Source organism: Sphingobium sp. CFD-2 (genome assembly GCF_024611135.1).
Taxonomy (GTDB): domain Bacteria; phylum Pseudomonadota; class Alphaproteobacteria; order Sphingomonadales; family Sphingomonadaceae; genus Sphingobium; species Sphingobium fuliginis.
The window spans coordinates 3,207,397-3,320,149 of the sequence record NZ_CP084405.1 but is presented as its reverse complement, the minus strand read 5'-3'; the positions used below and the strand labels follow the sequence as shown (position 1 = coordinate 3,320,149).

Annotated in this window: 104 protein-coding genes and 4 tRNA genes (2 of these 108 running past the window's edge); 55 read left to right on the top strand and 53 right to left on the bottom strand. The window is 66.2% G+C overall.

Going from position 1 to position 112,753, the window contains the following annotated elements:
- Window positions 1-682, bottom strand: the 5' portion of a protein-coding gene (gene hemC, locus LDB29_RS16395) for a hydroxymethylbilane synthase (RefSeq protein ID WP_025548248.1). The gene continues 257 nt to the left of window position 1, outside the view; the window shows 682 of its 939 coding nt (coding positions 1-682); it begins with the start codon at window positions 680-682; its stop codon lies off the left edge, out of view.
- Window positions 683-727: 45 nt separating this feature from the next.
- On the opposite strand from hemC, the gene tsaD reads away from it, so the two are divergent.
- The 3 genes from tsaD to LDB29_RS16380 all read left to right on the top strand — a co-directional run bounded on the left by tsaD (window position 728) and on the right by LDB29_RS16380 (window position 4,329).
- Window positions 728-1,762 carry a tRNA (adenosine(37)-N6)-threonylcarbamoyltransferase complex transferase subunit TsaD gene (gene tsaD / locus LDB29_RS16390; RefSeq protein WP_025548249.1) on the top strand — a complete coding sequence of 345 codons (1,035 nt, stop codon included), beginning with the start codon at window positions 728-730 and terminating at the stop codon, window positions 1,760-1,762.
- A complete protein-coding gene (locus LDB29_RS16385; RefSeq protein WP_044661191.1) occupies window positions 1,759-2,745 on the top strand; it encodes an NAD(P)H-dependent glycerol-3-phosphate dehydrogenase in 987 nt (328 codons plus the stop codon). The genes tsaD and LDB29_RS16385 overlap by 4 nt, the downstream gene beginning before the upstream one ends.
- Before the next feature lie 63 nt (window positions 2,746-2,808).
- Window positions 2,809-4,329 (top strand): lipopolysaccharide biosynthesis protein, encoded by a 1,521-nt coding sequence (locus LDB29_RS16380; RefSeq protein ID WP_371873103.1) that lies wholly within the window; start codon window positions 2,809-2,811, stop codon window positions 4,327-4,329.
- Window positions 4,330-4,368: 39 nt separating this feature from the next.
- On the opposite strand, the gene LDB29_RS16375 is transcribed toward LDB29_RS16380, so the two are convergent.
- Window positions 4,369-5,370, bottom strand: coding sequence for an adenosine kinase (locus LDB29_RS16375; RefSeq protein WP_025548251.1), 1,002 nt, complete (start codon window positions 5,368-5,370; stop codon window positions 4,369-4,371).
- 110 nt (window positions 5,371-5,480) lie between these two features.
- Between LDB29_RS16375 and LDB29_RS16370 the strand changes: the two genes are divergently transcribed.
- Both LDB29_RS16370 and LDB29_RS16365 read left to right on the top strand, forming a co-directional pair.
- Window positions 5,481-6,161 carry an EI24 domain-containing protein gene (locus LDB29_RS16370; protein ID WP_025548252.1) on the top strand — a complete coding sequence of 227 codons (681 nt, stop codon included), beginning with the start codon at window positions 5,481-5,483 and terminating at the stop codon, window positions 6,159-6,161.
- On the top strand, window positions 6,158-6,532 hold the full coding sequence (locus LDB29_RS16365) for a hypothetical protein (RefSeq protein WP_025548253.1): 375 nt from the start codon (window positions 6,158-6,160) through the stop codon (window positions 6,530-6,532). Before LDB29_RS16370 ends, LDB29_RS16365 begins: the two co-directional genes overlap by 4 nt.
- A gap of 73 nt (window positions 6,533-6,605) precedes the next feature.
- Here the strand turns inward: LDB29_RS16365 and queG are convergent, their stop codons facing one another.
- Window positions 6,606-7,628, bottom strand: a complete 1,023-nt coding sequence (gene queG, locus LDB29_RS16360) for a tRNA epoxyqueuosine(34) reductase QueG (RefSeq protein ID WP_037481962.1) — start codon at window positions 7,626-7,628, stop codon at window positions 6,606-6,608.
- 43 nt (window positions 7,629-7,671) lie between these two features.
- On the opposite strand from queG, the gene LDB29_RS16355 reads away from it, so the two are divergent.
- The 3 genes from LDB29_RS16355 to msrB are packed head-to-tail and all read left to right on the top strand — an operon-like array spanning window position 7,672 to window position 10,308.
- Complete coding sequence (locus tag LDB29_RS16355; protein WP_025548255.1) at window positions 7,672-8,628, top strand: ABC transporter ATP-binding protein; 957 nt, start codon at window positions 7,672-7,674, stop codon at window positions 8,626-8,628.
- A complete protein-coding gene (locus LDB29_RS16350; RefSeq protein WP_025548256.1) occupies window positions 8,625-9,815 on the top strand; it encodes an ABC transporter permease in 1,191 nt (396 codons plus the stop codon). The genes LDB29_RS16355 and LDB29_RS16350 overlap by 4 nt, the downstream gene beginning before the upstream one ends.
- 19 nt (window positions 9,816-9,834) lie before the next feature.
- On the top strand, window positions 9,835-10,308 hold the full coding sequence (gene msrB, locus LDB29_RS16345) for a peptide-methionine (R)-S-oxide reductase MsrB (RefSeq protein ID WP_037481970.1): 474 nt from the start codon (window positions 9,835-9,837) through the stop codon (window positions 10,306-10,308).
- Here msrB and LDB29_RS16340 read toward each other — a convergent pair.
- The 10 genes from LDB29_RS16340 to ssb all read right to left on the bottom strand — a co-directional run bounded on the left by LDB29_RS16340 (window position 10,266) and on the right by ssb (window position 21,598).
- Window positions 10,266-12,116, bottom strand: a complete 1,851-nt coding sequence (locus tag LDB29_RS16340) for a hypothetical protein (protein WP_025548259.1) — start codon at window positions 12,114-12,116, stop codon at window positions 10,266-10,268. The genes msrB and LDB29_RS16340 overlap by 43 nt on opposite strands.
- Window positions 12,094-12,513, bottom strand: a complete 420-nt coding sequence (locus LDB29_RS16335; protein WP_025548261.1) for a GtrA family protein — start codon at window positions 12,511-12,513, stop codon at window positions 12,094-12,096. Before LDB29_RS16335 ends, LDB29_RS16340 begins: the two co-directional genes overlap by 23 nt.
- Window positions 12,514-12,518: 5 nt before the next feature.
- Complete coding sequence (locus tag LDB29_RS16330; RefSeq protein WP_025548262.1) at window positions 12,519-14,045, bottom strand: NAD(P)/FAD-dependent oxidoreductase; 1,527 nt, start codon at window positions 14,043-14,045, stop codon at window positions 12,519-12,521.
- A 143-nt stretch (window positions 14,046-14,188) separates the two neighbouring features.
- Window positions 14,189-14,530 carry a UrcA family protein gene (locus LDB29_RS16325; RefSeq protein ID WP_044661200.1) on the bottom strand — a complete coding sequence of 114 codons (342 nt, stop codon included), beginning with the start codon at window positions 14,528-14,530 and terminating at the stop codon, window positions 14,189-14,191.
- Between the two features lie 182 nt (window positions 14,531-14,712).
- Window positions 14,713-16,302 carry a bifunctional phosphoribosylaminoimidazolecarboxamide formyltransferase/IMP cyclohydrolase gene (gene purH, locus LDB29_RS16320; RefSeq protein WP_048576386.1) on the bottom strand — a complete coding sequence of 530 codons (1,590 nt, stop codon included), beginning with the start codon at window positions 16,300-16,302 and terminating at the stop codon, window positions 14,713-14,715.
- 151 nt (window positions 16,303-16,453) lie between these two features.
- Entirely contained in the window at window positions 16,454-18,220 is a 1,767-nt protein-coding gene (locus LDB29_RS16315; protein ID WP_025548266.1) for a heparinase II/III family protein, read from the bottom strand.
- Entirely contained in the window at window positions 18,217-18,879 is a 663-nt protein-coding gene (gene rpe, locus LDB29_RS16310) for a ribulose-phosphate 3-epimerase (RefSeq protein WP_025548268.1), read from the bottom strand. Before rpe ends, LDB29_RS16315 begins: the two co-directional genes overlap by 4 nt.
- Window positions 18,880-18,983: 104 nt before the next feature.
- A complete protein-coding gene (locus LDB29_RS16305; RefSeq protein ID WP_025548271.1) occupies window positions 18,984-19,469 on the bottom strand; it encodes a hypothetical protein in 486 nt (161 codons plus the stop codon).
- 44 nt (window positions 19,470-19,513) lie between these two features.
- A complete protein-coding gene (locus LDB29_RS16300; protein WP_025548272.1) occupies window positions 19,514-20,803 on the bottom strand; it encodes an RsmB/NOP family class I SAM-dependent RNA methyltransferase in 1,290 nt (429 codons plus the stop codon).
- A 222-nt stretch (window positions 20,804-21,025) separates the two neighbouring features.
- A complete protein-coding gene (ssb, locus tag LDB29_RS16295) occupies window positions 21,026-21,598 on the bottom strand; it encodes a single-stranded DNA-binding protein (RefSeq protein WP_025548273.1) in 573 nt (190 codons plus the stop codon).
- Between the two features lie 422 nt (window positions 21,599-22,020).
- On the opposite strand from ssb, the gene LDB29_RS16290 reads away from it, so the two are divergent.
- From LDB29_RS16290 to ribH, 6 genes are all read left to right on the top strand, one after another.
- Entirely contained in the window at window positions 22,021-22,713 is a 693-nt protein-coding gene (locus LDB29_RS16290; protein WP_025548275.1) for an energy transducer TonB, read from the top strand.
- Window positions 22,714-22,739: 26 nt separating this feature from the next.
- Window positions 22,740-23,267: a hypothetical protein gene (locus tag LDB29_RS16285; protein ID WP_025548277.1), complete on the top strand. Its 528-nt coding sequence runs from the start codon at window positions 22,740-22,742 to the stop codon at window positions 23,265-23,267.
- A 20-nt stretch (window positions 23,268-23,287) separates the two neighbouring features.
- Window positions 23,288-24,277 carry a bifunctional diaminohydroxyphosphoribosylaminopyrimidine deaminase/5-amino-6-(5-phosphoribosylamino)uracil reductase RibD gene (gene ribD / locus LDB29_RS16280; protein ID WP_257557046.1) on the top strand — a complete coding sequence of 330 codons (990 nt, stop codon included), beginning with the start codon at window positions 23,288-23,290 and terminating at the stop codon, window positions 24,275-24,277.
- A 62-nt stretch (window positions 24,278-24,339) separates the two neighbouring features.
- A complete protein-coding gene (locus LDB29_RS16275) occupies window positions 24,340-24,954 on the top strand; it encodes a riboflavin synthase (protein ID WP_025548278.1) in 615 nt (204 codons plus the stop codon).
- Window positions 24,955-25,024: 70 nt separating this feature from the next.
- Window positions 25,025-26,308: a 3,4-dihydroxy-2-butanone-4-phosphate synthase gene (ribB, locus tag LDB29_RS16270; RefSeq protein ID WP_257554804.1), complete on the top strand. Its 1,284-nt coding sequence runs from the start codon at window positions 25,025-25,027 to the stop codon at window positions 26,306-26,308.
- 12 nt (window positions 26,309-26,320) lie between these two features.
- Window positions 26,321-26,743 carry a 6,7-dimethyl-8-ribityllumazine synthase gene (ribH, locus tag LDB29_RS16265; RefSeq protein WP_025548280.1) on the top strand — a complete coding sequence of 141 codons (423 nt, stop codon included), beginning with the start codon at window positions 26,321-26,323 and terminating at the stop codon, window positions 26,741-26,743.
- A 169-nt stretch (window positions 26,744-26,912) separates the two neighbouring features.
- On the opposite strand, the gene LDB29_RS16260 is transcribed toward ribH, so the two are convergent.
- Window positions 26,913-27,995, bottom strand: a complete 1,083-nt coding sequence (locus tag LDB29_RS16260) for an alkene reductase (RefSeq protein ID WP_025548282.1) — start codon at window positions 27,993-27,995, stop codon at window positions 26,913-26,915.
- Between the two features lie 187 nt (window positions 27,996-28,182).
- On the opposite strand from LDB29_RS16260, the gene LDB29_RS16255 reads away from it, so the two are divergent.
- The 3 genes from LDB29_RS16255 (at window position 28,183) to LDB29_RS16245 (ending at window position 31,053) form a co-directional block, all read left to right on the top strand.
- A complete protein-coding gene (locus tag LDB29_RS16255; protein WP_025548284.1) occupies window positions 28,183-28,848 on the top strand; it encodes a COQ9 family protein in 666 nt (221 codons plus the stop codon).
- Between the two features lie 88 nt (window positions 28,849-28,936).
- Complete coding sequence (locus LDB29_RS16250; RefSeq protein ID WP_025548285.1) at window positions 28,937-29,194, top strand: FeoA family protein; 258 nt, start codon at window positions 28,937-28,939, stop codon at window positions 29,192-29,194.
- A complete protein-coding gene (locus LDB29_RS16245; protein ID WP_193666677.1) occupies window positions 29,191-31,053 on the top strand; it encodes a ferrous iron transporter B in 1,863 nt (620 codons plus the stop codon). Before LDB29_RS16250 ends, LDB29_RS16245 begins: the two co-directional genes overlap by 4 nt.
- A gap of 305 nt (window positions 31,054-31,358) precedes the next feature.
- On the opposite strand, the gene LDB29_RS16240 is transcribed toward LDB29_RS16245, so the two are convergent.
- The 8 genes from LDB29_RS16240 to mnmA all read right to left on the bottom strand — a co-directional run bounded on the left by LDB29_RS16240 (window position 31,359) and on the right by mnmA (window position 41,401).
- Complete coding sequence (locus LDB29_RS16240; protein WP_025548287.1) at window positions 31,359-32,039, bottom strand: DUF2490 domain-containing protein; 681 nt, start codon at window positions 32,037-32,039, stop codon at window positions 31,359-31,361.
- A 157-nt stretch (window positions 32,040-32,196) separates the two neighbouring features.
- A complete protein-coding gene (locus tag LDB29_RS16235; RefSeq protein WP_193666814.1) occupies window positions 32,197-34,119 on the bottom strand; it encodes a S9 family peptidase in 1,923 nt (640 codons plus the stop codon).
- Between the two features lie 106 nt (window positions 34,120-34,225).
- Window positions 34,226-36,349, bottom strand: a complete 2,124-nt coding sequence (locus tag LDB29_RS16230; RefSeq protein WP_025548289.1) for a sodium-translocating pyrophosphatase — start codon at window positions 36,347-36,349, stop codon at window positions 34,226-34,228.
- A gap of 229 nt (window positions 36,350-36,578) precedes the next feature.
- A complete protein-coding gene (gene thiL / locus LDB29_RS16225) occupies window positions 36,579-37,493 on the bottom strand; it encodes a thiamine-phosphate kinase (RefSeq protein ID WP_025548291.1) in 915 nt (304 codons plus the stop codon).
- A gap of 123 nt (window positions 37,494-37,616) precedes the next feature.
- Window positions 37,617-38,063, bottom strand: coding sequence for a transcription antitermination factor NusB (gene nusB / locus LDB29_RS16220; RefSeq protein ID WP_025548292.1), 447 nt, complete (start codon window positions 38,061-38,063; stop codon window positions 37,617-37,619).
- Window positions 38,064-38,129: 66 nt separating this feature from the next.
- Window positions 38,130-39,419 carry a histidinol dehydrogenase gene (hisD, locus tag LDB29_RS16215; RefSeq protein ID WP_193666676.1) on the bottom strand — a complete coding sequence of 430 codons (1,290 nt, stop codon included), beginning with the start codon at window positions 39,417-39,419 and terminating at the stop codon, window positions 38,130-38,132.
- 117 nt (window positions 39,420-39,536) lie between these two features.
- Entirely contained in the window at window positions 39,537-40,199 is a 663-nt protein-coding gene (hisG, locus tag LDB29_RS16210) for an ATP phosphoribosyltransferase (RefSeq protein ID WP_025549747.1), read from the bottom strand.
- 95 nt (window positions 40,200-40,294) lie between these two features.
- Complete coding sequence (gene mnmA / locus LDB29_RS16205; protein WP_025549748.1) at window positions 40,295-41,401, bottom strand: tRNA 2-thiouridine(34) synthase MnmA; 1,107 nt, start codon at window positions 41,399-41,401, stop codon at window positions 40,295-40,297.
- A gap of 124 nt (window positions 41,402-41,525) precedes the next feature.
- On the opposite strand from mnmA, the gene LDB29_RS16200 reads away from it, so the two are divergent.
- The 3 genes from LDB29_RS16200 to LDB29_RS16190 all read left to right on the top strand — a co-directional run bounded on the left by LDB29_RS16200 (window position 41,526) and on the right by LDB29_RS16190 (window position 42,643).
- Window positions 41,526-41,822: a hypothetical protein gene (locus LDB29_RS16200; protein WP_025549749.1), complete on the top strand. Its 297-nt coding sequence runs from the start codon at window positions 41,526-41,528 to the stop codon at window positions 41,820-41,822.
- 108 nt (window positions 41,823-41,930) lie between these two features.
- Window positions 41,931-42,230 carry a DUF1153 domain-containing protein gene (locus tag LDB29_RS16195; protein WP_007687284.1) on the top strand — a complete coding sequence of 100 codons (300 nt, stop codon included), beginning with the start codon at window positions 41,931-41,933 and terminating at the stop codon, window positions 42,228-42,230.
- A gap of 158 nt (window positions 42,231-42,388) precedes the next feature.
- On the top strand, window positions 42,389-42,643 hold the full coding sequence (locus LDB29_RS16190; protein WP_025549750.1) for a GlsB/YeaQ/YmgE family stress response membrane protein: 255 nt from the start codon (window positions 42,389-42,391) through the stop codon (window positions 42,641-42,643).
- Window positions 42,644-42,702: 59 nt separating this feature from the next.
- On the opposite strand, the gene LDB29_RS16185 is transcribed toward LDB29_RS16190, so the two are convergent.
- A complete protein-coding gene (locus tag LDB29_RS16185; protein ID WP_025549751.1) occupies window positions 42,703-42,951 on the bottom strand; it encodes a GlsB/YeaQ/YmgE family stress response membrane protein in 249 nt (82 codons plus the stop codon).
- 186 nt (window positions 42,952-43,137) lie between these two features.
- On the opposite strand from LDB29_RS16185, the gene LDB29_RS16180 reads away from it, so the two are divergent.
- The 12 genes from LDB29_RS16180 to LDB29_RS16125 all read left to right on the top strand — a co-directional run bounded on the left by LDB29_RS16180 (window position 43,138) and on the right by LDB29_RS16125 (window position 55,726).
- Window positions 43,138-44,310: an efflux RND transporter periplasmic adaptor subunit gene (locus LDB29_RS16180; RefSeq protein WP_025549752.1), complete on the top strand. Its 1,173-nt coding sequence runs from the start codon at window positions 43,138-43,140 to the stop codon at window positions 44,308-44,310.
- Between the two features lie 52 nt (window positions 44,311-44,362).
- Window positions 44,363-47,521, top strand: a complete 3,159-nt coding sequence (locus LDB29_RS16175; RefSeq protein ID WP_257554803.1) for an efflux RND transporter permease subunit — start codon at window positions 44,363-44,365, stop codon at window positions 47,519-47,521.
- Window positions 47,522-47,696: 175 nt separating this feature from the next.
- Window positions 47,697-48,821 (top strand): 8-amino-7-oxononanoate synthase, encoded by a 1,125-nt coding sequence (locus LDB29_RS16170; RefSeq protein ID WP_025549754.1) that lies wholly within the window; start codon window positions 47,697-47,699, stop codon window positions 48,819-48,821.
- A complete protein-coding gene (bioD, locus tag LDB29_RS16165) occupies window positions 48,818-49,435 on the top strand; it encodes a dethiobiotin synthase (protein WP_025549755.1) in 618 nt (205 codons plus the stop codon). The genes LDB29_RS16170 and bioD overlap by 4 nt, the downstream gene beginning before the upstream one ends.
- 110 nt (window positions 49,436-49,545) lie before the next feature.
- Window positions 49,546-51,573 carry a M13 family metallopeptidase gene (locus LDB29_RS16160; protein WP_193666675.1) on the top strand — a complete coding sequence of 676 codons (2,028 nt, stop codon included), beginning with the start codon at window positions 49,546-49,548 and terminating at the stop codon, window positions 51,571-51,573.
- A gap of 253 nt (window positions 51,574-51,826) precedes the next feature.
- Window positions 51,827-52,210: a hypothetical protein gene (locus tag LDB29_RS16155; RefSeq protein ID WP_373278244.1), complete on the top strand. Its 384-nt coding sequence runs from the start codon at window positions 51,827-51,829 to the stop codon at window positions 52,208-52,210.
- 56 nt (window positions 52,211-52,266) lie between these two features.
- Complete coding sequence (locus LDB29_RS16150) at window positions 52,267-53,556, top strand: adenosylmethionine--8-amino-7-oxononanoate transaminase (protein ID WP_025549757.1); 1,290 nt, start codon at window positions 52,267-52,269, stop codon at window positions 53,554-53,556.
- Window positions 53,557-53,615: 59 nt separating this feature from the next.
- Window positions 53,616-53,834: a translation initiation factor IF-1 gene (infA, locus tag LDB29_RS16145; RefSeq protein WP_003049127.1), complete on the top strand. Its 219-nt coding sequence runs from the start codon at window positions 53,616-53,618 to the stop codon at window positions 53,832-53,834.
- Between the two features lie 12 nt (window positions 53,835-53,846).
- Entirely contained in the window at window positions 53,847-54,419 is a 573-nt protein-coding gene (locus LDB29_RS16140) for a nucleoside triphosphate pyrophosphatase (protein WP_025549758.1), read from the top strand.
- A gap of 6 nt (window positions 54,420-54,425) precedes the next feature.
- Window positions 54,426-55,415, top strand: a complete 990-nt coding sequence (locus LDB29_RS16135) for a hypothetical protein (RefSeq protein WP_025549759.1) — start codon at window positions 54,426-54,428, stop codon at window positions 55,413-55,415.
- Window positions 55,405-55,599, top strand: coding sequence for a DNA gyrase inhibitor YacG (locus LDB29_RS16130; protein ID WP_076605773.1), 195 nt, complete (start codon window positions 55,405-55,407; stop codon window positions 55,597-55,599). The genes LDB29_RS16135 and LDB29_RS16130 overlap by 11 nt, the downstream gene beginning before the upstream one ends.
- 51 nt (window positions 55,600-55,650) lie before the next feature.
- Window positions 55,651-55,726: transfer RNA gene (locus LDB29_RS16125), tRNA-Phe, on the top strand.
- 180 nt (window positions 55,727-55,906) lie between these two features.
- Here LDB29_RS16125 and LDB29_RS16120 read toward each other — a convergent pair.
- Window positions 55,907-55,981: transfer RNA gene (locus tag LDB29_RS16120), tRNA-Thr, on the bottom strand.
- 115 nt (window positions 55,982-56,096) lie between these two features.
- Between LDB29_RS16120 and LDB29_RS16115 the strand changes: the two genes are divergently transcribed.
- Window positions 56,097-56,231 (top strand): hypothetical protein, encoded by a 135-nt coding sequence (locus tag LDB29_RS16115; RefSeq protein WP_255309048.1) that lies wholly within the window; start codon window positions 56,097-56,099, stop codon window positions 56,229-56,231.
- Between the two features lie 10 nt (window positions 56,232-56,241).
- On the opposite strand, the gene LDB29_RS16110 is transcribed toward LDB29_RS16115, so the two are convergent.
- Window positions 56,242-58,023, bottom strand: coding sequence for an aminopeptidase P family protein (locus tag LDB29_RS16110; RefSeq protein WP_025549768.1), 1,782 nt, complete (start codon window positions 58,021-58,023; stop codon window positions 56,242-56,244).
- Between the two features lie 93 nt (window positions 58,024-58,116).
- On the opposite strand from LDB29_RS16110, the gene LDB29_RS16105 reads away from it, so the two are divergent.
- Both LDB29_RS16105 and LDB29_RS16100 read left to right on the top strand, forming a co-directional pair.
- Complete coding sequence (locus LDB29_RS16105) at window positions 58,117-60,192, top strand: S9 family peptidase (RefSeq protein ID WP_025549769.1); 2,076 nt, start codon at window positions 58,117-58,119, stop codon at window positions 60,190-60,192.
- A 106-nt stretch (window positions 60,193-60,298) separates the two neighbouring features.
- The gene (locus LDB29_RS16100) at window positions 60,299-60,697 is read left to right on the top strand and encodes a thioesterase family protein (RefSeq protein WP_025549770.1); all 399 of its coding nucleotides are present in this window, start codon (window positions 60,299-60,301) and stop codon (window positions 60,695-60,697) included.
- 85 nt (window positions 60,698-60,782) lie between these two features.
- On the opposite strand, the gene LDB29_RS16095 is transcribed toward LDB29_RS16100, so the two are convergent.
- The 6 genes from LDB29_RS16095 to LDB29_RS16070 form a co-directional block, all read right to left on the bottom strand.
- Entirely contained in the window at window positions 60,783-61,766 is a 984-nt protein-coding gene (locus LDB29_RS16095) for a TerC family protein (RefSeq protein WP_025549771.1), read from the bottom strand.
- Between the two features lie 393 nt (window positions 61,767-62,159).
- The gene (locus LDB29_RS16090) at window positions 62,160-64,031 is read right to left on the bottom strand and encodes an ABC transporter ATP-binding protein/permease (protein ID WP_257554801.1); all 1,872 of its coding nucleotides are present in this window, start codon (window positions 64,029-64,031) and stop codon (window positions 62,160-62,162) included.
- Between the two features lie 150 nt (window positions 64,032-64,181).
- Window positions 64,182-65,021 carry a 2,3,4,5-tetrahydropyridine-2,6-dicarboxylate N-succinyltransferase gene (gene dapD / locus LDB29_RS16085; RefSeq protein WP_193666674.1) on the bottom strand — a complete coding sequence of 280 codons (840 nt, stop codon included), beginning with the start codon at window positions 65,019-65,021 and terminating at the stop codon, window positions 64,182-64,184.
- The gene (locus LDB29_RS16080) at window positions 65,018-65,689 is read right to left on the bottom strand and encodes a pyrimidine 5'-nucleotidase (RefSeq protein ID WP_025551838.1); all 672 of its coding nucleotides are present in this window, start codon (window positions 65,687-65,689) and stop codon (window positions 65,018-65,020) included. Before LDB29_RS16080 ends, dapD begins: the two co-directional genes overlap by 4 nt.
- A gap of 103 nt (window positions 65,690-65,792) precedes the next feature.
- On the bottom strand, window positions 65,793-66,671 hold the full coding sequence (locus tag LDB29_RS16075; RefSeq protein WP_025551839.1) for an LOG family protein: 879 nt from the start codon (window positions 66,669-66,671) through the stop codon (window positions 65,793-65,795).
- A 186-nt stretch (window positions 66,672-66,857) separates the two neighbouring features.
- Window positions 66,858-67,553, bottom strand: coding sequence for an extensin family protein (locus tag LDB29_RS16070; RefSeq protein WP_025551840.1), 696 nt, complete (start codon window positions 67,551-67,553; stop codon window positions 66,858-66,860).
- Between the two features lie 161 nt (window positions 67,554-67,714).
- Here LDB29_RS16070 and LDB29_RS16065 point away from each other — a divergent pair, with 161 nt between their 5' ends.
- The 3 genes from LDB29_RS16065 (at window position 67,715) to LDB29_RS16055 (ending at window position 71,823) form a co-directional block, all read left to right on the top strand.
- Window positions 67,715-68,887 (top strand): phosphoserine transaminase, encoded by a 1,173-nt coding sequence (locus LDB29_RS16065; protein ID WP_025551842.1) that lies wholly within the window; start codon window positions 67,715-67,717, stop codon window positions 68,885-68,887.
- A gap of 129 nt (window positions 68,888-69,016) precedes the next feature.
- Entirely contained in the window at window positions 69,017-70,597 is a 1,581-nt protein-coding gene (gene serA, locus LDB29_RS16060) for a phosphoglycerate dehydrogenase (protein ID WP_025551844.1), read from the top strand.
- Window positions 70,598-70,692: 95 nt separating this feature from the next.
- Window positions 70,693-71,823: an ATP phosphoribosyltransferase regulatory subunit gene (locus tag LDB29_RS16055; protein WP_025551846.1), complete on the top strand. Its 1,131-nt coding sequence runs from the start codon at window positions 70,693-70,695 to the stop codon at window positions 71,821-71,823.
- Here LDB29_RS16055 and LDB29_RS16050 read toward each other — a convergent pair.
- Entirely contained in the window at window positions 71,817-72,620 is an 804-nt protein-coding gene (locus LDB29_RS16050; RefSeq protein ID WP_244968684.1) for an alpha/beta hydrolase, read from the bottom strand. The two genes, LDB29_RS16055 and LDB29_RS16050, sit on opposite strands and share 7 nt — an antisense overlap.
- Window positions 72,621-72,947: 327 nt before the next feature.
- Between LDB29_RS16050 and LDB29_RS16045 the strand changes: the two genes are divergently transcribed.
- Entirely contained in the window at window positions 72,948-74,237 is a 1,290-nt protein-coding gene (locus LDB29_RS16045; RefSeq protein ID WP_044661237.1) for an adenylosuccinate synthase, read from the top strand.
- A gap of 236 nt (window positions 74,238-74,473) precedes the next feature.
- A complete protein-coding gene (locus LDB29_RS16040) occupies window positions 74,474-74,656 on the top strand; it encodes a hypothetical protein (protein ID WP_007685461.1) in 183 nt (60 codons plus the stop codon).
- A gap of 88 nt (window positions 74,657-74,744) precedes the next feature.
- On the opposite strand, the gene LDB29_RS16035 is transcribed toward LDB29_RS16040, so the two are convergent.
- Window positions 74,745-76,076, bottom strand: coding sequence for a dicarboxylate/amino acid:cation symporter (locus tag LDB29_RS16035; protein ID WP_025552151.1), 1,332 nt, complete (start codon window positions 76,074-76,076; stop codon window positions 74,745-74,747).
- Window positions 76,077-76,250: 174 nt separating this feature from the next.
- Window positions 76,251-76,826, bottom strand: a complete 576-nt coding sequence (pdxH, locus tag LDB29_RS16030) for a pyridoxamine 5'-phosphate oxidase (RefSeq protein ID WP_025552150.1) — start codon at window positions 76,824-76,826, stop codon at window positions 76,251-76,253.
- Window positions 76,827-76,949: 123 nt separating this feature from the next.
- Here pdxH and LDB29_RS16025 point away from each other — a divergent pair, with 123 nt between their 5' ends.
- From LDB29_RS16025 to LDB29_RS16000, 6 genes are all read left to right on the top strand, one after another.
- Window positions 76,950-77,888: a DnaJ C-terminal domain-containing protein gene (locus LDB29_RS16025; RefSeq protein WP_025552149.1), complete on the top strand. Its 939-nt coding sequence runs from the start codon at window positions 76,950-76,952 to the stop codon at window positions 77,886-77,888.
- 14 nt (window positions 77,889-77,902) lie between these two features.
- A complete protein-coding gene (locus LDB29_RS16020; RefSeq protein WP_025552147.1) occupies window positions 77,903-78,874 on the top strand; it encodes a YihY/virulence factor BrkB family protein in 972 nt (323 codons plus the stop codon).
- Entirely contained in the window at window positions 78,871-79,677 is an 807-nt protein-coding gene (fabI, locus tag LDB29_RS16015; protein ID WP_025552145.1) for an enoyl-ACP reductase FabI, read from the top strand. The genes LDB29_RS16020 and fabI overlap by 4 nt, the downstream gene beginning before the upstream one ends.
- A gap of 89 nt (window positions 79,678-79,766) precedes the next feature.
- On the top strand, window positions 79,767-80,855 hold the full coding sequence (aroC, locus tag LDB29_RS16010; protein WP_025551876.1) for a chorismate synthase: 1,089 nt from the start codon (window positions 79,767-79,769) through the stop codon (window positions 80,853-80,855).
- Between the two features lie 327 nt (window positions 80,856-81,182).
- Window positions 81,183-82,961: an SLC13 family permease gene (locus LDB29_RS16005; protein WP_099187020.1), complete on the top strand. Its 1,779-nt coding sequence runs from the start codon at window positions 81,183-81,185 to the stop codon at window positions 82,959-82,961.
- Window positions 82,962-83,071: 110 nt separating this feature from the next.
- Entirely contained in the window at window positions 83,072-83,860 is a 789-nt protein-coding gene (locus LDB29_RS16000; RefSeq protein WP_257554800.1) for a PhzF family phenazine biosynthesis protein, read from the top strand.
- A 75-nt stretch (window positions 83,861-83,935) separates the two neighbouring features.
- Here the strand turns inward: LDB29_RS16000 and LDB29_RS15995 are convergent, their stop codons facing one another.
- Window positions 83,936-85,057 carry a serine hydrolase gene (locus LDB29_RS15995; RefSeq protein ID WP_025551871.1) on the bottom strand — a complete coding sequence of 374 codons (1,122 nt, stop codon included), beginning with the start codon at window positions 85,055-85,057 and terminating at the stop codon, window positions 83,936-83,938.
- Between the two features lie 38 nt (window positions 85,058-85,095).
- Between LDB29_RS15995 and LDB29_RS15990 the strand changes: the two genes are divergently transcribed.
- From LDB29_RS15990 to LDB29_RS15975, 4 genes are all read left to right on the top strand, one after another.
- Window positions 85,096-85,410 carry a hypothetical protein gene (locus LDB29_RS15990; RefSeq protein ID WP_025551869.1) on the top strand — a complete coding sequence of 105 codons (315 nt, stop codon included), beginning with the start codon at window positions 85,096-85,098 and terminating at the stop codon, window positions 85,408-85,410.
- Window positions 85,411-85,485: 75 nt separating this feature from the next.
- Window positions 85,486-87,258: a DNA helicase RecQ gene (gene recQ, locus LDB29_RS15985; RefSeq protein WP_025551867.1), complete on the top strand. Its 1,773-nt coding sequence runs from the start codon at window positions 85,486-85,488 to the stop codon at window positions 87,256-87,258.
- Between the two features lie 107 nt (window positions 87,259-87,365).
- The gene (locus tag LDB29_RS15980; protein ID WP_025551865.1) at window positions 87,366-87,794 is read left to right on the top strand and encodes a TIGR01244 family sulfur transferase; all 429 of its coding nucleotides are present in this window, start codon (window positions 87,366-87,368) and stop codon (window positions 87,792-87,794) included.
- The gene (locus LDB29_RS15975) at window positions 87,794-88,978 is read left to right on the top strand and encodes an NAD(P)/FAD-dependent oxidoreductase (protein WP_025551864.1); all 1,185 of its coding nucleotides are present in this window, start codon (window positions 87,794-87,796) and stop codon (window positions 88,976-88,978) included. Before LDB29_RS15980 ends, LDB29_RS15975 begins: the two co-directional genes overlap by 1 nt.
- A 358-nt stretch (window positions 88,979-89,336) precedes the next feature.
- Here LDB29_RS15975 and LDB29_RS15970 read toward each other — a convergent pair whose 3' ends face one another.
- The 3 genes from LDB29_RS15970 to LDB29_RS15960 all read right to left on the bottom strand — a co-directional run bounded on the left by LDB29_RS15970 (window position 89,337) and on the right by LDB29_RS15960 (window position 91,016).
- Entirely contained in the window at window positions 89,337-89,591 is a 255-nt protein-coding gene (locus LDB29_RS15970; protein WP_044661247.1) for a hypothetical protein, read from the bottom strand.
- Window positions 89,592-89,763: 172 nt separating this feature from the next.
- On the bottom strand, window positions 89,764-90,747 hold the full coding sequence (gene dmeF / locus LDB29_RS15965) for a CDF family Co(II)/Ni(II) efflux transporter DmeF (protein ID WP_025552135.1): 984 nt from the start codon (window positions 90,745-90,747) through the stop codon (window positions 89,764-89,766).
- The gene (locus LDB29_RS15960) at window positions 90,744-91,016 is read right to left on the bottom strand and encodes a metal/formaldehyde-sensitive transcriptional repressor (RefSeq protein ID WP_025552137.1); all 273 of its coding nucleotides are present in this window, start codon (window positions 91,014-91,016) and stop codon (window positions 90,744-90,746) included. Before LDB29_RS15960 ends, dmeF begins: the two co-directional genes overlap by 4 nt.
- A 75-nt stretch (window positions 91,017-91,091) precedes the next feature.
- Here LDB29_RS15960 and crtY point away from each other — a divergent pair, with 75 nt between their 5' ends.
- The 4 genes from crtY to LDB29_RS15940 all read left to right on the top strand — a co-directional run bounded on the left by crtY (window position 91,092) and on the right by LDB29_RS15940 (window position 95,651).
- The gene (gene crtY, locus LDB29_RS15955) at window positions 91,092-92,252 is read left to right on the top strand and encodes a lycopene beta-cyclase CrtY (protein WP_025552138.1); all 1,161 of its coding nucleotides are present in this window, start codon (window positions 91,092-91,094) and stop codon (window positions 92,250-92,252) included.
- Window positions 92,253-92,265: 13 nt separating this feature from the next.
- On the top strand, window positions 92,266-93,747 hold the full coding sequence (locus LDB29_RS15950) for a phytoene desaturase (protein WP_025552140.1): 1,482 nt from the start codon (window positions 92,266-92,268) through the stop codon (window positions 93,745-93,747).
- A 14-nt stretch (window positions 93,748-93,761) separates the two neighbouring features.
- Entirely contained in the window at window positions 93,762-94,343 is a 582-nt protein-coding gene (locus tag LDB29_RS15945) for a TIGR00730 family Rossman fold protein (RefSeq protein ID WP_025552142.1), read from the top strand.
- A gap of 354 nt (window positions 94,344-94,697) precedes the next feature.
- The gene (locus tag LDB29_RS15940; protein ID WP_025549957.1) at window positions 94,698-95,651 is read left to right on the top strand and encodes a phytoene/squalene synthase family protein; all 954 of its coding nucleotides are present in this window, start codon (window positions 94,698-94,700) and stop codon (window positions 95,649-95,651) included.
- 101 nt (window positions 95,652-95,752) lie between these two features.
- On the opposite strand, the gene LDB29_RS15935 is transcribed toward LDB29_RS15940, so the two are convergent.
- From LDB29_RS15935 to LDB29_RS15880, 12 genes are all read right to left on the bottom strand, one after another.
- Window positions 95,753-97,096 carry an ammonium transporter gene (locus LDB29_RS15935; protein WP_025549956.1) on the bottom strand — a complete coding sequence of 448 codons (1,344 nt, stop codon included), beginning with the start codon at window positions 97,094-97,096 and terminating at the stop codon, window positions 95,753-95,755.
- An 11-nt stretch (window positions 97,097-97,107) separates the two neighbouring features.
- A complete protein-coding gene (locus tag LDB29_RS15930) occupies window positions 97,108-97,446 on the bottom strand; it encodes a P-II family nitrogen regulator (protein WP_013847864.1) in 339 nt (112 codons plus the stop codon).
- A 278-nt stretch (window positions 97,447-97,724) separates the two neighbouring features.
- Window positions 97,725-98,300 carry a DUF924 family protein gene (locus tag LDB29_RS15925; RefSeq protein WP_025549955.1) on the bottom strand — a complete coding sequence of 192 codons (576 nt, stop codon included), beginning with the start codon at window positions 98,298-98,300 and terminating at the stop codon, window positions 97,725-97,727.
- 55 nt (window positions 98,301-98,355) lie between these two features.
- The gene (gene tldD / locus LDB29_RS15920) at window positions 98,356-99,798 is read right to left on the bottom strand and encodes a metalloprotease TldD (protein ID WP_025549954.1); all 1,443 of its coding nucleotides are present in this window, start codon (window positions 99,796-99,798) and stop codon (window positions 98,356-98,358) included.
- A gap of 100 nt (window positions 99,799-99,898) precedes the next feature.
- The gene (locus LDB29_RS15915; protein ID WP_025549953.1) at window positions 99,899-100,126 is read right to left on the bottom strand and encodes a zinc-finger domain-containing protein; all 228 of its coding nucleotides are present in this window, start codon (window positions 100,124-100,126) and stop codon (window positions 99,899-99,901) included.
- A 55-nt stretch (window positions 100,127-100,181) separates the two neighbouring features.
- Entirely contained in the window at window positions 100,182-100,355 is a 174-nt protein-coding gene (locus LDB29_RS15910; protein WP_165363344.1) for a hypothetical protein, read from the bottom strand.
- An 88-nt stretch (window positions 100,356-100,443) separates the two neighbouring features.
- Window positions 100,444-100,519: transfer RNA gene (locus LDB29_RS15905), tRNA-Val, on the bottom strand.
- Window positions 100,520-100,604: 85 nt separating this feature from the next.
- Complete coding sequence (locus LDB29_RS15900; protein ID WP_025549952.1) at window positions 100,605-101,609, bottom strand: winged helix DNA-binding protein; 1,005 nt, start codon at window positions 101,607-101,609, stop codon at window positions 100,605-100,607.
- Between the two features lie 257 nt (window positions 101,610-101,866).
- Window positions 101,867-102,718, bottom strand: coding sequence for a D-amino-acid transaminase (locus tag LDB29_RS15895; RefSeq protein ID WP_025549951.1), 852 nt, complete (start codon window positions 102,716-102,718; stop codon window positions 101,867-101,869).
- Window positions 102,719-102,822: 104 nt separating this feature from the next.
- Window positions 102,823-104,337 carry an RNA polymerase factor sigma-54 gene (rpoN, locus tag LDB29_RS15890; protein ID WP_099186394.1) on the bottom strand — a complete coding sequence of 505 codons (1,515 nt, stop codon included), beginning with the start codon at window positions 104,335-104,337 and terminating at the stop codon, window positions 102,823-102,825.
- Window positions 104,338-104,385: 48 nt separating this feature from the next.
- On the bottom strand, window positions 104,386-105,171 hold the full coding sequence (lptB, locus tag LDB29_RS15885) for an LPS export ABC transporter ATP-binding protein (RefSeq protein ID WP_025549950.1): 786 nt from the start codon (window positions 105,169-105,171) through the stop codon (window positions 104,386-104,388).
- Between the two features lie 305 nt (window positions 105,172-105,476).
- Window positions 105,477-105,563, bottom strand: a tRNA-Leu gene (locus tag LDB29_RS15880).
- A 149-nt stretch (window positions 105,564-105,712) separates the two neighbouring features.
- Here LDB29_RS15880 and LDB29_RS15875 point away from each other — a divergent pair.
- Window positions 105,713-106,189, top strand: a complete 477-nt coding sequence (locus LDB29_RS15875) for a hypothetical protein (protein WP_025549949.1) — start codon at window positions 105,713-105,715, stop codon at window positions 106,187-106,189.
- Window positions 106,190-106,198: 9 nt separating this feature from the next.
- Here the strand turns inward: LDB29_RS15875 and gltB are convergent, their stop codons facing one another.
- The 3 genes from gltB to LDB29_RS15860 form a co-directional block, all read right to left on the bottom strand.
- The gene (gltB, locus tag LDB29_RS15870) at window positions 106,199-110,737 is read right to left on the bottom strand and encodes a glutamate synthase large subunit (protein WP_025549948.1); all 4,539 of its coding nucleotides are present in this window, start codon (window positions 110,735-110,737) and stop codon (window positions 106,199-106,201) included.
- Window positions 110,738-110,823: 86 nt separating this feature from the next.
- Window positions 110,824-111,534: a DUF2059 domain-containing protein gene (locus tag LDB29_RS15865; protein WP_025549947.1), complete on the bottom strand. Its 711-nt coding sequence runs from the start codon at window positions 111,532-111,534 to the stop codon at window positions 110,824-110,826.
- Window positions 111,534-112,753, bottom strand: the 3' portion of a protein-coding gene (locus LDB29_RS15860) for an NAD(P)-dependent oxidoreductase (RefSeq protein WP_025549946.1). It continues 232 nt past the right edge of the window; only the last 1,220 of its 1,452 coding nucleotides appear in the window; the start codon falls outside the window, past its right edge; its stop codon occupies window positions 111,534-111,536. The genes LDB29_RS15865 and LDB29_RS15860 overlap by 1 nt, the downstream gene beginning before the upstream one ends.

Sequence of the window (112,753 nt, the reverse complement as noted above, 5' to 3'; positions counted from 1 at the left end):
CGGCGTCGCTGATCGACGCCAGCAGATCGAGCACCGCTTCATTGTCGCTCAGCGTCTCGATGCCCACGGCGCCCTGGGACGGCGCGGGCAGCATGACCTCGACGGGGATGGTGACGCCCACATCGCCCTGGCCCAGCCGGTCGAGCCCGGCCGCCGCCAGCAGGGTCGCATGCGCCTCCCCCCTTTCCAGCTTGGCGAGCCGCGTCGCGACATTGCCGCGGAACAGGATGACCTCCGCGTCGGGCCGAAGCCGCCTGACCTGCGCCGCCCGGCGCGGCGAGCTGGTGCCCACCACCGGCCTTTCGGGGAGCGCCGCGAAACTGTCCGCGCCCACAAGGCGGTCGCGCACATCGGCGCGGGGCAGCATGGCGGCGATGCGGATTTCGGCGGGCCGGATCGTCTCCACATCCTTCATCGAATGGACGGTGAAATCGATCTCCCCACTGGCCAGCGCGCGGTCCAGCTCCTTGGTCCAAAGCGCCTTGCCGCCGATTTCCGCGAGCGCCCGGTCCTGAATGCGGTCGCCGCTGGTCTGCACCACGACGATCTCGACCGCCCCCTCGTCCCAGCCGTGGCGCGCCCGCAGCGCCGCCACCGTCATATGGGCCTGCGCCAGCGCGAGCGGGGAGCCACGCGTGCCAAGGCGAAGGGGCGTGTGGGGCGGACGGGAAGGCTTTTGCATGATCCCGCTTGCTCTAATGATCGCGGGCATTAGATGGAAGCGGCAATGACGATCATCCTCGGCCTGGAATCAAGCTGCGACGAAACCGCGGCGGCGCTGGTGACGGCGGAGGGCAAGATCCTGGCCCACCGCCTCGCCACGCAGGAGGAGGCGCATCGCCCCTATGGCGGCGTCGTCCCGGAAATCGCCGCCCGCGCCCATGTCGAGGCGCTTTCGCCCTTGATAGAGGCGGCTCTGAAGGACGCCGACCTTACGCTTGGCGATGTGGACGTGATCGCCGCCACCGCCGGCCCCGGCCTGATCGGCGGCGTGATGGTCGGCCTCGTCACCGGCAAGGCGCTCGCCCATGCCGCGAACAAGCCCCTGATCGCGGTCAACCATTTGGAAGGCCATGCCCTTTCGCCGCGCCTGGCCGATCCGACGCTGCAATTCCCCTATCTGCTGCTGCTGGTGTCGGGCGGCCATTGCCAGTTGCTGCATGTGCGGGGGCCGGGCGACTATGCCCGCCTGGCCACCACCATCGATGACGCAAGCGGCGAGGCCTTCGACAAGACCGCCAAGCTGCTCGGACTGGGCTATCCCGGCGGGCCAGCGGTGGAGAAGGCCGCCGCCGATGGCAATTCGAGGGCCGTTCCCCTGCCACGCCCGCTGGTCGGCACCGCCGAGCCGCATTTCTCCTTCGCCGGCCTCAAGAGCGCGGTCATGCGCGCGGCCCAGTCCGGCCGATATTCGACCGAGGACATCGCCGCCAGCTTCCAGCAGGCCGTCATCGACTGCCTGATCGACCGCACCGAGCGGCAGTTGGCGGGCCTTCAGGACATCACCGCCCTCGTCGTCGCGGGGGGCGTCGCCGCCAACCAGTCGATCCGCGCCGCGTTGGAAGCGCTCGCCGCAAAGCACGATCTGCCCTTTGTCGCGCCGCCGCTCTGGCTCTGCACGGACAATGCGGCGATGATCGCATGGGCCGGGGCGGAACGCTATGCGGCGGGCCTGATCGACGACCTCACGGTCCCGGCGCGCCCGCGCTGGCCGCTGGACCCCGGCGCGGAAAAGGCGCGCGGCGCAGGAGTGAAAGCATGAAGGCTCCCTCCCTGAAGGCAGGCGTCATCGGAGCAGGCGCCTGGGGCACCGCGCTGGCCCAGACGCTGGCGGCGGATGGGCGGCATGTCCGCCTCTGGGCGCTGGAACCCGAAGTCGTGGCGGCGGTCAACGGCGACCGCCAGAACCCGCTCTACCTGCCCCATATCCCGCTCAGCGCCTCGATCGAGGCGACCGGCGACATGGCCGCCATGGCCGACCGCGATCTGCTGCTGATCGTCAGCCCTGCCCAGCATCTGCGCACCGTCGTGGCGCAGGCGCCGGCGGGCACGCCGCTCGTCCTCTGTTCCAAGGGGATCGAGGCGGGCACCAGCCTGCTGATGTCCGAGGTGGCGATGGAAGCGCAGCCGACCTCGCCCATCGCCGTCCTTTCGGGGCCGACCTTCGCGCATGAGGTCGCCAGGGGCCTGCCCACCGCGATCACCCTCGCCTGCGCCGACGCCGCTCTTGCCGCGAAGATTGCGGGCCGCATTGCGCGGCCTGCCTTCCGCCCCTATCTGTCCGACGATGTCGTCGGCGCGGAGATTGGCGGGGCGGTGAAGAACGTCCTCGCGATCGCCTGCGGCGTCGCGGAGGGCGCGGGCCTGGGCCTCAATGCCCGCGCCTCGCTGATCAGCCGGGGCTTTGCCGAAATGACCCGCTTCGGTCTGGCCAGGGGCGCCCGCGCCGAAACGCTGGCTGGCCTTTCCGGACTGGGCGATCTCGTCCTTACCTGTTCCTCGACCAACAGCCGCAACTTCTCGCTCGGCAAGGGGCTGGGGGAGGGGCGGGCTGCCAGCGACCTGCTGGCCAACCGCCGGACCGTCGCGGAAGGGGCCTTTACCGCGCCCGTGCTGCGGGAAGCCGCCCGCGCCGCCCATGTCGAAATGCCCGTGGTCGAGGCGGTCTGCGCCCTGCTGGAAGATGCCGCGCCGCTCGCCCAAGTGATGGATGCGCTGCTCGCCCGTCCGCTGCGCGCCGAATAAATTCATCGCCCTATCATCATTTGTTGCTACAGTCCGGCTCCACAAAATGACGCGACAGCATTGATGTCACAGGGGGATCATAATTCTTTGGCGGCTGAAGGGGCCTCTCCCGCGCAGCAGGACGATATTGCGGCGCTTGCCAAGGGTGGACGGACCAATGTGTTCGGTTTCCTGCTCCGCCTCGCGGCGCGCCTGCCGTTCCTGTTCATCGCCGGCCGCTGGTATGGCGCCGACGCGCTGGGCCGCTTCGCCTATGCGGTGCTGGTGGTGGAGTTCGTCGCCCAGCTCGCGACGCTCGGCCTGAAACGCGGCCTCGCGGGCGCGCTCGCCCAGACCGAGCGGCCGCACAGCCATGTCGTGACCGACGCCATGGTGGTGACGCTGATCGCCTCCCTGATCGGCAGCGCGCTCCTGGTCGCCTTCCCCCAGGCCATGTTCCCGAACAGCGGCATCAACGGCCTCGACCGCCTGCTCGCCCTGATCGTGATCGCGGTCGCCGGGTCCGACGTGGCGCTGGCCGCCTGCGCCTATCGCTTCGACATCGGCGCCACGGTGCGGGCCCGGTCCATCATCGAACCCTGGGCGATCAGCATCGGCGCCTTCGGCTTCGCTTATTATTCGACCCGCGACGGGCTGATCCTCTCCTATGTGGTCTCGATGATCGCCGCGCTGGTCGCCTCGATCATTCCGATGACCCGCCATTACGGCATTCCCTATGGCTGGCGCCCGGATTTTGGACGGCTGTGGCGGCTGGCGCGCCGCAATCTGCCGCTGGCGGCGGCGGACGGCGTGGAATGGGGGTCGCGCCGGCTGGACATGGCGATCCTCGGCCTGTTCGTCAGCCCCGCCGTGGTCGGCATCTATTATGTGGCGCAGCAGGTCGCCTCCCTGCCCCAGAAACTGAAGACCAGCTTCGACCCGATCCTGGGCCCGGTCATCACCCGCAATCTTTCGGAGGGCAATCTCACCGCCATAGCGCGGCAGGTGAGCCAGGTCGGCTTCTGGATCATCGCGGCGCAGGCGGGCATCGCGCTTGCGCTCGGCATTCCGGGCGAAGCGGTGATGGGGCTGGTCGGCCCCCATTTCGTCGGCGGAACGGGTGCGCTCGCCTTCCTGCTGCTGGCCGAAGTCGTGGCGGCGACCGCCGTGGTCAGCGAATCGGCGCTGGTCTATATCGCGCGGCACCGCAATCTGATGATCTCGCTGCTGATGATCGGGCTTCAGGCGGCGCTCAGCTTCGCTCTGATCTTCGTGGCGCGGCGCCTGGGCCTGCACGACATGGCCATCGCCGCCGCGCCGGCGCTGGCGCTCAGCATAGCGCTGGGCGTCAGTGCGCTGGTCAAGGCGCGCCTGCTGTCGAACCTGCTGGGCGCCAGGGTCAACGCCTGGCGCTGGCCGTTGCTCAGCGCTTCCGGCGTCGCCTGCATCGTTGGCGCGGCTTTCGTCGCATTGCCACCTCATTTCGAGTGGGTGGAGCTTGTCTTCGGCGTCTTCACCATCCTCGGCGTCTACGGCTTCGTCATCTGGCGCTGGGGGTTCGGCCCCGACGACCGCGCGCTGTTCCGAAAGCAGAAGCCGGCCTGACGCAAAGGAAAAGGCCGGACTTTCGCCCGGCCTCCCATCTTACCCCAGCGTCTTCGCCCGGATCGCCTTCAGGTCGTCCTCCGGCCGCGCGCCCCAGTGGGAGATCACTTCGGCCGCCGCCGCCGCCCCCAGCTTCAGGCACTTCTCGACCTCCAGCCCTTCCAGATGGCCCGCCAGGAAACCCGCCGCGAACAGGTCGCCCGCACCGGTCGTGTCGATCACTTCGGCCACCGGCGCCGCATGCGCTTCGTACCGCACGCCGTCGACCATGGCGATCGCGCCCTTTTCGCTGCGGGTCGAGACCAGCATCGGCACTTTCGCGGCGATGGCGGCCACGGCGGCGTCGAAATCATGCACCCCGGCCAGCGACTGGATTTCGCCTTCATTGGAGAAGAGGATGTCGATCAGCCCCTGGTCGATCAGGTTGATGAAGTCGGCGCGGTGGCGGTCGATCACGAAATTGTCCGACAGGGTGAAGGCGACCTTCCGCCCCGCGCCCCGCGCCGCGTCGATGGCGGCGCGCATCGCCGCGCGCGGCTGCTCCGGATCCCAGAGATAGCCTTCGAGATAGAGGATGGACGCGGAACGGATAAGGTCCAGGTCCAGCGCCGTCTCGGGCAGGAACTGCGACGCCCCCAGGAAGGTGTTCATCGTCCGCTGCGCATCGGGCGTCACCAGGATCAGGCAGCGGGCCGTCGGCACGTCGCCCTGCATCGCCGGCGTATCGTAGCGTATGCCGAGCGCGCGCACGTCATGGGCGAAGACGGCGCCCAACTGGTCGTCATTGACCTGCCCGATGAAGCCGCATTTCTTGCCCAGCGCGGCCAGCCCCGCCAGCGTGTTCGCCGCCGATCCGCCGCTGATCTCCTTGCCCGCGCCCATGTCGGCATAAAGGCTTTCCGCCGTTTCCGCGTCGATCAGCTGCATGCCGCCCTTGGTCAGGGCATGTTCGGCCAGGAAAGCGTCGTCGCTCCGGGCGAGCACGTCGACAATGGCATTGCCGATGGCGACAACATCAAGCGTGGGGGCAGCAGCGGTCACGCAAAATCCTTCGTGAATAAGGGGAAAAATCCCGCCGTCTCTACCGATCCGGGGCGCGCTGCGCAACGGCGCTGATTGACGCTGCGCGCCAGGGCGGGAATAGCGGTGTCATGGTCCTTGCCGCCGTCCTTCGCGCATTCCCTTCCATCTTCCACGGTGCCGCCCTCCGGCTGCTGTTCAGGACGCTGCTCCTGACCCTGCTCGCCTTCGCGGTCCTCGCCGCCGCCTTGTGGACCGGCATCCACGCCGCCCGCCTGCATTATGGCTGGATGCCGGGCGCGGGCTGGGGCGGGGTGGCGGAGGCGACCGCGACCGCCATCGGCGTGATCGCCGCCGGCTGGCTGCTGTTCCGCGCCACCGCCATGGCGATCATGAGCCTCTTTGCCGACGACATCGTCATTGCCGTAGAACGGGACAGCTACCCCGCGGCGGCCGCCCGCGCCCGGCCGGTCGGCTGGGGCCGCAGCCTTCGTTTCGCGCTGCGCTCCATCCTGCGGGCCGTCGGCTGGAACCTGCTTGCCCTGCCGGCCTATCTGCTGCTGCTGGCGACCGGCATCGGCACGCTGGGCCTGTTCCTGATCCTGAACGCCGCTCTGCTGGGCCGGGACATGGCCGACATGGTCGAGCCCCGCCATCCCGACCTGCCGCCGATCCCGCGCGGCAGCCGGTGGCTCATGGGCCTCGCTTCGGCGCTGATCTTCCTCGTGCCGCTGCTCAACCTGCTTGCACCGATCTGGAGCGCGGCTATGGCGGTCCACATGCTGCACGGTGCCCGAAGGAACATGCCATGACCCGTCCTCATCCGGCGCTCGTCCTGGCTTCGCTCTTGACCCTCGCCGCTTGCGGAGGCGTCGTGCCGCCGCCCGCGACCCAGATCGCCCGCCCGCCCGCCGGTCCGCCGGCCAGCGCCTTCACCCGCCCCGGTCCGCTGATCGGATCGGACGCGAAGCAGCTCATGCACCTGTTCGGCCAACCCCGGCTCGACATTCGCGAAAGCACCATGCGCAAGCTGCAATTCGCCAATGGCCGCTGCGTGCTGGACGCCTATCTCTACCTGCCGCCGCAGGGGAAGGAGCCGCTCGTCACCCATGTCGATGCGCGTACGCCCACAGGCACGGACGTCGACCCCGCAAGTTGCTCTGCCGCCTTGCAGGCGAAATGATCTTTTCGATGGGAGAGGGAGGCGCTCCCGCGGAAGGCGGGAGCCCCGTTCATGCGCTTGAACAGGACAAGCGCTAGGCCAGCCGCTGCAGCGCCCAGCGAGCCGCCTCCGCCACCACCGGATCGTCGTCCGCCACCAACGCCCGCAACCGGCCCGCCAACCGCCTGTCACCACTGTTCCCCGCCGCGATCGCGGCATTGCGCACCATCCGGTTCCGCCCGATCCGCTTGATGGGGGAGCCTGAGAAAATCTCGCGAAAGCCCGCATCGTCCAGCGCCAGCAGGTCGCCCAGTTCCGGGGCCGCCAGCTCCGCCCGCCCGACAAAGGCGCGGTTCGCCGCCGCCGCGTCCGCGAACTTGTTCCAGGGACAGACGGCCAGACAATCGTCGCAGCCATAGATGCGATTGCCGATCCCGGCTCGAAACTCCTCCGGTATCGGCCCTTTATGCTCGATGGTCAGGTAGGAAATGCACCGGCGCGCGTCGACCATATAGGGCGCAGGAAAGGCGTCGGTGGGGCAGGCCGCCTGACAGGCGGTGCAACTGCCGCAATGGTCCTTCTCCGGCGCATCGGGCGCCAGCGCGATCTCGCTGTAGATCGCCCCCAGGAACAGCCAGCTTCCATGCGCACGGCTGACGAGATTGCTGTGCTTCCCCTGCCAGCCCAGGCCCGCAGCCTCCGCCAGCGGCTTTTCCATGACCGGGGCGGTATCGACAAAGACCTTGAGCGCGCCGGGATGCTGCTCAACCAGCCAGCGGGCGAGGGCCTTCAACCCCTTCTTGACCACGTCATGATAGTCGCGTCCCTGCGCATAGACCGAAATCCGCCCCCGGTCCGGCACATCCGCCAGCGCCAGCGGATCGCGCCCCGGCGCATAGCTCATCCCCAGCATGACGACGCTGCGCACGTCCGGCCAGAGCCCTTGCGGCGATCCGCGCTGCCCGGCGCGCTCCTCCATCCACAGCATCTCGCCATGATGCCCGGCGTCCAGCCATTGCCGCAGCCTTTCGGCCGAACGCGGCGCCGCATTGGCGGGCGCAATGGCGCAGGCCGCGAAGCCCAGCCGCAACGCTTCGGCCTTAAGCCGCTGTTCCAAGGTTTCGTTTTGCGTTGGCATGCGATGCGACTATCAGAGGGCGATGATCGGGGCTCCTCAACCGACCTATGCCGTCGAAGGGCGTGGTCTTGTCAAGACATTCGGTGATTTCCGGGCGGTGGACGGCATCGACATCGCGGTGCCCGCCGGGTCGATCTACGGCATTCTGGGCCCCAATGGCGCGGGCAAGACGACGATGCTGCGCACGCTGCTCGGCATCATCGATCCCGATGAGGGGCATCGCAGCCTGCTGGGCGATCCCGCGCCGCTGCGCCAGGCGCGCAATGTCGGCTATCTGCCGGAGGAACGCGGCCTCTATCCTTCGATGAAGGCGTTCGAAGCCATCGCCTTCATGGGCGCGCTGCGTGGCCTGCCGCTCAGGATCGGGCGGGAACGCGCCCGCGCCATGCTGGCGGACTATGGCATGGGCGCCTCCGCCGAAAAGCCGATCCGCCAATTGTCGAAGGGCATGGCCCAGACCGTGCAGCTTTTCGGCACCATCGTTCACGAACCGCGCCTGATCGTGCTGGACGAACCCTTTTCCGGCCTCGACGCCTTCAACCAGGGCAAGCTGGAGGCGCTGATCCGGGATCAGGCCCGGCGCGGCGTCACGGTGCTGTTTTCCACCCATGTCATCGCCCATGCCGAACGGCTGTGCGAGCGGGTCGCCATCGTCGCGGGCGGCCGCGTCCGCTTCGAGGGCACGGTGGACGACGCCCGCAACCGGCTGCGCCCGCAGGTGCGCCTGCGCACCCGCGCCAGCGATGGCGGCTGGCGCCGCGCCCTGCCCGCCGAAACCATGGCGCAGGATGGAACCTGGCATTTCGCCCTGCCGCAGGAGGGCATAGAACCGCTGCTGCGCGCCCTGCTCGACGGCAATGCCGGGATAGAAAGCCTGTCGATCGAACGCCCCGGCCTGCACGACGCCTTCGTCGCCATTGCGGGCGAGGCGGCCGCCCGGCAGATGCAGGACGACCAGCAGCGGGAGGAAGCGGCATGAGCGAATTGATGCGCGCCGCCTTCGTCATCGCCCGGCGGGATTTCACCGCCGTGGTGCTGTCGCGCACCTTCATCTTCTTCCTGCTGGGGCCGCTGTTCCCGATCGTCATCGGCATGGCGTTCGGCGGGCTGGGCGACAAGATTTCGACCACCGACCTGCGCCCGGTCGTCGGCGTCGCCATGTCCCCCGCCGATGCGGCGCGGATGGAGCGCGCCCATGCCCGGCTGGCGGAGCGCATGGGGCCGCAAGCGCTGCCGGCGCTGCGCCGCGTGCCGCTGTCTCCCGCGCCCCGCGTTCAGTTGGCCGGGGCGAATGCGGACGTCATGGTGATCGTGTCGGGATCGCCCGCCCGGCCGGTGATGACCGGCCAGCCGCAGGACATCCGGCGGCTGGAAGGGGACATCAGCCTGCTCGCCAGCGCCGCCGTGGCCGAAAAGTCGCTGCACATGGTCCAGGTGGAGGCGCAACAGGTCGCCACCAGCGTCGGCGCGCAGACCCAGGGCAGGCTGGTGATCGGCCGGATCGCGCAGATCGTCGTCTTCTTCCTCACCATCCTGCTCGCGGGCATGATCCTGTCCAATCTGGTCGAGGAAAAGACCAACAAGATCATAGAGATCCTCGCCGCCGCCGTGCCGGTCGACGCGATCTTCCTGGGCAAGCTGATGGCGATGCTGGCGATGAGCTTCGTCGGCATCCTCTTCTGGGGCGGGACCGCCTTTTGCGTGTTCCTGGCGCTGAAGACGCCTGGCGTCAGCCTACCGGAGCCCGCCATCGGCTGGCCCCTCTTCCTGATGCTGGCCGTCATCTATTTCGCCATGGCCTATACGCTGCTCGGTTCCCTCTTCCTGGGCATCGGCGCGCAGGCGGCGACCGTGCGGGAGGTGCAGACGCTCAACATGCCCGTGACCATGGGGCAGATGCTGATCTTCTTCTTCGCCACCTATGCCGTCGACAAGATGGGATCGCCGCCGGAGGTCGCGGCGGTGATCCTGCCCTTCTCCTCCCCCTTCGCCATGATCGCCCGCGCGGCGCAGGTGGACACGCTCTGGCCCCATCTCCTGGCCATAGCCTGGCAGATGCTCTGGGTCGGCCTCATCATCCGCATCGGCGTGCTGCTGTTCCGCCGCCATGTGCTGAAATCGGGCGGCGGCTGGTGGAAGCAGCTGTTCAGAAGCGCGACAGGCTGACCCTGCTATGGCGGGGCCCATGAACCGGCGGCGCTTTCTGGGCATGGGCGGCTGTGCCGCGACGACGATCGTCCTCTGGCAGGCCGGGCTGGGCAGGGCCGCCGCCTATCCCTTCACGCTCAGCGATGCCGAATGGCGCAGACGCCTGAGCCCGCCTGCCTATCAGGTGCTGCGCAAGCGATCGACCGAATATCCCTTCACCAGTCCCCTCAACAAGGAACATCGCACCGGTATCTTCGCCTGCGCCGGTTGCGGGCAACGGCTTTTCAGCTCGAAGACCAAGTTCGACAGCGGCACGGGCTGGCCCAGCTTCTGGGCGCCGCTGCCCCGCGCCGTCGGCACTTCGCGCGATTTCGAACTGGGCTATCCGCGAACGGAGGTGCATTGCGCCCGCTGCGGCGGCCATCTGGGCCATGTGTTCGATGACGGGCCGAAGCCCACCGGCAAGCGCTATTGCATGAACGGCGTTGCGCTGGCCTTCGTCGCCGGCTGAGCGATCACCTTGTAGATGCGGAGCGGCCCCTTGGTGGGAACCGGCTGCAGCCAGCGCGGCGGCCGGTTGCGCTTCAACGCCGCGGCCAGGCCCTTCGGGAAGTCGGCGCGATAATGTTTGATCTCGTTCATCTCGTTGCAGATCAGCAGATAATCCGCGCCCCTGCCGCCATTCAGGCGCATGATGGTCGCAAAGGCCTTTTCGGGCGCTTCCGTGAAACCGTCGATGACCGCGGTGATGCCGGCGGCATTGCGGTGATGGGCTGTGCCGATCACGCTGTGCCCGGTTCGCACGAGGATGTCGGGCCCCAGATCGAGCGGCGCGAACAGGGTCGAGCGGGGCAGCGCCCGCAAGGGCGCCAGCAGCGCCGCCGTCCGGCAATTGACGGTTTCGGGCTGCTCCTTTTCCGCCGCGCCGCTCGTGATCAATATCCAGGCGCCGCACAGGCCCGCCGGGGTGAGCAATATGGCGACGCTCGCCGTCACCAGAATGCGCGCCACGGCCCTGCTCCAGCTCTGGATATGCTGAAAGATCGCCAGCAGCAGCCAGGCCGTGCCGGGCAGCGCCAGGACATGCGCCACCGACATGGCGCGCAGGACGAGGACCGCGACCGCCAGCGCTCCGGTCAGCAGCAGGGCAATGACGATCCAGCGGTCCCGCGCCTCCCTTTCCGTGGCGCGCCAGGCCGCGACGATCGTGCTGACCAGCCCCATGGCCGCCGGCAGCAGGATGATCCCCGCCATCAGAAGACCCTGTTCCCAGACCGGGCGGCCCTCCTTCACCTGGAGATACCATAAGCGATAGGCCACCGGACCGAGCGCCTTGAAGGGATCGCCGGAAAGGCAGGCTCCGCCGCTCAACAGGAACACGCCGGCCGCCGTGACTCCCGCCGCCGCCGTCGCCATGAAGCGTCGCCGGACGCTGGTCGTGCCGATCAGGCGCAGGGCAAGCGGCATCGCCAGCGCAAAAGCCACGAGCGGCCAGATATAGGCTGCCGAAAGGCTGTCGCAATATCGGACCAGCGCCGCACCGGGGCCGCGCAGCAACAGCAGGAGGAGGAGCGCGCCGCCGCCCAGCGTGGCGGCATAGGCGGCGATCCGCGCCGCCTCCCGCCGGTCGAACCAGGTCCGCAGGGCGAAGGCGCCGGCGAACAGCGCGGCATAGGGCAGCGCCTCGCTGGAAATCTGAAGCCACACCGCCAGCGCAAGGCCGGCCGTGATGCCGCCCCTCAGGCGACGGGCATCCAGTGCGCCGCACAGGGCCATGGCCGCCATCCAGATCTGCCACCCGTGATGGTCGATCCGGAACGGGGTGAACTGGACCAGGATGGTCGGCGTGGTCAGCAGCAGCGCAACCGCCAGCATCGGAACGAAGACGCCGCCGGCAGCGCGCCGCGCCGCCAGAAAGACCGTGCCCGTCAACCCGCCCAGCAGCAGCAGCGGCACCAGCGCACAGGCGGCGATTTCGGCCCTTGCAGGCCCAAGCAGCGGTTGGAGCATCAGGATCAGCGCGGCGATCGGCATGTCGACGATGCGCGACCAGTGCATCGGTCCGCCCGCCGGCGGGTTTACCCGGTGCTGGCTGACGTCCCAGAAATCCTGGCCATGCAGCCAGTCGCGGACCTGTTGCAGCCGCATGGCGTCATCGGGATCGCGGAATTCGAGCGTGGTCAGCCCGTTGCGGAACAGCCAGAGCATGACCGCGCAGCACAGGGCCCAGAGCAGCAGGACCGCCACGCCGATCTGCCAACCGGCGATAGAGGCTGTCTTGGGAAGGCGGCCGCTGTCAGGCGCGGGCGAAGATGCCATATTTCCGGATCGCATAGACGGACAGGAAGCTCACCGGCACGGCCGCCAGCTTGGCCATGGCGGGCGGAAGCCCCAGGCCGCTCAGCCCGCCCACCAGCCCCATGGTGATCGCCATGCCGATCAGGGCGCTGAGGATGAAGGCGATCCGCTGTCCATGCGTCGCCGGCTGCTGCATGTCGAACACGAATTGCGTGCTGATCATCCAGTGCAGGACCAGTCCGCCCGAATAGCCGGCGAACGCAGCAATGGCAGGCGGCACGCCCAGCCGGTGGAACAGCATGAACAGAGCGAAATCGGCCGACAGCGCGCAGATGCTGGCCAGAAGATAGCGCGTGAAGGTGAAACGGCCGAGGACGGCGTTGAACGGCCCGGCCATGCTCCGCACCCAATGGGGCATGGGGGTCAGGCCGCCTTCAGACGATTGGGCACCAGCCTTTCGCTGGCGAGCGCGGCGCGCCGACCGGCTGCGTCCTGCCCTTCCTCGCCCGCTTCGTGATATTCGGCATCCTCATTGACCGCCCAGATGTCGTAAAGCTGCTCGCCCGCCTCGATATTGCGGACCGTCAGCATCGCCGTCATCATCGCATGGTCCTGATTATTGTAGCGGTGCATGCCGTTGCGGCCGACCAGATGCAGCGTCGGATAAAGCCGCTGCAATTCGGTGCGCATCGCAAGGACATTGTCGGCATAGCCGTCATCATAGACCGGATAGGCCTTTTCCTGCCGCACCACCGCGCCGCCGACGACATCGGCGGGGTCGCACAGGCCCAGGGTCGCCATTTCCTTCTTCGCCAGTTCGATCAGATCGGCGTCGCTCGACGACCAGAGGCCATCGCCCTCGAAGCAGAAATATTCCAGGCCCACGCAGGCCAGATCGGGGTCCGGCACCATTTCGGGGGACCAGCTCCGAAAATTCTGGATGCGGCCGACCTGCACCTTCGGATCGTGGATATAGATCCAGTTGTCGGGGAAGATGTCCTCGCCCTTCACCATCAGCGCCACGGTCAGGAAATCGCGATATTTAAGGTCCATCGCCTGGCCCAGCGTCGCGGGCAGCGGACGGATGCGGCCGGCCAGCTCGCGCATCGGGGCGGAACTGATGACATGGCCGGCGGTGATGGCGGTTTCGCCGTCCGGGCCGCGCGCCACCATGCGCCAGCCGCCGCTCGCCTGATCCTGCGACAATTGCTCCAGGCTGTGCGCCATCAGCACGCGGTTCCCCCGCGCGACCACGAAGTCGCGGGCCGCTTCCCACATCATGCCGGGGCCAAGGCGCGGATAGCGGAAGCTTTCCAGCAGCGTCTTGGTCGCCATGCCGTCATTGGGCTTTTTGTTGAGGCCCAGGGATCGTCTGAGGCCGTCGGTCACTGCGCCCCAGAGCGACAGGCCCTTGATGCGCTGCGCCGCCCAGTCCGCCGACATCTCGTCGCAGGGCATGCCCCATACCTTCTCCGTATAGGTCTTGAAGAAGATCGAGAACAGCTTGTGGCCGAAGGCGTTAACCGTCCAGTCCTGGAAGGAACGGACATCGCGATTGGGGAACAGCTTCGCCTTGGCGAAGCTCGCCATGCAGAGCGCCGATCGCCACAGCCCCAGATTGCCGAGCGCTTCGAAGGCGCGCAGCGGATAGCTGTAGAATTTGCCTTCATAATAGATGCGGCTCATCCGCGGGCGCTGAATGAAGTCGTCGGGCAGTATCTCGTTCCAGAGGTCGACGACCTCCTGCGACTTGGAAAAGAACCGATGGCCGCCAATGTCGAAACGGAAGCCGTTCAGTTCCACCGTTCGGCTGATGCCGCCGACATAGACCGGGTCTTTTTCGATGATGCTGACCGAATGGCCCTTCTTGGTCAGCAGATAGGCGGCCGTCAACCCAGCCGGCCCCGCGCCAATGATGGCGACATCCACATGGTGGTCGTTCTGCGGCATCCAAGGCCCCCCGGTGAAATCCTTCGCCGGTTTAGGTGAAGGAAATCTTCTAAGGAGTAGTTAATAGCCGGTAACAATGCAAGATAAGGCAAGGCCGGCGGCCATGGTGAGCCGCCGGCCTCCACTCTTTTCAAAAGGGCGGATCAGCCCTGGCGCTGTGCCTGGATCAGCGTGTTGAGGTCCGTGCGGGCGCCGTCGAGCGCCTCGCCGAAACAGGCGCGATAGTCCGGCGTGGCGGGCAGGATCGATCCGTTCATCCAGCCGCAGACCTTCTTCGCCGCCTTGGTGATGCGGGAGTCGGCCACGCGGACGCCATGGGTGCTGGCAAGGTTCAGGTCGGCCATCGACACGGCGATGCTGCGGGTTTCCGTCCCGGTGCGGCCGTCGACCACCACGTCCATATCGTTGATGCCGGCAAAGGCATTTGCTGCGGGCAAGGCAAGGGTCATCGCGGCGGTCAGCGCCACCAACGTCTTTCTGGTCATCCTGTATCTCCTGTCGAACTCTTATCGGATCTGCCCAACGCCTGACGTGGGAGTAGGGTCCTCTTCTAAATAGGCTTCGCGAAGGCATATGAAAAGGGGCCACTTGGCAGAAAGTGGCTGAAAACCGCTATTTTTGCGGATGCGAAAGGATCGGCGCCCTTTCGCATCCGCATCAATCGCCCTTAGTGGCGGAAGTGGCGCATGCCGGTGAAGACCATCGCCAGACCCGCTTCGTCAGCGGCGGCGATCACTTCCTCGTCGCGGATGGAGCCGCCGGGCTGGATCACCGCCGTCGCGCCCGCCTCGACCGCCGCCAGCAGGCCGTCGGCAAAGGGGAAGAAGGCGTCCGACGCAACCGCCGAACCGATGGTCCGGGCCTCCGCCCAGCCGGCCTTTTCCGCGGCATCCTTCGCCTTCCATGCGGCGATGCGCGCGGATTCCAGCCGGTTCATCTGTCCCGCGCCGATACCGGCGGTGCTGTTGCCCTTGGCATAGACGATGGCGTTCGACTTCACATGCTTGGCGACGGTCCAGGCGAACAGGCAGTCGTTCAGCTCCTGCTCGGTAGGCGCGCGCTTCGTCACCACCTTCAACTGATCGCGGCTGACGCGGCCATTGTCGCGGCCCTGCACCAGCAGACCGCCGGCAATGCTCTTGATCTGGAGGCCGGCACGGGCCGGATCGGGCAGGTCGCCGGTCAGCAGCAGGCGGAGGTTCTTCTTCCTGGCGAAGATCGCCTTGGCGTCCTCGTCCGCATCGGGGGCGGCGACGACTTCGGTGAAGATGCCGCTGATCGCCTCGGCGGTCGGACCGTCAAGCGGGCGGTTGACGGCGATGATGCCGCCGAATGCCGACACGCTGTCGCAGGCAAGCGCGGCTTCATAGGCTTCGATCAGCGTGGCGCCGGTGGCGACGCCGCAGGGATTGGCATGCTTGACGATCACCACGGTCGGCGGGCCGTCGCGGAACTCGCTGACCAGCTCCAGCGCGGCGTCGGCGTCGTTGTAATTATTGTAGCTGAGTTCCTTGCCCTGAATCTGCTTCGCCTGGGCGATACCGTTGGCCGACGGGCCGACGGGCAGGTAGAGGGCAGCCGACTGATGCGGGTTTTCGCCATAGCGCAGCGTCGAACCCAGCGTGCTGGAGACCGAGAGGCTTTCGGGGAACTGCACGCCCTGATCCGCGAAGGCGAACCAGCTTGCGATCATCGCGTCGTAAGCGGCGGTGGCAGCATAGGCCTTGGCCGCGAGCATGCGGCGGAAGTCGTAGCTGGTCGCGCCGCCCTTCTCCTCCATTTCCGCGATCAGCCTGGCATAGTCGGCGGGGTCGGTGACGATGGCCACGCTCTCATGATTCTTCGCGGCGGAACGGACCATGGAGGGGCCGCCAATGTCGATATTCTCGATGATCTCCTCGCGCTCCGCACCCTTGGCGACGGTGGCGGCGAAGGGATAGAGGTTGACGACCACCAGGTCGATCGCGCCGATGTCGTGGGCCTGCATGGAGGCGACATGATCGGGATTGTTCCGCACGGCGAGCAGGCCGCCATGGACCTTCGGATGCAGCGTCTTGACGCGGCCGTCCATCATTTCCGGGAAGCCGGTGAGGTCGGAGATGTCCTTCACCTCCAGACCCGCCTCGCGCAGCGCCTTGGCCGTGCCGCCGGTCGACACCAGCTCGACCCCATGCCTGCCCAGTGCCTGACCCAGTTCGATGAGGCCGGACTTGTCCGAAACGGAAAGAAGGGCGCGCTTGATGATGACGTCTGACATGGAGGTGCTTCCTGCTGCTGTTCGGGTGCCGCTCAGGCTTGCCGCAGGCCTCTAGAGCGATTCCGAGCGAAAGGGAACATTCGCCGTCCCGGAAATCGCGGCAATCGCCATGGGGCAAGCCGGCGGCCTCATTGCACGGACCGCGAGGCGCTCAGCTCACCTTTTTCAGCAACCACCCCACGGTCGAGCCGCCCGGAAGGGCCTCGCTGGTGACAGCCAGCTGCTTTGTGCCATGGGGGCGGCCTTGGGCATCCACCCACAGGCTTTCCTCGATCGCCAGCTTCCCCGCATTGGCGCGGAACTGCCATGTCGCGCCGGTGTCGATGCGCAGCAGGGCGCCCATGCCGTCGGCGGTGGGCGTGGGCTCGACGCCGGGGGCGAGGTGGAATCGAAGCTGGACCGGCAGCTTCACCGGCTTGCGCCGCCGCACCGCGGGCGTCAGCATGTCCTCGCCACGGATTTCCTTGCCGTCCGCGCTCATCAGCAGCAGGCGGCGGTGGACATAGCCCATGCGCCGCACATAGCCGTCATGGCTGAGGTCGAGGCGGCTGCCGCTTTCCGTCTCCTGCCGGTTGATCTCCACCTCTGTCACGCCCTTGCCCAGCGTGCCGTCGGGCAGCAGGGCGGTGGAATTGCTGTCGTCCAGCACCAATGTGCTGTGCGCCGCGGTGGTGCGCAGCCCCTGCGCCAGATCGCGCGGCATCCACGCGCCCTCCAGCGCGGCGCCGCCGCAGTTGACGATCAGCCGTTGCTGCCCGTCGCTGATCTCGACCGCGCCGGTGGAGGCGCAGCCCGCATCGGCCAATTGGGCGACGGGAGGCGGGGCGGCATCGACCTGCACCACGGTGCCCCCGGCGGCGAGCCGCTGATAGCCCCAGCCATTGGCCTGCCGCAGCGGGCGGGCGCGCACGCGGCTGGCGCGGATGACGGCGTCGATCGTGGCGGGATCGATGGCGCCCGCACCCTGCCAGTTGCCAAGCCCGCCATCGCCATGGGTGAGGCCGAGCAGGGCCGGCACGGCCTTGGCCAGTGCCTCCTTCAGCAAGGCAGGCGTCTGTTCGCGTCGCACTTCATAGACGGCGGCGACCATGGTCAGCAGCATGATCGCTTCCAGCTGGTCCAGCGGCGAGCGCGAGATGATGCCGCCGTCGCCATGGAGGCCGCTGTCGAGCGCGCGCTTGAGGCCGGCTTCTCCGAACAGCTTGCGCGCCGCGCCGCCCGGCAGCAGCATCGACGCCGCGACGATCCCGCCCCAGGCGACCAGGCGCGGCAGGCCGACCGGCGCCTTGTCCGCGCTGCGGTCCAGATGACGGGCGGTGCGGGCGATGCAGTTCAGCACCAGAGAGCGATAGACGAGGTCGCTCGACGAAAGGATCAGCGGTGCATGGGCCGACCAGAAGAGCAGGCGCCAGCCCGCATTGTCGGCGCGCCATGCGGGTTCGCTGGGCGTGTCGGCATGAGCGGCGAGCCATTTGCGCATCACGCCTTCGGCAATCGGCGCGGCCTGTTCGCGGGTGGCCACGGTGGCAAGGTCGCGCAGCCAGTGGAAGCCGTGCAGATAATCGGCAAAGCCCGCCGTCACGCCCGGATTGGCGAAATCCAGCCTGTCGAGAGGCAGTTTCAGGCCCCGGAACAGGAAATAGCCGGCGCGGATCGCCTGACCCGCATGGGCATTGCCCGGGATTTCATCGTCGGGCACGGCAAGCAGCTTGAGCGGATATTTGCCCTTCAGCCGGCGGCCGTGGATCGGCGTCTTCCAGCTCAGCAGATAGAAGCGGTTGGCGATGCGCTGCGCCAGCGAAAGCCCCTTGTCATCCGCGATGCGGATGAGCCGCTTGCCCTGTTCGATCCCGTCCTCCGGGCCGGGTCCGGCCTCCTCGGGGGCGGAATGGGGGGAAGGGCGGCGGCGGTCGCTCACCCGCCGCGCAGCGTCCGGATGTTGTCGGCATAGGCGGACGGACCGCCCCGGAAGGTCGCGGTGCCCGCCACCAGAACGTCGGCGCCCGCCCCGATCGCCTGTGGCGCGGTGGCGAAGTCGATGCCGCCGTCCACCTGCAGACGAATGTCGCGGCCGGACTTCTCGATCATCTTCCGGATCGCCTCGATCTTGCGGAGCTGGTTGGCGATGAAGCTCTGTCCGCCGAAGCCCGGATTGACGCTCATCACCAGGATCAGGTCGACATCGTCGATCAGGTAATCCAGCATCTTGGCCGGGGTGCCGGGGTTCAGCACCACGCCCGCCTGCACGCCCAGCGACTTGATGTGCTGGATGGAGCGGTGGATATGCGGCCCGGCCTCCGGATGGACGGTCAATATGTCGGCGCCCGCCTCCGCAAAGGCGTTCAGATACTGGTCCACCGGGGAAATCATCAGGTGGACGTCGAACGGCTTCTTCGTATGCGGACGCAGCGCCTTCACCACGCCGGGACCAATGGTGATGTTGGGTACGAAATGGCCGTCCATCACGTCGATATGGATCCAGTCCGCACCCGCTTCGTCGATGGCGCGGACCTCCTCGCCCAGACGGGCGAAATCGGCGGACAGGATGGAGGGTGAGATCAGGATCGGGCTGGTCATTTGACCATCGGCCTTAGCCTTGGCCGCAGGTCAGGGCAACGCCCGATTAACGCTATCCACAGGCTTTTGGCGACAGGCGTCGGCGTGCGGACTCGGCCGGCCTGTCAGGACAGGATGAACAGCGTGGGATCAAGGCCGGTCGACGGCCTGGAACCCCTGGGCAGGAACTGCTTGACGCCATGCAGCGCAACCACCTGATTTCGCTGGATGATGGGCGCGGCGATCAGGCGCATGGCGCATTCGCCGCCGTCCGCCGGGCGGATGTCGACATCCACCGTGAAGCCGCGCCTGTGGCGTATCGCATAGGCGCGCAACTGCTCCATCGCGGCACGGCTTTCGGGCGTGTAGAGCGACACCGCGAGCGGGCGGGGAATCGTCATCCCGCGTTCCAGCCCGAAAATGTCATAGACCCCGTCCGTCCAGTTCAGGCTGTCGTCGCTGAGGTCGCAATGCCACAGGCCCAGGCCGCGCTCCGCCAGCGCCCCATCGTCGCGGGCGATCCGGTCGTCCAGCATCACCGGCGCAAGATGGTCGCGCAACGCATAGAGCGGCCAGCTATGGTTCAGGGGAAGGGGCTCGGTCGGGCGCAAGGCAGGTCTTTCTGAATGCCGGATCGCACCATAGGGTTGCTTGGTTAAGGCTTAGTGGATCGTATCAGCCTTGCAACGAAAAAGCCGTCGGTTCCGCCCTGCGCGGCAAGGCTGTCCGGCAGTGTGCGGACCCATCCTTGCGCCGTCGGCACGATGCCGTCGGGCAGCTCGCCGGGCGTCGCGGGCAGCGGGCTGAAATCCGGCCGGGCGTCGATGAAGCGGGCGACCTGCTCCTCGCCCTCGGCCCGTTCGAGCGAGCAGGTGGCGTAGATCAGCGTGCCGCCGGGCTTCAGCCATGCCGCAGCGCGAGCCAGCAGTTCGGTCTGGAGTTCGCCCAGCTCCGCGATCTGGCGCGGGCCGATGCGGTGCAGCACGTCGGGATGCCGGCGGTAGATGCCGGTTGCGGTGCAGGGCGCGTCGAGCAGGATGGCGTCGGCTGCCCCATCGGGTTCCCATGCGCGCAGGTCGCCCTGCACGATGGCGGCGGAAAGGCCGGTACGCGCCAGATTTTCGCCCAATCGTTCAAGGCGCTTCTTCGACTGGTCGACCGCCGTGACGCGCCACCCCGCGGCGGCAAGCTGCATCGTCTTGCCGCCGGGCGCGGCACAGAGGTCGAGGACGTGGCGTCCCTCGCCCAAGCCCAACAGGCGCGCGGGGGTGGAGGCGGCCAGATCCTGCACCCACCAGGCGCCTTCGCTGAAGCCGGGCAGGTCGGGGATCGCTGCACCTTCGGGCAGGCGGACATGCCCAGGGGCAAGGCTCCGGCCGTTGAGCGCTTCGGCCCAATGCGCGGTCCGGGCGGGATCGCGAAGGCTGATGTCGACCGGCGGACGCTGGCCATAGGCGTGCGCGGCGGCCTGCGGCATGGCGTCCCCCCATTGCGCGGCCCAGCGGCTGGCGGTCTCCGGCGGCAGGGTGGGGGGTGAGGGAAGCGCCGGATCGGCGCGGGTCAGCGTGCCGAAGACGCCGTGCACCAGCTTGCGCGGACCGCCATCCACCAGCGGCAGGGCGGTGGCGATGGCGGCGTGCGGCGCGGTGCCCAGCGCCAGCACCTGGATAAGGGCGATGCGCAGGACCATGCGCGCCTTGGCGTCATGCGGCAGCGGCTGGCGCGTGGCGCTGTCGATCAGCGCGTCGAGATCGGGCAGGTGGCGCAGCGTCTCGGCAGCGATGGCGTGAACCAGCGCCCGGTCGGCGGGAGCAAGCCCTTGCGCCGCGCCATGCAGCGCGAGTTCAAGCGGGTCGCCGCGCCGAAGCACGGCGTCGAGCAGGCGAAGCGCTGCGCGGCGGGCGGGGAGGCCGGGGACGTCCTCGGGGCGGGAAGGGCGGGGCATGGGAAGCGCCTAGGGCAAAATGCCGGGGAAAGTAAGTTTTGTTGGCGGCTGGCGCATATTTGCCGGTCGCGGGGATCACGCGCGCCAGGCTCGTCCCGACGCCGGCGCAGCAACGCGGTTCACCGGGCCGGCCATCGACCTTCGCCATCCCGCCCGACCACCAAAAGAAAAACGCCCCATCCTTCCGGGCGGGGCGCTGATCCTTCTTTCAGGAAAATGCCCTCAGAACGGCACTTCATCGTCCAGGTCATTGTCGAAATTGGGCCCGCCAGCGCCGCCGCGTCCGCCGCCGGAAGAGCGGCCGGAACCGCCGCCAAAGCCGCCGCCGCCGCCGAAATCGTCATAATCGCCGCCGCCAAAGCCGCTCGAACCGCCGCTCCAGTCGCCGCCGCCCTGCGAGCGGCCGCCACCGCCGAAGCCGCCTCCCTGACCGCCGCCGCCCGGCGCGCCGTCCAGCATGGTCAGCACCGCGCCCGGCCCCTGCAGCACCACTTCGGTGGTATAGCGGTCATTGCCCGACTGGTCCTGCCATTTGCGGGTGCGCAGCTGGCCTTCCAGATAGACTTTCGACCCCTTGCGCAGGAAGCGTTCCGCCACGCCCGCCAGCCCCTCGGAGAAGATGGCGACGCTGTGCCATTCGGTGCGTTCCTTGCGCTCGCCCGACATGCGGTCCTTCCAGCTTTCGGAGGTCGCGATCCGCAGGTTGCACACCTTGCCGCCATTCTGAAAGCTCTTCACCTCCGGGTCCGCGCCCAGATTGCCCACCAGAATAACCTTGTTGACCGAACCCGCCATGTTTCCTCCGAAGCGTTAGCAGGCCCTTATAGCGGGCTGTCTTGGAAGGTCCACAAATCAGTGCGCGATGATGCCCAGCAGCAGGCGCCCGACAGCAAGGCGAGCCGGGACGCCGCGATCCGGCACAGCCACAGGGGGTGCGACCGACGCCACAGTTTCAAGGAGAAGTGAAGTCCTTGGCTTTGCCGGCCTTCGGCTCGACAGGCTCAGGGCGAACCGGGGAAAGCGGTCTGTCTGCCATCCACCCAATTCGTCTCCTCCCGCCAATGATTACAAGCTGGAGCGTTCTCGGGCAATTTGAGGCAGCACCTTGGGCTGTCACCATTGGAAATGGTCAAAAATTAATGTTGCAACATATCATGGAAATATGTTGTAACATGACATGTCGATCCGGGAAGGATCGCATGACAGGAGGGTGCGATATGCGACTGATGACGTTGCGGACAGCAGGTGGGCAGGCTCAGGTTTCCGGCTATAGCGGCGGCAACCGATCTTCCTTCGGCATAGGCGGGGCGATCGCCGTCCATGCGCTGGTGGTCGGGGCCTATCTGCTGATGCCCAAGGAAGTGGTCGATGTCTTCCGCGATCCACCGCCGCTGCTGACCTATCCGGTGGACGATACGCCGCCGCCCCCGGAACAGCAGCAGCCGGAAAACGACTCCAAACCCCTGCCCCGAACCAAATCCCATCCGACCGTGGTGGACAAGCCCGTCGTCCCGCCGCCGCCGACGGGCTTCACGACGAAGGCCGACGATGGCATGGCCGCCGGCGATTCCGGCACGGGCACGATCATGCCGCCCATAGTCCCGCCGACGCCCGAACCGGTGCTGGCCGATGCCACCATCGATCCCCGCGCGCTGGCCGCGTTCCAGCCCGACTATCCCGGTGCGATGATCCGGCAGGGGATGGAGGGCAAGGTGGTGGTCCGCGTCACCATCGGCCCCGACGGGCGCGTCACCGACATAGAGCGGCTGTCGGCGGCGGACGAGGCCTTCTGGATCGCCACCCAGCGCCATGCCCTGCGCAAATGGCGCTTCCGCCCGGCGACTCGGGATGGCGTGCCGATCAGTTCGACCAAGGTGCTGACCGTCCATTTCCGCCTGGCAGACGTCTGAAATCCAACAGGAAGGGGCCGGAAATCATGACGGACAGCAACAGCGCTTTTGCATCCGGCCCCGCCTTACCCTATATCGGCGCGATGGCGATCTTCCCCCGTCCGGTGTCTCCCAAGAGCGCGATGAGCGACCTGTGGAGCTATTTTCGTGAGAACCGGCCTCATAAATGGCCGCTGCTCGGCCTGTCCGTCGCGGTCACCTGGGTCATCATCTGGGCCTTCATCGTCGACGCCAACACCAACACGATGCCGACGCGCAACCAGATCTTCTATGTCCAGAGCTGGGACTCCAGCCGGTCCGACGCGGCGATCATCCTCCAGCAGAAGATCGACCTCGCCAAGCGGGAGGCGGCGATCGAGAAGAAGCAGAAGGAAATGCAGGGCGTGGCCGATATTTTCGGCATCGACTGGAAGAAGGACGAGGCCCGCAACACCGCCCGCCGCAAGGAAGCATTGAAGCAGATCAACGCCCAGCTCGACGCCCGGCTGGCCAAGGCCGAGGCTGCGGAGAAATCCGTCCCCGTAGCAGCCCAGAGCGGGGCGGCCCAGCCCTGAGCGCCCGACCCAAAAGCGTCCTGCCCCCCGCCGATCCCGCTCAGGATCGGCGCTTCATGGCCGCCGCCATCGCACTTTCCGAACGGGGACGCGGCCTTTCCACGCCCAATCCCAATGTCGGCTGCCTGATCGTGAAGGACGGGCATGTGGTCGGGCGAGGCTGGACGCAGAAGGGCGGCCGCCCCCATGCCGAGGCGCAGGCGCTTGAGGAGGCCATGGACCGCGCCCGCGGCGCCACCGCCTATGTGACGCTGGAGCCCTGTTTCCACCTTTCCCCGCGCGGTCCGCGCTGTGCCGATCTGATGGCGCGGGCAGGGGTCCGCCGCGTCGTCATCGCCCTGCGCGATCCCGATCCGCGCACCGACGGGCAGGGCGCCGCCTGGCTGCGCAAGCGCGGCATCGTGGTCGAAATGGGGCTGATGGCGCAGGAAGCCGCCGCCGCGATGCGCGGTTTCGTGCTGCGCCAGACATTGGGCCGCCCGGCCGTGACGCTCAAGCTGGGCCTGTCGCTCGACGGCCGGATCGCGCTGGCCGATGGGTCCAGCCGCTGGATCACCGGTCCGGACGCCCGTGCCCATGCCCATGTGGAACGGGCACGGCATGACGCCATATTGGTTGGCAGCGGCACGCTGCGCACCGATGCGCCCCGGCTGGATGTGCGCCTGGCCGGCCTGGAGGACCGCTCGCCCCGGCGCGTGCTGCTCAGCCATGGCGACGCGCCTGAAGGGTGGGATAGCATTGCCGCGCCGGAAGACATCGCCACCCTGCCGCATGTCGACCATCTGCTGGTCGAGGGGGGGGCACAGACCGCCGCCGCCTTCCTGCGCGCCGATCTGGTCGACCGCCTGCTGCTCTATCGCGCGCCGATCCTGATCGGCGCCGGGCTTGCCGGCGTGGGCGACATCGGCCTGACCGATCTGGCCGGCGCGCATGGCCGCTGGCGGCTCGACGACGAGCGGCGGCTGGGCGATGATCGGCTGGAGGTTTACCTCCGCAGCCGGAACGCCTAGATCACCCCGAAAGCCCCGCCCCTTCCGGGCGCGGCCAACGGAACACAAGCAAGGCGCTCCTCATGTTCACCGGCATCATCACCGACATCGGCACCATCCGCACCCATGAACAGCGCGGCGACCTGCGGCTGGCGATCGGCTGCGCCTATGACATGGAATCGGTCGCCATCGGCGCGTCCATCGCCTGTTCGGGCGCCTGCCTGACGGTGGTGGAGAAGGGCGCCGACTGGTTCGCGGTCGACCTGTCGGCCGAAACCGTCGCCCGCACGGCGTCGGGCCTGTGGGACCAGGGCGGCCGCCTCAACCTGGAACGCGCGCTCAAGGTCGGGGATGAGTTGGGCGGCCATATCGTCACCGGCCATGTCGACGGCATCGGCACTTTGGTGTCCGCCGCGCATGAAGGCGATTCGACCCGCCTTGTCATTGCCGCGCCCGCCGCGCTGGCCCCCGCTCTGGCGGCCAAGGGTTCGATCACCGTGGACGGCATTTCGCTGACCGTCAACACGGTGGAGGATCAGGCGGATGGCTCCGTCCATTTCGGCCTGAACATCATTCCGCACACAGCCGCCGCGACGACGCTGGACAGCCTGACGCCGGGCCGCGCCTTCAATCTGGAGATCGATGTGCTGGCGCGCTATCTCGACCGGATGCAGAGCCTTCGCTCTCGCTCAATGTGATTATTGCTTGCCATAATCACATCTTGATGTGATATGCCGCTCCATCCCGCCGTGGGAAGGAGTCTTCAGCATGTCGTCAGCCCTTATCGATACGGTCCGTTCGCTGGTTACGGAGGGCGGCATGTCGCGATCCGGCCTTGCCCGCGCGGCGGGTCTCCATGCCAATTCCCTGCGCAAGCTGGGCGAGGCGGACTGGAATCCGACGGCGGAAACGCTGGGCAAGCTGGAAAGCTATCTCGCCAAGCGGGAGGGCGGCACCGCGCTCGCCTCTCCCGAGGAGATCATCAATGAGGCCCGCAACGGCCGCATGTTCATCCTGGTCGATGACGAGGACCGGGAAAATGAGGGCGACCTGGTCATTCCCGCGCAGATGGCGACGCCGGACGCGATCAACTTCATGGCCACCCATGGCCGCGGCCTCATCTGCCTGGCGTTGAGCAAGGAGCGGGTCGACCATCTGGGCCTGGGGCTGATGAGCCGCAACAACGGCACCCGCCACGAAACCGCCTTCACCGTGTCGATCGAGGCGCGCGAGGGCGTGACCACCGGCATCAGCGCCGCCGACCGCGCCCGCACCATCTCCGTCGCGATCGACGGGTCGAAGGGGCCCGAAGACATCGTGACGCCCGGTCATGTCTTCCCGCTGGTGGCGAACGATGGCGGCGTGCTGGTCCGCACCGGCCATACCGAGGCGGCGGTGGACGTCGCCCGTCTGGCCGGGCTCAATCCGTCGGGCGTCATCTGCGAGGTGATGAAGGACGACGGCACCATGGCGCGGCTGGACGACCTCATCCCCTTCGCCCAGAAGCACAGGATGAAGATCGGCACGATCCGCGACCTGATCGCCTATCGCCGCCGGCATGACCATATGGTGGAACGCCGCGCCGAAACTGTCTTCAACAGCCAGTGGGGCGGCGACTGGAAGGCGATCAGCTTCTACAACAAGGCGACTCAGACCGAGCAGCTGGTGCTGCAGAAGGGCCATGTCTCCCCCGACGAGCCGACGCTGGTCCGCATGCACCAGCTTTCGCTGCTGGACGACGTCTATGGATCGACCGGGCCGCGCAACGGCCTGCTTGCCAAGTCGATGGAGATCATCGCCCGGCAGGGAGCCGGCATCGTCGTCGTCCTCGCCGCCCAGGCGCCGGGCGATTTCATGAGCCGCAGCCTGCGCCATCATGCCGGTCAGCCCGACTCCGGCATGGACGAATTGCGCGACTATGGCGTGGGGGCGCAGATTCTGGCCGAACTCGGCGTCCATGACATGATCCTGCTCAGCAACACGCACCACAGCCTGATCGCGCTTGACGGCTATGACCTGGCCGTGGTTGGGCAACGGTCGATCGAGCTTTAAGGAAACCTATCCATGGCAAAATTCCTGATCGTCGAAGCGCGCTTCTACGAACATCTCAACGACCTGCTGATCGAGGGCGCGGTCGCCGCGCTGGAGGATGAGGGGCATAAATATGAGGTGGTGACGGTTCCCGGCGCGCTGGAGATTCCCGGCGCGGTGGCGCTGGCGGCGGAAACCGGGCGCTATGACGGCTTCATCGCCATCGGCGTGGTGATCCGGGGCGAAACCTATCATTTCGAAGTCGTGTCGAACGAAAGCGCGCGCGGCCTGATGGCGCTCAGCATGGACGGCATCCCGATCGGCAACGGCATATTGACGGTCGAGAACGAAGCCCAGGCGCTGACCCGCGCCAGGCGGGACGAGAAGGACAAGGGCGGCGAGGCGGCGAAGGCGGCCATCGCCATGCTGGCGCTGCGGGAGAGATTTAGCGCCTGAGACGCCGGATTTAGGTGTGCAAAGGGGCTGCTGCCGGGCGGCCCCTTTCTTTATGCGGTTCGGGGTTGCGGCGGGCCAGGATGGGAGGCCGAAGCTGGCCGATCCAGCCCCCTCCCCTAAGGCGTGAGGGGGGGAGTGTCCACTTTCCACCCGCCCCCCAGACCTCTATTCAGGCCGCTTCCTCCAGCGCCGGATAGTCGACATAGCCTTCCTCGCCCTGGCTGTAGAAGGTCGCCATGTTCGCGCCATTGAGCGGCGCATTGATCCGCAGGCGCTTGGGCAGGTCCGGATTGGCCAGGAAAGCGCGCCCGAAGCTCACGCCGTCGGCCAGGCCGCTGTCCAGATCCCGCTGCGCCCGCTCCAGGTCGTAATCGCTGTTCAGGATCAGCGGCCCGGAAAAATGCCGGCGGATGACCGGCGACTGGCGCGGCACGTCGGTCCGGCCGAAGGACCCGTCCGGCCCCGGCTCCCGCAGTTCCAGGAAGGCGATGCCGATCTGCTGCAGCACGTCCGCGGCCGCCGCGAACAGGGCGGAAGGATTGCTGTCGTCGACGCCCTGCGTCTCGCCATTGGGGGACAGCCGCACCGACACGCGGTCCGCACCGATGGCGTCGGCCACCGCCTGCGTCACCTCCCGCAGCAGGCGCACGCGATTTTCGATCGAACCGCCATAAATATCGTCGCGATGGTTGCTGCCGTCGCGCAGGAACTGGTCGATCAGATAGCCGTTCGCGGCATGGATCTGCACACCGTCGAAACCGGCCGCGATGGCGTTTTTGGCAGCGCGGACATAATCCGCGATCACGCCCGGAATTTCGTCTATGGCCAAAGGCCGCGCCTGTTCATAGGGCTTCTTGCCCTCATAGGTGTGCGCGTCGCCCGGTCCCGCGGTGGCGCTGGCCGAGACCGGCTGCTCGCCAGTCACGCTGCTGTGCACCACGCGCCCCATATGCCAGAGTTGCGCGACGATCCGGCCGCCTGCCTCATGCACGGCCTCCGTCACCGGCCGCCACGCCTCAACCTGCTCTTCCGACCACAGCCCCGGCGCGAAGGGCCATCCCAGCCCCTGCCGCGAAATGCCCGTCGCCTCGCTGATGATGAGGCCCGCCGAAGCGCGCTGGCGATAATAGTCCGCCATGATCGGCGTCGGCACATGATCGCGGGTCGCGCGGCCGCGCGTGAGCGGCGCCATCAGCACGCGATTGGGGGCATGGATCGCCCCGAGCTGTACCGGTTCGAACAGATTCGCCATGAAATACTCCCTTTTCAAAGTTGCAGATTGCAACGGGACTTGCCTGCCAAAGCCAGCTAGGATGCCTGGGGAGCCGCTTCAAGACCCTGGCCGCCGCCATGCCGCCAAGTTTTGCTTTCCCCGCCTTCATCTCGGCTAATGCGTCCGCGCGCTTGTACGCCTGCGCGGCGGGGCGTAATAGCGGGCCATGACCCCGACGCATCAAGACATGACGCTCGACGAAGTGCGGGCCGCGCTCGCCCCGATCCTGCCCCACCATGCCGCCTTCGACGGCTGGCGCCGGGAAGCGGTGGCCATGGCGGCGGAGCAGTGCGGCATCGATGCCGACATCGCCGCGCTGGCCTTTCCAGGGGGCGCGATGGACATGATCGATGCCTGGTTCGAAAGCATCGATGCGCGGATGCTGGAGGCGCTGCCGGCTGAGAAGCTGGCGGCCCTGTCGATCCGCCAGCGCATAACGCGGCTGGTGGAAAGCCGCCTGACCCTGCTCGCGCGCGACCGGGAAGCGCTGCGCCGGGCGCAGGCGGTCATGGCCATGCCCCGCAACGCGGCCCGCGCCGCCAAACTCGGCTGGCGCGCGGCGGACGTGATGTGGCGCGCCGCGGGCGACGAGTCGACGGACCTCAATCATTACAGCAAGCGCCTGACGCTGGCGGGGGTTTATGCCGCGACCCTGCTGGTCTTCGTCGATGATGAGAGCGATGACTGGGCGGAGACCCGCGCTTTCCTGGCGCGGCGGATCGAAGGCGTGATGCGCTTCGAGCGCGCCAAGGCCCAGTGGAAGGGCATTGGCGGCGGCGAACGGCTGAGCTTCGCCCGCTTCATCGGGCGGCTGCGCTACCCGGCCATATAATCTGCCGCGCCGCCGCACCGATTCGCGCTGGCCTTTTCCAATCGGTATTGATAGTCACTCGCAGAAGTAAATGACGAGTGCCTTACCCTTGCGCCTGACCGACCTGCCGCTGCGCCAACCCGCTTATGTGGACCTGATCGACTGGAACGCGCTGTCCGCGTCCGATGGGCAAAGGCTGCGTGAATTCGGCCTGTGCGAGGGCGCGAGCGTGGAAGCGCTGCACCATGGCGGGTTGCTGGGCCGCGGGCCCATCGCCTGCAAGGTCGGCCGCATGACCATCGCCATGCGCCGCAACCATGCCGCCGCCATCACGGTCCGCACCGGCCCCTCGGACAGCGACCTGTGACGAACCTGCCGCTGATCGCGCTGGTCGGCAATCCCAATGCCGGCAAGAGCGCCCTGTTCAACGCCCTGACCGGGGCGCGGCAGAAGCTGGGCAATTATCCCGGCGTCACCGTGGAGCGCAAGGCGGGCCGCTTTTCCTTGTCGGACGGCCGCCCGATCGAACTGGTCGACCTGCCCGGCACCTACAGCCTCAACCCGACCAGTCCCGACGAACAGGTGACGCGCGACGTCATATTGGGCAGGCAGGCGGGCGAGCGCCTGCCTGACGCGCTGGTCGTGGTGGTCGACGCGTCCAATCTCGACAATCACCTCCGCTTCGCGCTGGAACTGATCGCGCTTGGTCTGCCGACCATCGTGGCGCTCAACATGGTCGATCTCGCCACCCGCGACGGGCTGGAACTGGACGCCCATATCCTCTCCCGTGAACTGGGCGTGCCGGTGATCTCCACCGTGGCGGTGCGCAAGCGCGGCCTGGATCATCTGCGCGGCGAGCTGCAATCGATGCTCGACGGCAGCGCAGGCAAGGTCCGCGCTTCCGCCGAACAGCGCGATTTCGAAGGGCTGCGCCGGGAAGCGCGCCGGATTGCCCGCGCGGCCATCGTGCGCGAAACCCCCTCCCGCCGGCTGACCGCGGCGATCGACCGGGTGGCGCTGCATCCCGTGGCGGGGCTGATCCTGCTGCTCGCGCTGCTCTTCATCATGTTCCAGGCGGTCTATGCCTGGTCCGCAGCGCCGATCGCCATGATCGAGGGCTTTGTCGCCAGCGCCAGCGACGCGGTGACGGCCGCGCTGCCCGATGGGCTGCTGCGTTCCTTCCTGGTCGACGGGGTGCTGAACGGCGTTGGATCGGTCATCGTGTTCCTGCCGCAGATCCTGATCCTCTTCTTCTTCATCCTGATGCTGGAGGCGACCGGCTATATGGTCCGCGCCGCCTTCCTGATGGACGGGCTGATGGCCAAGGTGGGGCTGTCGGGCCGCGCCTTCATCCCGCTGCTCTCCTCCTTCGCCTGCGCGGTGCCGGGGATCATGGCGACCCGCACCATCGCGGACCCGAAGGACCGGCTGACCACCATATTGATCGCGCCGCTGATGACCTGTTCGGCGCGGCTGCCGGTCTATGCGGTGATCATCGGCGCCTTCATCCCGACCCGAACGGTGGCGCTCGGCATCGGCTTGCAGGGGCTGGTGCTGTTCTGCCTCTACATCTCCGGCATCGTCGGCGCGATGCTGGCCGCGCTGGTGCTGCGCCGCACCGTCACCAAGGGCGCGAGCGGCAGCTTCCTGATGGAGATGCCCAAATATCAATGGCCGCGCCCACAGGACATATTGCTCGGCCTTTGGCAGCGCGCGGTGATCTTCCTCAAGCGTGCGGGCACGATCATCTTCACCTCGACGGTGATCCTCTGGGTGCTGCTGAGCTTCCCCAAGGCGCCGGAAGATAGCGGCATCAGCCAGGTCAACTATTCGGTCGCGGGACGTGTCGCCAACGGGCTCAACCTGGTGCTCGCGCCGATCGGCTTCAACCGCGACATCTCGCTCGCGCTGATCCCGGCCATGGCGGCGCGCGAAGTGGCCGTGTCCGCGCTCGCCACTGTCTATTCGCTGGACGCCGACGAGGATGAGGCGAAGCTGGAACGCAGCCTGGGCGACCGGCTGAAGGACAATTGGCCGCTGCCGACCGCACTCGCCTTCCTCGCCTGGTTCGTCTTCGCGCCCCAATGCATCTCCACCATCGCGGTGACGCGGCGCGAGACCAACGGCTGGAAATGGCCGCTGTTCATGATCGGCTATCTGTTCATCCTGGCCTATGTCGCGGCAGGCCTTACCTACTGGACGGCGACGGCGCTCGGCCTAGGGTAGAGCGCGCAGGTTGATATTGGGTGGAAAGTGGATGCTAAGTCCCACCCTCCCCCTGGAGGCGAGGGGAAGTGCGATCGTACATAACTGGCCATTTGCTACGGTCAAATGCACCGTGTTCCTGAGAAGTCAGTGGCCGGATTCCGATGGGGTAAGGCACGAAGGGAGGGTCTTGTTGGGGACATATTGAGCCATTTGAGCCACGATGGCGACGAGGGAGAATGTTCGAGACTATGGTGCGGTCCTCAACCCGGCTTTTCCGGCTTTCCGCGTGGAAGATGCGGTTCGATCGCACCCCGCGCCGCAGATCAGAAGGAAAAGTTCAGCGAGAAGGACGCGACATTGTCATTGCTGTCATCGGCGTCCGGGCGGAAGCCGTGCTGGTGCAGATAGCCGATCTCCGCATTCACATTCTTCGCCACGGGGGTGGTGATGGCGATCAGGTTGCGCATCCGCTCCTCCCCCTGCACCCGCTGGAAATTGGTGGTGTTGAAGTCGATGAAGCTCTCATGGCTGAGGAGCAGCGCGGTCTTGCCGCCTTCCCTGAACGGCAGCACATATTTGACATAGGGACGCAGCCGCCAGGCGGTGCCGTCGATCCCCTCGCGCCAGCGCTCCTCCAGCCGGAGGCGCGCGCTGAGCTGGCCGGGCCCGATCTTCACGATATTGTCGAAGGTGACCTGCTGCCGCCCGCGATGCTCCATCACGGAAAAATGGCTCGCGTCATATTGCGGGTCATGGGTATAGCCCGCCCAGACCGTCACCTTCTTGCCGATCCTGTAGCCGATCAGCGAATTCATCTCGACCTCGTACAGCCCGTCGCGATCGTTGCTGAACCGGGCGACGACCTCTTGCGAAAAGCGCCAATGATCGCTCAGCTTCACCGTCGCGTTCGCCGTGGTCCAGAGCTGTTCGTCCTCGCTGGCATGCGCCACGGTCGGGACGGCCAGCAGGGCAAGCGCGGGCAGCAGCTTGTGGGTCAGTCGCATGAAGTCAATCTCCCCTCGCCATCGTGGCGGACGCGGGCGAACTATGACCGATGCGTTACATTCATGTGACTATCTCATTTCTAATTTATGACAATCTCGCCCGACGCCGAACCGTTCGGCCCGCTATAGCGCGCGGTTCGACGTCGCGGGCCCGGTTTCAGGCTGGATTATGGTCCTTCAAAAAGGCGTCGAGCCGTTGGAGGAATTCCAGCCGATCGGCCTGGCGGGAAAAGAAATGGTCGGCCAAAGGCTGTTCGACATAGATATAGTCGCGTCCGGCGACCTTGCCCGCCGCCTTCAGCTTCTCCGCCATTTCGCGCGACTGGTTCACCTGCACCCGCCGGTCCTTCCTGCCATGCATCAGCAGGATCGGCGTTGAGAATTGCGCGGCGAAATTGATCGGAGAAACGGCGGCGAAATCGGGCGCCTGCTCCTTCATCCAGTCCTTGCGCGAACCATGATTGAGGAAGCGGCGGTCATAGCGCATCATGGCCGAGAGGTCCGACACGCCGGCATAGGAGACCGCGCAGCGATAGCGCGCGCCGTCGCGCTGTGCGCCGCGCATCGCCGCATAGCCGCCATAGGAGGCGCCGACGATGCAGACGCGCTTCGCATCGGCAATCCCTTCCTTCACCGCCCAGTCGACCGCGTCGTTGAGGTCGTCCTGCATGGCAAGGCCCCACTGCCCCTCGCCCTTGTCCGCAAAGGCGGTGCCATAGCCGGAGGAGCCGCGATAATTGGGCTGCAGCACCGCATAGCCGCGATAGGCCAGGAACTGCACCCACCAGTCCCATTCCTCGCTGTCCCGTGCGAAGGGGCCGCCATGCGGCATCAGGATCAACGGCAGACCCTTGGGGTCCTTGCCCGCCGGCACGGTCAGCACCGCCGCGATCTCCAGCCCGTCGCGCGCCTTGTAACGGATCGTCCTGACCGGGGAGAGATGGACGCCGGGCCCGAAATTTTCGCTGATCTTCGACAGGATGCTCATCGCGCCGGCGGCGGTGTCGTAATAATAATAGGTGCCCGGCTGGTCCGCGCTGCCGACATGAACGATCATGCGCTGATGATCCCGGCTGGTGGACACGATCCGGGCGCGGCGATGGGCGCCCACCGCCTTGTCGATGTCGGCCTGGATCTTCGCCAACCCCTCGTCGAACCAGTGCACCCCCGGTCCTTCGGCGGTATAGCGCACCCCGGCGAGGCCGGTGCCGGCGGTGTCGCGTTCGATCCCGTCTATGTCGAAGCCGGGCGCGGCGAAAATCTTCTTGCCCAGTTCCAGCCTTGTCAGGTCATATTCGTACAGCGCGTCAGTACCCTCATGATCATCGCTGGCAATCGCCTTGCCCGGATCGGCCGTGAACAGCAGCGGCACGACCATGGATTCGTCGCGGCGGCGATTCGCCCGGTCGATCGTGCGGAAACCGGACCGGCCGTCGACGCGATAGAGCAGCTTCGACATGCGCGTGGCATCGTCATAGCCCACACCCATGCGCACCGTGCCGGTCGCATCGGCATACCAGGACATGACATTCTGGCGCGACTGCACCACCGGGCGCATCTTGCCGGTGGCGACATCCACCTCGTCCACCTGCGGCCAGAAGCCGAGTTCACTGCCGAAGATGGACGATTGATAGGCGAGCAGGATGCGCGGCGTGCCATCGCGGGCGACCCAGATGACGTCATCGCCATTCTGCGCCGCCACATTCTTGGCCAGCAGGTTGATCTTCGACCCGTCGCGCTTGATGCTGACGACGCGGCTGATCGACCAAGGCATGCCCTGGACGTTGGTTTCGCTGCCTATGCCCGCGATCAGCCAGTCGTCATTGACCCAACGCCACCAGTTGAGATCGTTTTCCCCCAGTTGCAGGGTGCGGATACGGTTGGGCTCTTCGATGATGGAGGCGATCATCAGCAGCAGTTCGCCATTGCGCGACACCCTGGCGGCGAGGCGCATCCCATCGGGCGAGAGTTGCGGTTCCACCATCATCGGCAGTTCGGCAAAGGCCTCGATCGGCCATTCCTTGCGCGGTACAGGCGCCCTTTGCGCACTGGCCGACACGCAAAGCTGCGCGAGCGCCATGCCCGCGACGACAGAAAGCCCCCTCAATCTTACCCCCATAATATAATGGCCCCGCCTTTCTATAGGGCGGAGCCATTTTCCTGTCTTTCCCTTTTTTAACGGGGCATTACGCGCCGTGCGCCAGGGCGGCCAGCAGCAGCAGGGCGACGATGTTGGTGATCTTGATCATCGGATTGACAGCGGGGCCAGCCGTGTCCTTGTAGGGATCGCCCACCGTATCGCCGGTCACGGCCGCCTTATGGGCTTCGCTGCCCTTGCCGCCATGATGGCCGTCCTCGATATATTTCTTGGCATTGTCCCAGGCCCCGCCGCCGGAGGTCATGGACAGCGCGACGAACAGGCCGGAGACGATGACGCCCAGCAGCAACGCGCCCAGGGCCGCAAAGCCGTTGGGCGTGCCAGCCACCGCGGAGATCGCGAAATAGACGAAAATCGGCGCCAGCACCGGCAGCAGGCTGGGGACGATCATCTCCTTGATCGCGGCGCGGGTGACGAGGTCCACCGTACGGGCATAATCGGGACGCGAGGTGCCCTCCATGATCCCCTTGTTGGTGGCGAACTGGTCGCGCACGTCCTTGACCACGTCGCCCGCCGCGCGGCCCACCGCCGTCATGCCCATCGCGCCGAACAGATAGGGCAGCAGCGCGCCCAGCAGCAGGCCGACGATGACATAGGGGTTGGAGAGGCTGAAATCGACCGGCTCGGTCAGGCCGAGAGCCGAGTTGTAGAATTTCAGATCCTCCGTATAGGCGCCGAACAGCACCAGCGCGGCCAGGCCCGCCGATCCGATGGCATAGCCCTTCGTCACCGCCTTCGTGGTGTTGCCCACGGCGTCGAGCGCATCGGTCTTGACCCGCACGCTGTCGTCGAGATGCGACATTTCCGCGATGCCGCCCGCATTGTCGGTGACGGGACCATAGGCGTCCAGCGCCACCACCATCCCGGCAAGCGCCAGCATCGCGGTCGCGGCGAAGGCGATGCCGATCAGGCCCGCAAGCTGATAGGCGACGATGATGCCGACGACGATCACCAGCGTCGGCAGGGCCGTCGCCTCCAGACTGACGGCCAGCCCCTGGATGACGTTGGTGCCATGGCCGGTTTCCGACGCGCGGGCGATGCTGCGCACCGGGCGGTAGTTGGTGCCGGTATAATATTCGGTGATCCAGACGATCAGGCCCGTGACCGCGAGGCCGACCATCATCGCCCAGAACAGCGCCATACCGGTGTACCCCCCTGCGCCGTCCAGATCGGCGCCGAAACGGGCGTTGAGGTCGCCCAGCGCGAACTGCGTCACGGCATAGAGCGCCGGGATGGACAGGATCGCGGTGGTCCAGAACCCCTTGTAGAGCGCGCCCATGATCGACTGGCTCGCGCCCAGCCGCACCATATAGGTGCCGATGATCGAGGTGATGATGCATACCCCGCCGACGATCAGCGGCAATGACATCAGGCGCATCAGGAAGGCGTTGTCGACGCCCGTCACCAGCAGCGCGGTCAGCACCATGGTCGCGCCGACCGTCACCACATAGGTTTCGAACAGGTCGGCCGCCATGCCCGCGCAGTCGCCTACATTGTCGCCTACATTGTCCGCTATGACGGCGGGGTTGCGGGGATCGTCCTCCGGAATGCCCGCTTCCACCTTGCCGACAAGGTCCGCGCCGACATCGGCCGCCTTGGTGAAGATGCCGCCGCCAAGCCGCGCGAAGATGGAGATGAGGCTGGCGCCGAAGGCCAGCGCGACGAGGGAGTCGATCACGATCCGATCGTCGGGCGCATGGCCCGCGGGTCCGGTCAGATACCAGAAGAAGACGCTGATCGCGAGCAGGGCCAGACCCGCCACCAGCATGCCGGTGATCGCGCCCGCCCGGAAGGCGACGGTCAACCCGCTTTGCAGCGTGCCGCGCGCGGCCTCGGCCGTGCGGACATTGGCGCGGACCGAGATGTTCATGCCGATGAAGCCCGCCGCCCCCGACAGGATCGCGCCGATCAGGAAGCCGACCGCCGATGTCACGCCAAGGAAGAAGAAGACCAGTGCCGCGACGACGACGCCGACCATGGCGATGGTCGTATATTGGCGGCCGAGATAGGCCTTCGCCCCCTCCTGGATCGCGCCCGCAATCTGTTGCATGGTTTCATTGCCGGCGGACGCCGCCAGCACCTGTCGACTGGTGATGAGGCCGTAGAGCACGGCCAGCAGGCCGCACCCTATGGCAATCGTGACAATCTGCATGGATGTTCCTCTCCCCCTGTTATGCCTGTCATCGGCCGCTCCGCAGGGAATGACGGGCGGGCGAAGGGCGTAAGGGCGGGCGGCCGGAACATGCGCTTCCGGCGTCGGGCACCGCGTCAATCAGCATCGTAGCTCACGCACATCATGCGGTCCTACCGGGCTGAGAAAGGTCGGGGGTGAAGCTACAGGGCGGACGGCGTGCGTCAACCCGTTACGATATTAAGGCAAATCAGCCATGTTCCCAGCCGAGCCGGTCCGGCAGCGGGATCGCCACGCCGTCTATCGTCAGCGTCAGTCCCCCGCCCTTGGCGAAGCGGCCGACGGGTATGGCGCGCACGGGCGGCTTCACCGCGGCGGGAAGGGCGAAGAGCAGTTCATAATCGTCCCCCGCCCGCGCCGCGGCGATCTGGACGGCGTTGCTGGCCCCGCGCGTCGCCTCCAGCGCGGGGGAGAGCGGGATATGGTCGATGGTGACGGCAAGGCCGCTCGCCTCCGCCATGCGGGCGGCGTCGATCAGCAGGCCGTCGGACACGTCCATCATCGCATGGACATGGCGGGCGAGCAGCGCCCCCTCCGCCAGACGCGGACGCGGGCGGCGATAGGCCTCCACCAGCGGCCCCGAAGCGCCGGGCATGTTCCTGAGCAGGTCGAGGCCCACGCCCGCATCCCCCACAGGACCGGTCAGATAGAGCCGGTCGCCGACCTTCGCGCCGCTTCGCGCCGGGATCGGGCCTGTCGCTTCGCCCAGCGCGGTCAGGCTGTAGCTGCGCGGGGCGCCCCTGGGCATCTGCACCGTGTCGCCGCCCAGCAAGGGCATGGCATGGCGGCCAAGCGCCTCGCCCAATCCTTCAAGGAAAGCCGCGTCCCAGGCGTCGTCGCCGGACAGCGCATAGTTGAGCAGGCAGCCGACCGGCTTCGCGCCCTTGGCAGCGAGGTCGGACAGGTTCACGGCGGCCAGTTTCCAGCCGATGTCCGCGGGCGGATCGACCGGCAGATAATGCACCCCCTCCACCATCGTGTCGCTGGTGAGGATCAGGCGGGCGCTGCCGATTTCGAGGACCGCCACATCGTCCCGCAAGCCCTGGGCGGCAGGATCGTTCGCCAGCAGGCGGAGAAGGGTCAGGAAACGGGATTCAGCGGACATTGAAATGAAATCCGTTCACCCTGAGCTTGTCGAGCCGAAGGCCGGCGAAGCCAACGGCTTTTTCTTCTTTTTAAGGACGTGAAGGGCTTCGACAAGCTCAACCCGAACGGATATTTTCTGTTCCTATTTCCGCACATCCTTGGCCACGGCGTCCAGCAGCCCGTTCACGAAACCCGCCTCGCGCTTGTCGTAGAAGGCATGGGCGACATCGACATATTCGCTGATAACCGTGCCGGTCGCCACATCCTTGCGGGCGAGCAGTTCATAGGTGCCGGCGCGCAGGATCTGCCGCATCGGCTTGTCGAGCCGCTCCAGGCTCCAGCCCTTGGAGAGTCGCGCCACGATCAGCCCGTCAATCTCCTCGCGCCGCCGGTCCACGCCCTGCACGACATCGTCGAAGAAGCTTTCCTCCGCCTGCGCATAGGTGACATCCTCTATGGTCGCGCCCAGGCGGTGCTGGTGGAATTCATGCAGCAGCAGGTGGAGCGGCGTGCCCTCCATCTCAAGCTGGTAGAGCGCCTGCACCGCGGCGAGGCGCGCGGCGGAGCGGGATTTGGAGCGGTCGTTCATAGTCTTTCCATAACCGTTCGGGCCGAGCCTGTCGAAGCCCTTTGCCGAACGCAGCGAGGGGGGAAATTATTTCAAACGCAGCGCCACCGATGCAGCATGGGCCGGAAGCCCCTCCGCCTCCGCCAGCGCGACGGCGGCGGGGCCGATGGCGTCGATGGCGTTCTGATCGAGGCTGAGGAAGCTGGTGCGCTTCATGAAATCCAGCACCGAAAGGCCGGAGGAGAATCGCGCCCGGCGGCCGGTCGGCAGCACATGGTTCGGCCCGGCGACATAATCGCCCACCGCTTCCGGCGTCATCCGGCCCAGGAAGACGGAACCGGCATGGCGCACCCGCGCGAACAGGGCGTCGGGATCGTCCACGGCCAGTTCCAGATGCTCGGCGGCGAGGCGGTCGACCAGCGGCATGGCTTCCTCGAAGTCGCGCACGACGATGATCGCGCCATTGGCGTTCCAGCTCGCGGTCGCGACCGCCTGCGTGGCGAGCAGGGGCAGGCGCCGCTCCACCGCCGCCGCCACCGCATCGGCAAAGGCCGCATCGTCGGTGAACAGGATCGACTGGCTGGTCGGGTCATGCTCCGACTGGCTGAGCAGGTCGGCGGCGATCCAGTCGGCATCGTTCTTCCCATCGGCCACCACGACGATCTCGGAAGGCCCCGCGACCATGTCGATGCCGACCACGCCGTAAAGCTGGCGCTTCGCCTCCGCCACCCAGGCGTTGCCGGGGCCGGTGATGACGTCGACCGGCCTGATCCGGTCCGTGCCATAGGCCAGCGCCGCCACCGCCTGCGCCCCACCGACGCGCCAGATCTCCTCGATCCCGGCGATGGCGGCCGCGGCCAGCACCAGCGGGTTGATCTCGCCATGGGGGGTGGGCGTGACCATGGCGATGCGCTCGACGCCCGCGACCCTGGCGGGGATGACGTTCATCAGCAGCGAACTGGGATAGGCTGCCCGCCCGCCCGGCACGTACAGTCCAGCCGCATCCACCGCATTCCAGCGCGCGCCGAGACGGACGCCCGCCGCGTCCACGCTGTCGCTGTCCTGCGGCTTCTGCTTTTCATGATAGGCCGCGATCCGCGCCGCTGCGAGTTCCAGCGCGTTGCGCAATTCGATCGAAAGGCCGTCCAGCGCCTTGCGGCATTCGGCGGGTTCGACCGCCCAGCCGCTGACGTTCAGGTCATGCCGGTCGAAACGGCTGGTATAGTCGGCCAGCGCCGCATCGCCCTCGGCGCGCACGCGCTTCAGGATCGCGGTGACGTCGCGCGACACATCCTCATCGGCCTCGCGCCGGGCATCGACCAGGGCGGCGAAGGCGGCTGCGAAATCGCTGTCGGCGGTGGAAAGGCGGAAGGTCATAGGCCCCATCCTCCTTCCGTCATCCTCGTGGAGGCGGGGGTCCATCTCCCATAAGAAGCGCCAGGCACAACGCTGGGGAGGTGGGTTCCCACCTGCGCGCGAACGACGGTGAAGGGATCACGCCGCATCCTTGACCCCCACGGCCTTGCGGAAGGCATCCACCAGCGGCGTCAGTTCCGCCGATCGCATCTTGAACGCGGCGCGATTGACGATCAGCCGCGCCGACACCTGCATGATGACGTTGGTTTCCACCAGCCCATTGGCCTTCAGCGTCGCGCCCGAGGACACAAGGTCCACGATCCGCCGCGACAGGCCCAGCGAAGGGGCCAGCTCCATCGCGCCGTTCAGCTTCACGCATTCCGCCTGAATGCCACGCGCCTCATAATATTTGCGCGTCAGGTGGGGATATTTGGTCGCCACGCGCACATGGCTCATCGCCGCTTCGTCCTCGTCGGCAAGACCTTCGGGTTCCGCCACCGACAGGCGGCAATGCCCCATGTCGAGGTCGACGGGCGCATAGATTTCCGAATAGTCGAACTCTTCCAGCACATCCGATCCGACGATGCCGATCTGCGCCGCGCCATGCGCGACGAAGGTCGCCACGTCGAAGGCGCGCACGCGGATGATCGACACGTCCGGCCGATTGGTGGCGAAGCGCAGTGCGCGGCTCTTCTTGTCATGGAATTCCGCCTCCGGCTCGATACCGGCTTTGGCAAGCAGGGGCAGCGCCTCATCGAGGATGCGGCCCTTGGGAATGGCGAAGGTGAGCGGACGAGTCATGACGCGCGGGCCTTACTGGGCGAGGCGGGAAAGGGCAAGGTGGCGCTGGTTCCGGCAAGTGCGGCACTTGCGTGCGCAGGAACGCGCCGGGCTATCTACGCCGCCTCGGCCAGCGCCGCTTCCGTCGCTGCGATCCAGCCGCCGCCCAGCACCCGGTCCCCGGCATAGAGCACCGCCGCCTGCCCGGGCGCGACGCCATATTCGGGCGCGTCGAAGACCAGCCGCTCGCCCTCCAGCCGGGCTGGGACGGGTTTGGCCATGGAGCGCACCTTGGCCGTCAAGGGCCCGGAAAAATCCCCGCCCAGCCAGTTGATGTCGCTCAGCCTCGCCGCCGAAACCGCGAGCGCCGCCTTCGGCCCGACGATCACCCGCCGCGCCTGCGCATCCAGCCGCACGACATAGAGCGGTTCGGCCTGGCCGCCGATCTCCAGCCCTTTGCGCTGGCCGACGGTATAGTGGATCATCCCCTTGTGCGTGCCCATCACGCGGCCGTCGATATGGACGATGTCGCCGCCCTCATCGGCATCCGGCCGCAGCTTGCGCACGATCTTCGCATAGTCGCCGTCGGGTACGAAGCAGATGTCCTGACTGTCGGGCTTCATCGCCACCGACAGGCCCAGTTCGGCCGCGATTTCCCGCACCTGCGGCTTGGGCAGGCCACCCAGCGGGAAGCGCAGATAGTCGAGCTGCGCCTGAGTCGTGGCGAACAGGAAATAGCTCTGGTCCCGCGCCGGATCGGCGGCGCGATGCAGTTCGGCGCCCTGTGCTCCCTCCACCCGACGCACATAATGGCCGGTGGCGAGACAGTCGGCGCCCAGATCGCGGGCTATTGCAAACAGATCGGTGAACTTCACCCCCATATTGCATTTCACGCAGGGGATGGGCGTGCGCCCGGCCATATATTCGTCGGCAAAATCAGCGATCACCGAATCCCGGAACCGGCTTTCATAATCAAAGACATAATGGGCGATGCCGATGCGATCCGCGACCGCCCGCGCGTCGCGTATGTCCTGCCCGGCGCAGCAGCTTCCCGTCCGCCCCACCGCCGCGCCATGATCGTAGAGCTGGAGCGTGACGCCGATGGTCTCCGCCCCCGTGCGCGCGGCGAGCGCTGCGACGACGCTGCTGTCCACGCCGCCGGACATGGCGACGACGATGCGCCGCGCATCGAACGGCTCGTTTAGCTGGAACTGGGGCTGCATGCGCGCGCATATAGTCGCCCGCCCTTCGGGGTGCCAGACGAATTCAACGTTTCGTCGCATTCCATACCCCATTTTGGGGGCAAATTTACCGGACCTTATCCTTTGCTCCGTAAACCGCTCTCCCATGGATCTGGGATTCCTCAGGACGGGCGGGCTCAAGGCCGGCTTCGTCAAGCCTTCGGGCCGGCGGCGCGTGCCGGTCTGGCCGTCCTTGCGGGCCGCTTCGGCGGCGGCGCAGGCGGCCAGCCCCACCGCGCAGGCGGTCGCAGGCGTCCTGCGGGGGCAGGAGATCGAGGGAGACTGGGTCCAGGAACTGGCCGATATTCTCGCGCCACGTTCCGGCGGCAAGATCGAGGCCGTGGGGCTCGCGGGCAGCTTTAACCCGTTGATCGCGAACCGTTTAAAGGTGGGGAAAGGATGATGAAGGGGGCGTTTACCGTGGCGCTTTAGGGCCTGTTCAGGGCTTGAAGCGCAAACAGGCAAGCACTGCTGAAATCGGCAACGCCAGTGCCGCTTATTGAGGGTGATAATGATCGAAAACCAGAAAATCAGACCTGCACAGGTCGTCGGGCCGCTGGGAGAACCCCTGACTCTGGAAAGCCTGCCGCCCGTCGATACGACTCGCTGGGTCGTGCGCCGCAAGGCTGAAGTCGTGGCGGCCGTGAACGGCGGCCTGCTGACCGTGGACGAAGCCTGCGCGCGCTATTCGCTGACGCTGGAGGAATTTGCGAGCTGGCAGCGCGCCGTCGACCGTTCGGGCATGCACGGCCTGCGCGTGACGCGCATCCAATATTACAAGTCCCTCTACGAACGGCAGCAGAAATACTGATCATCCGTTTCAGCAATGAAGGGTCGCACAGGAAGGCCGCCGGATATGTCATCCGGCGGCCTTCTTCTTTGTCAAGTGCGAAAGGGAACGTAACGCCGACTTCTCCGTTGAACAGATCAGCCCACCCGAAAGGGGCTATGGTCCAAGGAGAGTGAGAAATGGGCATCATCTTGTGGCTCGTTGTCGGCGGCATCATCGGCTGGCTTGCCAGCATGGTCATGCGGACCGACGCACAACAGGGCATCCTGCTGAACATCGTCGTCGGCATCGTCGGCGCGTTCATCGGCGGCCTGATCTTCAGCGGCGGTTCGATCAATGACGGCCTGACGCTTTACAGCTTCCTCGTGTCGCTGGTCGGCGCCATCATCCTGCTCGCGATCGTCAATCTGGTCCGTCGCGGTTCGGTCCGCTAAACAGCGCCGGAGACGATCAAAAGGGCCGTGCCCCGAAAGGGCGCGGCCCTTTTTTGCGTTCAGCCCCGCCCGGAGAAGAAGCGATAGAGCGCCAGCACGCCGATCGCCCCCAGCACCGCCGCGATGAAGCTCGCCTGCTCGCCGGGCGCATAGACGCCCAGCAGCCGCCCGACATAGCCCGCCAGCAGCGCGCCGGCGATGCCCAGCAATATGGTGACGACGCAGCCGCCCGGATCGCGCCCGGGCATGACCAGCCGCGCGATGGCGCCCGCGAACAGGCCGACCATGATCCATCCGAGCAATTCCATCGCCGCCCTCCAGCCGCCATACAGGGCATAGCGCCATAGTCGCGCCGCTTTGGCAAGGGCCCGCAGGCGCGGCGGAAGGGCTTTGCCGTCCTCCGCACCGCCGTGATAATGGGGGCTTGAGCCGGGTGATGTATTCATATAATACAGCAACCCGAACGGCGCCTATGGCCGAAAGATGGGTTCAGGATGAATTACGAAACTTCATTGGTCGGCGACGCTCCGGCAAATGTCCTTGGCGAGCAGGAGGAACGCTCCGTCTGGCGCCGTCGATTGACGATCGGCGCCGTGATCGCGATCATCCTGATCGCCGCCGCCACCTGGGTCAGCATGCACGGCAAAGGGGCGGAGGCGCCCGCCGGCGCCGTGCAGGCGCCGGTCGTGACGGTGATCAGCCCGGGCCGGTCGACCGTATCGAACACCGTCAGCGCCACCGGATCGCTCGCGGCGCGGGTGGAGATGCCGGTGGGCGTGGTCGGGGAAGGCGGCGCGGTGACGCGCGTGCTGGTCCAGCCGGGCGACTGGGTGCGCGCCGGCCAGGTGCTGGCGACGGTCGAACGCTCCGTCCAGACCGAGCAGATCCGCTCCCTCGCCGCGCAGGTGGAGGTCAACCGCGCCGACGCCAAGCTGGCGCAGGCGCAGCTCGACCGCGCCCGGGCGCTGGTGTCGCGCGGCTTCATCAGCCAGGCCGACATCGACCAGCGCACCGCCACCCGCGACGCCGCCAATGCCCGCGTCAGCGTCGCCGTCGCGCAGCTGGCCGAACAGCGCGCCCGCACCGGCCGCCTCGACATCCGCGCGCCCGCCGCGGGCCTGGTGCTGACCCGCGCGGTGGAACCTGGCCAGATCGTGAGTTCGGGCAGCGCCGTGCTGTTCCGCATGGCGAAGGGCGGGGAGATGGAGATGCTGGCCCAGGTCAGCGAGGGCGATCTGGCCGCGATCCGTCCGGGCAACAGCGCCACCGTGACCCCGGTCGGCGGCACGGCGCAATTTGCCGGGCGCGTCTGGCAGGTGTCGCCGGTGGTCGACAATCAGACCCGGCAGGGCATCGCCCGCATCGCCATCCCCTATAATCCGGCGATCCGTCCGGGCGGCTTCGCATCCGCCGCGATCGTCAGCGGCACCGGCTCCGCGCCAATGCTGCCGGAATCGGCGGTGCAGAGCGACGAGAAGGGCAATTTCGTCTATGTCGTCAACGGCCGGGACGAGGTGCAGCGGCGCGACGTCAAGATTGGTCAGGTGACCGATGCGGGCGTGTCGATCCTGAACGGCCTCAACGGCGACGAACGCATCGTCGCTTCGGCCGGGGCCTTCCTGACGCCGGGGCAGAAGGTGAAGCCGGAAGCCGGCAAGTCGAAATGAAGCGGCGGGATGCGTCTGACCGGCGCATCCACCGGCAGGCGAGGAAGCCGTCATGAGTTTTCGTAATATCTCCGCCTGGGCCATCCGCAACCCGGTGTCGCCGATCGTCCTGTTCGTCGCGATGCTGCTGGCCGGTCTGGTCAGCTTCAGCCGGATGGACGTCAACCAGAATCCCGACGTCAGCTTCCCCATGGCCAGCGTCGTCGTGCGCCAGCCCGGCGCCGCGCCGACGGAGCTGGAGACGCAGGTGACGCAGCGCGTCGAGGCCGCCGTGCGCGGCATCAGCGGCGTGGACGAGATCACATCCTGGGTGTCGGAGGGCGAATCCAACACCAATGTGCAGTTCCAGATCGGCACGCCCGTCGACCGCGCCGTCAACGATGTGAAGAACGCCGTCGACCAGATCCGCAGCGACCTGCCCGAAGGGATATTGGAGCCGCAGGTCAGCCGGGTGGACATCGACGGCGGGCCTATCGCCTATTTCAGCGCCGAAGCGACCGACATGACGCTGGAGGAGCTGTCCTGGTATGTCGACAATACGGTGGCGAAGCGGCTGCTGGCCGTGCCGGGCATGGCGGCGGTCAAGCGCGGCGGCGGCGTGTCCCGCGAAATCCGCGTCATATTGGACCCGGCCAAGCTGCAGTCGCATGGCATCACGGCGTCCCAGGTCAACCAGCAGCTTCAGCAGGTGAACCTCAACGCGGCGGGCGGCCGCACCGAAATCGCGGGCGCCGAACAGGCGATCCGCGTGCTCGGCAACGCCCGCGACGCCTATGCCCTGGGCCAGACCCAGATCGCCATTTCCGGCGGCCGCACCGTCAAGCTGGCCGATCTGGCCGACGTGCGCGACATGTATGCCGAACAGCGTTCGCTGTCCCTGATGAACGGGCGGCAGGTGACCAGCTTCAGCATGGAAAAGGCCAAGGGATCGTCCGACGTCACCGTCTTCGACGAGGCGATGAAGGTGCTGGACCAGCTCCGGAAGGAAAATCCGAAGGTCCAGTACAAGCAGCTCTACACCAGCGTCGAATATACCAAGGGCCAGTATCACAGCGCCATGCAGGCGATGATCGAGGGCGCGGTGCTGGCCGTCGTCATCGTCTTCCTGTTCCTGCGCGACTGGCGCGCGACCATGATCTCCGCGCTCGCCATTCCGCTGTCCGCGATCCCGGCCTTCTGGTTCATGGACATGATGGGCTTCACGCTGAACGGCATCTCGCTGCTGGCGCTCAGTCTGGTGGCAGGCGTGCTGGTCGACGACGCCATTGTCGAGATCGAGAATATCGTGCGCCACATGCGCATGGGAAAAAGCGCCTATCAGGCCTCCATCGACGCCGCCGACGAAATCGGCCTCGCGGTGCTGGCGACCACCATGGCGATCGTCGCGGTGTTCCTGCCCGTCGCGCTGATGCCGGGCATTTCGGGACAGTTCTTCATTCAGTTCGGCATGACCGTGGTGGTCGCGGTGCTGCTCAGCCTGGCGGTCGCGCGCCTGATCACGCCGATGATCGCGGCCTATTTCCTGAAGGCGCATGGCCAGGAAAGCCATGGCGAGGGCTGGCTGATGGACGCCTATATGGCCGTGCTGCGCTGGTCGCTGGACGAGCGCAAGGCCGTCGCCCATCGCGCCCGGGGCGGCATGGCCCGCTTCACCGCCTGGATTCGCGACCACCGCATCTGGACGCTGGGCATGGGTTTCCTGGCCTTTGTCGCCACGATCTTCGCCTTCGGCACGCTGCCCATGTCGTTCCAGCCGACGATCGACACCGATTTCAGCCAGGTGAAGATCGAAACCGTGCCCGGCAGCACCCTGCAACAGACGACGGCGATCACGCGCAAGGTCGCGGACATGCTCGCCGCCGACAAGGATATGGTAGAGGCCGCCTTTGCCGACATCCAGACGACGGGCGCCGACATCTTCCTGACATTGAGGAAGGACCGGCCCATCTCCTCCGTCGAATGGGAACGCAAGGTCGCGCCCAAATTCCAGCAGGTGGCCGACGCCCGCGTCAATTTCCAGTCGCAGTCGGGCGGCGGCTTCGGCCGCGACATCATCATCATGTTCGGCAGCGACGATCCGGTGAAGCTGGAGGAAACCGCCAACAGGCTGGTGGCGGAAATGGCGGGCATCCATGAAATCCGTGCGCCGCGGGTGGCGGGCGACATGAACCGGCCGGAAATCGTCATCAAGCCGCGCTTCGACCTGGCCGCCAGCCTGGGCGTCACCACCGCCGCGCTCAGCCAGACGATCCGCGTCGCGACGATCGGCGACATCGACCAGAACAGCGCCAAATTCTCGTTGTCCGACCGGCAGATTCCGATCCGCGTGGCGGTCGCGGAAAACAGCCGGCGCGACCTCGCGACGATCCAGAACATGCCGGTGCCCACGGTCAGCGGCGGTTCCGTACCGCTGAAGGTCGTGGCCGACATAGAATTCGGCGCGGGCCCGACGCAGATCCGCCGCTACAACCAGATCCGCCGCATCGTCGTCGGCGCGGACCTGGCGCCGGGCATCGTGACCAGCCAGGCCATGGCCAAGATCGACGCCCTGCCGACCATGAAGGCCATCGCCGCCGGCAAGATACTGGGCGTGCAGAAGCTGAATACCGGCGACAGCAAGTGGCAGGCGGAGATGATCCAGAATTTCGTCATCGCCGTCATTTCCGGCATCATGCTGGTGCTGGCGGTGCTGACGCTGCTCTACAAGCGGCTGATGCCTCCGTTCGTCAACCTGGGGTCGCTGCTGCTGGCGCCGCTGGGCGGGGCGGTGGCGCTGCACCTGACCGGCAATCCGGTGTCCATGCCCGTGCTGATCGGCCTGCTGATGCTGCTGGGCATCGTCGCCAAGAACTCGATCCTCGTCATCGACTTCGCGCTGGAGGAAATGGGCAAGGGCGTGCCGAAGCTGGAGGCGATCATCGACGCCGGGCACAAGCGCGCCCAGCCCATCGTCATGACCACCGTGGCGATGGTGGCGGGGATGGTGCCCACGGCCCTGTCGCTGGGCGGCGACGGCGCATGGCGCGCGCCCATGGGCATCACCGTGATCGGTGGGCTCATCCTCTCGACCGTGCTGACGCTGGTGATCGTGCCCGCGACATTCAGCCTGGCGCTGGGGATCGAGGAATGGGTCGGCCCGCGCCTGGGCCGCCGCCTGTTGACCTACAAGCCCGGCGACAACCGCGCTGCGACGGCGCAACCGGCGGAATAGGGTGGTTTCTGCCTTTCAGCTTTTCTCACAATATGCCGTACTCCCGCGAAGGCAGGGGCACGGTTCACCTGAACCGAACGCGAACGCCCGCCATCCGCCCCACCGTGCCAAAGCCGGACGGCGGATCGGCGGTCGGGCTTGCCCGCTCCCGCTCCGCGGGCTTATAGGCCGCGCCATGACCAGCGAACCCTTCCGTTCGCAGCTCGCCGCGCTGGAAAAGCGCGGCCGCCTGCGCAGCCTGACGCCTCGCGCGGGGCGCGACTTCGCTTCCAACGACTATCTCGGCTTGGCGGGCGATCCGATCATCGGTCAGGCCGTGGCCGATGCGGTGGCGCGCGGGGTGCCGGTGGGGTCCGGCGGATCGCGCCTGCTGCGCGGCAACGCGCCCGAACATGAAGGGCTGGAGGCGAAGGCCGCCGCTTTCTTCCGCACCCAGGGGGCGCTGTTCATGGCCAACGGCTTTGCCGCCAATCTGGCGCTGTTCTCCACCCTGCCGCAGCGCGGCGACCTGATCGTCGCGGACGAGCTGATCCACGCCAGCGTCCATGACGGCATCCGCATGTCGAAGGCCGCGGCCGTCTTCGCCCGCCACAATGATGTGCAAAGCTTTGCCGACCTGATCGCCGCCTGGCGGCAGGAGGGCGGCAAGGGGCGGGTGTGGATCGCGGTCGAAACGCTCTATTCGATGGACGGCGACATGGCGCCGCTCGGCGACCTCGCGACGCTGGCGGCCAGGCATGACGCCATGCTGATCCTGGACGAGGCCCATGGCACCGGCGTCTTCGGCCCTTCCGGACGGGGCCTGTCGGCAGGGCTGGACGGGCTGCACAATGTCGTGACGCTGCACACCTGCGGCAAGGCGATGGGCGTGGAGGGCGCGCTGATCTGCGGGCCGCGCATTCTGATCGATTACCTCATCAACCGGGCGCGCGCCTTCATCTTCTCGACCGCGCCGTCGCCGCTGATGGCGGTGGCGGTCTCCGCCGCGCTGGACCGGATCGAGCAGGCGGGCGACCTGCGCGAGCGGCTGAAGACGCTGATGGTCGATGCGGGCGAGAATATCTGCGCGCCGCTCGGCCTGCCAAGCCCGCGCAGCCAGATCGTGCCGGTGATATTGGGCGAGGACCGCCGCGCCATGGCCACCGCCGCCGCCTTGCAGGAGGCCGGCTTCGACGTGCGCGGCATCCGTCCGCCGACGGTGCCGCCGGGCACCAGCCGGCTGCGCATCTCGCTGACGCTGAACGTGGGGCGCGCCGACATCGCCGCCCTGGGGGACATTTTGCGGCGGGTGGCGACGTGAGCGGCTTCATCGTCACGGGCACCGATACGGACATCGGCAAGACGGTCTTTGCCGCCGGCCTGGCGGGTGCCCTTGGCGCCCATTATTGGAAGCCGGTGCAGGCGGGCGTCGATCCGGAGGGCGACAGGGAGCGGGTCGCCGCGCTGTCGGGCCTGCCTCCGGCGCATATCCTGCCCGAAGCCTATCGCCTCACCACGCCCGCCTCCCCCCATCTGGCGGCGCGAATCGACAGGGTGGAGATCGCGCTTGACCGGCTTGCCCTGCCGAAGGTGGACGGCCCGCTGGTGGTCGAGGGCGCCGGCGGCCTGATGGTGCCGGTCAGCGACAGGATGCTGATGATCGACCTGTTCGCGCATTGGGGCCTGCCCGCGATCCTTTGCGCGCGGACGGGGCTTGGCACCATCAACCACAGCCTGCTCAGCCTGGAGGCCCTGCGGGCGCGGGCCATCCCCATCGCCGGCATCGTCTTCATCGGCGAACCGCATGAGGAAAATGAACGGATCGTTCCGCTGCTGGGCAAGGTTCCCAGCCTTGGCCGCCTGCCCTGTCTCGATCCGCTGGATGCGGGGCAGTTGCGGACGGCTTTCGCAGCATCGATCCGTCTGCCCGGCTAAAGACCGGTGAGGCAAAGCGGAAAGCGTCCAAGTTTTTCGACAAACGACATGGACATCCTCGCTTCGAAGCGCTCAATTCCCTGCATCGCATAAAGCAAGGGAAAGCTTTGATGAAATATCTCCTCCTCGGCGCGGCGGCAGTTGCGCTGGCCGCAGGCGCGTCCGTGGCCCAGACCGGTCAGACGACCGACCCCGCCGCAAAGCCCACCTATGGCAGCTACGGCTTCGACAGCGCCGGCATGGACAGGTCGGTGAAGCCCGGCGACGATTTCTACGACTACGCCAACGGTAGCTGGGCGAAGAACACGCCCATCCCCGCCGACAAGTCCAATTACGGCGCTTTCAACACGCTGGACGACCTGTCCCGCGAACGGACCAAGGCCATTCTCGACGCCGCGCAGGGCGATCCGAACAGCAAGATCGGCAATGCCTATGCCAGCTATCTCGACGCCGCGACGGTGGAGAAGAAGGGCCTGACCCCCGTCAAGCCGTGGCTCGCGAAGATCGGGGCGGTGAAGGACAAGGCGTCCTATGCCCGCCTCGCCGCCGAAGCCGCCCGCGCCGGCATCGACGGCCCCTTCGGCTTCTACGTCAATCAGGACGACAAGGACCCGGAAACCTACATCCTCGTCCTGCACCAGTCGGGCCTGGGCCTGCCCGACCGCGACTTCTACCTGGAACCCGACGCCAAGATGGCGGCGATCCGCACCGCCTATGTCGCGCATCTGGAAAAGATGCTGACCCTCGCGGGAGAGAGTGATGCCAAGGCCCGCGCCGCCGCGCTGATGGCGTTCGAAACGGAAGTGGCCAAGGTCCACTGGACCCAGGTCGACAGCCGCGACGCCGACAAGACCTATAACAAGATGACGCTGGCCGATCTGCAAAAGGCCGCGCCGGGCTTCGACTTCGCCGCCTTTTTCGCCGCCAACAAGCTCGCGCCCAAGGATCTGCTGGTGTCGCAGCCCAGCGCCGTGGCCGGGGAAGCCGCGCTGATCGCCAGGGCGCCGGTCGGCGTGCTCAAGGACGCGCTGCTGCTGCGCACGCTGCACGGCTTTGCCGACCAGTTGCCGGACGCGGTCGCCAATGAGAATTTCGCCTTCTACGGCACCACCCTCTCAGGCACGCCGGAGCGCGAGGCGCGCTGGAAGCGGGCGGTGGACTTCCTCAAATCCTCCATGGGAGAGGAAGTGGGCAAGGTCTATGTCGCCAAATATTTTCCGCCCGAAACCAAGGCGGCGATGGACCAGCTCGTCAGGAATGTGATCGCCGCCATGGGCCGCCGCATCGACGGTCTCACCTGGATGAGCGACGCCGCCAAGGCCCGCGCCCACAAGAAGCTGGCCGCCTTCACGCCCAAGATCGGCTATCCGGACAAATGGCGCGACTATAGCGGCCTGACGATGCAGCGCGGCGACCTGTTCGGCAATGCGCTGCGGTCGAACCAGTATGAGTTCGACTATCAGATGGGCAAGCTCGGCAAGCCCATCTACCGCTGGGAATGGGGCATGACCCCGATGGAGATCAACGCCTACGCCAATTTCGGCATGGTGGAGATCGTCTTCCCCGCCGCCATCCTGCAACCGCCCTTCTTCGATCCCCATGCCGATCCGGCGGTCAATTATGGCGGCATCGGCGCGGTGATCGGCCATGAGCTCAGCCATCATTTCGACGATCAGGGCGCGAAATATGATGAGACCGGCAAGCTCAACCAGTGGTGGAGCGATCAGGACGTCGCCAATTTCAAGGCGCTGACCGACAGGCTGGTCAAGCAATATGACGCCTATGAACCCTTCCCGGGCGCGCATGTGAAGGGCGCCTTCACGCTGGGGGAGAATATCGGCGACCTGGCCGGAGTCGCGGTGGCGCTGGACGCCTATCATGCGTCGCTGGGCGGCAAGCCCGCGCCGGTCATCGACGGCACCACCGGCGACGAGCGCTTCTTCCTGGGCTGGGCGCAGGTGTGGCGGCGCAATTATCGCGAACCCAATCTGCGCCAGCGGCTCGTCACCGATCCGCATTCGCCATCGCAATATCGTACCGACACCGTACGCAACTTCGATCAGTGGTATGCGGCTTTCAAGCCTGATGCGGGCGGCAAGATCTATCTTGCACCGCAAGATCGCGTGAAGATCTGGTAAGGATATGGAGCGGGGGCCAGAAGTGATTCCGGCCCCATTTTCGTTCTTGTTACGTAATGATTTCATCGAACGATGAATCGTGAGTTACAGGCGATTAACTCCGTTTTCTTTGTTGACCGTCTCTTAAATGCAACATTTTGTCGGATCGCCCTTTAATCGGTTCAACCTCTTCCTCAGCTTGGCGTTCAAAGTCTGTGCAAGTTTGAGGAGAAGCATTTTGACGGGTCTGAAATCAATCATTCTGAAAAGCGGCATGGCTTCGATCGCGCTGGCGGTCGCAGGCCCGGCGCTGGCGCAGGGCGCTGCCGCTCCCGCCGCCCCGGCTGCTCCAGCGGCGGCGGGCGCGAGCACGTTCAGCGATGCGGAGATCAAGCAGTTCGCCGCCGCTGCGGTCGAGGTGACGAAGATCCAGCAGGATACGTCCATCGCGGAAGCCGACAAGCAGCCCAAGATGCTGGCCGCGCTTCAGGCGTCCGGCATCCCGCCGGAAAAGTTCAACCAGATCGGCCAGGCGGCTGCGGCTGACCCCGCGCTCCAGCAGAAGATCCAGGCGGCGGCTCCGTCCGCGCCCGCCGCTCCGGCGGCGCCTGCGGCCGGTGCGGCTCCGGCTTCGCCGGCCGCGCCGCCCGCCCAGTAAGCGCGGCGTTGGAAGCATCATTGCATTGGGAGAGGTCATCGGCCTAAGCAGCGGCCATGACCTCTCCCGTCTGGCACCCTTTTTTCCAGCATGGCTTGAACGAGCCGATCCCCCTCGTCCGCCGGGCCGAGGGGGCTTTTCTGCATCTGGCCGACGGCGGCACGCTGATCGACTGCATTTCAAGCTGGTGGGTCACGACCCACGGCCATTGCCATCCCCGGATCGCCGCGGCGATCGCCGGGCAGGCCGGGCGGCTCGACCAGCTGATCTTCGCCGGCTACACCCATGAACCAGCGGAGGAGGTGGCGCGCGGGCTGATCGAACTGGCCCCCAGGGCCGCGGATCGCGACCCCCTCGCTCATGTCTTCTTCTCGGACAGCGGCTCCACGGCGGTCGAAGTGGCGCTGAAAATGGCGCTTGGCTACTGGCACAACCGGGCGCTGGACGGCCTTTCCGACCCGCGCCACCGCATCCTCGTCCTCCAGCACAGCTATCATGGCGACACCATCGGCGCCATGTCGGTGGGGGAACGCGGGGTCTATAACGCCGCCTGGTCGCCGCTGCTGTTCGATGTGGACACGATCCCCTTTCCCCATGAGGGCAAGGAACAGGCGACGCTCGACGCGCTGGAGGTCGCCTGCGCGCAAAGGCCGGCCGCCTTCATCGTCGAACCGCTGATCCTGGGGGCAGGGGGGATGCTGATCTACCCGCCTTCCGTCCTGCGGGACATGGCGGCGATCTGCGCGCGCCACGACGTCCTTTTCATCGCGGACGAGGTGATGACCGGCTGGGGCCGCACCGGCACCCTTTTCGCCTGCGATCAGGCCGGCGTGGTGCCGGACATCATGGCCGTGGCGAAGGGCATCACCGGCGGCGCGATCCCGCTCGCCGCGACGCTCGCCACGCCGCGCATCTTCGACGCGCACAGGTCCACCGACCGCGCCCGCCTTTTCTACCATTCCAGCAGCTATACGGCCAACGCCATCGCCTGCGCGGCCGCCGCCGCCAATCTCGCCATCTGGCGGGAGGAGGATGTGCTTGGCCGCATCGCGACTCTCGGCCAGGCCATGGCGGATCGACTCGAAGAACTCGGCGCGCATCCCGCCTTTGCCAAAGCTCGCCAGCTGGGCGCCATCGCCGCCATCGACCTGATCACGCCGGACGCCGGCTATCTGTCCGACGTCGCGCCGCGCCTGCGCGCCTTTGCCCATGAAAACGGCCTCTTGCTGCGGCCGCTGGGAAACACCATCTATCTGATGCCGCCCTATTGCCTTGACGCAGATCAGCTCGATCACGTCTTCGCGGTGCTTCAAAAAGCCGGTGAAAAGTTCGGACGTCCCGCCTGACTTTCTTTTTCCGCATTTTGGCGCTATGGCGGCGCGATTTTTCGGCTTTCCAGGATATTATGGCAAAAGAAGAACTGCTTGAAATGCGCGGACAGGTTGTGGAGCTTCTCCCCAACGCCATGTTCCGCGTGCGGCTTGAAAATGATCACGAGATCCTCGGCCACACTGCCGGCAAGATGCGCAAGAATCGCATCCGCGTGCTGGTGGGGGACGAAGTGCTGGTCGAACTGACCCCCTACGACCTGACCAAGGGTCGGATCACCTACCGCTTCAAATAAGCCGCCTCACGCATGCGGCTCATCCTTGCTTCGGCTTCTCCCAGACGGTGTGAACTTCTGGGTCAGATCGGCGCGTCTCCGGACGCGGTGGACCCGGCCGACCTCGACGAAACACCCCGGAAGGGCGAACTTCCCGCCGCCTACGCCGCCCGCGTCGCCGCCGAAAAGGGCGCGCTGGTGGCAGGGCGTCACCCCGGCGCCTTGGTCCTGTCTGGCGACACGGTGGTCGCCGCCGGTCGCCGCATCCTGCCCAAGACGGAAACGGAAGCCGAAGCGCGCGAGTGCCTCCAACTCCTGTCCGGCCGCCGCCATCGCGTCTTCAGCGCAATCACCCTGATCGATGCGGAGGGCAAGGCCCGCCACCGCCTCTCGACCAATATCGTCACGTTCAAACGGCTCGATCGCCCCGAAATCGAAGCCTATATCGCTTCTGAAGAATGGCGCGGCAAGGCGGGCGGCTATGCGATACAGGGCCGCGCCGCCGGACTCATCCGCGCCATCCAGGGCAGCCACAGCGCGATCATGGGTCTGCCCCTCTACGAAACCCGCGCGCTGCTCAAGGCAGCGGGCTATCCACTGGACTAACCACACATGGCCGAATGGCTCTATGAAGAAGGCATTGGCGAGGCCCGCGCCGCGCTGATCGAAAAGGGCCGGCTGGTCGAAGCGCAGATCGAGCGGGAAAGTGACGCCGCCCGCGCCGGTGCGGTCATGCAGGGCAAGCTGATCCGCACCGTCATCCCGAAGAAGCGCGGCATCGCCCGCCTGATCTCCGGCGAAGAGGTTCTGGTGGAACCCATCCCCCCGAAGATCGCGGAGGGCGCGACAATCCTCCTCGAAATCCTGCGCGAAGCCATCCCGGAGGAAGGGCGCGCCAAGCTCGCCAAGGCGCGCATCGCCCAGCCCGGCTCCAAGGCGCATCCCGCCCCCAGCCTGCTCCAGCGCCTGCGCGCCACCGGCCTGCCCATCATCCCCTGCCCCGCGCATGAGGAAGACCGCTTCGAAGCCCATGGCTGGAGCGAACTGATGGAAGAGGCGATTTCCGGCGAGATCGGCACGGAGGAAGCGGCGCTGCGCATCTTCCCCACGCCCGCGATGATCCTGATCGACGTCGACGGCTCCCTGCCCCCGGCCAAGCTCGGCCCCAAGGGCGCGAAGCTGGCGGCGCAGGCGATCCGCCGCATGGGCCTGACCGGCTCGATCGGCATCGACCTGCCGACGATGAACAACAAGGACGAGCGCGCCGTCGCCTCCGCCCAGATCGACAAATATCTGCCGCTCCCCTTCGAGCGCACGGCGGTCAACGGCTTCGGCTTCGTCCAGATCATCCGCCGCCGGGAACGCATGAACCTCATGGAACTGCTCCGCGCCGACCCGGTCGAGACGGCGGCCCTGGCGCTGCTGCGCCGCGCCGAGCGCCACGGCAATGGCGGCCCCGCGACGATCACGGCAGCGCCTGCGATCATCGACCGCCTGCACAAGGCGACCGACTGGATCGAACAGCTCGCCAAACGCCGCGGCGGCGTGATCGGCTTGAAGGCGGACGCGGCGCTGACCATATCGGCTGGCCATGTCTCCTAAAGCCTCCTCCTGCCCGATCTGCGGCCAGCCCTCGCACCCCGAAACCCGCCCTTTCTGCGGAAAGGCCTGCCGCGATCGCGACCTTCTGCAATGGCTGGGCGAGGGCTACCGCGTCCCCGGCGCACCTGCTTCGGACGAGATGAAAAAAAGTGACGAAGATGGGGTAGACAGCACCCCGGCCTGATGCCTATAGGCACGCCTCACCAAACGACAGGTGGTCCTCACCGTCGCCCGTGCCCGGGTAGCTCAGTTGGTAGAGCATGCGACTGAAAATCGCAGTGTCGGCGGTTCGACTCCGTCCCCGGGCACCATTTCCCCTATATTCCATAGGCCTATGACCGTCGGGAATGACGGTATATATTTGGCCGGCTTGCGGTATATCGTCCACTGCCATCCGGGTGATAGCTCCGCGAAGATACTGGCGCACCCGTTCAAGCCACGCGCTTATTTAGGCTTTGGGAAAATCTGCATCACAGACAGATCAGGAAAAATGGTGCTGCCGGCGAGGATTGAACTCGCGACCTCAGCCTTACCAAGGATGCGCTCTACCACTGAGCTACGGCAGCACTATTTTCAGTTCCATCCGGCTTATCGCGCCGGCGGAGCCGGGCCTATGGCTGCCTCCTCGCGCCATGTCAAGGCGGCTTGCGGCAGAAGATGCAATTTGATTATGGGCGGGCCATGACAAACGGTCAGGACGAACGGAAAGAGCGCTTGGCGCAGGCGTTGCGGGACAATCTGCGTCGCCGCAAGGCACAGTCCCGCGAATCGCGCGACGCGGAAACCCCCCGGCGCCCCGACGGCGCCAAGGGGTAATTCCGATCCGTTACAGCGGGGCGCAGGCCCCCTTCAGCCATTCGAGCGCACCGCCCTCCAATTGCGGGCCGACGATTTCCAGCACCCGGGCGTGATAGGCATCCAGCCACGCGCGCTCCTCGTCCGTCAGCAACTCCGTCGCGATCGCATTCCGGTCGATAGGCGCGTAGGTCAGCGTTTCGAAGCCCAGCATCTCCCGCTCCGCTCCCGGCACGTCGCGGGGTTCGACCAGCACCAGATTCTCGATGCGGATGCCATATTCGCCGGTCTTGTAATAGCCCGGCTCGTTGGAAAGGATCATCCCCGCCTGAAGCGCTTCGTCCCCGCCGCCGAAGGTCGCGATCCGCTGCGGCCCTTCGTGCACCGACAGGAAGCTGCCGACGCCATGGCCGGTGCCATGGGCATAATCCAGCCCTTCCGCCCAAAGGAACTGACGCGCCAGCACGTCGAGCTGCCCGCCCCGCGTCCCCTTGGGAAACTGCGCGCGGGCAAGGGCGATATGTCCCTTCAGCACCAGCGTGAAGCGGCGCTTCATCTCCTGCGTCGGTGTGCCGATGGCGACGGTGCGGGTCACGTCGGTCGTGCCGTCGCGATATTGCCCGCCCGAATCGACCAGATAGAAGCTGCCCGTCTCGATCGGCCGGTTCGTCTTCTCCTCCACCCTGTAATGCACCACCGCGCCATTGGGGCCCGCGCCCGAAATGGTGTCGAAGGACAGGTCCTCCAGCAGCCCGGTCTCCTTGCGGAACGCCTCCAGCTTCGCCGCCGCGCCCAGTTCGTCGACGCCGCCCTTGGGCGCCTCGGTCGCGATCCAGTGCAGGAAACGGCTGAGCGCCGCGCCGTCCCGCGCCTGCGCCGCCTTGTGCCCGGCGATCTCGACAGGGTTCTTCACCGCCTTGGGCAGCACCGCCGGATCGCGCAACGCCAGCACATGCGCGCCGCCGGCCTCCAGGCCCGTGAAGATCGCCGCCACCGCCCGTTCGGGATCGGCGGCGACCGTCTTGCCCGCAAAGCCCGCCAGCGCATCCGCGAACGCCGCGCGGTCATGCACCCGCACCGCATTGCCCAGATGCTTCACCACCGCTTCGTCGATCTTCTCCGGCGCGACATAGAGGTCCGCGGTCGCATCGGCATGGACGATGGCATAGGCGAGCGCGACCGGCGTCCGCTCCACATCCTTGCCCCGGATGTTGAAGGTCCAGGCCAGCGAATCGAGTGCGGACAGTACCGCCGCATCGGCATGCTTCGCCACCAGCCAGTCGGCCATGGCCTGCCGCTTCTCCGCCGCCGACTGCCCGGCATAGCGGTCCTCATGCACCACCAGCTTGGCGTCGCTGGGCGCGGGGCGGTCGGGCCATATGGCGTCGACCGGATTGGTGTCCACCGCCACCAGTTCCGCGCCGCGTTCGGCCAAGGCCTCGCTCGCGGCCTTCACCCAGGCGCGCGTATGCAGCCAGGGATCATAGCCGATCCGTCCGCCGACCGGCGCATGCTCGCCCAGCCACGCTGCGACGGAGGTCTGCGGCACGCTCTCATATTGCCAGTGCGCGCCATCCACCTGCTCGCGCACCTGCAAGGTATAGCGGCCGTCCACGAAAATCGCGGCCTCCTCCGGCAGCACCGCCGCGCTGCCCGCCGATCCCTGGAAACCGGTCAGCCAGGCCAGCCGCTGCGCATAGGCGCCGACATATTCGCTCATATGCTCATCGGTCAGCGGCACGACAAAGCCATGCAATTCATCGCGCACCAGTTGGGCGCGCAGGGCTTTCAGCCGGTCTTCATAGCTAGACATCAAATTTCCCTTGGACTTGCCGGCCCTCTTGCGCAGGGCCTATGGCCGCCAACATAAGCAGACCAGCACAGTTTCGCCAGATCAGGACATTGAATGACCGTTCCCGCCCAAGTCCCTGCCGCCGCCCGCCGCCCGTACAGCTTCACCCGTCACGGCATCACCGTGCAGGACCCCTATGCCTGGCTGCGCGATCCCGGCTATCCGGAGGTGAAGGACAGGGACGTGCTCTCCTATCTGGAGGAGGAGAATGGCTTCTTCGAGGCCGCGATGCAGCCGCACAATGCGCTGACCGACCGCCTGTTCGAGGAGATGAAGGGCCGCATCAAGGAAGATGACAGCTCGGTCCCGCAGAAGGACGGCGACTATATCTACTGGCGCGCGTTCGAGGTCGGCGCCCAATATCGCAAATGGTATCGCAGGCCCGTGGCCGCCCGGGACGACGGCGCCGAGGATCAGCTCATCCTGGACGAACCCGCGCTGGCGGAGGGGCATGACTATTTCCGCCTCGGCGCCCTGTCGGTCAGCCCGGACGGCCGCTACCTCGCCTATGCCATCGACAATAATGGCTCCGAACGGTTCGAGGCGCGGATCAAGGACCTCTTCACCGGCGAAATCCTGCCGGAGGTGATCCCCGATACCCTATCCTCGCTGGTCTGGACGAGCGACAGCAGGGGACTGCTCTACGGCATCGCCAATGAACAATGGCGCACCGACAATGCCCGCCTCCACTGGCTGGGCCAGCCGGTGGAAAGCGACGTCGAACTCTTCCATGAGGATGATGAGGGCTTCCGCGTCTCGGTCGGCCTCACCTCATCCGAAAAATGGATCGTGATCGCGACCGGCGACCATGTGACCAGCGAGGTCTGGCTGCTCCCCGCCGACAATCCCGCCGCCCAGCCGCTGCTCGTCGCCCCGCGCAAGCCGGGCCGCGAATATGAGGTGGATGAGCATGAGGGCACGCTCTACATCCGCACCAACGACACGCATCCCAATTTCCGGTTGGTGAAGGCGTCGCTGGAAAATCCCGGCGACTGGGCCGAAGTGATCGCCCCGGACGCGCATTTCTACCTGACCGACTTCACGCTGTTCAAGGGCTTCTACGTCACGGAGGGGCGGCAGGACGGCCTCGACCAGATCGAACTGCGCGACTATGCGACCCACAGCGCCAGGCGCATTCCCTTCCCGGAGGCGAGCTATTCGGCGTCGCTGGACGATAATCCCGAATATGATGTGACGAAGCTGCGCATCGGCTATGAATCGATGGTCACGCCCGACACCATCTACGACTATCACCTCGCCACCGGTGAGCTGGAAGTGCTGAAGGTGCAGGAGATTCCCTCCGGCTATGATGCGATCCGCTACGCGACCGAGCGTCTCATGATCCCGGCCCGCGACGGCACGCCGATCCCGGTGTCGATCGTCTATCCCAGGGATCTGCCCCGCGACGGCAGCGCGCCGCTGCACCTCTATGGCTATGGCGCCTATGGCATTGCGATGGAGCCGGGCTTTTCCACCAGCCGCCTGTCGCTGCTGGACCGGGGCTTCGCCTTTGCGCTGGCCCATATCCGGGGCGGCGACGACCTCGGCCAGCAATGGTATCTGGACGGCAAGCTCGACAAGCGCACCAACACCTTCACCGATTTCGTGGACGTGGCCAAGGGGCTGATCGAGCGTGGCTACACCTCGAAGGGGCGGATCAGCATTTCCGGCGGATCGGCGGGCGGCGAACTGATGGGGGCAGTCATCAATTCGGACCCCGACCTGTGGGGCGCGGTGGTGGCGCATGTGCCCTTCGTGGACGTGCTCAACACCATGCTGGACGAAACGCTGCCGCTGACGCCGGGCGAATGGCCCGAATGGGGCAATCCGATCGAGGACAAGGCGGCGTTCGAGACGATCCTGTCCTACGATCCCTACAGCAATGTCAGCGCCCAGGCCTATCCGCCGCTGATGGTGACGGCGGGCCTCAACGACCCGCGCGTGACCTATTGGGAACCGGCCAAATGGGTGGCGAAGCTGCGCGCCACCAAGACGGACGGCAATATCCTGCTCCTGAAAACCAACATGGGCGCGGGGCATGGCGGCAAGTCGGGCCGCTTCGAAAGCCTCCACGAAACGGCGGAGGAATTCGCCTTCATCCTCTGGCAATTGGGCATAGACGAGGCATGAAGGCGCCCGCCTCTCCTCCGTTCGCTCTGAGCTTGTCGAAGGGGCTCTCTTTTCTCGAAAAAGGAAGGGGCTTCGGCAGGCTCAGCCCGAACGGAGCGAGAGGATAATGCCCTCCACCTACACCACCCAATTCACCGCCGGTCCCGGGCATATCGACATTCTGGGCCATGTGAACAACGCTGTCTGGGTGCAGTGGATGGAGCAGGTCGCCACCGAGCATTGGACCCGCGACGCCGCGCCGGAGCATCTGGACGCCTATGTCTGGGTCGTGACCCGGCATGAGATCGACTATCGCGGCAATGTCCGGGAAGGCGAAACCGTCACCGCCCGCACGTGGATTCCCGAAGGCCCGCGCGGCGCCCGTTTCGACCGGCACATGGAATTTACCGGCCCGGACGGCAAGGTGAAGGTCGCGGCCAAGTCCACCTGGGCGATCATCGACCGTGAAACGGGCCGCATCCTCCGGGTTCCTCCCGAAGTCGCGGCCCGCTTCCTGACCTCCTGACGGCCTCCAACCCATGTCCGTCATCCCCGCGCAGGCGGGGATCCATCTCCCGGCATAAGGTGCGGACGCAAGGCCGAGGTGTCGCTTACGCCACCCGCTTTCCCTCTTCCCGCGTCTTCCACAGCGACCAGCCCACCCCCGCGCCGATCAGCGCGAAGGTGACGCCGAGGCTGAGGACCGGCGGAAACTTGTCGCCGCCTAGCAGGAAGTCCGCCACGAAGATCTTCGCTCCGATGAACACCAGGATCGCGGCCAGCGCATATTTCAGATAGTGGAAGCGGTGCACCATCGCCGCCAGCGCGAAATACAGCGCCCGCAGGCCCAATATCGCCATCACGTTCGACGTATAGACGATGAACGTGTCCGTCGTGATCGCGAAGATCGCGGGCACGCTGTCCACCGCGAACACCAGGTCCGCGAAATTGATCACCACCAGCGCCAGCAGCAGGGGCGTCGCCGCCGTCACCGCCCGGCCGGTCTTCGGATCGGTCATGCGCGCCAGGAAATGCTCGCCATGCAGCTCCGGCGTCACCCGCATATGGCGGGAAATGAAGCGGATCGCCGGATTGTTGCCGACGTCCATCGGCTTGTCCCCGGTGAACATCATCCTGATGCCGGTGAAGATCAGGAAGGCGGCGAACAGGTACAGCACCCAATAGGCCTGGTGCAGCAGCATGGCTCCGCCCGCGATCATCAGGCCGCGCAGCACGATCACGCCGATGATGCCCCAAAGCAGCGCGCGATACTGATATTTCGCCGGAATGGCGAAAGTGGAGAAGATCAGGCTGATGACGAAGACATTGTCGATGGACAGCGCCTTCTCGATGAAGAAGCCGGTGAAATATTGCATGCCCGGCTCAGGCCCGCGGACGAACCAGACCCAGAGGCCGAATGCGCAGGCGATGCTGATGTAGAAGACGGAAAGTTTCAGGCTCTCCCTGATGCCGATTTCCTTGTTCTCCTTGTGCAGGAAACCAAGGTCGAAGGCGGTCAGCGCCACGACGATGGCGAAAAAGGCGAGCCAGAACCAGGCGGGCGTCCCCAGCCAGTCCGTGACGAGAAATTCCATGGGATATGCTCCTCTCGTTCAACGACAAAGGTCGATCGGAGAAATCCGCTGCCATGAATGGGGGAGGGGGTGAGCCAGACCGCCATGCGCATCGGAGAGTCCGATGCGGTCCGACATCACGCGCTGGGAAAAGCGCGCCAGAGGGGCCCGGTCCGCGAGGGGGGAGGATAAAGGGTGAGGCGGCAAAAATCAACCGGCCTGAGGTGGAGGGGGTAGGTTTTGGCCAATCCAAGACATTCCCCTCCCGTAAACGGGAGGGGTTAGGGGTGGGCGCGAGCGTAGCGAGCTTCCAGCTTAGCCGTTGAAAATTCACGCTGATGTCGCGCCAGTCCACCCCCTAGCCCCCTCCCGCCTGCGGGAGGGGGAATGTCCGCAATCCACCCGACTCAGCCGTCACCCTCTCCCGCCAGGCCCTTCCACCACCTCGAACACATCCTCTATCTTCGGCTCGATCCCCGGCTCGACCGGCATATCGTCCCGCTCGGTCGCCTGCCGCGCCCACATTGCCGCATAAAGCCCGTCCGCCCGCACCAGATCGCCATGCCGCCCGCGCTCGACCACGCGGCCCTTCTCCATGACGATGATCTCATCGGCATCGACCACGGTGGAAAGCCGGTGCGCCACGATCAGCGTCGTGCGCTTGCGGGCGATGCTGCGCAGCACGTCCTGAATCTCCGTCTCGGTCCGGCTGTCGAGCGCGCTGGTCGCTTCGTCCAGCACCAGCACCGGCGGGTCCTTCAGCAACGTCCGCGCAATCGCCACCCGCTGCTTTTCGCCGCCGGACAGCTTCAATCCCCGCTCGCCCACCCGCGTCTCATAGCCTTGCGGCAGGCCCATGATGAAATCATGGATCGATGCAGCCTTTGCCGCCGCCTCGATCTCTTCCTGCGTCGCGCCCTCGCGCCCATAGCCGATATTATAGCCGACCGTATCGTTGAACAGCACCATGTCCTGCGGCACGATGCCGATCGAGGCGCGCAGCGACTGCTGCGTCACCGCCGATATGTCCTGCCCGTCGATGCTGATCCGCCCACCCTGTATGTCGTAGAAACGGAACAGCAGCCGCGCGATGGTGGACTTGCCCGCGCCCGAAGGCCCCACAATCGCCAATGTCCTGCCGGCAGGCACGGTGAAGCTCACCCCGTGCAATATCTCCCGCTCCGGATCATAGCCGAAATGCACATGGTCGAAGCGCACCTCGCCCGCCTCCACATGCAGCATCGGGGCGTCCGGCGCGTCGCCGATCTCCGCCTGCGTGTCGATCAGCCTGTACATCGCCTCCATGTCGATCAGCCCCTGGCGGATGGTGCGATAGACCATGCCCAACAGGTCGAGCGGCCGGAAAAGCTGGCTCAGCAGCGTGTTCACCAGCACCACGTCGCCGGTGGAGAACTGACCCCGGCTCCACCCCCAGACGGTATAGCCCATCGCCCCCGCCATCATCAGGTTGGTGATCAGCGACTGGCCGATGTTCAGCCAGGCAAGGCTGTTTTCCGACTTCACCGCCGCGTCGGCATACCGCCGCATCGCCTTGCCGTAACGGGTGGCTTCGCGCTCCTCCGCGCCGAAATATTTGACCGTCTCGAAATTCAGCAGGCTATCGACGGCATGGGCGACCGCATTGGTGTCCATGTCCACCATGTCGCGGCGAAGCTGGTTGCGCCATTCGGTGATGGTCCGGGTGAACCAGATATAGAGCGCCACCATGACCAGCGTCGCCGCGACCAGCCCGGCTCCGAACTTCACGAAGAAGATCACGCACACCGCCGCCAGTTCCAGCACCGTCGGCGCGATGTTGAAGAGGAGGAAATAGAGCATCGTATCGATGCTCTTGGTGCCGCGCTCGACGATCTTGGTGACGGCGCCGGTACGCCGGTCGAGATGGAAGCGCAGCGACAGCCGGTGCAGGTGGACGAACACATCGTCGGCCAGCCGCCGTCCGGCTTCCTGCCCGACCCGCTCGAAAATGGCGTTGCGCAGATTGTCGAACAGCACGCTGCCGAAGCGCGCGCCCGCATAGGCGACGACCAAGGCGATGGCGAGGCCCGCGCCGGATTCCATTCCCGGCGCCATGAGGTCGATCGCGCCCTTATAGGCGAAGGGCATGGCAAGGCTGACGACCTTCGCCACCAGCACCAGCGCCATGGCGATGGCGACGCGCCGCCGCAGGGCCGGAGCGTCGGCGGGCCAGAGATAGGGAAAGAAGCGCCGCATCGTCGCCCAGACGGGCGGCAGAGGCGAATTGTCGGGTGTGGATGGCGGCATGGGGGTTATGTAATGGGGAAGCCTTCACCTCACAATAAGCCCCTCCCCTTCAGGGGAGGGGTTGGGTGGGGGATCTCCCCAAGCGCTGACGGTGGAGGCGCGCCCCCACCCCCAACCCCTCCCCTGAAGGGGAGGGGAGTGAGGCAGCCTTCAATCCCGCAGCAGCTCGTTGATCCCGGTCTTCGACCGCGTTTGCGCGTCGACCCGCTTCACGATCACCGCGCAATAAAGGCTCGGCCCCGGCGTCCCGTCGGGCAGGGGCTTGCCGGGCAGCGAGCCGGGCACGACCACCGAATAGGGCGGCACTTCGCCGATGAACACTTCGCCCGTGGCGCGGTCGATGATCTTGGTGGACATGCCGATGAACACGCCCATCGACAGCACCGAACCCTTGCCGATGCGCACGCCCTCCACGACTTCGGACCGGGCGCCGATGAAGCAGTCATCCTCGATGATGACCGGATCGGCCTGCAACGGCTCCAGCACGCCGCCGATGCCGACGCCGCCCGACAGATGGACATTCTTGCCGATCTGGGCGCAGCTTCCCACCGTCACCCAGGTGTCGACCATCGTGCCCTCATCGACGAAGGCGCCGATATTGACGAAGCTCGGCATCAGGATCACATTCTTGGCGATATGCGCGCCCGCGCGGGCGAACGACCCCGGCACCGCGCGGAAACCGGCGGCGCGAAAGGCCGCCTCGTCCCAACCCGCGAACTTGCTCGGCACCTTGTCCCACCAGTGGCCCGCGCCCGGCCCGTTGTCGATCATGACATTGTCGTTGAGGCGGAAGGACAGCAGCACCGCCTTCTTCGCCCATTGATTGACCTGCCAGCCTTCAGCGGCCGGCTCCGCCACGCGCAGTTCGCCCTTGTCCAGCAGGGCAAGCGCCCTGTCCACCGCCTGACGGACCTCGCCCTGCGTCTGGAGATTGACATTGGCCCGGTCCTCCCAGGCGGCGTCGATGGTCGCGATCAGTTCGTTGCTCATGGCTGCTCCCCAAAAATATCCGCCAGAAACGGCGTCAGATGGTCGGTTTCGAAGTCGATGAAGTCGGGATGATGCTCGTGATTGCCCGCCTCGGACCCGTTATTGACCCAGATGGTGGTCATGCCGATCGCCTTGGCCGGGCGCAGGTTGCGCGCCATATCCTCGAAAAAGGCGGCGCGGCCCGGCTCCACATGGTGCATCCGGCACAGTTCGGCATAGCCCGACGGATCGGGCTTGGGCACATATTGGCAGGCATGGATGTCGTGGATCAGCTCAAATGCGCCGGTCAGGCCCAGCTTGTCGAGCACCCGCGTCGCATAGGCGCCGTCGCCATTGGTGAAGATCAGCCGCCGCCCCGGCAGCGCCGCGATATGGGCGTTCAGCGCCTCGTCCACCTCCAGCCGGTCCATGGAAATGTCGTGGACATAGTCCAGAAAGGCGTGCGGCTCGATCCCATGATGGTGCATCAGGCCGGACAGGGTGGTGCCATGCTCCAGGAAATAGCGCTTCTGCGTTTCCTTCGCGACGACCGGATCGCAGCCGAGCAGGCCCTGGATGAACTCGCCCATCTTCACGTCGATCAGCGCGAAAAGGTCCGCCTTCGCCGGGTAGAGCGTGTTGTCCAGATCGAAGATCCAGGTGTCGACATGGGCGAGATCGGCGCGCATGGCCGGGCCCTAGTCCCGTGCGGCGGGCAGGGCAAGGGCCATGGCCTACTTCCCGACAGCCAATCCCGACCGCGCTCCTGCGCGCGCAGGAGCGCGACGCGCATCACCCGCAGCCCGGCGCTTCCGAATCCTGGTAAAAGCTCTGCACCGCTTTCCACGCTTCCTCGGCCGTTTCCACCCAGGTCAGCAGGTTGAGGTCCGACGGAGAGATCACGCCTTCGTCCGCCAGCGCCTCGAAATCCACCACGCGCGTCCAGAATTCGCGCCCGAACAGCAGGATCGGGATCGGCTTCATCTTGCCGGTCTGGATCAGCGTCAGCAGTTCGAACATCTCGTCGAACGTGCCGAAGCCGCCGGGGAACACCGCCAGCGCCCGCGCCCGCAGCAGGAAATGCATCTTGCGCAGCGCGAAATAGTGGAACTGGAAGCTCAGCTCCGGCGTGACGAAGCGGTTGGGCGCCTGTTCATGGGGCAGCACGATGTTCATGCCGATGGTGGCGGCGCCCACATCGTCGGCGCCGCGATTGGCCGCCTCCATGATCGAGGGGCCGCCGCCCGAGCAGACGACGAAATGGCGGCATCCCGCCTCGTTCACCGGATATTGCGCCGCGATCCGGGCCAGCTTGCGCGCCTCGTCATAATAGCGCGCCTTTTTGCCCAGATTTTCCGCGATCCGCCGCTGTTCGGGCGTGGTCGCGGCGTCGATGCGCGCCTGCGCCTGCTCCGGTTCGGGAATGCGCGCCGATCCGTAGAAGACGAAGGTCGATTCGATCTTCGCCTCGTCCATCAGCAATTGGGGTTTCAGCAATTCCAGCTGGAACCGCACCGGCCGCAAATCCTCCCGCAGCAGGAATTCGGTGTCCTGAAAGGCCAGGCGGTAGGCGGCGCTGCTGGTCTGCGGTGTTTCCACCCCCTTGCGGGCGTCGGCGGCTTCCTGACGGGCGGGGCGGAATTTGCGTTCTTCGATTTCTTTTCTGGTCATTTTCACCAAGGTAGGCGGCCAAGGCGGCAAAGCCAAGGCGGTTAAGATTAAATGCCGTTAAGTTCGGCCCGCTTCTTCTGCCCGCCCAGCGGCCAAAGCCGCCGCGTTTCTGTTGCGCTCAGCGGCAAAAGCCGCCGCATGCCTGTTTCCGCTCAGCGGCAAAAGCCGCCCCGTTCCCGCTTCCGCTTAGCGGCAAAAGCCGCCGCGGCCGCCCATGTCGAAGTGAAAATGGTCGTGATGGGCGGCGTTGTAATCGGGGCTCAGCACCGTGCGGAACCGCTTGCAGGCGCTGGCGTGGATGATCTCCAGAAACTGGCGGACGCGCCGGTCGCCGTTCCAGTCGTTCTGGATGGTGATGCGCCGCCCGTCGCTCAGCACGAATCCCGACACGTCGACCGCATTGCTGTGGGCATGTTCGCTCAGCTTGCCGCTGCCCGCGATCGGCCGGCAATTATAGGTGCCGAACGTCTCGATCTTCTCGACCTCCGCCCCCAGGATCAACCGGGCGGCAGGCTGCACGCCGAAGCGGGCCCAGGCCGCGAAATTGGCCGCCAGATTGCAGGTCATCGCCCCCAGATTGGTCGCGGGCACGCCGATGTCGAGCAGCTTGACGCTGCCATAGGCGCTGCACCCGCCGCCGAAATTCTGGTCCGGAAGGGGCGTGAAGAGGACGGATTGCGATTGCAGCTTCGCCATGCACTGCCGCACTTCCATGGGCGGCGGGGCGGCTGGCCGGGCGGTCTTAGCGGGCCTTGCCGGGCGCTCCACCCGGCCGCGCGGGACGAGGTCGCCGCCGCAGCCTACCAGCGTCAGCGCGGCAGCCGCTGCGGCCGCCAGCGCCAGGCCGCGAAAAATCGCTTTCCCCCTAACCCGCTCGATCATGACGGGACCATTTACCACGTCCGGCTGGCCCAAGGGTTAACGGCATGCTCGGTTCATCGCGTCCAGACATTCAACTTGACTCTTTGGCCGGAGACTTTAGGGCGGCCAGCGGGCCACGCGGTCCCAACGCCGCGCGTGCTCTCTGTAAGGAGACGCATTACATGACTGACCTGACTGCCGTTGACGCCACCCTTGCGCCTGCTGAAAAGCCCGCCAACCGTCCGGCCAAGAAACCCGAGCGCCCCTATTTCTCTTCCGGTCCCTGCGCCAAGCCTCCGGGCTGGAGCGCCGACAAGCTGAGCGCCGACTCCCTCGGCCGCTCGCACCGCGCCAAGATCGGCAAGACCCGCCTCGCTTATTGCATCGACCTGATGCGCGAGCTGCTGAACCTGCCTGAAACCCACCGCATCGGCATCGTCCCCGGTTCCGACACCGGCGCCTTCGAAATGGCGATGTGGACGATGCTGGGCGCCCGCCCGGTGACGACGCTCGCCTGGGAAAGCTTCGGCGAAGGCTGGGTGACGGACGCCGCCAAGCAGTTGAAGCTCGATCCGACGATCATCCGCGCCGACTATGGCCAATTGCCCGACCTGAACGGTGTGAACTTCGCGCATGACGTGCTGTTCACCTGGAACGGCACCACCTCCGGCGTGCGCGTGCCGAATGCCGACTGGATTCCGGCCGACCGCGAAGGTCTGACCTTCGCCGACGCCACCAGCGCGGTCTTCGCCTATGAGATCGACTGGACCAAGATCGACGTCGCCACCTTCTCCTGGCAGAAGGTGCTGGGCGGCGAGGGCGGTCATGGCGTGCTGATCCTCGGTCCCCGCGCCGTGGAACGCCTGGAAACCCACACCCCCGCCTGGCCGCTGCCCAAGGTCTTCCGCCTGATGGCGAAGGGCAAGCTGGCCGAGGGCGTCTTCAAGGGCGAGACGATCAACACCCCCTCCATGCTGGCGGTCGAGGATGCGATCTTCGCGCTGGAATGGGGCAAGTCGATCGGCGGCCTTTCCGGGCTGATCGCGCGCAGCAACGCCAATGCGGCGGCGCTGAACAGGATCGTCGAGGAACGCGACTGGCTTGGCCATCTCGCCGCCGATCCCGCCTCCCGCTCGACCACCAGCGTCTGCCTGACCGTCGAGGGCGCGGATGAAGCCTTCATCAAGAGCTTCGCGGCCCTGCTGGAGAAGGAAGGCGCCGCCTATGACGTCGCGGGCTATCGCGACGCCCCGGCGGGCCTGCGCATCTGGTGCGGCGCGACGGTCGAGACCGCCGACATCGAAGCGCTGGGGCCTTGGCTCGACTGGGCCTACGCCACCGTCAAGGCTGCTTGATCTCTATTTGAAGCCGTCATTCCCGCGCAGGCGGGAACCCATCTCCTGAACGTCCCGCTTGACGCTTCTTATGGGATATGGGTCCCCGCTTCCGCGGGGATGACGGGCATATTTCCAAAGGAAACACAGATGCCCAAGGTACTTATCAGCGACAAGATGGACCCCCGCGCCGCCGCGATCTTCCGGGAGCGCGGCGTGGAAGTCGACGAAATCACCGGTAAGACCCCGGACGAGCTGAAGGCGATCATCGGCCAGTATGACGGCCTCGCCATCCGCAGCTCGACCAAGGTGACGAAGGACATTCTCGACCACGCCACCAATCTGAAGGTCATCGGCCGCGCCGGCATCGGCGTCGACAATGTCGACATCCCGGCCGCCTCGTCCAAGGGCGTGATCGTCATGAACACGCCGTTCGGCAATTCCATCACCACCGCCGAACACGCCATCGCGCTGATGTTCGCACTGGCCCGCCAGTTGCCCGAAGCCAATGCCCAGACCCAGCAGGGCCTGTGGCCGAAGAACGGCTTCATGGGCGTGGAAGTCACCGGCAAGACGCTGGGCCTGATCGGCGCGGGCAATATCGGCTCCATCGTCGCCAGCCGCGCCCTGGGCCTCAAGATGAAGGTCGTCGCCTTCGACCCCTTCCTGACCCCGGAACGCGCCGTCGAAATGGGCGTGGAAAAGGCCGATCTGGACACGCTGCTGGCGAAGGCGGACTTCATTACCCTGCACACGCCGCTGACCGACCAGACCCGCAACATCCTGAGCAAGGAAAATCTGGCCAAGACGAAGAAGGGCGTGCGCATCATCAACTGCGCGCGCGGCGGCCTGATCGACGAAGCCGCGCTCAAGGAAGCGCTGGATTCGGGCCATGTCGCTGGCGCCGCGCTCGACGTGTTCGTGACCGAGCCGGCGAAGGAATCGCCGCTGTTCGGCACGCCGAACTTCATCTGCACCCCGCATCTGGGCGCGTCGACCGACGAAGCGCAGGTCAATGTCGCGCTCCAGGTGGCGGAACAGCTCAGCGACTATCTGCTCGACGGCGGCATCACCAATGCGCTGAACGTGCCCAGCCTGTCGGCGGAGGAAGCGCCGAAGCTCAAGCCCTATATGGCGCTGGCTGAAGAACTGGGCAGCCTTGTGGGCCAGCTTGAGGGCGACCGCATCCAGAGCGTTTCGGTCGAGGTCGAGGGCCATGCCGCCGAACTCAACCAGAAGCCGATCACCGCCGCGGTGCTGGCCGGGCTGATGCGCGTCTATTCGGACACGGTGAACATGGTCAACGCGCCCTTCCTGGCGAAGGAACGCGGCCTCGACGTGCGCGAAGTGCGCCATGACCGTGAGGGCGACTATCAGACGCTGGTGCGCGTGACCGTGAAGACCGAAGGCGGCGACAAATCCGTCGCCGGCACCCTGTTCGGCAATGCGCAGGCGCGCCTGGTCGAACTGTTCGGGATCAAGGTCGAGGCGGATCTTGCGGGGCACATGCTCTACATCGTCAACCAGGACGCGCCGGGCTTCATCGGCCGCCTGGGCTCCACTCTGGGCGAGGCGAACGTCAACATCGGCACCTTCCACCTTGGCCGCCGCAACCAGGGCGGTGAAGCCGTGCTGCTGCTGTCGGTCGACGGCGTGGTCAATGAAACCGTCCTCAACGACATCTGCAAGCTGGCAGGCGTCAAGACGGTGAAGCTCCTCCGCTTCGCCTGACACGGTTCGGGCCTGACACGGTTCGGGCCTGACACGGTTCGGGCCTGATATGGTTCGGGCTGGCCTTGCGCGCATAATCCGCTAAAGGCCAGCCCATGACCACGATCCCGCCCGGCCTTCTTCCCGAAGGACTTTCCGACCGCCTGCCGCCGCAGGCAGAGGCTTCCGCGCGTCTTGCGCGCCGCGTGCTCGATACCGTCGCCGCCCATGGCTATGAGCGGGTGATGCCGCCGATCGCGGAGTTCGAGGATTCGCTGGTCGGCCGCCTGAAATCGATGAAGGCGCAGGATCTTGTCCGCGCCATCGATCCCGTATCCCAGCGCAGCCTGGCGCTGCGTCCGGACATGACCGCGCAGGTGGGCCGCATCGCCGCCACCCGGCTGGCTACCGCACCGCGTCCGCTGCGCCTGTCCTATGCCGGGCCGGTGATCCGCCTGCGCGCGAATCAGCTTCGTCCGGAACGGGAGCGCTTCCAGGTCGGCGCCGAACTTATCGGCAGCGACAGCGTCGCCGCGGCCGTGGAGATCGTGAACGTCGCCATCGAAGCGCTGCAGGCGGCGGGCGTCACCGGCATCACCATCGACTTCACCTTGCCGGACCTGATCGACACGCTGGCCGCCGGTCCGCTGCCTCTCGCCCCGGAAGAGATAGAAGCCGTCCGCGCCGAGCTGGACGCCAAGGATGCGGGCGCGCTCGCGGCGATCAGCCCGGCCGCCGCTGCCTATCTGCCGCTGATAGAGGGCACCGGCCCCTTCCACGCGGCGATGGAGCGTCTGGAAGCGCTCAACGCGGAACTGGGCGGCGCCATCGACAGCCGGATCGCCGGCCTGCGCGCCATTGCCAGGCCCATCGGCTGGGACATCACCCTGACGCTCGATCCCACCGAGCGGCATGGCTTCGAATATCAGAACTGGTTCGGCTTCTCGATCTTCGCGGACGGCTTCACCGGAGAGATCGGCCGGGGCGGCAGCTATGCGATCATCCGCGCCGACGGGTCGGAGGAACCGGCCATGGGCTTCTCCCTCTATCCCGATCCGTTGATCGATGCGGGCTTCGGCGGCCAATCCCCCAAGCGCCTGTTCCTGCCGCTGCACCATGACGCGGCGCGCGCGGCGCAGTTGCGCGCCGAAGGCTGGCAGACCATCGCCGCGCTGACGGGTGAGGAGAATGGCGAAACGCTGCGCTGCTCCCACTGGCTCGACGGCGCAGAACCCCGGCCTTACTGACCGAAGCGGCGGCTTAGATATTGGTCGACGATGGCGGTTCCGGGATAACCGGGATCGCCCATCGCCCGGTTGATCTGCATATGCCCGCGCAGGCCCCGGCCCGCCAGCGCAGTCATCTCCACCGGCGTTCCCGCCTTGCGCAGCGCCGCCGCCAGCGCCTCCGACTGCGCCGTGCCGTCCGCGCGGTCGACATGCAGGATCAGGAAGCCGGGCGCATTGGGTTGCCCGGCGTGCAACGTCGGCGACAGCGCCTTCTGCCGCGCCGGATCGGTGCCGAAGGCCTGTTCATAGGTGCCCGCCATGAAACGCCCGCCCTCCGCCATTTGCCTGCCGACATCATAGGCCGCGCCGTCCAGCAGGATCACCCCACGCACGGCATCCGGCCTCAGCCCCGCCTTGGCGAAATAGCGCATGTCCGTCCCCACCAATGCGGCCAGATGCGCACCCGCGCTATGCCCCATCAGCACGATCCGGTCCGCATCGAAGCCCAGGTCCATTGCCTTCGCTCGCAAGAAGGCCAGCGCGTCGGCCACGTCCTGCGCCTGTTGTTCCACCGTCGCGTCCGGCACCAGCCTGTAGTCGACGGAGGCGAAGGCATAGCCAAGCCCATGATAATGTTCGGCCTTGGCGGCTCCGGTGGCATTGTCCTTGCTCCCGCGTTTCCACCCGCCGCCGTGCACGAAGACGACCAGTGGCGCCTTTTGCGATTGGGCGGGCCAATAGTCCAGAACCTGCAAGCCATCCTTGCCATAGGCCATGGTCTGTCCGCCCGGCGCATTCTGCTGCCCCTCCGCCATCCGCGCCCGCCAGCGTTCGCGCAGGCCCTGCGCCTCGCTGCCCGATGCGACCAGCATCAGGGCCAGCATCGCTCCCGTCGTCAATCGCCGCATTCAACCGCCCTTTCGCGTTCCCGAGCGGAAGCTTGCCAGACCGGCCGGCCGCGTAAAGCCATCCCGCTGTATCAAAGTGTAACCCCTTCGCCTTGACGCGCCCGCCATGCCCCGCTAACGCGCGCCCCGCACAGGACGGCCATCGTCAACCGGGGCGTCCACCCTATCCCACCGGCATGCCGAGTCCCGTCGAAGGGCATGGCCGGTCCGCGCGGCGGGCGGAGGACTGTAACTGTGGCAAATGTGACCGTGATCGGCGCCCAATGGGGCGACGAAGGCAAGGGCAAGATCGTCGACTGGCTGTCGGAACGCGCCGACGTCGTCGCCCGGTTCCAGGGCGGCCACAATGCCGGCCACACGCTGGTCGTGGGCGAGAAGGTGTACAAGCTCTCCCTGCTCCCCTCCGGCATCGTGCGCGGCACGCTGTCGGTGATCGGCAATGGGGTGGTGCTGGACCCTTGGCACTTCCGCGACGAGGTCGCGAAGCTGAAGGGGCAGGGCGTGGAGATCACGCCCGACAATCTCCAGATCGCGGAAACCTGCCCGCTGATCCTGCCTTTCCACCGCGACCTGGACGGCCTGCGGGAGGATGCTTCGGGCGCGGGCAAGATCGGCACCACCCGCCGCGGCATCGGCCCGGCCTATGAGGACAAGGTCGGCCGCCGCGCCATCCGCGTCTGCGACCTCGCTCATCTGGACGATCTGGGCCCGCAACTCGACCGCCTGACCGCGCATCACGACGCGCTGCGCGCCGGGTTCAACGAAGCGCCGATCGACCGCGACGCCCTGATGGCGGAGCTGCGCGACATCGCCGGCTTCATCCTGCCCTTCGTCAAGCCCGTCTGGCTGACGCTGAACAAGGCGAAGGCGGAAGGCAGGCGCATCCTGTTCGAAGGGGCGCAGGGCACGCTGCTCGACATCGACCATGGCACCTATCCCTTCGTCACCTCGTCCAACACCGTGGCTGGCACGGCGGCGAGCGGCACCGGCCTTGGTCCATCGGGCGCGGGCTTCGTGCTGGGCATCGTCAAGGCCTATACCACCCGCGTCGGCTCCGGTCCTTTCCCGACCGAGCAGGAAAATGACGTCGGCCAGCGTCTGGGCGAACGCGGCCATGAATTCGGCACCGTCACCGGCCGCAAGCGCCGCTGCGGCTGGTTCGACGCCGTGCTGGTGCGCCAGTCGGTCGCCGTATCGGGCGTCACCGGCATCGCCCTTACCAAGCTGGACGTGCTGGACGGTTTCGAGGAACTGAAGATCTGCGTCGGCTACAGGATCGGGGACCAGAGCTTCGACTATCTGCCCGCCCATGCGCAGGACCAGGCCAAGGCGGAACCGGTCTATGAGACGATCGAAGGCTGGCAGGACACGACGGCAGGCGCCCGGAGCTGGGCCGAACTGCCTGCCCAGGCGATCAAATATATCCGCCGGATCGAGGAACTGATCGGCTGCCCGGTCACGCTCGTCTCCACCAGCCCCGAGCGCGAGGACACCATCCTCGTCCGCGATCCCTTCGCGGATTGACGTCTTTTGCGGTTTCAGCGAGGCTGAAACCGTTCGGCTCCGGCCCGCTCCCCCACCCGGCCACCCAAGGGCAGTATCACATGGGTGGCCGGGTGGGGGAGCGGGCCGGAGCGGTCACCTAGAGCGTTTTCCAAGCAGATGGAATCATCTGCTGACTCGGAAAACGCGACAAAACAAAAACTTAGAGCAGTCGAGCCGATGCAATCGGATCGGAATCTGCTCTAGAAGGAAATCCGATGGCCGGCGACCGCTTCGAGCGTCACAAGCAACCCTGGACGGCGGACGAGCTGCAAAAGCTCCACACGCTGGCGAAGAAGGGCATGGCGCTGAAAGCCATCGCCAAGGCTCTGACCCGAAGCGAGGAATCCGTGAAGGCCCGCGCCAAGCAGGATGGGCTGAACATCGCGAAGTTGCGTTAATTCAGCCAAGGACGATGCCGTGTTCCCGCAAGCGCGGGCGCACGGCACGCCTTATGGCAGCAACGGGCCCGATTCAACGCAGCGCGCCCTAGCCCTTTTCCTCTTCCTCCACCATGTCGGGCGCCAGTTCCAGCCCGGCTCGGCCGTGCGCGGCGGTATGCGCCGGCGCCTTGGGGTGGGGCACATATTCGGGTTCCTCGACCTCCAGCATGCCTTCCCATTTGGTGATGACGGATGTGGCGATGGCATTGCCCAGCACGTTGGTCGCGGTGCGGCCCATGTCCATGAAATGGTCGACGGCCAGGATGAAGGCCACGCCCTCCACCGGCAGGTCGAACTGCCCCAGCGTCGCCGCGACCACCACCAGCGACGCGCGGGGCACGGCGGCGATGCCCTTGCTGGTCACCATCAGCACCAGCAATATGGTGATCTGCGTGGCGATCGGCAGGTCGATGCCATAGGCCTGGGCGATGAAGATCGTCGCGAAGGTCGAATACATCATCGACCCGTCCAGATTGAAGCTGTAGCCCAGCGGCAGCACGAAGCTGTAGATGCGGCGCGGCACGCCGAAGCGGTCGAGCTGCTCCAGCATCTTGGGATAGGCGGCCTCCGACGAGGCGGTGGAGAAGGCGATCAATATCGGCTCGCGCACATAGCGGATCAGCTTCACCATCCGCTTCCCCAGGAAGATCGATCCCGCCGCGAACAGCAGCAGCCAGAGCGCGATCAGCGACAGGTAGAATTCGCCCACCAGTTCGCCGAAGGTCTTGAGCACGCCCAGCCCCTCGGTCGTCACCACCGACGCCAGCGCGCCGAACACGGCGAAGGGGGCGACGCGCATGACATAGCCGGTCACCTGCAGCATCAGTTCCACCATCGCCTCGATCACGGTGACGACCGGCTTGCCCTTCTCACCGATGGCGGTCAGCGCGATGCCCACGAACAGGGAGAAGACGACGATCTGCAGGATCGAATTTTCCGCCATCGCCCCGACCATGGAGGTCGGAAAGACATGCAGGATGAAGTCGCGGAAGTTGAGCGCCTCCGTATTCACGCCCGAATCCGCGCCCGACCGGACGAGGTTCAATCCCTCGCCCGGCGCGAAGAAATTGACGAAGATGAGGCCCAGCGTCAGCGAGATCAGGCTGGCGATGATGAACCAGGCGAGCGCGCGCCCGCCGATCCGCCCCAGCGCGGCGCTGTCGCCCATATGCGCGATGCCCGCCACCAGCGTGGAGAAGACCAGGGGCGCGATGATCATCTTGATCAGATGCAGGAAGATGTCCGCCAGCAGGTGGTAATAGCCCGCCACATCCTTCGCCAGCGCCTTGTCGCCACCCACCCAGATATTGGTGGCAAAGCCCACGATCACCCCCAGAACCATGCCCGTCAGGATGAACGCCGTCAGTCGATTTCGCATCTCGTTCCTTTAACCGGCGCGTGGGCGCACCGCATTCATGGTCTGTCCCAAATGGTGGCTACACCTAACAGCCACCCGCAGCGCCCGCAATCGAAGGCGCGCGCCTGCCGTCATCGGGTTAGACGAATGAGGAATCATATTCCGCGCCCCGTCCGGCGCCGGAAAAGCAGGGCCTCAGGGGTAGAGCAGCCCCTCGCGCCAGCCGTCGCCGGTCCGTTCGAACAGGCGGCGCTCATGCAGGCGATGTTCGCGATCCTGCCAGAATTCGATTCGTTCGGGGATGAGGCGGAAGCCCGACCAATGCGGGGGACGCGGCACCGGCCCGCCCTCGAAGCGCAGGCTGACTTCCTCATATCGCGCCATGAACACGTCGCGCGATTCCAGCGGGCGCGACTGGTCGGACGCCCAGGCGCCCAACTGGCTGTCACGGCTGCGCGTCGCGAAATAGGCGTCGGCCGCGGCGTCGTCCACCGGGCCCACCGCCCCCTCGATCCGGACCTGCCGCCGCAGCGACTTCCAGTGGAACAGCAGCGCCGCATGGGGATTGGCGTGCAGCTCCTCCGCCTTGCGCCCCTCGAAATTGGTGTAGAAGACGAAGCCGTCCGGCCCATGCCCCTTCAGCAGCACCATCCGCACCGAAGGCCGCCCGCGCGCATCGGCGGTGGCCAGCGCCATGGCGTTGCTGTCGTTGATCTCGGTTTCGCGCGCCTCGACATACCAGGCATCGAACAGGACGAAGGGATCGGTCATGCGCGGTGATGTACGCCCCTCATAAAGCCATGTCGATAAGGCTTTCCCACGCTTGAACGACGCCGCGCCTTTCGCCACATAAGGCGCAAACGGTTTTTCATGCAAAAGGATATGTTGGCGGCAATGGCTGATCCCTACTCCACCCTGGGCGTCGCGCGCAGCGCGAGCGAGGCAGAGATCAAATCGGCCTATCGGAAGCTCGCCAAGGAACTGCATCCCGACAGGAACAAGGACAATCCGAAGGCGGCGGAGAAATTCTCCGCCGTCACCAGCGCCTACGACCTGCTGTCGGACAAGGACAAGCGCGCGCGCTTCGACCGGGGCGAGATCGACGGCGAGGGCAATCCGACCGCGCCCTTCGGCTTCGGCGGCGCCGGGGCGGGCGGCTTTCGGGGCCGGCCGGGTCAGGGCGGCGGGTTCGAGTTCCAGGAAGGCGGCGCCGATTTCGGGGACATATTCGAAGGCCTGTTCGGCGGCGGCGCAGGCCGCCGTGGTGCGGCGGGCGGGGGCTTTGGCGGTTTCGGCCGTGGCGCGCCGCCGCAGAAGGGGGCGAACGTCACCTATCGCCTCGCCGTCCCGTTCGTCGACGCCGCGACCCTCGCGCCCCAGCGGATCACGCTTCAGGACGGCAAGACCATCGACCTCAAGCTCCCCGCGGGGGTCGAGACGGGCACGCAGATGCGGCTTTCCGGCAAGGGGCAGCAGGGTCCCGGCGGCGCGGGCGACGCGATCGTCACCATAGAGGTGAAGCCCCACCCCTTCTTCAATCGCGACGGCGACAATGTGCTGCTCGACCTGCCCATCACCCTGGACGAGGCGGTGCAGGGCGCGAAAGTCAAGGTGCCGACGGTCGACGGCCCGGTGATGCTGGGCGTGCCGGCGGGCGCCTCCTCCGGCAAGACGCTGCGGCTGCGCGGCAGGGGCTTCACCGGCAAGACCGGCCAGCGCGGCGACCAGCTCGTCACCCTGCTGATCGACGTGCCCGCCGACGATCCGGCGATCAAGGCGCTGGTGGAAGGCTGGCGGGACAGCCGCGCCGTGCGGACCCATCTGGGCGTTTGAGGGGTTAGGGGGGAATGCCGCAGCCGTCCCCCTATTCACCGGAGTCCCGTCGCCAGCGGCTCACCGAAGAAGCCCGCACCAAGTTCCATCGCCAGATCGCACGGGTGCGCCCCGGCAGCCATGCCTTCGAAATCGCGAAGCGGGTGGCGGTCGGCACCTATAGCGACGGTTTCATCCATGCGGGGAACCTTGCCTATCTCTCGCTGATGACTTTGTTCCCTTTCTTCATCGTGGCGGCGGCGGTGGCGAGCATCTTCGGCCGGTCGCAGGACGGGCTGGCGGCGGTCGGCGCCTTTCTGGAAACGGTGCCGCCCGGCGTCGCGGAGGTGGTGCGCCAGCCGATCGTCGATGTGCTCAACGCCCGCACGGGGCCGCTGCTCTGGCTGGGCGGACTGGTCGGGCTGTGGACCGTCGGCAGCCTCATAGAGACGATCCGCGACATATTGCGCCGCGCCTATGGCACCAGGAGCACGCGCCCCTTCTGGCATTATCGCCTGACCGCCATCGGCATCACCCTGGTCAGCGTGTTCGCGGTGATGTTCGCCTTCTCCATGCAGGTGATCATCACCGGCATCGACCAGTTCCTGCACCAGATCCTGCCCTTTGCCGACCAGGCGATACAGATCGTCGGCCTGACCAAGCTGGCGCCCATGGCGATCCTGTGCGTCGCGCTCTATTATCTCTATGTTTCCCTGACCCCCAGCCTGTACAAGGATCCGCGCTTCCCGAAATGGCCCGGCGCCATCGCCACGGCGCTCTGGTGGTACGGCGTCACCCTGCTGCTGCCGGTCACGCTTTCCATGCTCGGCGGCTATGACATGACCTATGGCAGCCTGGCCGGCGTGATGATCACGCTCATTTTCTTCTTCCTTGTCGGGCTTGGCGTGGTAATTGGCGCGGAATTGAATGCGGCGCTGGCGGAGTTCCCGGAAGAGGAAGCCGCCACCGCCGCGCAGGTCGACAAAGGGAATGGGACGACGAAATGACAGGCTTGATGGCGGGAAAACGCGGTCTGATCATGGGACTGGCAAACGACAAGTCGTTGGCCTGGGGCATATCGAAGGCGCTGCACGCCCAGGGGGCGGAACTGGCCTTCTCCTATCAGGGCGACGCGCTGGCCAAGCGGGTCAGGCCGCTGGCGGAGGAACTGGGTTCCGACTTCCTGATCGACTGCGACGTGTCGGACATGGAAAAGCTCGACGCCGCCTTCGAAGAAGTCAGGGCGAAGTGGGGCAAGCTGGATTTCGTGGTCCATGCCATCGGTTTTTCCGACAAGAATGAGCTGCGCGGCAAATATGTCGACACCAGCCTGGAGAATTTCCTGCTGACGATGAACATCTCCGCGTACAGCTTCGTCGCCGTCGCCAAGCGCGCGCGGGCGCTGATGGCGGAGGGCGGCAGCCTGCTGACGCTCAGCTATTATGGCGCGGAAAAGGTCATCCCGCATTATAACGTCATGGGCGTGGCCAAGGCGGCGCTGGAAACCAGCGTCAAATATCTGGCGATGGACCTGGGCCCGGAAAATATCCGGGTCAACGCCATCTCCGCCGGACCGATCAAGACGCTGGCGGCGAGCGGCATCGGCGATTTCCGCTACATCATGAAGTGGAACGAGCTGAACAGCCCGCTCCGCCGCAATGTGACGATAGAGGATGTGGGCGGCGCCGGCCTCTATCTCCTCTCCGACCTAGCGGCGGGCGTGACCGGCGAAGTCCATCATGTCGACGCGGGCTACAATGTCATCGGCATGAAGGCCGAGGACGCCCCCGACATCGCGCTGGACAAGTAACAAAACCCTCTCCCGCCGGGAGAGGGAGGGCCCCGGCGCGAAGCGCTGGGAGGGTGAGGGCGAACCACCTCACCCAAAGGGCAGGGATCATGAGCTTCAACACATTTGGCCGCGTCTTCCGCTTCTCGACCTGGGGCGAGTCCCATGGTCTCGCCATCGGCGCGATGGTCGACGGCTGCCCTCCGGGCCTGTCGCTCAGCGAAGCCGACATCCAGCCCTTCCTCGACAAGCGCAGGCCCGGCACCTCAAAATTCACCACCCAACGCCGCGAGCCGGATGAGGTGCGCATCCTCTCCGGCGTGTTCGAAGGGCGGACCACCGGCACCCCGATCAGCCTGATGATCGAGAATACCGACCAGCGTTCCAAGGATTATGGCGAGGTCGCCAAGGCCTATCGCCCCGGCCATGCCGACTATGCCTATGACGCCAAATATGGCTTCCGCGACTATCGCGGCGGCGGGCGATCCTCGGCACGGGAAACCGCCAGCCGCGTGGCGGCCGGCGCGGTGGCGCGGCTCGTCATCCCCGATGTCGACATCTTCGCCTATGTCAGCGAAATCGGCGGCGACGCCATCGATCCGGCCCGTTTCGACGCGAGCGAGATCGACAGCAACCCCTTTTTCTGCCCCGACCCGGAAGCGGCGAAGCGTTGGGAGAAACTGGTCGATGACGCCCGCAAGGACGGCTCGTCGCTCGGCGCGGTGGTCGAATGCGTCGCCAGCGGGGTTCCGGCGGGCTGGGGCGCGCCGCTCTATGCCAAGCTGGACAGCGAACTGGCCGCCGCGATGATGAGCATCAACGCGGTCAAGGGCGTGGAGATCGGTGACGGCTTCGCCGCCGCCCGCCTGCGCGGCGAACAGAATGCCGATCCGATGCGGCCCAATATGGACGGGGGCAATGACGGCAACCCCGTCTTCCTCGCCAACCATGCGGGCGGCATTGCGGGCGGCATCTCCACCGGGCAGCCGGTCAAGGTCCGCATCGCCTTCAAGCCGACCAGCTCGATCCTGATCCCGGTCGAAACCATCACCCGCGAAGGCGTGGCGTCGGAGATCATCACCAAGGGCCGCCACGACCCCTGCGTCGGCATTCGCGGCGTGCCGGTGGTGGAAGCGATGATGGCGCTGGTGCTGGCGGACCAGAAGCTGCTCCAACGCGCGCAATGCGGTGAAGGCTGAGTCAGGCGTCGCCCTGCTCCTGCAAGGGCAGGAGCCCGCAGGAGAACCGCGTTCACCGCCGCAATATAACGCGCCGAATCGAGCCATTCTTTCGATAAAGGCAGGATTTGCGCGAGACGACTCAGCCAATCTGCGGTAACATCATCGTCACAGATCGCCCGCGGGAGGGCGAGCGGCAGTGCGTAAGCCTGGGGAGCGTCACCATGGTTTCCATGGATTGACGGTCAAAACGTCCCCTTCAGCCGCGAACACGGGCCAGCCATGCAACCATGGCTGGCCCATTTCGTTCAGGCAGGACGCGAAAACGCGATCCGGGGCACAAGACGCATGCATTTCATCACCGCGCTGATCGGCATCTATCGCGCGGAAATCGGACTTCTCATCCTCGTCCTGATGTTCGTCGCCTTCGTGCGCGAACGCTATTCGCCCACGGTCGTCTCCGTGGTCGGCGCGTGCGCCTTCGCGGTGCTGGGCCTGCTCGACGAAAAGGACCTGTTCTCCGTCTTCTCCAACAGTGCGCCGCTGACGGTGGGCGCGATGTTCGTGCTTTCCGGCGCGCTGATCCGCACGGGGACGATCAATCGCGTTGCCGATCTGGTCATGGCCCGCGCCCAGCGCCATCCGCGCCTGGCGCTGGCCGAAGTCACGCTCGGCACGGTCATCCTCTCGGCTTTCCTCAACAACACGCCCGTGGTGGTGCTGCTGATCCCGATCATGTTCAAGCTGGCGCAGGCGACCGGCTATCCGGTGAAGAAGCTGCTGATCCCGATGAACGCCGTTGCCGTGATGGGCGGTTGCGTGACGCTGATCGGCACATCGACCAACCTGATCGTCGCGGGCATCGCCGCCGATCAGGGCATGGCGCCCTTCGGCATATTCGACATCACGCCCTATGGGTTGGCGGGGGTCTTGGCCGGCGTCGCCGCGCTGGCCGGCCTGTCCTTCCTGCTTCCCGGCGATCCGCCCTCCATCGCGGGGGAGGATGGCGGCAATGTGCAGGATTATCTGACCGAACTCACCCTGTCGCGCGACAGCGACCTCATCGGCCGCACGGTCGGCTCCCTGTCGATCATCGGCCGCTCCGCCAGCCTGCTCGGCCTCAAGAGGGCGGGGGAGATACGGCGCCGGGGGATAGAGGAAGAGGAACTGCACGCCGGCGACCGCCTGCTGGTCCATGCCGACGGCGCGACGATCATGACCCTGCGCGAATCCGGCGATTTCGAAATCGGGCTGGCCGCGGCGTCGGAGACTCCGGGCAGCGGCACCGTCATCGAAGCGATGATCGCGCCCAGCCATCCGTCCATCGGGGAACGGCTGATCGACATTCCCTTCCTGCACGCGCTGCGGGTGCGGATCATCGGCGTCCACCGGGCGCGTCACCTGCCGGGTCCGGACCTCAGCGAAACCCGCGTGCGCGGCGCCGACCGCCTGCTGATCGCGGGCAGCGACGACAGCATCCGTTCGCTCAAGGACAATGCCCATCTGATCGGCGTCGACATCAGCCGCGCCCGCGCCTTCCGCCCGCGAAAGGCATGGATCGCCATTCTTGCCCTGACGGCGGTGGTGCTGCTCTCGACCGTCGATCTCATCGGCATCGGCCTTGCCGCCTTCATCGCCGTGGGCGTGATCCTCGTCACCCGCTGCATCGACCCGGAGGAAGCCTGGGCCGCCATCGACGGCGACGTGCTGATCCTGATCTTCGCCATGCTCGCGGTCGGGCTGGCGCTCGAACAGGCGGGCAGCGTCGCGCTGATGGTCGGCTGGATCGAGCCGCTGCTCGCCGCCGCTCCGGCATGGACGCTGGTGTTCCTCATCTATTTCTTCGCGCTTCTGCTGTCGGAACTGCTCAGCAACAATGCGGTCGCGGCGCTGCTCACGCCGCTCACCATCGCGCTCGCGCATCAACTCGGCGCCGATCCGCGTCCGCTGGTGATCGCGCTGATGATCGGCGCGTCGGCCTGCTTCGCCACGCCGATCGGTTATCAGACCAACGCCCTTGTCCATGCGGCCGGCGACTATCGCTTTTCCGATTTCGTGCGCATCGGGATTCCGCTCAACCTGATCGTCGGGCTGGCGGTCTGCACCACGCTCACCCTCCTGGCTTGAGGAGCGGGCCGGGCCTGAGGAGCCGGGCCACGCCAAGCCATTTTCGGCGGACCGGCCCTGTCCCCGCACCGAACGCATCGTCATGATGGCCCGAAACCAAAGGATTGCCCGTGACCAGCCTGCCCATCATTCAGGTCGACGCCTTCGCCGACGCTCCCTTCACCGGCAATCCGGCCGCGGTCATGCCGCTTGGCCGATGGCTGGACGATTCGACGCTTCAGGCGATAGCGGCGGAAAATAATCTGTCCGAAACCGCCTTCACCGTGCCCACCCCCGACGATCCGGAGGCGGACTATGCGCTGCGCAGGTTCACGCCCGCCGTGGAGGTCAAGCTCTGCGGCCACGCCACGCTGGCGAGCGGCCATGTGCTGATGGGCGGGCGTACCGCCGTCCGCTTCCGCACGCGGGAAGCGGGCATCCTGACCGTGTCGCGGGACCGCGACGGCTATGGCCTCTCGCTCCCGGCCTGGCCGACCGCGCCCAGCCCGCTGCCGGAGCTGGCGGCGGCGATGGGCGGGGACGTCCTCGAAACCCAGTGGCGCGAGGGCGGCTTCGCGATCTTCGTCTATCGCGATGCCGCCGCGATCCATGCGCTGGAACCGGACTTCGCGACGCTGAAGAAGGCAGGGCCGCTGCTGCTCATCGCCACCGCACCCGGCGAGGACAGCGACATGGTGAGCCGCGTCTTCGTTCCCGGCGCGGGCATAGACGAAGACCCGGTGACTGGCTCCGCCCATTGCCTGCTCACGCCCTATTGGGCGAAGCGGCTGGACAAGATCAGGCTGACGGCATTTCAGGCATCGCAGCGCGGCGGGCGCTTAACGTGCCGGCTTTCTGGCGACCGGGTGATCCTGACGGGCGCCTGCCGCACGGTGATCGAAGGCAATTTCCTGCTTTGAGAGGTGGCGATGGCTGAGGCCGTCCGGCCAATTCCAGCCAACCGGCGACCCTGCGCAAAGAAAATAAAGGTCAGTTCACCGCGAATAAAGCCCGACGAGCTTCGCCAGCCCCGTCTTCAGCGCATCGCGCTCCGCCTTCGTGGGCGACATGCCCAGCCGCACGACCGTCAAGCGCTGCGAAGGCGAAACCAGTATATATTGCCCTCCATGCCCGACGCAGCCGAACAGGCTGCGCGGCGCCTGCCCCGGCATCAGCGCGCTGTCCTCGCTGTCCCGGTTCAGCCACAGATGCGCGCCATAGGCGGCATTGCGGGGCGAGGGCGCGCGCATATAGTCGATCCACTTTTCCGGCACGATCTGATGCCCCGCCACGCCGCGCCCGTGATTGCGCAGCAATTCCCCGAAGCGGGCATAATCCCGCGCCGTCATATGCATGAAGCTGCCGCCGATCATCGTCCCGGCCGCATCATATTCCACCGCGAGGCTGTCGAGGCGCGCCGGAATCTTCAGCCGCCCGTCGATGAACATCTGCATCGCCCGCCGCCGCACGTCGGGATCGGTGCTGTTGGTCAGCATCCGCGCCATCAGGTCGGCCAGGATGACGCTGTTGCCGGTCGAATAGGAAAAGGCGGTCCCAGGCGCATGGGCAAGCGGCTTGGCCTCCGCAAAGGCGCCCATGTCCTGCGCTCCGTCGGTGAACAGCATCCTTATCGTGTCGGCCTCCGCCAGCGGTTCCCTGTCCTCGACATGATCGAGGCCCGACGTCATGGCCAGCAACTGCCGCAGGGTGATGCGCCCTCGCGGATCGCCCGGCTGTCCCCAGGCCGCGACCGGCACCGGCGAATCGAGCGCCAGCCGCCCGTCCGACACCATCAGCCCGATCAGCACCGCCGTCACGCTCTTGGCCGTGGACCAGGACGGCAGCTTCGTCCGCGGCCCATAGCCCGGCGCGTAGCGCTCCGCCACGATCTCGCCATCGTGCATGACGACCAGCGCCCGGGTCTCGCCCACCGCATCCTCGAACAAAGGATCGATGGCCGCGCGCAGGGCGGCGGCGTCCGCGTCCGAATCGCCTGCGACATGGTAGACCGGCTCCGGCCCGGCGGCGCGCACCGTCCACAACCCGGCCACGGCCAGAATCGCCAAAATCCCGCCCGGCATGCCAAGGCGCTTTACGCTGTTCCGCTCAAGCCTCATAAGCCGCGGCCTTAGCATGGAGCGCGGGAAAGGGGAGCATGTCCGGTCGCCGGAAATGGATTTATGGGGTTTTGGCGGTGGCCCTGCTGCCGCTGGCGCTGCTGGCGTGGAACTGGAGCGCCCTTCGCGCCCATGCCCAGGTCGGCGCGGGCTTCGGCGCGCGCGTCACCTGCTCCTGCCGCTATGTGGAAGGCCGGTCGATGGAAAGCTGTCATGGCGACAAGGAACCCGGCATGTGGGCCGTGTCGCTGAAGGACATGCCCGAATCGCAATCGGTCAACGCTGCGGTTCCGCTGCTCGCTTCGCGCACGGCGCGCTATCGCAAGGGCTGGGGCTGCCTGCTGGAGCCTTGAGCTATCCCGGCTTTCGCTGGGATGACCATGTGGGAAGCTGGCCCCAATCCCCTCAAAGCGCTACAGCCCCTTCCCATGCGTCCCGACATCCCGACCCTCCTCCACGATGTTTTCGGCTTTCCCGGTTTCAGGGGCGTGCAGGAACAGGTGGTCAGCCGCATCATGGCGGGGCAGGCGACGCTGGCGATCATGCCGACCGGCGCGGGCAAGTCTCTCTGCTACCAGCTTCCCGCCGTCGCGCTCGAAGGCTGCTGCGTCGTCATATCGCCGCTGATCGCGTTGATGCACGACCAGCTTCGCGCCGCGCAGGCGGTCGGCATCCGCGCCGCCAGCCTCACCAGCGTCGATGCCGACTGGCGCGAGACGCAGGACCGGCTGCGCAATGGCGATCTCGACCTGCTCTATGTCGCGCCCGAACGCGCCAGCGGGGAGGGGTTCCGCAACCTCCTGCGCGCCGCGAAGATCGCCCTCTTCGCGATAGACGAAGCCCATTGCGTCTCCGAATGGGGCCATGATTTCCGCCCGGACTATCGCCTGCTGCGCCCGCTGCTCGATGAATTTCCGGACGTTCCCCGTCTCGCGCTGACCGCGACCGCCGACCACCACACCCGCGACGACATCCTCGTCCAGCTTGGCATTCCCCGCGAAGGCCTGATCATCGCGGGCTTCGACCGTCCGAACATCCGCTACGCCGTCCATCCCCGCGATGGCCTGCCCCGCCAGCTTTCCGATCTGATCGCCGGCCAGACCGGCCCCGGCATCGTCTACGCCCCCACCCGCGCCGCGACCGAGAAGCTGGCCGAAACCCTCAGCAAGACCGGCCGCCCGACCCGCGCCTATCATGCCGGGCTCGACCCGCAGGTCCGCGCCGCCAACCAGGCCGCCTTCATCGCCAGCGAGGACATGGTGATGGTCGCGACCATCGCCTTCGGCATGGGCATCGACAAGCCCGACGTCCGCTTCGTCGCCCATGCGGCGCTGCCCAAGTCGATCGAGGGCTATTATCAGGAATCCGGCCGCGCAGGCCGCGACGGAGAACCCGCCGAAGCGCATCTTTTCTGGGGCGCCGACGATTTCGCCCGCGCCCGGCAGCGCATCGGCGAGCTCGATCCCCTGCGCCAGCAGGGCGAGCGCGCCCGCATCACGGCGCTGGGCGGGCTGGTCGAAACCGGCACCTGCCGCCGCGCCATATTGCTCCGCCATTTCGGGGAAAATCCCCCGCCGGGCTGCGGCAATTGCGACAATTGCCTCAATCCGCCGCCCAGCATCGACGCGACCCAGACGGCGCGCAAATTCCTGTCCGCCGTCTATCGCACCGGCCAGAGCTTCGGCGTCGGCCATATCGAGCAGGTGCTGACCGGCGCCGTCACCGACAAGATCCGCGAGCGCGGCCATGACAGGATTTCGGTCTACGGCATCGTCGACGGAGAGGAGACGGCGCTGCTGCGCCCCGTCTCCCGCGCCCTGCTGGTGCGCGACGCGCTCCAGACCAACGAGCATGGCGGGCTGGAATTCGGCCCCAATGCCCGCCCGATCCTACGCGGGGAGGAGGAGGTCAGCCTGGTCCTCCCGCCCCGCAAGGAACGCCGCCGCAAGAGCGCCCGCAACGGCAGCGCGGAAAATCCGGTGGGCGATCCGCTGTTCGACGCCCTGCGCGCCTGCCGCCGCGCACTGGCGCAGGAGGCGGGCGTGCCGCCCTATGTGATCTTCCACGATTCGACCCTGCGCGAAATGGCGGAGCAGCGCCCGACGAGCCTCACGGAACTCGGCCACATCAGCGGCGTGGGACAGCGCAAGCTCGACGCCTATGGCGACGCCTTCCTCGCGGCGATCCGCCCTTATCTTTAGAACGGAAGAATTGACCTGCTCCTGCGGAGGAGCATGTTGCTCTGTGGCCTACCCTCTTGAATCCCGCCGCCCACAAGCGCAAGGAGACCCGAAAAGGAGTCCCGCCCATGTTCCGCCAGCTCACCAAAAGCCTCTACGTCTCTCCGCAGATCAGCGTCGATCAGGTGGCGGAAGCCAAGGCGCTGGGCGTGACGGTGATCATCAACAACCGCCCCGACGACGAAGAGCCGGGCCAGACCAACGGCGCGGAGATCGAGGCCGCAGCCAGGGCCGCCGGCATCGCCTATGCCGCCGTCCCCGTGGCCCATGGCGGCTTCGCGCCCTGGCAGCTCGACGGCATGGCCGCCGCGCTGGAGCAGGCGGGCGAGGGCAAGATACTCGCCTATTGCCGCTCCGGCACGCGCAGCACCTTGCTCTGGGCGCTGACCCGCGCCCGCGCGGGCGACCATCCGGCGGCGCTGACCGAGCAGGCCGCCTCCGCCGGCTATGACGTCACGCCCGTCCGCCAGATCATGGACGCGCTCGCCGCCGGTTGATGGCTTCCCCAGCGGAAACCTATGACGCCGTCGTCCTGGGCGCTGGCGGCGCTGGCCTGATGTGCGCGGCCGTGGCGGGCCAGCGGGGCAGGCGCGTCCTCGTCATCGACCATGCTGATCAGGCAGGGAAGAAAATCCTGATTTCCGGCGGCGGCCGCTGCAACTTCACCAATATCCACACCGCGCCCGACCGCTACCTGTCCGCCAACCCTCATTTCGCCAAATCGGCGCTGGGCCGCTACACGCCGCAGGATTTCCTCGGGCTTGTCGAACGCCACGGCATCGCCTGGCACGAAAAGACTCTGGGCCAGCTCTTCTGCGACCAGAGCGCGCGCCAGATCGTCGCCATGCTGCTGGCCGAATGCGAGGCGGGCGGCGTCACCATCCGGCTCGACCACGCCATCGCCGCCGTCACCCATGCCGATGGCCGGTACTGCGTCACCCATGGCGACAGGACCGCCACGGCCCCGGCGCTGGTCATCGCCACCGGCGGCCCCTCCATCCCCAAGATCGGCGCAACCGCCCTTGCCTATGACCTCGCCCGCCAGTTCGGGCTCAAGGTGGTGGAACCCCGACCGGCGCTGGTGCCCCTGACCCTCGGCGGCGAAGAGCTGCTCTTCCGCTCGCTCTCCGGCGTCTCGACCGAGGTCATCGCACGCCATGGCAAGACCGCCTTCCGCGAAGCCGCGCTGCTCACCCACCGGGGCCTGTCCGGCCCGGCGATCCTGCAGATTTCATCCTATTGGCGGCATGGCGACTCCATCGCTCTCGACCTCCTGCCCGACCAGCCGCAAGGCTGGCTGACGGAGGCGAAGCGCGGCAGGCCGCGCGCCACGCTGATGCAATGCCTGCGCGGCCACCTGCCCGACCGTCTGGCCGACGCCCTGGCGGAGCGGCTGGCGCTTCCCGGCGACCTGGGCAACGTCCCGGATCGCAAGCTGCAGGACGCCGAACGCCGCCTGTCGGCCTGGCCCTTCACGCCCAATGGCACCGAAGGCTTCGCCAAGGCGGAGGTCACCAGCGGCGGCATTTCGACCGCGGGATTGTCCTCGCAAACGATGGAGGCGCGCCACCTCCCCGGTCTCTATGCCATTGGCGAAGCGGTCGACGTCACCGGCTGGCTGGGCGGCTATAATTTCCAATGGGCCTGGGCGAGCGGCTGGGTAGCGGCCCAATATCTCTAGAGCGCGCTGCGTTAAATCAGGCGCAGGCCGCGCGCTCTAAGCTTTTGTTGTCGCATCGTTTAAGCGCAAAACCGGTTCCCACTTTTGCGCACGATGCTCTTAAAAAAGCAGCCCCGGCGCAAGGGAACGCCGGGGCCACAAAGAGGGATGTCCCGGCGGGAGGGGGGAGAAGGCCGGGACAAGAGGGAAATAGGAAGAGCTATTTCAGTTTCAAGATGCTACGGAGAATTTTCTTGGGGCTGGTGCGTCTACTTCGCGCCTGGCGATGGCTGATAGGGAACAGTCGCCATTCAAACCCCATCATGAGGATGGAGCCAGCGCCGGTCATCCCCGCCTTGGCTTCAACATCGACTGAGCGTCAGGATATCTCCCTATGCATTTCCGCCGGAGCCGACCCGAACGCCATCAGAGCCGCATTGATCATCTGCCGGTGGGCGTCGCTTCCCCTTGCCACATCCCGCCAATCCTGCCCGGTCATCGATCCATGACTGTCCTGCCAGATTTTGGAGGCGACCGAGTCCACTTCATCGGCGGTGGGCCTTCGCTGTTCAGCGAAACATTCCATCAAGAGGGCGTGAAAAACCTTTCCCGCAAACGGCTTTGCAACCGGCATAAGGCCTCCTCTCCGACAGTATTTTATAGATTTCCGTAAGGGAAATTGAATGGCCGCCCGAGTCGAGTCAAGCCGTGCCGATCTGCCATCGTGGTGAATTTCCGCCTTAACCCGGCGGTTTTGCTGCTCTAACTCTTAAGGATTATCTCTTCGGCAAGGGAGTCTGCGAGGGTTATCCGCACTCCACCGTCACATGCTCCATGCGCGGCAGGGCGCGGACCTGGCGGCGCACGGCGGCGACATCGGCGCCGGGGGCCAGGCTGACGATCGCGGCATGGGCATGCGGCCCGATGCGCCAGACATGCAGGTCGCGGATGGTCGCCCCTTCCGTCTCGGCCAGCGCCTTGATCCGCGCCATCAGAGCCGGTTCGGCCGTGTCGAGCAGGATCGCGGCGGTATCCTTCATCAGCCCCCAGGCCCAGCGCGCGATCACCACCGCGCCCAGCAGGCCGACGGCGGGGTCCAGCCACCACCAGCCCATATAGCGCCCCGCCAGCAACGCCATGATCGCCAGCACCGACGTCAGCGCGTCGGTCAGCACATGCACATAGGCGGCGCGCAGATTATTGTCGGCATGGCCATGCCTGTGATCATGATCATGCCCGTGATCATGGCTATGGTCATGTCCCAACAGCAGGGCGCTGATCAGGTTGATGACCAGGCCGATCACCGCGACCAGCGTCGCTTCGCCAAAGGCCACCTTCACCGGTTCGAAGAAGCGCATCACGGACTCGACGGCGATGAACAGGGCGGTGAAGGCCAGGATCAGCGCGGAGGCGAAGCCGGACAGGTCGCCCACCTTGCCTGTCCCGAACGTATAGCGCGGGTTGCGCGCATGCCGCCGGGCATAGCCATAGGCGGCCGCCGCCACCGCCAGCGCGCCGGCATGGGTCGCCATGTGGAAGCCGTCGGCCAGCAGCGCCATCGACCCGGTCAGCCAGCCGAAGACGATCTCGACCACCATGGTCGCCGCGGTCAGCCACACCACCCAGATCGTCTTGCGAGCATTCTCGTCATGTCCGCGCGTCAGGTAGATATGGTCGAAATAATGGCTTTCCTCGCCATCATCCGCATTGGCCACCGGAATGCCATGCACATGATCATGGTCCTCAGGATGATGGTGGCCGCCATGGCCATGGTCGTCGTGCATGCTCATTTCCCGTAGCGCCGGATCAACGCCAGCATTTCCTCCGCCGCAGCCTCTCGCGCTGCGTCGCTGATGCCCGGCCGGGCGACATGTTCGCGCATATGCTGCTCGATCAATTCTTCCATCAGGCTGCCGACCGCACCCCGCACGGAGGCGACGAGTTGCAACGTTTCCGAACAACCCGCGTCGCCCGACAATTGCCGCTCGACGGCGCCGATCTGCCCCGCGATGCGCCGCACCCGCGCCAGCAGCTTGTCCCGATCCGCCACGATATGCATAGGGTACCCCCCTATACTATGCCGGTCTGAAAATCAATCCGTGCATTTCCCCGCACAGCCCCTAACAAGGGTGCGATGGCGACCATGACCGATTGCGACGTGGCGATAGTGGGCGGCGGCCTTGCCGGCAGCCTGACCGCGCTCGCCCTCGCGGCGCGCCACCCGCATGTCTCCCTGCGCCTGCTGGAAAGCGGCGACAGGCTGGGCGGCAATCATATCTGGTCCTTCTTCGACAGCGACGTTGACGCCGGGGACCGCTGGCTGGTCGAGCCCCTGATCGCCCATCGCTGGCCGGAGGGTTATGAGGTCCGCTTCCCCGGCCACTGCCGCCAACTTGCCGTGCCTTATAACAGCATCACCTCGGCGCGCCTCGACGCCCATGTCCGGGAGCGGCTTGGCGATGCCGTGCTGACCGGCGCGCAGGCCACCGGGCTGACGCCCACCAGCGTCACCCTGTCCGACGGCCGCGTCGTCCGCGCCAAGGCCGTGCTCGACGCCAGAGGGGGCGACGATCTTTCCGCCCTGCGCTGCGGCTGGCAGAAATTCGTCGGCCAGACCCTGCGCCTGCATGCTCCGCACGGCCTTTCCCGCCCAGTCATCATGGACGCCACCGTCGAGCAGATGGACGGCTATCGCTTCGTCTATCTGCTGCCCTGGGACGAGCGGACCGTCTTCGTCGAGGATACTTATTATAGCGACACGCCGGACCTGGACGCGCCTACGCTCAACGCCAGGATCGCCGCCTACGCACAGGCGCAGGGCTGGCGGGTCGAGGGGGTCGTTCATAGCGAGAGCGGCGTCCTTCCGGTCGTCCACGGCGGCGATTTCGACCGCTTCTGGCCGCAGGACGATCCGGTCGCGCGGCTGGGCGCAAGGGCGGCGCTATTCCAGCCCATGACCGGCTATTCCCTGCCCGATGCGGTGCGCTTCGCGCTGCGTCTGGCGAATGAATGGCCGGTGGAGGGGCAACTGCTCGCCCAGGCCACGCGCGGTTGGGCGCGGGACCATTGGCGGCGGGGCGCTTATTACCGGCTGCTCGGCCGCATGCTGTTCGACGCTGCCAGGCCGGACCAGCGCTGGCGCATCTTCGAACGTTTCTATCGGCTTGATCCCTCCCTTATCGGCCGCTTCTATGCGGGCCGCTCGACGCTCGGGGATCGCATCCGCATCTTGTGCGGGCGGCCCCCCGTGCCCATAAGGGACGCCATGCGCGCCCTGTTGAGCCCTCCCGCCTGATGAACCGGACCCGATGAACCGGAAAGCGATCGTCATCGGCGCGGGCTTCGGCGGCCTTGCGCTGGCCATCCGCCTGCAATCCGCCGGAATCGACACCACTCTGGTCGAGGCACGCGACCGGCCGGGGGGGCGCGCCTATATGTGGGAAAAGGACGGCTTCGTCTTCGACGCCGGGCCGACCGTCATCACCGATCCCGACTGCCTGGGCGAGTTGTGGCGCCTTTCGGGCCACGACATGGCGGAGGATGTCAGCCTCGTCCCCGTCTCCCCCTTCTACCGGCTCAACTGGCGCGACGGCACGAATTTCGACTATTCCAACGACGAAACCGCCCTCCGCGCCCAGATCGCCCGGCTCAATCCGGAGGATGTCGCGGGCTATGAAAGCTTCCTCGACTATGCCGACGGCGTTTATCAGGAGGGGTATAGAAAGCTCGGCTCGGTCGCCTTCCTCGACTTCGCCTCCATGGTCCGCGCCGCGCCCGCGCTGATGAAGCATCAGGCGTGGCGCTCCGTCTATTCCGTGGTTTCCTCCCATGTGAAGGATGAGAAGCTGCGGCAGGCGCTCTCCTTCCACACGTTGCTGGTCGGCGGCAATCCGATGCAGACCAGCTCGATCTACGCCCTGATCCACAAGCTGGAGAAGGATGGCGGCGTCTGGTTCGCCAAGGGCGGCACCAACCGCCTCGTCCAGGCGATGGCCACGCATTTCGAGCGGCTGGGCGGCACGCTGCGCCTCGCCGATCCGGTGGTGCAGATCGAAACCTATGGCGACCGCGCCGTTGCCGTGCGCACCGCTTCGGGCTGGCGGGGGGAGGCGGATGCCGTCGCCTCCAACGCCGACCTGATGCACAGCTATCGCGACCTGATCGGCCATCATCCCAGGGGCGAGAAACAGGCGGCGAAGCTTGCCCGCAAGCGCTGGTCGCCCAGCCTGTTCGTGCTGCATTTCGGCATCCGGGGAAGCTGGCCGGGCATCCCGCACCATATGATCCTGTTCGGCCCGCGCTATGAAGGGCTGCTGACCGACATCTATGATTATGGCGTGCTGCCGCAGGATTTTTCGCTCTACCTGCACCATCCGACCGTCACCGACCCCAGCATGGCGCCGGAGGGCCATTCGACCTTCTACGCGCTTGCCCCGGTGCCGCATCTGGGCAAGCTGCCTATCGATTGGGACCGTTTCGCGCCGGCCTATGCGGAACGTATCCTCGACGAGATCCAGCATCGCCTGATTCCGGACATCCGCTCGCGCATCGTGACGCGGTTCCATTATGCGCCGCCAGACTTCCGTCGCGACCTGTCGGCGCATCTGGGCAGCGCATTCAGCCTGGAGCCGCTGTTGACCCAGAGCGCCTGGTTCCGCGCGCATAATCGCGACGACGTCATTCCCAACCTCTATCTGGTAGGGGCGGGCACGCATCCGGGGGCGGGCATTCCCGGCGTGGTCGGCAGCGCCAAGGCGACGGCCGCATTGATGCTGGAAGACCTGGCCTGACACATGAAGGATTTATGAAGAGACTGGCTGTCTATTGCGGCTCGGCCACCCCGGCCGATCCCGCCTATGTCGAATCCGCCCGCCATGTCGGACGCATCCTCGCCGAACGGGGCATCGGCGTCGTCTATGGCGGTGGCCGGCTGGGACTGATGGGCGCGGTGGCCGATGCGGCGCTGGAAGCGGGTGGGGAGGTGATCGGCGTCATCCCCGAAGCGCTGGTCGGGGCCGAAGTCGCCCATCGCGGCTGCACGGAACTGCACGTCGTCCAGACCATGCACCAGCGCAAGCAGCTTTTCACCGACCTGTCCGACGGCTTCGTGACCTTGCCGGGCGGCGTCGGCACGATGGATGAATTGTGGGAAGCGATCAGTTGGGCGCAGCTCGGCTATCACCGCAAGCCGGTCGGCCTGCTCAATGTCGCGGGCTTCTATGACCAACTCATCGCCTTCAACCAGCATATGGTGGAGGCGGGCTTCATCCGCGCGCAGCACGCCAATATCCTGATCCATGCCAACGCGATCGAGGCATTGCTCGACAGGATGGCGGCCTATCAGCCACATGAAACCATCTTCGCGATGAAGGCGGATCGGCTGTGATCCCATAGCAGGACCCGTTCCGAGAAACGGGAAGCGCTGAGCCACGCTGCGGACAAGTTCGGAATGCCGGGAAATGGCCAATCCAAGACATTCCCCTCCCGTAAACGGGAGGGGTTAGGGGTGGGCGCGAGCGTAGCGAGCTTCCAGCTTAGCCGTTGAAAATTCACGCTGATGTCGCGCCAGCCCACCCCCTAGCCCCCTCCCGCAGGCGGGAGGGGGAATGTCCGCAATCCACCCAAATCACCCAATCCGGCGAGTCTTGAATTTGTCCACGCCGGATAGCCGTTTCTCAACTTCGCTCGAAATGAACGGAGGTCGGGTGACTTTGGCGCCTGCGCAGGGCATGTCCTGACCATGTCCTCCGAATTTCCTGACCGCCCCTCCCTCATCGCCCAGGCTCGCGACAGCATCGCCAGGGGTTCCAAATCCTTCGCGCTCGCTTCCAGACTCTTCGACCGTTCCACCCGCGAACGGGCATGGCTGCTCTACGCCTGGTGCCGCAAATGCGACGACATCGCGGACGGGCAGGACCATGGCGGCACGATGCGCGGCGTCGCGGACGGTCAGGCGCGCCTTTCCACCATCCGCGTGCTGACCGGTTCGGCGCTTCAGGGCGAACCCACCGGAGACCCGGCCTTCGACGGCTTCGGCCTCGTCATGCGCGAATGCGCGATTCCGGAGCGCTACGCTCATGACCTGATCGAAGGCTTCGCCCTCGACGCACGCGAATGGCGCCCCCGCAGCGAGACGGACATGCTGCGCTACTGCTACCATGTGGCAGGCACGGTCGGCTGCATGATGGCTATCCTGATGGGCGTCGATCCCGGCGACGAAGCCACGCTCGACCGCGCCTGCGACCTGGGCCTTGCCTTCCAGCTTGCCAATATCGCCCGCGACATCAGCGAGGATGAGGCCGCCGACCGCTGCTACCTGCCGGAGGAATGGCTGGTCGAAATGGACATCCCGCCGGGCGAGCATATGAAGCCGTGGGTCCGCCCGCGCCTCGCCATCCTTGCCCGTCGCATGGCCGGCATGGCCGCCGCCTATGAGGAAAGCGCCCGCCACGGCACCGGCGCCCTGCCGCCGCGATCCGCCTGGGCGGTCCTCGCCGCCGCCGGCATCTATGGCGACATCGCCCGAGAAGTGGCGCGCCGGGGCGACCATGCCTGGGACCATCGCGTCACCACGCCGAAAGGCGACAAGCTCCGCTGGGTCCTTCGCGCGGGCCTTCAGGTGCCGGGCCGCGCCCGCCGCTGGCCCGCCGGAACATCGCGGCCGGACACGCTCTGGACCCGCCCCCGGACCTGACAAAAAAAGGGACCGATACTTGCGCATCGGTCCCAAGGCATGTTCGCAGGAGGAACAAGGTGGGGCGGGCGGGCCGTCCTTACCGGCCCGCCCTGCCAAACTTACGGATTGTAGGCGCGCTCGCCATGTTCGCCGAGGTCGAGGCCTTCCAGTTCGACCTCCTTGCTGACGCGCAGGCCGGTGACCGCCTTGGCGATGAAGATGGCGATGGCGGTGCCGATCGACGCCCAGACGATGGTGGTCAGGACCGCTTCGATCTGGACGACCAGCTTGGCGCCCATGTCATAGTCCGCAGCGCCCGGACCGCCCAGCGAGGGCGAGTAGACGATGGCGGTGCCGATGGCGCCGATCATGCCGCCGATGCCGTGGATGCCGAAGGCGTCCAGCGAGTCGTCATAGCCGAGCTTCGGCTTGAGGACGGTGACGGCATAGAAGCAGACGATCGAAGCGACGGCGCCCAGGACGATCGCACCGAAGGGGCCGGAATTGCCGGCGGCCGGGGTGACGGCGACCAGACCGGCGATGATGCCCGAACAGAAGCCCAGGGCCGAACCCTTGTGGCCGTTGACGCGCTCGGCAAGCATCCAGAACAGACCGGCGGAGGCGGTGGCGACGAAGGTGTTGATCATCGCGAGAGCGGCCGAGCCATTGGCTTCCAGCGCCGAACCGGCGTTGAAGCCGAACCAGCCGACCCACAGCAGGCCGGTGCCGACACCGGTCAGCGTCAGGCTGTGCGGCGGCATCGGTTCCTTGGGGAAGCCCACGCGCTTGCCCAGAATGAGGCAGGCGACCAGCGCCGAGACGCCGGCGTTGATGTGGACCACGGTGCCGCCCGCGAAGTCCAGCGCGCCAGCCTTGAAGAACAGGCCGCTCGCTGCCCAGACCATGTGCGCGATCGGGAAGTAGACGATGGTCAGCCACACGATGGCGAACACCATCACGGCCGAGAATTTGATGCGCTCGACCACCGAACCCAGCACCAGCGCCACGGTGATCGCGGCAAAGGTCATCTGGAAGCTGACGAACACATATTCGGGGATTTCGACGCCTGCGGTGAAGGTCGCCGCCTGCGATGCGGGCGTGATGCCCTTCAGGAAGGCCTTGTCGAAGGTCGAGATGAAGTTGCTGAGGCCGCTGGTGTAATCCGGGCCGAACGCCATGGAATAGCCGTAGATCACCCAGATCAGCATGGCGAGGCAGGCCACGGCGCCGATCTGCGTCATGACCGACAGCATGTTCTTGGTGCGGACCAGGCCGCCATAGAACAGCGCCAGGCCAGGCAGGATCATCGCCAGCACCAGGACCGTGGAGGTCATCATCCAGGCCGTATCGCCCTTGTCGACGGTGGCCGCGGGCGCGGCGGCCTGTGCCCAGGCGGGCATCGCGGCGAACAGCGACAGGCCCATGGCCCCCGCGACGCCGCTAAGCTTCTTGGAAAAGGTCATTAATTCCCCCCTTACAGAGCGGTTTCGCCGGTTTCGCCGGTGCGGATGCGCACTGCCTGCTCGACATCGAGAACGAAGATCTTGCCATCGCCGATGGCGCCGGAATTGGCGGCGGCCTGGGTGGCTTCCACGACGCGCGGCGCGAGGTCGTCGTCGCAGACCACCTCGATCTTGATCTTCGGAACCATGTTGGTCGAATATTCGGCGCCGCGATAGATTTCGGTCTGCCCCTTCTGGCGGCCGAAGCCCTTCACTTCGCTCACCGTCATGCCGGCGATGCCGAGCGAGGAAAGTGCCTCGCGGACATCGTCAAGCTTGAACGGCTTGATGATAGCCATGACAAGTTTCATGTCGCCCCCTGTTACTGGTGTGCGACAAACTACTCAGCAAGAGGCGTGCCAATTCGTAAAAGGCGGGTTAATGCGGGCTTTTGATGCGGTGCGTCAAAACAGGGCGCTGAAAAAATGGGCAGCGTCAGGACGATGCTTAAAAATTAGGCACGGCCCTTGCCTATGATCAGGCCCCCCAATTGGGATGAAGCCATCCGCCAATCGTAACGAAGTCATCCCCACGTCATGCTGAAACAGCCCAGCATGACGGAGGAGTGGGGTAAAGCCTTACCAAGCCTTCACCAACTTCCACCTTCCTTCGCCGCTTCTTCCTCGCCCGGTCTGTTCGCACGACCCAGCGTCGCATTACGATGCGGAAAGCGGCCGAAGCGTTCAATCATCTCATAATGCTCCCGCGCAAAGGCCAGCGACTTCTCGTCGCCCGCTCCCTCGAACAGGCTTAGCGAAAGTTTCTGGTCGTCCAGCGCTTCGCTGTGCTGGAAGGGCATGTAGAAGAACAGACGCCCCGCCCCGCCGATCTGGATGTCATAGCCATGGGCAACCGCACCGCGCGCCACTTCCCTGGCAAGAGGATCGGTCGAAAACGCCGCCGCCGATCCCCTGAACATGTTGCGCGGCAACTGGTCGAACAGCAACACCGCCGCCAGCGCGTCATCTGCCCGCTCCAGAAACTCTTCGGCGGGCAAATGGCGCTTTTCCTCCCATAATGCGCGGAAGCGCGCCTGACAGGCCCGGTCCAGCGCCGGATCATGGCTCCACCACCCCTGTTCCCCGATCCGGTTGAACCAGAAATCCAGCAGGGCAGCCGCCCAATCGGCGGTCACCGCATCATGGCTGTCGGTCAGCATGTTCATGAAAGAGATAAAGACGCACTCTTACGCTGGTTCCTCCGCCCGTGGCGTTGGTGCCTCAGGTCGCCGTGCCGCCCACGGTAAGGCCCTCCATCAGCAGGGTGGGCTGGCCCACGCCCGCCGGCACGCTCTGCCCGGCCTTGCCGCACATGCCGATGCCTTCGTCCAGCGCCCAGTCATGGCCGATGCCGATCACCTTGGTCAGCGCCGTCGGCCCGTCACCGATCAGCGTCGCGCCCTTGATCGGCTCGCCCAGCCTGCCATTCTCGACCTTGTACGCCTCGGTGCAGGAGAAGACGAACTTGCCCGACACGATGTCAACCTGCCCGCCGCCGAAGCTTTTCGCGAATATGCCCGACTTCATCCGGCTCAGCAGTTCTTCCGGATCGTCCTGTCCGCCCTTGATGAAGGTGTTGGTCATGCGCGGCATCGGGGCGTGCGCATAGCTTTCGCGGCGGCCGTTGCCGGTCGGCTCCACACCCATCAGCCGGGCGTTCAGCCGGTCCTGCATATAGCCCTTGAGGATGCCGTCCTCGATCAGCACATTTTCCTTCGTCGGCGTGCCCTCGTCATCGATGGAGAGCGAGCCGCGCCGGCTCATGATCGATCCGTCGTCGACCACCGTGACGCCCGGCGCGGCGACCTGCTGGCCCACGCGGCCGGAAAAGGCGCTGGTGCCCTTGCGGTTGAAGTCGCCTTCCAGGCCGTGCCCAATGGCTTCATGCACCAGCACGCCCGGCCAGCCCGGTCCCAGCAGCACGGTCATCTCGCCCGCGGGCGCGGCCACGGAACGCAGGTTGACCCGCGCCTGCGCCAGCGCCTCGTCAATGGCGCGGTTCCAGATGGCGGGTTCCATCACCTCATCGTAGAGATAGCGCCCGCCAATGCCGAACACGCCCGTCTCCCGGCGGCCATTCTCCTCCAGGATGACGGAGACGTTGAGCCGCACCAGCGGGCGGATGTCGGTCGCGGTAAAGCCGTCGGCGCGCACGATCTCGACCACCGACCAGCTTCCCGCCAGGCTCACCGACACCTGCGCGACGCGCGGATCGCGGGCGCGGGCGGCGGCGTCGATGGCGGCGCAGAGCGTCACCTTCTCGGCAAAGGGGACGATCTCCAGCGGATTGACGTCGGTATAGAGATGGCGGTTGGTGTGCTGCGGCGGCGGCGCGGGCTGCCCCTTGGCCGGATCGAGCAGCGTCAGCGTCTCGGCCGCCCGGCGGATCGCGGTTTCGCTGATGTCGTTGGCATGGGCGAAACCGGTCATCTCGCCCGACACGCCGCGCAGGCCGAAGCCCGCATCGGTCGAATAATCGGCGGTCTTCAGCCGCCCGTCATCGAATCCGAAGCTCTCGCTCGCCCGATATTGCAGGTAGAGTTCGCCATCGTCGCAGCCTTTCAGCGCCTCGGCGGTCAGGCGGCGCGCGCCGTCAGGATCGAGCAGGCCGGGCCGGTAGAGCAGGCCGCGGGCGTCGGTGAACTGGGGAGCAGCATCGGTCATGCCGTCCGATATAGGGGCGGCAGAGGCTGAGCCCAATTAAAAAAGCATTTCCGTCATCCCCGCTAAGGCGGGAATGACGATTTGAATGGGATTGCCCTACTTAAAGGCTGGCGCCCGAAGGAATATCCGGCAGCCCGGCGATTTCCGGGGTATCCGCAACGCTGCCGGCCAGCACGAAGCGGCGGTCGCAATAACCGCAGTCGATATAGCCATGCTCATCGATCTCAAGGAAGACGCGCGGATGGCCGAGCGCGGCGGGAATGTCGCCCGAACCGTCGCAGGAGACGCGGGACTTGGTGACTCGGATGATTTCAGGCGGCTGGATCATGGCCGCACCGATTAGCAGCGCTGGCGCTGCGCCGCAATATCCGTGGAGACGGGGCTTACATCAGCAGCAATGGCGGCTTCTTTTTCGGGCAGGGCTTCTCCACGCCCAGGTCCACCGCCTTGGCCGGCGCTTCCCAATCCAGGCAATCGCGGGCGGCCGCCAGCGAAACCGGCGAAAACATCAGCAGGAAGGGGGCCACCGTTCCAGCGAGAAGAAGCGTGAGAGACATGATGCAAGTGCCTCACAAAAGCGTTCCGTTGCCGGAACCTTACGCCATTCCCCCGGCCGCGGGAACAGCTTTCTCGAAGAAGGGGGCATGGTGGGCGATGACGGGCTCGAACCGCCGACATTCTCGGTGTAAACGAGACGCTCTACCAACTGAGCTAATCGCCCGATGCCTGTCCTGATGCCAAGCGTCCGGTGCGCGCCTATCTACGGCAATCCGGGCGTCGGTCAAGCGGCGATGCGCACCGGTACGTCACGCGCACAGGAAACGGCGGCTGGCGGTGAACCAGCGGGTCAGCGCCTCCGCCGTGTGGTCGGCCAGCGCGATGAAGACGCGGCGCCCGTCATGCGGATCGGCCTGCCTGTCGACAAAGCCCATCTCGGTCAGCGTCCTGATCCAGCGCAGCGCGGTGGTGGGCGGCACGGCCGATGCGATGCACAGGCTGGACACGGACACGCGCTCATGCTCCAGCCGCGCCGCCAGCAGGTCCAGCAGCATGTCCCAGGCCGGGTCAGCGAACAGATCGGCGGGCAGGAAATCGTCGCGCAATCGACGCGCCCGCAACAGGTCGCGCACCTGCGCCGCTTCCAGGGCCGCGGCATCGGCGGACTTGTCGGCGCTGCCGATCGGTTCCAGCGCCGGCATGCCGATATAGTCGCTCGGCTCGTCCGATATGCGGGGCCCCAGTTCGAAGGACGGCGTCGCATGGCGCGGGCGCAGCGTCAGCGCCTCCAGCGTGCGGGCGAGGCGGCTCACCTCGTCGCTCAACTGTTGCAACCGCAGGCCTTCATTATCCCGGTTCGCCTCGTGCAGCGATCCGGACGGCCTCTGGCGGGCGGCCGCCAGAAGGGCGGCGGCCAGATCCGTATGCCCCGGCCGGCAAAGCAATTGCGTCCGCTCGCTGCGCAGGCAGGCATAGGCAAGATCGACGGTTCCCAGATCGGCCACCAATATGACCGGCATGTCGTTCTGCAGGGCCAAGGTCTCGATCTGCACCAGCAGCCGCTCGATCATCGGATCGGGCGTCGGGCAGAAGCACAGGATGATGTCGCAGCCGATCTGCACGTCCAGCCGGGTCGACGCCTGGTCCAGCGGCACCGCGCCCAGCAGCCGAAGGCCCGCCGCCTGGCTCAGCATCGCGGCGTCGTCCAGATAGATGTCGTCGGCCAGGATCAGCAGGCCCGGCCGCTCGTCCCGCGCGCCGAAGGGTTGGTCCAGGGATGCGCCGAAACCGATCTCATCATGATCCAAACCCACGCCGAAAATCTCCATCCTGTTTGTTCCAGCTTATCGCAACGCCGTCGTTACGCAGCCAAACCATTCTCCATTATGGAGATAATGCCGCCCATCGCGTTCACGGAGCGCTCTGTAAACGGCTCTTTTCCGGCCTCACCGTAACGGACCGCCAAAATGGAGCCTCGATCCCCGCCGAAATGGCGGGAATGGCGGCATTCCCTTAGTTCATCCGAAACGGATCAAGTTTTGCGCGTTCTTTTGCTCAAACCGCCTTTTGCTCAGACAGCGGTGCGCCGCGCAAAGTCGATATAGAGCGTGCGCAGCCGCATCGCGAGCGGGCCGGGCTTGCCGTCCCCGATGGCCCGGCCGTCGATCCGCACCACCGACTGGCAGAGCGTCGACGCGCTGGTGATGAAGGCTTCCTTCGCCGCCAACGCTTCCGCAACGGTGAAGGGACGGCGGACGATGGCGATGCCGCTTTCCTCCGCCAGCGCGGTCAGCGCCGCGCCGGTGCAGCCCGCCAGCACCGCCTGACTATAGGGCCGGGTGACGATGCCCTCCTCCGTCACGATGAAGGCGGTGGACGAAGCCCCCTCCGTGACAAAGCCGTCCTCGACCATCCAGGCCTCCTGCGCGCCTGCTTCGGCGGCGGCGCGCTTGGCCATGGCCTGGGCGAGCAGGCCGACGCTCTTGATGTCGCGCCGCGCCCAGCGCAGGTCGGGCATGGTCGCGACCGCGATCCCGTTGCGCACGGCGGGCACGTCGAGGAAAGGCTTGGCCTGGACGAACATGACCAGCGTGGGCTGGATGCCGGGCGAGGGCAGGAAATCGCGGGTCGCATCGGCGCCGCGCGTGATCTGGAGATAGACCAGCCCTTCGGCCAGCGCATTGCGCGCCACCAGTTCCTTCTGTGCCGCCTCGATCTCCGTCAGGGAGAGGGGCAGGGCGATGCCGATCGCTTGGGTGGACCGCTCCAGCCGGGCGAGATGGGACGCGCTGTCGACCAGCTTGCCGTCGATCACCGCCGCGACCTCATAAATGCCGTCCGCGAACAGGAAACCGCGATCCAGCACGGAGACCTGGGCTTGCTCCAGCGGCAGGAAGCGGCCGTTCAGATAGGCGATGGACATGGGATGACGATGAAATCCTTGAGGGAATAGATGGCTGATGTTGCCGCTTGTGTTGGCCGGGTCAAGCTTATGAGCGGATTTGTACCCTCTCCCCTAAACCCGCGCTAAGCCGCCTGCCCGCGCAACGCCTTCTGCCGCCGCCGCTGCACCGATGACCCGATCCCCATCGCCTCGCGATATTTGGCGACGGTGCGGCGGGCGATGTCCATGCCCTTGGCGCGCAGCAGGTCGACCAGCGTGTCGTCGGACAAGATGGCGTCGGGCGTCTCCGCCGCGATCAGCGCCTTGATGTGGCTCTTGACTGCCTCAGCCGACACCGCGCCGTCGCCCCCGGCCGCAGAAACGCCGCTGGTGAAGAAATATTTGAGTTCGTAAAGCCCGCGCGGGCAGGACAGATATTTGTTCGACGTCACCCGGCTGACGGTCGATTCATGCATCTGGATCGCATCGGCCACGGCCTTCAGCGTCAGCGGCTTCAGATGCTCCACGCCCTTGCGGAAGAAATCCTCCTGCTGGCGGACGATCTCGCTCGCGACCTTGATGATGGTCTTCTGCCGCTGGTCGAGCGCCTTCACCAGCCAGTTGGCGCTGGCGAGGCAGTCGGCCAGCCAGGCCTTGGACGTCTTGTCCTGCGGACCGGACGCCAGCTCGACATAATAGGTCCGGTTGATCAGCACGCGGGGCAGGGTGGCGCTGTTGACCTCGATCGCCCAGCCCTCCCGCGTCGGCCGCACGAACAGGTCGGGCGTCACCGGCGCCGCGCTCTCGGTGGAAAAGCGCAGGCCGGGCTTGGGATCATAGCCGCGCAGCTCGCGGATCATGTCCGCCATATCCTCCTCATCCACGCCGCAGATCCGGCGCAACTGGGGGAGGGCACCTTTGGCGAGCAGGTCCAGATTGGCGAGCAGCTTCGCCATGCAGGGATCGTAGCGATCGACCTCCTTGGCCTGCAATGCCAGGCATTCCGACAGCGACCGCGCCCCGACCCCCGTCGGATCGAAACCCTGGATCACCGCCAGCACCTGCTCGACCTGATAAAGCGGCACGCCCATGCCATGGGCGGTCTCCAGCAGATTGGCCTCCAGATAGCCGGCCTCGTCGATCTGCCCGATCAGTTGCGCGGCGATCATCAGGTCCATGCCCGACAGCGCGCTGCGGGCCTGATCCATCAGATGTTCCTGAAGGCCCTGCTCCGGATTGGCGAAGCTGTCGAAATCCGGCGCCTCGCCGCTGCCGCCGGACAGCAGGTCCATGCCGCCGGAACCGATGGCCGCCGTCGCCATCCGGTCGCCCGGCCCATCGTCGATGAAGGTCTCCGCGCTATAGTCGACGTCCAGCGGCGAATCCGCGCCGCCCAGGCCCTGGCCGATCAACTGGTCAGCGTCCCCGGTCTCGGCGCGCAGGTCATGCTGTTCCGCCGCCCGGTCCACGCCGTCGGCGGGCGGCGCGAAATCATCCGCTCCGCCGGATTCCAATAACGGGTTCTTTTCCAGTTCGCCCGCGACGAACGCCTCGATCTCCAGATTGGACAGCGCCAGCAGCTTGATCGCCTGCTGAAGCTGCGGCGTCATCACCAGCGACTGGCTCTGCCGCAGGTCGAGACGGGGCGCGAGCGCCATCAGCCTTCCCCCTCGCCGCCGTCAGGAAGGACCCGCCCGCCGCCCATGTCAGAGCGAGAAATTCTCGCCCAGATAGAGCCGACGCACATCGGCATTGGCGACCAGCTCCGTCGGGCTGCCCGCGAACAGCACCTTGCCGTCATAAATGATGCAGGCGCGGTCCACGATCTCCAGCGTCTCGCGGACATTATGGTCGGTGATGAGGACGCCGATGCCGCGCGTCTTCAACTGCTTCACCAGGTCGCGAATATCCGCGATGGACAGCGGATCGATGCCCGCGAACGGCTCGTCCAGCAGCACGATCGACGGATTGGCCGCCAGAGCGCGGGCGATCTCGCACCGCCGCCGCTCGCCGCCCGACAGCGCCATGGCGGAGGAATCGCGCAGCCGGGTCAGGCCGAATTCCTCCAGCAACTGTTCCAGCCGCGCCTGCCGCGCCGCCCTGTCCGGTTCCGCCAGTTCCAGCACCGCGCCGATATTCTGCGCCACGGTCAGGCCGCGGAAGATCGATGTTTCCTGCGGCAGATAGCCCAGCCCCAATATCGACCGGCGGTACATGGGCAGGCCGGTGATGTCCTGCCCGTCCAGCACGATGCGGCCATGGTCCGGCCGCACCAGCCCCATCACCGAATAGAAGCAGGTCGTCTTGCCCGCGCCATTGGGGCCGAGCAGGCCGACCACCTCGCCCTTGCCGACGGTCAGCGACACATCGGCCAGCACGACGCGCTTGTCATAGCTTTTGGCGATGGAGATGACGGACAGGCCTTCTCCCACTTCCTGCGGGGGAAGGGGCGATGCCGGGGCTGAGCGGTCCTGCATCATCACGTCGTCCATCACGTCATCCTTGCTGCCGCATGCTTCTTGCGGGTTGATTCCATGACCCGCGCGGCAATTGGCAAGCTTTGTGCATGGGATCGCCGCCGGGGCAAGGGGAAAATGGTTCCATGCGCCTTTTAGGGCTGTGAAAGGCCGCAAGATTGGGACTGGCGGTGGCGCTTTCAATGACGATGGCGGGAAGCATCCTCGGTTGGCGAGCGCGCCCGGCAATATTTTCCAACCAGCCAACCATATGCTGCCCGCATACGCATCGCTGCGTTTCCGAACTTGGCGATGATGAGACTATTGGATCTCAAGGAAAATGGTGCGGTCGAGAAGACTCGAACTTCCACGGCCTTTCGGCCACAACGACCTCAACGTTGCGCGTCTACCAATTCCGCCACGACCGCACATTTTCCGGGAACCGGCGGGGCCGGTGCCTTGGTAGGAGGCGGCCCTTAGCAAAGGCTTTTTCCTCATGCAACAACCGATCTTCATTTGCGTTGTTTTGGTCGGAGAAAGTCAGGGGGCGGGTGAAGGATAGAGGAAGGGTTGCCCCATGTCCGCGCGTTTCTGGTTGTTTTCATGTGCATGTGCCGGGGTGGCGCTGACCGGCGGCTTCGGTCTGGGCCTGTACGCCACGACACAGCCCAGGCCTGGAACCGAAACCTCCTTGCCGCAGGCGGTCAGTCCCGACGGGACCGGTTACGACATGGGGTCGGCCGATCTGACCGGCCCCGCCATCGTTCGCTGCGACGGCTGCGGTCCGACGCTTGCGGACAGGCAGATGGCGGCCGACATGGCTGGCTGGGACGGAATGAACGATCCTGTTGTGCGCGATTATGCGGCGCAGGGGGACGAGATGGCGCCTGATCATGCCGAACCGCCCCAGACCGTCCGAACGTGGCCGGCCTCCATCGAAAGATTCGCCGATGGCGAGAGCGCAGGCAGTTTCCAGCCCGTCCGGATCGCGCAGGCGCCCGAAAGCAGAACGTCCGCCGAGGAAGCCCCGGCGGACGCTGCCCTGTCTTACTGAACCGGCCGCTTATTCGGCGGCAACGACCTGCGTCGGCGCATCGCTCAGCGGATGGGCGAGGCGGTTCACCATTTCCTTCGGGCAGACCTGCCAGAAGTAGCGGCGCCAGCGGTCCCAATCGTCCAGGATCGTGTTCGACCATTTGCTGTCGGTCGCCACCGCATGCTGGGCGATCAGCGCCTTCAGCTCCGCCTCCCAATGGGCGCTTTCCAGCCGCTGCCAGACGATGCTTTCCGGATTGGCGCGTGTCGGGAAGCTGCCGTCCTCGTCCAGGATGAAGGCCATGCCGCCCGTCATGCCCGCGCCGAAATTGGCGCCGGTTCTGCCCAGGATGACCGCGGTGCCGCCGGTCATATATTCGCAGCCGTTCGCGCCGCAGCCCTCGACCACCACCTGAGCGCCCGAATTGCGGACGGCGAAGCGTTCCCCGGCCTGTCCCGCCGCGAACAGCTTCCCGCTGGTCGCGCCGTAGAGCACGGTGTTGCCGATGATGGTGTTGTCCTTGCTCGACAGCGGCGAGGACACCGTGGTGCGCACCGTGATGATGCCGCCCGACAGCCCCTTGCCGACATAGTCGTTGGCGTCGCCGAAGACCTCCAGCTTGATGCCCTTGCACAGGAAGGCGCCCAGGGACTGGCCGGCCGAACCGCGCAGCCGCACGGTCAGATGGCCGTCCGCCAGCGTCGACATGCCGAACTTCTCCGTGACGGCGGCCGACAGGCGGGTGCCCACGGCGCGATGCGTGTTGCGCACCGTATAGGTGAGCTGCATCTTCTCGCCGCGTTCGAACACCGCGCGGGCGTCCTTCATCATCTGCGCGTCAAGGCTGTCGGGCACCGGGTTGCGCCATTCCGTCAGGCTGAAACGGCGCTGGTCGTCGGGCGCATCCACCTTGGCGAGGATCGGGTTGAGGTCCAGATCGTCCAGATGCTCGGCGCCGCGATTGACCTGCTTCAGCAGTTCGGTCCGCCCGATCACCTCGTCCAGGCTGCGATAGCCCAGACGCGCCAGAATCTCGCGCACTTCCTCCGCGATGAAGGTCATGAGGTTGATGACCTTCTCCGGCGTGCCGGTGAATTTTTCGCGCAGGCGCTCGTCCTGCACGCAGACGCCGACGGGGCAGGTGTTGCTGTGGCACTGGCGCACCATGATGCAGCCCATGGCGACCAGCGACAGTGTGCCGATGCCGAACTCTTCCGCGCCCAATATCGCCGCGATCACGATGTCGCGGCCGGTCTTGAGCCCGCCGTCGGTACGCAGCTTCACCCGATGGCGCAGGCCGTTGAGCGTCAGCACCTGATTGGCTTCGCTGAGGCCCATTTCCCAGGGCGTGCCCGCATATTTGACCGACGTCTGCGGCGAAGCGCCGGTGCCGCCGACATGGCCCGCGACCAGGATGACGTCTGCGTGGGCCTTCGCCACGCCCGCCGCCACGGTGCCGATGCCCGCCTGGCTGACCAGCTTGACGCAGACGCGGGCGCGGGGATTGATCATCTTGCAGTCGTAGATGAGCTGCGCGAGATCCTCGATCGAGTAGATGTCATGGTGCGGCGGCGGCGAGATCAGCGTCACGCCCGGCGTCGCGTGACGCAGCTTGGCGATGAACTCGGTCACCTTGAAACCGGGGAGCTGGCCGCCCTCGCCGGGCTTGGCACCCTGCGCGACCTTGATCTCGATTTCCTCGGCCGACCCCAGATACTCCGCATGGACGCCGAAGCGGCCCGACGCGATCTGCTTGATCACTGAATTGGCGTTGTCGCCATTCTCATAGGGTTTGAAGCGGTTCGCATCCTCGCCGCCTTCGCCCGACACGGCCTTGGCGCCGATGCGGTTCATGGCGATGGCCAGCGTCTCATGCGCTTCGGGGCTGAGCGCGCCCAGCGACATGCCCGGCGTCACGAAGCGCTTGCGGATCTCGGTGGTCGCCTCGACCTCGTCGATCGGCACCGCCTCGCGGGCGAAGTTGAATTCCAAGAGGTCGCGCAGATAGACCGGCGGCAAATCGCGCACGCCGCGCGAGAATTGCAGATAGGTCGAATAGCTGTCGGTCGCGACCGAGGTCTGCAACAGGTGCATGAGCTGCGCCGAATAGGCGTGCGTCTCGCCGCCATTGCGCTGGCGGTAGAAGCCGCCTACCGGCAGGCGCACGATGGCGCTGTCATAGGCGGTGTCGTGGCGCAGCTTCGCGCTGTAGTGGAGCGACTGATAGCCCTCGCCCGAAATCTTCGCGGGCATTCCGGGGAACAGGTCGTTGACCAGCGCGCGGCTGAGGCCCACCGCTTCGAAATTATAGCCGCCGCGATAGCTGCTGATGACCGCGATGCCCATTTTGGACATGATCTTCAGCAGGCCTTCGTTGATGGCGATGCGATAGCGTTCGAAGCAGGCGTCCAGCGTCAGATCGCCGAACAGCCCCCGCGCATGGCGGTCGGCGATGCTGGCTTCGGCCAGATAGGCGTTCACCGTGGTCGCGCCGACGCCGATCAGCACCGCGAAATAATGGGTGTCGAGCGCTTCGGCGCAGCGCACGTTGATCGACGCATAGCTGCGCAGGCCCTTGCGGACGAGATGCGTATGCACCGCCGCCGCCGCCAGCACGCCGGCGATGGCGACGCGGTCGGCGTTGACATGCTCGTCGGTCAGGAAGATTTCGGTGCGGCCTTCGCGCACGGCCTGTTCCGCTTCCTCCCGGATGCGGGCGATGGCGGCGCGCAACTGCTCCTGCCCGCCCTCGGCCGGGAAGGTGCAGTCGATCTCGGCCACCGCAGGGCCGAAATGCCCCTTCAGCTTCGCCCATTCGGAAGAGGTCAGCACCGGCGAATCCAGCACCAGCACATGGCTGTTCTGCGCGTCCTGCTCCAATATGTTGTGGAGGTTGGAAAAGCGCGTCTTCAGGCTCATGACATAGCGTTCCCGCAGCGGATCGATCGGCGGGTTGGTGACCTGGCTGAAATTCTGGCGGAAGAAATGGCTGACCGTGCGCGGCTTGTCGGAAATGACGGCCAGCGGCGTGTCGTCGCCCATCGATCCGACGGCTTCCTTCGCATCCTCGACCATCGGCGCGAGGATCAGCTCCATGTCTTCAAGCGTCAGGTTGGCGGCGACCTGACGGCGCGTCAGTTCGGCCTTGTCCCATGAAGGCAGGGCACTGGGCACATCGCCCAGATCATTGACCGTCATGAAGTCCTTGATCAGTTCCGAATAGGGGCGCTCGCCCGCAATCTGGTCCTTGATCTCATGATCGTCGTAGATCGTGCCTTCCTGCAGGTCGACGGCGATCATCTGGCCCGGACCCATACGGCCCTTCCGCACGATGGTGGTTTCGGGCACGACGACCATGCCGGTTTCCGAACCCACGATCAGCAGATTGTCGCCGGTCAGCGTGTAGCGCAGCGGGCGCAGCGCATTGCGGTCGACGCCCGCCACGACCCAGCGGCCGTCGGTCATCGCCAGCGCGGCGGGGCCGTCCCACGGCTCCATCACGGAGGCGAGATATTCATACATGTCCGCATGCGCCTGGGGCAGTTCGGCGCTGGCCGACTGATAGGCTTCGGGCACGAGCATCAGCTTCGCGGTCGGCGCGTCGCGGCCCGAACGGCAGATGGCTTCGAACACGGCGTCGAGCGCGGCCGTATCGGACGCGCCCGCCGGGATCACCGGCTTGATGTCCTCCGACTGCTCACCGAAGGCGAGCGAAGCCATCTTGATCTCGTGGCTCTTCATCCAGTTCTTGTTGCCGCGGATGGTGTTGATCTCACCATTATGCGCGAGCGTGCGGAACGGCTGGGCCAGCCACCATTGCGGGAAGGTGTTGGTCGAATAGCGCTGGTGGAAGATCGCGACCCGGCTCTCGAACCGCTCGTCCTGCAGGTCGGGATAGAAGACCGACAGCGATTCCGCGAGGAACAGGCCCTTGTAGATGATCGAGCGGCACGACAGCGAGCAGATGTAGAAATCCTGAATCTGCGCGGCGATCACCTTCTTCTCGATCCGGCGGCGGATGAGGTAGAGGTCCTTTTCGAACTCGGCCTGATCGCGTTCTTCCGGCATGGGACCGGCGATCATGATCTGCTCGATTTCCGGACGGGTGCGCTGCGCCTTCTCCCCGATGACGGAGACGTCGACGGGCACCTGGCGCCAGCCATAGATGGTGTAGCCCGCGTCGATGATCTCCGCCTCGACGATGGTGCGGCAGGTTTCCTGCGCGCTCAAATCCGTGCGCGGCAGGAAGATCATGCCGACGGCAAGGCGGTTGGGCAGCGGCTTGTGGCCGGAGTCGGCAATGGCGTCATCGAAGAAACGCACCGGCAGGTCGACATGGATGCCCGCGCCGTCGCCGGTCTTGCCGTCGGCGTCGACCGCGCCGCGATGCCAGACGGCCTTCAGCGCGTCGATGGCGCTGGCGACCACGCGACGGCTCGGGCGGCCGTCCGTCGCGGCGACCAGTCCGACGCCGCAGGCATCGCCTTCCATTTCCGGGTGATACATGCCCTCGGCCGCGATCCGTGCGCGTTCTTCGGGGCTGGCCATGAAATTGGTGTCGGTCATGATGACTTACCCTTGCCTGTGGCCGTCCCTGTCTTTGGGTAAGGCCGCTGTCATTCCGTTGGTTGCCGGCATCGCCGGCGCTTTTGTCAGTGGGCCTTCTTGGCGTCCGCGCCGAGCAATGCGGTGAGACGCTCGCGTTCAGCCTTCGTCAGATCATTATAGGTTCGCGGCTTGGGCAGCTTGGCGAGTTCCGCCGTGGAGGATTTCATGATCTCCGGCATGGCCTGCATCATTTCAGGCATGATCTTCTGCATCCGCCCGATATAATGCGGGTCGGCGGCCAGCTCCATGAAGCCCGCGCCGAACTTGGCGCCGACGGGCGTTTTCAGGAACGCACCGATCTGATCAAGCTCGGCCGCGCTGTAGCGATGGGCGAACGCTTCCGCCATGCCTTCCCGCATGTCCGGTTCATAACGTCCCATGAAACGACCCATGGCCGGCATCATGCTGTTGACGATCACGTCCATCCGCTTGCGGAAATTGGGATCGATGATCGCCATCATTTCCTCGATCGTGCCTTCACCCAGATGTTCCGCCCGTTCCGGGTCGAGGCCGCCGACCTTCAGGAACTCGCGGATCGGCATCCTGGTCATGCCGTCCATCATCGGTCCCATCATCTTCTGCATCATCGGCCCCATCATCTTTTCCATGGTGCCGTTGGGCAGGATGACGGCGGCAATCGGCTGAGCCTTGGTCAGCAGTGCCGGATCGACAGATTGGACGGCTGCCGCCTGAACCGGGGTCTGCGCCTCAGCCGCGATCGGCGTTGCCAGCAGGAGGAGGAGGGCGGCGCGCATCAGGCGGCCTGCCTTTCCCCGGCCGCCGCTTTCGCCTTGGCCTTGAGATAGCGGTGCATATGTTCGGTCACGTCGCGGCCGTCGCGGATCGCCCAGACCACCAGCGAAGCGCCGCGCACGATGTCGCCTGCCGCGAACACGCCGTCCATGCTGGTCATCATCGTCTTGTGATCGACGCGCAGCGTGCCCCAGCGTGTGACGGACAGGTCCTCCGCGCCGAACAGCCTGGGCAGTTCCTCCGGATCGTAGCCCAGCGCCTTGATGACGAGGTCCGCTTCCAGCGTGTGCTCCGTGCCGGGATCGGGTTCCGGCGCGCGGCGGCCCGATGCGTCGGGCTGGCCAAGGCGCATCTTCGTGACCTTGACACCGGTTACATGCTCCGTGCCTTCAAAGGCGATGGGCGCGGAAAGCCAGACGAATTCAACACCCTCTTCCTCGGCATTGGCGACCTCGCGCTGCGATCCGGGCATATTGTCGCGGTCGCGGCGATAGAGGCACTTCACCGAAGTCGCGCCCTGACGCACGGCGGTGCGGACGCAGTCCATGGCCGTATCGCCGCCGCCGATGACGACGACCTTCTTGCCATTGGCGTGCAGCGAACCGTCCTCATGTTCCGGCACGGCGTCGCCGAAACCGGCCTTGTTGGAGGCGATCAGGAAGTCGAGCGCCTTGACCACGCCCGGCGCGCCGACGCCCGGCGCCTTGATGTCGCGCGGCTTGTACACGCCGGTCGCGATCAGGATGGCGTCATGGCGGCCGCGCAGCTCCTCCATGGTCGCGTCGCGGCCGACCTCGAAGCTTTCGTGGAAGACGATGCCGCCGTCCTTCAGCCGCTGGATGCGGCGCATGACCACATCCTTCTCCAGCTTGAAGCCGGGAATGCCATAGGTCAGCAGCCCGCCCGCCCGGTCGTGCCGGTCATAGACATGCACCTCATAGCCTGCGACCCGCAGATATTCGGCGGTCGTCAGACCCGCCGGACCCGCGCCGATCACGCCGACCGACTGGCCGGTGGGGGCGCCGGGGACCAGCGGTTCGACCCAGCCCTCCTTCCAGGCGGTGTCGGTGATGAACTTTTCGACCGAACCGATGGTGACGGAACCGTGACCCGAAAATTCGATGACGCAATTGCCTTCGCACAGACGGTCCTGCGGGCAGATGCGGCCGCAGATTTCCGGCATGGTGCTGGTCAGGTTGCTGAGTTCATAGGCTTCGCGCA

Excerpts from the sequence above, each read along its gene's own strand:
- tsaD (WP_025548249.1), top strand. The coding sequence starts at position 728 with ATGACGATCATCCTCGGCCTGGAATCAAGCTGCGACGAAACCGCGGCG.
- LDB29_RS16385 (WP_044661191.1), top strand. The coding sequence starts at position 1,759 with ATGAAGGCTCCCTCCCTGAAGGCAGGCGTCATCGGAGCAGGCGCCTGG.
- LDB29_RS16380 (WP_371873103.1), top strand. The coding sequence starts at position 2,809 with ATGTCACAGGGGGATCATAATTCTTTGGCGGCTGAAGGGGCCTCTCCC.
- LDB29_RS16370 (WP_025548252.1), top strand. The coding sequence starts at position 5,481 with ATGGTCCTTGCCGCCGTCCTTCGCGCATTCCCTTCCATCTTCCACGGT.
- LDB29_RS16365 (WP_025548253.1), top strand. The coding sequence starts at position 6,158 with ATGACCCGTCCTCATCCGGCGCTCGTCCTGGCTTCGCTCTTGACCCTC.
- LDB29_RS16355 (WP_025548255.1), top strand. The coding sequence starts at position 7,672 with ATGATCGGGGCTCCTCAACCGACCTATGCCGTCGAAGGGCGTGGTCTT.
- LDB29_RS16350 (WP_025548256.1), top strand. The coding sequence starts at position 8,625 with ATGAGCGAATTGATGCGCGCCGCCTTCGTCATCGCCCGGCGGGATTTC.
- msrB (WP_037481970.1), top strand. The coding sequence starts at position 9,835 with ATGAACCGGCGGCGCTTTCTGGGCATGGGCGGCTGTGCCGCGACGACG.
- LDB29_RS16340 (WP_025548259.1), bottom strand. The coding sequence starts at position 12,116 with ATGGCATCTTCGCCCGCGCCTGACAGCGGCCGCCTTCCCAAGACAGCC.
- LDB29_RS16335 (WP_025548261.1), bottom strand. The coding sequence starts at position 12,513 with ATGCCCCATTGGGTGCGGAGCATGGCCGGGCCGTTCAACGCCGTCCTC.
- LDB29_RS16330 (WP_025548262.1), bottom strand. The coding sequence starts at position 14,045 with ATGCCGCAGAACGACCACCATGTGGATGTCGCCATCATTGGCGCGGGG.
- LDB29_RS16325 (WP_044661200.1), bottom strand. The coding sequence starts at position 14,530 with ATGACCAGAAAGACGTTGGTGGCGCTGACCGCCGCGATGACCCTTGCC.
- purH (WP_048576386.1), bottom strand. The coding sequence starts at position 16,302 with ATGTCAGACGTCATCATCAAGCGCGCCCTTCTTTCCGTTTCGGACAAG.
- rpe (WP_025548268.1), bottom strand. The coding sequence starts at position 18,879 with ATGACCAGCCCGATCCTGATCTCACCCTCCATCCTGTCCGCCGATTTC.
- LDB29_RS16300 (WP_025548272.1), bottom strand. The coding sequence starts at position 20,803 with ATGCCCCGCCCTTCCCGCCCCGAGGACGTCCCCGGCCTCCCCGCCCGC.
- ssb (WP_025548273.1), bottom strand. The coding sequence starts at position 21,598 with ATGGCGGGTTCGGTCAACAAGGTTATTCTGGTGGGCAATCTGGGCGCG.
- LDB29_RS16290 (WP_025548275.1), top strand. The coding sequence starts at position 22,021 with ATGCGACTGATGACGTTGCGGACAGCAGGTGGGCAGGCTCAGGTTTCC.
- LDB29_RS16285 (WP_025548277.1), top strand. The coding sequence starts at position 22,740 with ATGACGGACAGCAACAGCGCTTTTGCATCCGGCCCCGCCTTACCCTAT.
- LDB29_RS16275 (WP_025548278.1), top strand. The coding sequence starts at position 24,340 with ATGTTCACCGGCATCATCACCGACATCGGCACCATCCGCACCCATGAA.
- ribB (WP_257554804.1), top strand. The coding sequence starts at position 25,025 with ATGTCGTCAGCCCTTATCGATACGGTCCGTTCGCTGGTTACGGAGGGC.
- ribH (WP_025548280.1), top strand. The coding sequence starts at position 26,321 with ATGGCAAAATTCCTGATCGTCGAAGCGCGCTTCTACGAACATCTCAAC.
- LDB29_RS16260 (WP_025548282.1), bottom strand. The coding sequence starts at position 27,995 with ATGGCGAATCTGTTCGAACCGGTACAGCTCGGGGCGATCCATGCCCCC.
- LDB29_RS16255 (WP_025548284.1), top strand. The coding sequence starts at position 28,183 with ATGACCCCGACGCATCAAGACATGACGCTCGACGAAGTGCGGGCCGCG.
- LDB29_RS16240 (WP_025548287.1), bottom strand. The coding sequence starts at position 32,039 with ATGCGACTGACCCACAAGCTGCTGCCCGCGCTTGCCCTGCTGGCCGTC.
- LDB29_RS16235 (WP_193666814.1), bottom strand. The coding sequence starts at position 34,119 with ATGGCGCTCGCGCAGCTTTGCGTGTCGGCCAGTGCGCAAAGGGCGCCT.
- LDB29_RS16230 (WP_025548289.1), bottom strand. The coding sequence starts at position 36,349 with ATGCAGATTGTCACGATTGCCATAGGGTGCGGCCTGCTGGCCGTGCTC.
- thiL (WP_025548291.1), bottom strand. The coding sequence starts at position 37,493 with ATGTCCGCTGAATCCCGTTTCCTGACCCTTCTCCGCCTGCTGGCGAAC.
- nusB (WP_025548292.1), bottom strand. The coding sequence starts at position 38,063 with ATGAACGACCGCTCCAAATCCCGCTCCGCCGCGCGCCTCGCCGCGGTG.
- hisD (WP_193666676.1), bottom strand. The coding sequence starts at position 39,419 with ATGACCTTCCGCCTTTCCACCGCCGACAGCGATTTCGCAGCCGCCTTC.
- hisG (WP_025549747.1), bottom strand. The coding sequence starts at position 40,199 with ATGACTCGTCCGCTCACCTTCGCCATTCCCAAGGGCCGCATCCTCGAT.
- mnmA (WP_025549748.1), bottom strand. The coding sequence starts at position 41,401 with ATGCAGCCCCAGTTCCAGCTAAACGAGCCGTTCGATGCGCGGCGCATC.
- LDB29_RS16200 (WP_025549749.1), top strand. The coding sequence starts at position 41,526 with ATGGATCTGGGATTCCTCAGGACGGGCGGGCTCAAGGCCGGCTTCGTC.
- LDB29_RS16195 (WP_007687284.1), top strand. The coding sequence starts at position 41,931 with ATGATCGAAAACCAGAAAATCAGACCTGCACAGGTCGTCGGGCCGCTG.
- LDB29_RS16190 (WP_025549750.1), top strand. The coding sequence starts at position 42,389 with ATGGGCATCATCTTGTGGCTCGTTGTCGGCGGCATCATCGGCTGGCTT.
- LDB29_RS16185 (WP_025549751.1), bottom strand. The coding sequence starts at position 42,951 with ATGGAATTGCTCGGATGGATCATGGTCGGCCTGTTCGCGGGCGCCATC.
- LDB29_RS16180 (WP_025549752.1), top strand. The coding sequence starts at position 43,138 with ATGAATTACGAAACTTCATTGGTCGGCGACGCTCCGGCAAATGTCCTT.
- LDB29_RS16175 (WP_257554803.1), top strand. The coding sequence starts at position 44,363 with ATGAGTTTTCGTAATATCTCCGCCTGGGCCATCCGCAACCCGGTGTCG.
- LDB29_RS16170 (WP_025549754.1), top strand. The coding sequence starts at position 47,697 with ATGACCAGCGAACCCTTCCGTTCGCAGCTCGCCGCGCTGGAAAAGCGC.
- LDB29_RS16160 (WP_193666675.1), top strand. The coding sequence starts at position 49,546 with ATGAAATATCTCCTCCTCGGCGCGGCGGCAGTTGCGCTGGCCGCAGGC.
- LDB29_RS16155 (WP_373278244.1), top strand. The coding sequence starts at position 51,827 with ATGGCTTCGATCGCGCTGGCGGTCGCAGGCCCGGCGCTGGCGCAGGGC.
- LDB29_RS16150 (WP_025549757.1), top strand. The coding sequence starts at position 52,267 with ATGACCTCTCCCGTCTGGCACCCTTTTTTCCAGCATGGCTTGAACGAG.
- infA (WP_003049127.1), top strand. The coding sequence starts at position 53,616 with ATGGCAAAAGAAGAACTGCTTGAAATGCGCGGACAGGTTGTGGAGCTT.
- LDB29_RS16140 (WP_025549758.1), top strand. The coding sequence starts at position 53,847 with ATGCGGCTCATCCTTGCTTCGGCTTCTCCCAGACGGTGTGAACTTCTG.
- LDB29_RS16135 (WP_025549759.1), top strand. The coding sequence starts at position 54,426 with ATGGCCGAATGGCTCTATGAAGAAGGCATTGGCGAGGCCCGCGCCGCG.
- LDB29_RS16130 (WP_076605773.1), top strand. The coding sequence starts at position 55,405 with ATGTCTCCTAAAGCCTCCTCCTGCCCGATCTGCGGCCAGCCCTCGCAC.
- LDB29_RS16115 (WP_255309048.1), top strand. The coding sequence starts at position 56,097 with ATGACAAACGGTCAGGACGAACGGAAAGAGCGCTTGGCGCAGGCGTTG.
- LDB29_RS16110 (WP_025549768.1), bottom strand. The coding sequence starts at position 58,023 with ATGTCTAGCTATGAAGACCGGCTGAAAGCCCTGCGCGCCCAACTGGTG.
- LDB29_RS16105 (WP_025549769.1), top strand. The coding sequence starts at position 58,117 with ATGACCGTTCCCGCCCAAGTCCCTGCCGCCGCCCGCCGCCCGTACAGC.
- LDB29_RS16100 (WP_025549770.1), top strand. The coding sequence starts at position 60,299 with ATGCCCTCCACCTACACCACCCAATTCACCGCCGGTCCCGGGCATATC.
- LDB29_RS16095 (WP_025549771.1), bottom strand. The coding sequence starts at position 61,766 with ATGGAATTTCTCGTCACGGACTGGCTGGGGACGCCCGCCTGGTTCTGG.
- LDB29_RS16090 (WP_257554801.1), bottom strand. The coding sequence starts at position 64,031 with ATGCCGCCATCCACACCCGACAATTCGCCTCTGCCGCCCGTCTGGGCG.
- dapD (WP_193666674.1), bottom strand. The coding sequence starts at position 65,021 with ATGAGCAACGAACTGATCGCGACCATCGACGCCGCCTGGGAGGACCGG.
- LDB29_RS16080 (WP_025551838.1), bottom strand. The coding sequence starts at position 65,689 with ATGCGCGCCGATCTCGCCCATGTCGACACCTGGATCTTCGATCTGGAC.
- LDB29_RS16075 (WP_025551839.1), bottom strand. The coding sequence starts at position 66,671 with ATGACCAGAAAAGAAATCGAAGAACGCAAATTCCGCCCCGCCCGTCAG.
- LDB29_RS16070 (WP_025551840.1), bottom strand. The coding sequence starts at position 67,553 with ATGATCGAGCGGGTTAGGGGGAAAGCGATTTTTCGCGGCCTGGCGCTG.
- LDB29_RS16065 (WP_025551842.1), top strand. The coding sequence starts at position 67,715 with ATGACTGACCTGACTGCCGTTGACGCCACCCTTGCGCCTGCTGAAAAG.
- serA (WP_025551844.1), top strand. The coding sequence starts at position 69,017 with ATGCCCAAGGTACTTATCAGCGACAAGATGGACCCCCGCGCCGCCGCG.
- LDB29_RS16055 (WP_025551846.1), top strand. The coding sequence starts at position 70,693 with ATGACCACGATCCCGCCCGGCCTTCTTCCCGAAGGACTTTCCGACCGC.
- LDB29_RS16050 (WP_244968684.1), bottom strand. The coding sequence starts at position 72,620 with ATGGCGGAGGGGCAGCAGAATGCGCCGGGCGGACAGACCATGGCCTAT.
- LDB29_RS16040 (WP_007685461.1), top strand. The coding sequence starts at position 74,474 with ATGGCCGGCGACCGCTTCGAGCGTCACAAGCAACCCTGGACGGCGGAC.
- LDB29_RS16035 (WP_025552151.1), bottom strand. The coding sequence starts at position 76,076 with ATGCGAAATCGACTGACGGCGTTCATCCTGACGGGCATGGTTCTGGGG.
- pdxH (WP_025552150.1), bottom strand. The coding sequence starts at position 76,826 with ATGACCGATCCCTTCGTCCTGTTCGATGCCTGGTATGTCGAGGCGCGC.
- LDB29_RS16025 (WP_025552149.1), top strand. The coding sequence starts at position 76,950 with ATGGCTGATCCCTACTCCACCCTGGGCGTCGCGCGCAGCGCGAGCGAG.
- LDB29_RS16020 (WP_025552147.1), top strand. The coding sequence starts at position 77,903 with ATGCCGCAGCCGTCCCCCTATTCACCGGAGTCCCGTCGCCAGCGGCTC.
- fabI (WP_025552145.1), top strand. The coding sequence starts at position 78,871 with ATGACAGGCTTGATGGCGGGAAAACGCGGTCTGATCATGGGACTGGCA.
- aroC (WP_025551876.1), top strand. The coding sequence starts at position 79,767 with ATGAGCTTCAACACATTTGGCCGCGTCTTCCGCTTCTCGACCTGGGGC.
- LDB29_RS16005 (WP_099187020.1), top strand. The coding sequence starts at position 81,183 with ATGCATTTCATCACCGCGCTGATCGGCATCTATCGCGCGGAAATCGGA.
- LDB29_RS15995 (WP_025551871.1), bottom strand. The coding sequence starts at position 85,057 with ATGAGGCTTGAGCGGAACAGCGTAAAGCGCCTTGGCATGCCGGGCGGG.
- LDB29_RS15990 (WP_025551869.1), top strand. The coding sequence starts at position 85,096 with ATGTCCGGTCGCCGGAAATGGATTTATGGGGTTTTGGCGGTGGCCCTG.
- recQ (WP_025551867.1), top strand. The coding sequence starts at position 85,486 with ATGCGTCCCGACATCCCGACCCTCCTCCACGATGTTTTCGGCTTTCCC.
- LDB29_RS15980 (WP_025551865.1), top strand. The coding sequence starts at position 87,366 with ATGTTCCGCCAGCTCACCAAAAGCCTCTACGTCTCTCCGCAGATCAGC.
- LDB29_RS15975 (WP_025551864.1), top strand. The coding sequence starts at position 87,794 with ATGGCTTCCCCAGCGGAAACCTATGACGCCGTCGTCCTGGGCGCTGGC.
- LDB29_RS15970 (WP_044661247.1), bottom strand. The coding sequence starts at position 89,591 with ATGCCGGTTGCAAAGCCGTTTGCGGGAAAGGTTTTTCACGCCCTCTTG.
- dmeF (WP_025552135.1), bottom strand. The coding sequence starts at position 90,747 with ATGAGCATGCACGACGACCATGGCCATGGCGGCCACCATCATCCTGAG.
- LDB29_RS15960 (WP_025552137.1), bottom strand. The coding sequence starts at position 91,016 with ATGCATATCGTGGCGGATCGGGACAAGCTGCTGGCGCGGGTGCGGCGC.
- crtY (WP_025552138.1), top strand. The coding sequence starts at position 91,092 with ATGGCGACCATGACCGATTGCGACGTGGCGATAGTGGGCGGCGGCCTT.
- LDB29_RS15950 (WP_025552140.1), top strand. The coding sequence starts at position 92,266 with ATGAACCGGAAAGCGATCGTCATCGGCGCGGGCTTCGGCGGCCTTGCG.
- LDB29_RS15945 (WP_025552142.1), top strand. The coding sequence starts at position 93,762 with ATGAAGAGACTGGCTGTCTATTGCGGCTCGGCCACCCCGGCCGATCCC.
- LDB29_RS15940 (WP_025549957.1), top strand. The coding sequence starts at position 94,698 with ATGTCCTCCGAATTTCCTGACCGCCCCTCCCTCATCGCCCAGGCTCGC.
- LDB29_RS15935 (WP_025549956.1), bottom strand. The coding sequence starts at position 97,096 with ATGACCTTTTCCAAGAAGCTTAGCGGCGTCGCGGGGGCCATGGGCCTG.
- LDB29_RS15930 (WP_013847864.1), bottom strand. The coding sequence starts at position 97,446 with ATGAAACTTGTCATGGCTATCATCAAGCCGTTCAAGCTTGACGATGTC.
- LDB29_RS15925 (WP_025549955.1), bottom strand. The coding sequence starts at position 98,300 with ATGAACATGCTGACCGACAGCCATGATGCGGTGACCGCCGATTGGGCG.
- tldD (WP_025549954.1), bottom strand. The coding sequence starts at position 99,798 with ATGACCGATGCTGCTCCCCAGTTCACCGACGCCCGCGGCCTGCTCTAC.
- LDB29_RS15915 (WP_025549953.1), bottom strand. The coding sequence starts at position 100,126 with ATGATCCAGCCGCCTGAAATCATCCGAGTCACCAAGTCCCGCGTCTCC.
- LDB29_RS15910 (WP_165363344.1), bottom strand. The coding sequence starts at position 100,355 with ATGTCTCTCACGCTTCTTCTCGCTGGAACGGTGGCCCCCTTCCTGCTG.
- LDB29_RS15895 (WP_025549951.1), bottom strand. The coding sequence starts at position 102,718 with ATGTCCATCGCCTATCTGAACGGCCGCTTCCTGCCGCTGGAGCAAGCC.
- rpoN (WP_099186394.1), bottom strand. The coding sequence starts at position 104,337 with ATGGCGCTCGCGCCCCGTCTCGACCTGCGGCAGAGCCAGTCGCTGGTG.
- lptB (WP_025549950.1), bottom strand. The coding sequence starts at position 105,171 with ATGGACGACGTGATGATGCAGGACCGCTCAGCCCCGGCATCGCCCCTT.
- LDB29_RS15875 (WP_025549949.1), top strand. The coding sequence starts at position 105,713 with ATGTCCGCGCGTTTCTGGTTGTTTTCATGTGCATGTGCCGGGGTGGCG.
- gltB (WP_025549948.1), bottom strand. The coding sequence starts at position 110,737 with ATGACCGACACCAATTTCATGGCCAGCCCCGAAGAACGCGCACGGATC.
- LDB29_RS15865 (WP_025549947.1), bottom strand. The coding sequence starts at position 111,534 with ATGCGCGCCGCCCTCCTCCTCCTGCTGGCAACGCCGATCGCGGCTGAG.